The sequence below is a fragment of the Aggregatibacter kilianii genome, from assembly GCF_003129965.1.
GTDB classification, from domain to species: Bacteria; Pseudomonadota; Gammaproteobacteria; order Enterobacterales; family Pasteurellaceae; genus Aggregatibacter; species Aggregatibacter kilianii_A.
This window is the reverse complement of the sequence record NZ_NRCJ01000012.1, coordinates 1-98,888: the sequence shown is the minus strand read 5'-3', so window position 1 is coordinate 98,888 and position 98,888 is coordinate 1. Positions and strand designations below refer to the sequence as shown.

The window sequence follows — 98,888 nt, the reverse complement described above, 5'->3', positions numbered from 1 at the left end:
GAACCCACCGAGAGTAGCCCACGCAAAGCGGGGGAGCTAGTAGGAATCCCCGTCCTTTAGGGCGGGGAGGATGTCAAGAAAAAGTATTAAGCGACGAAGAAGTCAAACGCACCTTTACCCAACGCCAAGACGCGCTGGTCTCCCGCGAATGGACGGTGGAGCCCGCAAGCGACGAACCGCAGGACGTGGAAGCGGCGGATTTTATCCGTAACTGGGTCGCCGAAATCGGCTTTGATCGCATTACCAAACTCATGCACTACGGCATTTTTTACGGCTATGCCGTGGCAGAATTAGTGTACCGCGTCAATGATGATGGCAAGTACGTGGCGGACGTCAAAGTGCGCAACCGTCGCCGCTTTCGCTTCACGCCGAAGGGCGAACTGCGCCTGCTTACCCGCGCCAATCAAACCACCGGCATTGAGTGCCCTGCGCCGTATTTCTGGAGTTTTTGTACCGGTGCCGACCACGATGATGAGCCGTACGGCATCGGCTTGGCGCACTGGTTGTATTGGTTGAGTTTTTTTAAACGTAACGGCGTCAAGTTTTGGCTCATCTTTTTGGAAAAATTCGGCATGCCGACGGTATTGGGACGCTACGGCAAAAACGCCAGCGAAGCCGACCAGAAGCGCTTGCTGGAAGCGGTGGAATCTATCCAATCCGACAGCGGCATTGTGATGCCGGCAGATATGCCCATTGAGCTGTTAAGCCAAGGACGCAGCGGCAACGGCTCATACAAGGAACTATTTGACACCATGAACGAGGGTATCCAGCGTGTCGTGTTAGGGCAAACCTCCTCATCCGGTGGCACGGCGGGACGTCTCGGCAATGATGACTTGCAAGAAAAAGTGCTGGAATCCATTATCAAAGCGGACTCCGACGTGATTTGTGAATCCTTTAATCGTGGTCCGGTGGCGTGGCTAACCGCCATGAACTTTGCCAATGCCCGCCCGCCGCGCGTGTTTAGAGTGTTTGACGAGGCGGAAGATCTCAACGAAAAAGCCAACCGCGACAAAGTCATCTTTGAAACCACCGGCTACCGTCCGACCTTAGGGCAAATCCAAGCGTCCTACGGCGGCGACTGGGAAAAGGCGGAAGAGCCGAATAATGATGACCCTGCACCAAAAGAACCCGCCAAGAAAACGGCGGATTTTGCGGGCGGGACGGAAAAAGACATCCCGGCCCACATGGTTGACCAGCTCGACAACAATCTGGCGCCGGTGATTGATAACTGGGTGAGCCAAGTGCGGGCGTTAGCCGAGCGCGCAGAATCTCTTGAGCAACTGCGCGATGAGCTGTTGACCGTGATGCCGGATATGAGCCTTGAGCAGTACACCGCCGCCATGGCGCTGGCGCTCAATGCGGCAAATTTAAGCGGGCGTGAAGCGGCAGCGAGCGAGGCGAACAATGAATAAAGCGACTTACGGGAGCGTGCCGTTTAACGAGCAAATTGAGTTTTACAAGCGCAAAATCCCGACCCCGACCGCCACATGGACGGACATTTATAACGCTGAGCATGATTATGCAGCAGTGGTTGCCGGCGCCAATCGGCGCGAAATCATTGAAGATTTTGCCGCCGCCATTAACGACTTTATCGCCAACGGTAAAACCCTCGAGGAGTTCCGGCAGGATTTTGACAATATCGTCGCCAAATACGGCTGGGACTATCACGGCGGGCGCAACTGGCGCAGTCGTGTGATTTACGAAACCAACCTGCGCTCCAGTTATCAGGCAGGCAGATACGCCCAACTGCAAGAGCTCAAAGAGGTGATGCCGTACTGGGAATACGTCCACAGCGACGCCGTAAGCCATCCGCGCATTGAGCACGTGCACTGGGACGGCTTGATTTTGCGCCATGATGATCCTTGGTGGCAAACCCATTTCCCAATCAACGCGTGGGGCTGTCAATGCACTGTTATCGGACGCAGTCAAGCCTACATGGACCGCAACGGGCTCAAAGTGGATAAAGCGCCCGCAATTGAGTGGGAGGAGCGCATTGTCGGCGCGCGTGGCTTGAATCCGCGTATTGTTAAAGTGCCGAAAGGTATTGACCCCGGCTTTGAGCACATCCCCGGCGCATCACGACTAAAAAGTCAAACCCCGCCGCCGTTAGACGACAACGGACAACCGCGCCGTGTGGAGTTTTACCCGCACCGCAAAGATACACCAATCCCAATGCCGACCCCGCGCAAGGTATCCAGCAGTTTATTGTTGCCGGAAGGCAAGGAAGACGGATTTTACATTAACGAGTTTTTGTCCGAATTCGGCGCGACAGTGGAAAAACCAGCGATATTTAAAGATGTGCTGGGCGAAAGTCTGGTGATCAGCGACGCACTGTTTACCTCGCGCAGCGGGCACTCCAAACTCAAAAAGCGTGGGCGTGAGGTGTATTTAAAACTCCTTGCGTTAGCGTTACAACAACCGGACGAAATCTGGACGCGTGCTGAGTATCATCACCACTTGAATTTAACTACCGTACGCCGTCGCTATATCGCCCGCTTTGAGCTGGACGACAGCGGGCACAATGTACCGGCATTGGCGGTGTTTGATGTGGGCAGTGACGGCTGGGACGGTGTGACGATATTTGCGCCGGAAAAAGACGAGTATTTGGAGCAGGTGCGCACCGGTGTGATGTTGTATTACCGGGACGACGAAGACTAAAAAACTCACCCGCCGCCACAAGTGAGTCACGCCGGGTGTGGGATTGGAGGTCCTGGCGGGGACTGCCCACCCGATGCGTTGAAATTAATATAGGACAAAATATGACCGCAGTCAACATTGAACTGGATATTAATGAGCTCGCCCGCGTAATTGATAATGCTGTGGCGACGTTAAACCGTCCGAAACTGATGTTTAGTGAGATGGGCGAAGAGTTGCTGGCGATTCATTTTGCGCGGTTTGTCGCACAGAAAGCCCCCGATGGCACGCCGTGGGAGCCGCTTAACGAACAATACCGCGAGAGCAAAAAGAAAAACGCCGACAAAATTTTGACCCTTGTCGGGCATTTGCGTGGTACACTGCGCTACCAAGCCGATGATGCCGGCGTGGTGTTCGGCTCGGACCGTGAGTATGCGGCAATCCATCAATTCGGCGGAACGATCACCGCAAAAAAAGGCAAAGCATTAACCGTCCTCGGCAAGCTGGTGAAAAGCGTGGATATACCGGCGCGCCCATGGCTCGGATTATCCGCCGACGACGAGCAACGATTGCTCGAAATCGCCCGCAAACACCTAAAAAACGGATTTAACGCGTAAAACGCGCGTACAGGCGTTTTAAGCGGGAAAACGATAAACTATACCCTGAATGCGTTTTAGCGTGTTTATAAACGCTTATAAACACGTTAAAAACGACATATCCCATCTAAATAATCCTGCATTTGCAAAATTACCCCTTTAACTGATTCCAAACGCGGAAAAAATACAAAATTCCTGCGCCTCGGCATACTGTGCCCATTAAACACACATCCGAGGTTATTTATCCGTGAAACTCACCAAAATGGAAATCATGCGTACCGGCACCCACACCGCCATGGATGGGCGCGAAATCCGCTTTACCGAAGCGGATTTAGTCGATTTAGCCGCACAATATGATCCAAAACTCTTTGAGTCGCCAATTGTCATCGGTCACCCCAATCTCACCGCCCCGGCTTACGGCTGGGTGAAACAGACCAGCGTGGAGGACGGCATACTTTACGCCCACGTGGGACAAGTTGACGCAGCCTTCGCTGAGGCGGTGAATGCCGGACGCTACAAAAAGCGCAGCGCATCCATTTTTTTACCGGAAACACCCGGCAATCCAAAACCCGGTCATCATTATTTACGTCATGTGGGCTTTTTGGGCGCAGTGCCGCCCGCCGTGAAAGGCTTGGCAGACGTGAACTTTGCGCAAAGCGAAGGCGGCGATAATGCGTTTGCCGACTTTGCCTTTGACGAATCCGAATCTGCTAACCCCAAACCACAGGAGAAAATCATGAACGAAGCAGAACAAAAAGCCGCCATTGAAGCCGCCGCCGCGAAATTAGCGGCAGACGAAGTGGCAAAAAAAGAAGCCGACTTTGCCGCCCGTGAGGCCGCTATTGCCGAGCGTGAAGACAAAGTGAAAGCCGCCGAGCAGGAAAAAGCCAAAGCGGAAGCGGAAAAACAGAAAAAAGAAGCCACCGACTTTGCCGATTCTTTGGTTAAAGCGGGCAAAGTTTTGCCGGCACACAAAGCGGGCTTGGTTGAGGTGATGGTGCAACTGGGCAACGCGCCGGTGTCATTTTCTGACGGCACACAAACCGTCTCTAAATCCTCCATCGACGTGTTAAAAGACGTACTCAACACCAAACCGGTGGACTTTTCGGAAAAATCCGGTGAGCCGGGCGAAAAAGACAAAGACGCGGTGGACTTTGCCGACGGTGCGTCTATCGCCAAAGCGGCGACCGCATATCAAGCGGAGCAAGCGAAAGCCGGCGTTGAAATCACAATGACCGACGCAGTTAATCACATTATGAAAGGAGCGCAAAAATGAGCAACACCCCTGAACTAATCATTGCTTACGTCACCGAAGGCAAAATCGAAGGTTATCGCATTGTTGCTTTTGGCGAAGAAAAAGACGGTGCAAAACAAGCCACTGCCGCCACCGACAAACTGATCGGCATTTCTACCCGAGTGCCGAAAGACCCGGGCGAACATGTGGATGTAGTGCGCAGCGGTTTGTATCCGGTGATGTACGGCGCGGAAATCAAACGCGGCGACGCTTTGACTACCGACGCACAAGGTCGTGCGGTAAAAGCCACCGCCAAACAAGCCTACATCGGCTTCGCCGAAGAAGACGGTGCGGAAGGTGATTTAGGCTCCCTGTTCATCGCCCCGGGTTTTGCCGCTGAATAACCCGTTCACCAAAATTAAGCGAAAACTGTAATTAATTTTCACCTATTGAAAAAAAGGATTAAAGAATGAGTAAAGCAAATTTTCCAGTTGATCCGGTCTTGACTGCCATTGCAATTGCGTATCGCAACCGCCGCATGATTGCTGATGAGGTATTACCGCGTGTTGGAGTCGGCAAGCAAGAATTTAAATACAAGGAATACGATTTGGGCGAAGGTTTTACCATCCCTAAAACGCATGTGGGTCGTACCTCAAGACCGAATCAGGTTGAGTTCGGATTTACACAAAAAGTATCTTCAACCGAAGATTACGGTTTGGATTCGCCAGTGCCGATTGCGGACATTCAGAATGCGCCGAAGGGTTACAGCCCTACAGGTCGTGCAACTGAGCAAACGACTAATCTCATCTTGTTAGATCGTGAAGTGCGTACGGCAAATTTGGTATTTAACAAAAAATCCTATGCCTCCGGTAACTATAAAAAATTGTCCGGTGCAGACCAATGGACACATGACGACTCTAAGCCGCTCAAATTATTACTTGAGTCCTTAGATAGTCTTGTGATGCGTCCGAACATTATGGTTTTGGGACAAAAAGCCGCCAGTGCTTTGCGCCAAAATAAAAGCATCATCAAAGGTTACAACGGCACGCTGGGCGATGATGGTTTAGTGCCACTTGAATACTTGCGCGATAAGTTAGAGCTTGATGCGATCTTTGTTGGTCAGGCACTGGTGAATACTGTCAACATTGCCAAAAAACCGGTGCTTGCTCACGCTTGGGGTAATCACTGCTCTCTGATTTACCGCGACAAATTGGCAGATGCCAACAGCGGTACAACATTTGGCTTTACTGCTCAATGGGGCGACCGCCAGGCATTTGAAATTTTCGACCAAGATATGGGTATGCGCGGTGGTTATCGTATCCGTGTTGGCGAATCAGTAAAAGAGTTAGTCACCGCCCGTGATTTAGGATTCTTCTTAGAAGACGTTATTTAAGGTCGCCGCATGTATATCACACTGCAACAACTGTACGAAAAGCCGGGCATTATGGAACTCGCTCAAGTCACCGCGCAGGTGGGACAACCGCCTGCCGACTGGCGAATCTGGGGTAAAATTTTGGACGGTGAAGACGTTGCTAACTTTTCACCCGCCGATGTTGAGCGGGTGAATCAAGCGATTAAACGTATCGAAGAAGTGATCGCGGATTCGAGCGCGTTAATTGACGGCTATTTGCGTCAACGTGGCTATAAGCTGCCGTTTAAGCAAACGCCGCGCATTTTAACTACGTGGGCGCGCAGTCTGGTCCGTTACTACCTGCACCAGCATTTGCCGGCAAAAGAAGCGGATAACCCGATTGTGCGCGACTACCGCGATACGCTCAAATTGTTGCAGTTGGTTGCGGAGGGTAAGTTTTCGCTCGGCTTGGAGGATGAGCTTGTGCCCGCCTCCGGTTACCCGAAATTTACCAAACGCGACCGTGTGTTTACCGCCGAGACCCTGAAGGATTACTAATGCAATACGGACCGTTTGACATTAAGCATGTGATTGAGCAGCTCAAGCCGCTCCAGCCGGACTACATCCACACGTTAGGCTCCACCGCCGAATATCGCTCCATCAGTGAGGTGAGTTTGGCGGGCTTGGCAACACCTGCGGTGTTTGTGGTGCCGAATAGCGAGGTGGGCACGCTCAATGACGTGGCGGTACGTCAAATGGTCACCGTGAGTTTCTCGGTGATCGTGATTGTGCAGTCGTATCAGTACAACGTTGAAACGCCGCATTTAAGCGTGAGTAATCCGGTTATCGGCAAAATCCGCGAGCAGTTGATGGGTTGGCGTCCGCCTGTGCCGGGAGCAAAAGAAACCTTTTTTGTGCGCGGCAACATCGTAGATTACACCAACTCTTATCTGGTCTGGATGGAGACCTACCAAACCAAAATGATCATGGGGAGAAACCGATGAAGCAAATTAAATTAAACCGACCGCACGTCCACGCAGGCGTGAGCTACGCGGCGGGCGAGGTGATTGAGGTGACCGACGCCGACGCGGTGTATCTCATCCGGCATCAAATCGGCGTAAAAAGTGCGGTAAAAAAATCGGATAAATCCGACAAGCCGACACAGTCCGAACAGCCGGCAGCCACCGAACAACAGCCCGGCGACACCGCCGAAAACACACCGTCCGCTGACGGTGAAACCGAAAATCAAAATCAAGGAGAACAATAATGGCACACGTTGAAACGTATTCTTACGGACAGGGCAAGCTCTATCTTGCCGTGCGTGACGCAACTGGCAATATCGGCGCACAACGTTGGGTCGGAGATGTGTCCGAGCTGTCTATTTCATTAACAGTGGAAAGTTTTGAACATACCGAATCTTACTCCGGCTCACGTCAGAAAGTGCGCAAAATTATCACCGGCAAATCGGGCGAAGTATCGGCTAAATTCCATGAGTTTAGCGCGGCGAATCTTGCCTTGTTATTACTTGGCGAAGCTGTAACAGTGCCGGGTGGTAGTGTAACGGGCGAAAAATTGCCGGCAGTGATTAAAGCCGGTGACCGCATTACATTAGCGCACCAAGATGTGAGCGAAGTAAAAATCGGGTCATTGGTCGAAGGTACGGATTACTCCGTAGAGCCAATTTTTGGTGCGGTGGAATTTTTGAAAGACATTGCCGCCAATACCGATACTGTAGCGTATAAATACGGACAAGTTGAAATCATTGCTATGCTCACAACCAACCCGAAAGATCTGTTTTTGCGCTATGAGGGCATTAACTTAGCCGAAAATAATGAGTGGACGGTGGTTGAGTTATACAAAATCAACTTTACCCCAACCGAAGCGTTGAGCCTCATCAACAATGAAAACTCGTTAGATGCGCTAAATACCAAAGCTACCGTGCTCGCCGACACTACCAAAGTGGGCGACGCTACGCTCGGTCGTTTCGGGCGCGTGATTAAAATCCGCAAATAATCCCCTTCCCCGGGTAATGCCCGGGGAAATCAACTCAACATAAGAATCAGGCGAAACCATGGAAAACCAAGCCACCTCCGAACTTGACATCCTCTACCCGAACCGTGACATCACCGTCGGCGGCGAAACGGTCACAGTCAAAGAATACACGCTCATCCAGCAAATGCAGCATAACGCCAAACTGGTGGCGTTTATCGCAAGTCTGCGCAATCAGTTAGCGAGCGTAGATAAGCCTGAAAATGCGCGCTGGGATGAAATCATGCAGGCGCTTGCCGACAACTACGAAGCCATTATTGAGCTGGTCGCCGTATCCATTAACAAAACCGTGGAGTTTGTGGCGAATCTTAACGCCCAAGAAGGCGAAGATTTGATGTTGTTGTGGTGGGCGGTCAACAGCAATTTTTTTACCCGAAAAGCGGTGCAACCGCTGGTCGAGGAAATAGCGCAGAACAATGCGCGTCGCCTGATTGGGGCGAAATCGTAGAGCATTTGGTAGCAAATGGTCATCAATTTAGCGAGCTGGGGCACTACACCGCCCGGCAACTCATCCTGTTTTATGAAAAATCCATGCGCCGCGCCCGCCGTGAGCGCGCCGCCCGTGCGATAGATTGCGCCGTCGGTTTTAGCGGCGGCAAAGACTTAACGAATTATATTAACGACCTGACCGCATAAAAGTGCGGTCAATTTTTAAGGTGATTTATGGCAGCCGATAACTTGACGCTCTCAATGCGCATTAAAGCCGACATCGACGAGGCGATGCGTAAATTTAAGCAATTTAAAGCGGAGATTACCGGCACCGGCACGGCAAGCGAAAAACTTGGCACGCAAGGCAGAACGGGCGCGCAAGGCTTGGGTACGCTGGATAAAGTATCGGTATTACTCAGTAAAGATCTTAAGCAAAACAAAAAAGACCTTGCCGACGTCAGCCAACAATTAAACAGCTTTAAGTCCCAATTATTAGGCTTTACGGCAATCGCCGGGGTTTCGCTCGGCGTAAAAAATATCCTGCTCGACGCCGACGCAATGACAAGCTATCAAGCGCGTATCCGTCTTGTCTCCCGCTCTAACAATGAGGCAAAAGGCACGTTTCGGGAGCTTATGGATATCTCCAATGAGACGGGCAATGCATTTGCGTCCACAGCTGAGCTTTACACCCGCGTTTACCGCGCCTTTGGCGACAAAGCCAACAGCGCGGAACTCCTGCAATTTACCCGCACCTTGCAACAAATGGTCGTGGTCTCCGGTGCATTGCCGCAGGAGGCTAACGCCGCCATTATCCAGTTATCGCAAGGTCTAGCCTCCGGCACGTTACGCGGCGAAGAATTTAATTCCGTCGCCGAACAAATGCCGATGCTTTTAGAGGTGTTGCAAAAATCCCTTGGCAAAACGCGTGGCGAATTGCGCAAAATGGCGGAGCAAGGCGAGCTCACCCCGCAGATTATCTTGAGCGCCACGAAAGAAGCAGCAGACGAAATCCAAAAACAATACGAACAAATGCCGTTGACTATCGGACGTGCCGCGAATCAATTAAGCAATAGCTGGAGCGATTGGCTTAATCAAACCAACAACACCGTATCCGTCACCGGCGCAGTCGCCGGCGCACTCTCCGGACTTGCCGGTAATCTCGACGCGCTGGGTAATGTTGCCCTGATTGTTGCTGTAGCAATGGCGTCCCGTTTTACCGCCGGCATGCTACAAAGTGCGGCAGCCATGGTGCGTAATTCCGCCGTCACAGCGGTGGCGAATCAAACACTCGTCGCCCGCGCCGCAATTGAGGTTAAAGCCGCACAAGCGGCGGTCGCCATGGCGGCGTCAACGGACAGGGCAACGCTTGCCACGGAACGTCTAACGCTTGCCAATCGCAATCTTGCGGTGGCAATGCGCGCGGCAACCTTTAGCGGGCTTGGTAGTAGCTTACTTGCTTTGGCGGGTGGTCCCATTGGGCTTGCTATCACCGCCATTTTTGGGCTGTATGCAGCATATGAATACATCCAAGGCAAAGAGCGCGAGCTGGACGAGCAATATCAACAAACCGCCAATAGTATCCAATCCAACATTGAAAAAACCGAGGCGTTAATCCAGGCGCGAACAGAGCTCGGCGAAATCGGCGGTTTTAGTGAACGTGTCAGCCAAGTCGAAACCAACAACAAAGCCATAGAAGACGCCAAGAAAGAGCTGGACGAGCTGATTAAACGTCGCGATGAGTTACAGCAACGCATGATGAGCGATAGTTTCGGTGGGTTTGTTGATCTTGACAAACTCAATGAAGCCAATGCACGCATTAAAGTGTTGACGGCAACCACGGACGAGTTATCCGACAAAACGGGCGAATTGGCAGACCGCAACCAAGAACAGCTCACCGCCGCATTTAACGCCGCGATGGAAGCGGGCGGCGAATTTGCCGAACGGTTAAAAAATCTCGGAGGCCTGGAAGCGGCAGAAACCCAAGAAGAACTGAAAAAAGCCATTAAAGCCGCCGAAGAGCAATTAAGCTCAATGGGCGGCGAATTGTCGCAAACCGAGAAAAAACTGCGCAATGAGCTGACGCAAGCGACGATGACGGCAACCGAGCAACTCGAGGCCATGAAGCAAACCTTTATCGCTTTGAGCAAACAAGCCGGCAATGCGGCGAGCCAAATGGATCCGTTTATTGACCGCATCAACATGATGATTGATTTGACAAAACAAATCGAGCAGGCAAAGCAAAACAAAAAAGCCGAATCCTGGCTTGACCGCTTAAAAGACCGTGCGGCTACGGTCGGCATGGGTACCGCGCAGAAAATCATGTATGACGCGGACAAAGAGGGACTCAACGACGAACAACGCAAACTCGCCGCACAATACGCGGCACAAATTGAAGCCGGCGAAAAAGCCAAAAGAGGCGCCCGTACAAAAACGAAAAAATATGACGCTGAAGACAAAAATCTGGCGTTAAACGTGCAGTATTTGCGCTTAACCGGGCAAGAGGTGAAAGCCAATCTTACCGACATCGAGGGGCGTTATAACAAGTTGCTCGCGGAGTTTACTAAGCACAGCAATGTGGACGGGATTAATCTGATTAAAAAAATCCTTCCACTTGAGCAAGCCAAAGCGCAAGTGGACGGCGTGCAAAATGAGATTAACCGCTTGTATCAAAATCAGAGCACGCAAGAGCAACGTATTCAGGCGCAGGTGCAGGTTGGGTTAATTAGTCATCTTGAGGGGCAACAGCGGCTGAAAGCAGTGTATGCAGAAACCGTGGCGGAGCTGGAAAAACAAATCCCGGTGCTCGAAAAGCTCGCTCAAATGCCGGGGGCGCAAGGCGAAGCGGCGAAAAACTCGCTGGAAGACATGAAGCTCAAAATTGCCGAGCTCAAAAACGCAGGAAACGACCTTGAAAAGGCGTTTAAAGAGGGGTTAACACAAGGGATTCAGACCTCCATTGTGGGCTTGGCAAACGGCACGATGACGCTACGTGACGCGCTCAAAAACCTTACCACAACCATTTTAAACGCCATGGTGCAAATCGCGGCGCAACAGCTCGCCATGCAAACGAGCAGTGCGGCGAGCGGTTGGTGGAGCGCTATTGCTAGCGCGTTTTCCAGTGTCGGCGGTCATGCTACGGGAGGTCCGATTCGTGGACCGGGTACAAGTACATCCGATTCTATTCCCGCCCGTCTTTCGGATGGCGAATGGGTGATTCAGGCGTCGGCAGTATCGCACTACGGACACGCGTTTATGGACGCCATCAACAACAAGCGCCTACGCAAACTTGCCACCGGCGGACCTGTATCCGTCCCGCCGGTGCCGAGCTACCGCGAGCCGGGTTTAAGTGATTCCCTGCGCGACGGTCGCGCAGGAACACAAGTGGTGGCGTCACCGGTCAACATCCAGCAAACTTTGGCAGTTGACAGCGCGGAGTTATTTACCGCTGGGCTCAAGACCAACGCGGGCAACAAGGCGGTATTAACCATGCTCCGTGCCAACAAACAAACGATAAAAGATATTTTAAATTAAGGGGTTATACATGGCATACAAAACCGGCACCGCGCAAAATGAGCGCGATTTGCTCGACATTTTAAACAAGTTTTTGACGACCGACCCAACGCTTGTCGCTAACGGGCAGGCGTGGACGGTGCTACTTGATAAAACCGTCGCCGCTACAGCAACAGAAGTGGCGAAACGAAAAATCGTATGGAAATCCACCGGCACGGGCGTTGAACAAGATATTTATGTGATGTGTGAAACCGTCAACAATATCGCCTCCGATATTTACAACCTCAACTTTTTCGGCGGTACGTTTTTTAATTCGGCACTTGTTGCCGGTGACAATGTGCAAGCGGGTATGATTAATCTTTCGCCGGGCGTAGTGTTATTTGCTGACGCGCGTCCGATTGATTATTACATGATCGCCGATGGGCGTTGCTTTAAAGTAGTGACGCGTATCTCTAATGTGTGCTCCAGTGCTTATTGTGGTTTTATTCTGCCGACGGTTGCGCCGACGGAATACCCGTACCCGCTTTGCATTGCCGGCACCGCTCCGACAAAAACGCCGATTAACAGTAGTAATAGCCCGATTTTGTTGCGTTACTCCAACATCGAGTCTTACAACTCCTCTATTGTAGATCCGCTCAGTGGCAACTGCTGGCTATTTACACCCGACCAGAGCTGGCGCGATTTTAGTGGCTCAAATTACAGCAGATATAGCAATGATTCGCACGCTCAAGTGCTTTATCCGATGGCGATTTCACAAAAACACACATCCCGCAACTGGGCGACACTTAAAGCGGTGACTGCATCACCCGGCGGGCTTTACCCACTTTATCCCGTAGAGTTTATCGGGCTGGTTGATGGCAGTCAGGGTATTAACCGTTGGGGCGCGTATGACGGCATTTATTGGATTCCTGGCGTGCAACGCGCAGTGGGTGATGAGGTGACATTGCCAAACGGTAATAAAGGTGTGGTGTGCAACGGGGCGTTTCGCACCACAACAACGGACTATTTTGTTTTAGAGCTTGGAGCATAACATGGCATATCAAACGGGCACCGCGACTAATGTCGCTGATTTACTTGGCAAGCTCGCCGAGTTTGCCGCCCCACTTAATTGGGTAATTCAAAAAAATGCTGAGAATGCGCTTTATTTAAGCAATGCCGATGGTTATTGGGCGCTAGAGTTTAAAGACAATATGCTGTTTGTGATTGCCGGCACCGGCGTTGATAAAAACCGCGACTGTTTTAATCAGCCGGGGGCATCATGCAATAATTCTTACCGCAAAACTAAAACCCGCACATCGCATTTGCAAAACGGTAATTTTGTCAGCTATGACTTTTTTGGCACGGCGCAATATTTGCATGTGTGTGTGCAATATCAAGCGGAGCGATTCCGCCATTTCGGTCTCGGCACACTCAACAAAGAGGGGCAATACACCGGCGGGCAATATGCTTTAGGAACAACAATTAATAATAGTAGTTATGACCGCCCGCGACTAAATAGCAGACATACTTTCGGCATGTCGTCCGGGGATGATGATTACGGTCCGGTTGTCCGTGCTGACAATATCGGCGGGGATACCCGCACACCGTGGTATTTTTGTGCCGATTCCCGCTATGAGTATTCGCTTTCCGGCTCTGAGACCGGCTGTTACATGCTCACCAATGGGCGTACCGATGACCATGCGCATAGCCCTGACCGAATGTTATTAACGCACAGCCAGAGCAAATTCGGGCAACTTGCAATACCGGTGCCGAATGCGGCGATTGCGCAATGCAAAGATAATTTATTCCGCCGCCTCGGCACCGTACCGGACCGCTACGAATGCAAAATTGTCGGTATCGTGCCGCGTCAAAAATTACAAATTAACGGCGAGACATGGATGTTTATTCCGAGCGCGCAATATCAATCCGCGGCAACAACGATTGCCGCTGAAGGAAATGACAACTCCGGTGAGTACGGCGTGGCATACCGCATTATTGAGTAATCCGCATGGCAAAGATTAACGGCTATAAGATTTCAAGCAGTGCGCCCGCGCAAATTAAAGATACCGGCTATCTTGACGGCTTGATGACGTATCGCGGGGCGGATTCTCGGCTTGTTGCACAACATGCAATAACTGCCGGGCAGATTCACGCGCGCAATGTTAAAAATCAGACGTTGGGCGCGCAGGCGTATGTTATCCCTAACTATTACGCCGACTTATACAAACGCATTATCGTTATCCCGCACACCGTTAATCTTGGCTCAATCTCTACTGACCAGACTTTCGGCGTGCAAGTCTGGAACGCCAATAAAAGTGCGGTCAAGCTGTTATCTGTTTCCGTCGTCGGTGGCGAGGGAATTACGTTAGACGGTCCGACCTCCGGCACATTTAATGCGTTGGCCCTTAAAAAATGGACGGTTAAAGTCGGTATGCAGGGCGCGCCTGTGATTGATTGCGTGGTGACGTTTAATTTTCTGGGTAAAAATCCCGTTACGTTGCGCATTACAGGCAGTCGTTCTACCGACTGGTCGTTTATGCCCGACTGGTCGGAAGATGTAACCGAGAGTCTTGAGTGGCTCACCCGCGTGCATCAATCGGTGACAGCCGCCGAGCAACGTATCGCGCGCCGCTTGAGCCCGCGCCGCACGTTTGAGTTTAAAGTGAGTTTTTCGGAGGTTGAGCGCCAGTTGTTTGAGTCCGCACTTTACGGATACGGCTCGCGCGTTTGGTCACTACCGATTTTTACGGATTGTGCAACGCTGTTACAACCCGTGCAACAGGGTGCGGTGGATTTGGCTATCAATACGACAGGTTATGATTTTGCCGTCGGCGGTCGCGCAATTTTGATGACCGGAAGCAACAAGGAGATGATTGAGATCACTGCGCTGGAGCCTGGCAAAATCACGGTTAAACGCCCGATTGTCGGCAATTACGATCAGTCCTTTACATCCATTTATCCGCTCCGCTCGGCGGTGCTCACTGATATGCCGCAAGTGCGCCGTTTAAGTGATAACGTCTCTACTGCACAAATCCGTCTGCAACTGCAAGAACACAACGGCTGGAGTGATGATGTGAGCCACTTGCCGACATATCGCAATCACCCGGTGCTGGAGCCGACAAGCGAATGGTCGGAAGACATCACGGCGCAATATGCGCGGCTGATTAAGACGCTGGATAACGAGACGGGCTTGCCGTACCGCTTAGATACGGCAAACAAGGCTATGCAAATCACCGCCCACCGCTTTGTGGCAAGCGGGCGGGAAGAACAACGCAAGCTCCGCAATCTGTTTTACTACCTGCGAGGTCGCCAGCGCGCCATTTGGGTGGCGACATCAAGCACAGATGTCACCCCTGTGGGCGACATTGTCGGAAAAACTTTAGATATTGCTTACATCAACTACACGGGAGCATTGCAAAAACAGGCGGGGCGTCAAGACGTGCGCATTGAGTGCACGGGCGGACGGGTGTTTTATCGTCGTATTGTGTCATCAAACGTAATTGACTCAGTTACCGAGCGGCTGGCGTTTGACGGTGACACACTCAACATTAAGCAAGCGGAGATTCTCAAGATTTCGTACTTGACACTTTCTCGGCTGGAGAGCGACACGGTGAGCTGGGTACATCACACTGACGCGGACGGCGCGGCAACCGTTACGGTGAGCTTTCACGGGCTCCGCGACGAGTTGGAGCCGTAAAACGCCGGGGAAAAACGACCGCACTTTTAAAGAAAGTTTAAACAGGATTTAAAACATGAGCTATTTAGACAAAACGCATTCCGTCGCAGACGGTCGCCCGGTTGACTTGTATCAGTTTACGCGCGGCGAAAACGAAAAAATCTGGCGCTTTTGCAATGCCGACAAAGATTTAGAGATTAACGGCGAAAAATGGCTTGCTTCAGCGATTTCAGACGCGCGAGACGGCGGAGGCGACGGTAAAGTTACGCTCAGCATGCCGAGCAATAACCCCGTGGTGCGTCTGTATCGCGGATTGCCGCCAAGTCAAACCGTTAAACTAACAATTATGCGGTTGCATGAGGATGACAAAGAGATTCGCATTGTGTGGATTGGCACGATTACGGAGGCAAGCCGTCCGGATATTCACACCACCAATCTGACCTCGGCGGCGCTATCGGAAACGATGGAGAGCGCGGGCTTGCGGCTTACGTGGGGGCGTAACTGCCCGTACACGCTTTATGATGTGGATTGCAAAGTTAAGCCCGGTAATTTTGTCGTCGCGGGGCTCACAATCAGCGCCATGGACGGTGTATCAATCACCGTGGATTTACCGCAAAACCTGCCTGCGGGCTGGTTTAATGCGGGTTTTATTGAGTGGCAGGATGACGGTGTGCGCGAGGTGCGTGCAGTGACCGTTCATCAAAATAATAAACTGACGCTCATGGGCGGCACGCAAAAGCTTTCTGTTGGCACAGTCATCAAAGTGTATCCGGGGTGCGATGGGCGTGCATCAACATGTTTGAGCAAGTTTAACAATATGCTTAATTTTGGCGGCATCCCACATATGCCGATTAAATCGCCGTATGACGGCTCACGGGTGTTTTAATAAGGATAAATTATGTACGAGTCAATCGCATGGGCAATCGTCAAAATCGTCGCTTGGGCGGTCGCCAGTTATTACATCAATCAAGCGCTCAACAACAAGCGGGGCAACAGCAACAACCCCGAAGCCGTGAATAGCAAAGATTGGAATTTTCCGCAAATCGACGAAGGCACGCCGCAGTGCGTATTTTTCGGCGACTGCTGGACTGAGGATTGGCAGGTGCTGGCATACGGCAACTACCGCACAACCGAAATCAAAAAAGGCTAAAAGTTATGGACAAGATGACTATCACAATGCAAGACATGCGCCGGGTAGATTTCTGCGCCGCCGGTGTGGAGGCATTTTTTGTGCGCGAGGGCTTGGATTATGCCGATTTTTTGGCGCATGGTATTGATTCCGACGTGCTTTTAAATACGGGTAGTGTGTTTGCCCGTAAATGTGTGACAGCGGCGCTCGAGGCGCGCAAAGGAGATAAATAATGGGCGGTAAACGTAAGGGCGGACAGGTCACGGTTGGTTACCGCTACTATTGGGATATTCAATCGGGGCTTGGGCGCGGTCCGGTCAATGAGATTGTCGAGATACGCGTGGATGACAAAACGGCGTATGTGGGAAAGCCAGGCGAAATCACCCAATCGCAGGCGATTTTTATTGATAAGCCTGGTCTATTCGGTGGCGACAATACGGGCGGCGAAGGTGGGATTCAGGGACGAATGGAAATCCTGATGGGTGAGCCCGACCAAAAACCGAGCCGTATGCTGATTAATCTGCTAAAAGGCATAATGAATCCGGCATTTCGCAACAAACCTGAGTGGATGGTTCGAAAACGCATGAAACTGCCGGAGTATGCCGAGCAGGATAGATTTTTTGCAAACGGCGACATCATTCCGGGCGAATTAGATCCGAAAGACCAAATCCCCGGCTTTCGTGGGATTGTGACGACGGTGTATAGCGGGCTAATCAGTTGCTATAACGCGTATCCCAAAAAACACAGTTACCGCGTGCGCCGCACGGATAAAGGCTGGCATGGCGGCGCGGTATGGTACCCGGAAAAAGCTAAAATCCTGCTACGCAACGACAACCTCAAAATCAAAGGGTTGACACCGGAGCAAGAAGAAAATGTACGCCAAATCCACGCCATGAATCCTGCGCATATCCTCGTCGAGTGCGCCACGAATAAGAGTTGGGGCGGTAAAAAAGACCTTGCTGACTTGGATTTAGATAGCTACAAAAAAGCCGCCGACACGTTGTATGACGAGGGATTCGGCTTATGTATCCGCTATAACCGCCAAACCTCAATCAAAGAGTTCATCCAGCAAATCGTGGACCACATCGGTGCAGCACAATACGACAATATTGAGACGGGCAAACAGGCGATTAAACTGATTCGACACGACTACAAGCCCGAGGATTTACCACTGTTTACGTATGATAACGGGATTCTTTCCGTGCTCGATGATGACAGCGCGGCAACCGATAAGCAGGCTAATCAAATCATCGTTAAATACCGTGAGCCGGTGACAAACCGTGATGACCAAGCCATTGCTAATAATATCGCCGCAGTGCAAATGCACGGAGTTATCAGCAAGACGGTTGAGTATAAGGGCATTCCGACGTTTGATTTAGCGGCCCGCGTTGCACAGCGCGACTTGGAGATGATTGCAAGCGGCTTGACGCGGCTCAAGATTACATTTGATATGCGAGGTTCCGAGCTCCGCCCGGGTGATGTTATCCGGGTTAATCTGCCGGAGCGTGACATCGTGGACGTAGTCTTCCGGGTGGGCGAGCTTAAAAACGGCAACGAGGGCGAGATTGTCGCTACTTGTCTGCAAGATGTGTTCGGACTGCCGGCGGCTAACTACTCTACGCAAAAAGGCGAGTCACTTTATATCCCGCCTGATTACACCGCCAAGCCGATTGAGCGCGCACGGCTGTTTGAGGTGCCGTATCATGTGCTTCCTCTTGTATTGACGGACGCGGAGATGGCGTATGTTAAGCCGACAGACTGCTTTGTTTGGAGCATGGGCGCGCAACCGACCGCACTTTCTGTTGGCTATGATATGTTAGTTGACGCAGGCGCGGGTTACGCGCAAACCGCGACAGGCTCATTTACCCCGTATGTTGAGCTGGTCGGTGATGTCACGCCGTATCAAACAAACATTAAGTTTAAACTTGATGGTGAGTATTCCGCGTTGTCCGGGGCGCTGGCGCTCATCGTTGATGATGAGATTATCAAGATTGATTCAGCGGATTTTAAAACCGGCACAATGACGGTCGGACGCGGGTGCGCAGATACTATCCCGCAGGCGCACAAAGCGGGTGCGCTGGCGTGGTGTTATCTGCTCGCCGCCGGCACGGATGAGACTAAATACACCGTGGGCGAGCAAATCAAAGCTAAATTACTCACCCGCACCGCGCAACAAACGCTCGACGAGAGCAAGGCGGACGTGTTGGCAATCACAACCCAACAACGTCAAGCCCGCCCCTACCCACCGGGCAACGTGCGCTCGGACGGAAATCTTGGCGACACTATCGCCGACATTGCCGCGTTTAAGCTCACATGGGCACACCGCGACCGCGACGTGCAAGCGGACAAACTGATTCCGCACACCGACGGCAGCACGGTGTTGGGTGCGGGCGTGAGTTACAAAGTGGACTTGTTAGACGGCGACACTGTAGTGCGCTCAATCGACACCACAGCGACCAATTTTGCTTACCCGGACGACAAAAAGGTGGACGGGGAGCAGTTTAGTCGCGTGGCACTTTACAGCGTCAAAAACGGCTTGCAGAGCTTGCATCGTTATGTGCTCAAAGTCGGCGGCGCGCTTACACTGCTCCATAAATTTGACTATGAGGCTACGTGGACTTCCGGCGACCGCGCATTTAATCGCTATAACGACGGCTATTTTGGCGGTTTGGGTTATCTGATGTTAAGTAGTAGCGCACCAAGTTACGACATTTACAATGATTACCCCGTGCCGGCGGGGCAATATGCCCGCTTTGTGTTGGATTATAAGATTTTGACGTATAACCAGCGTAGCGGCAAATGCCGGGTGATTGTGCAACTGCTCAACGGCGCAAGCGTGGTGCAATCATACGAGTCGGAGCTGATGGGCGACTGGCAAACTAACGACTGGCATCCGCAACAAGTTAGCGGCGCACTGCCGCCTGATGTGACAACCATCCGCTTTAAAATTGTGCCGGAGGCAGGTATTAGCAGTAACGCGCTGACATTTAGAGACATCACAATTCGCGTTGGGGAGGAGTAGCTTTCAAAACACCGTAAAAATTGACCGCACTTTTAGATGAATTGACAACAAAAACAGGTACAAAATAATGCCAAACAAACAAACAAACAAACAAACAAACAAACAAACAAGGATGTAACTATGTTTAAACAAGCCCCGCTACCCTTTGTCGGTCAAAAGCGCATGTTTTTGAGCTATTTTAAAGCCATTTTAGATGAGCAGATTCCGGGCGATGGCGAGGGCTGGACGATTATTGATACGTTCGGCGGCTCAGGCTTACTGAGTCATGCCGCCAAACAGATCAAACCGCGCGCCCGCGTGATTTACAACGACTTTGACGGTTACGCTGAGCGCATTAAACATATCGACGACATCAACCGCTTACGCCGTCAAATTGCCGCGTTATTAGCGGATGTCCCTCGTCAAAAACGCGTCACCGACAAGGCGCTCAAAGCGCAGATTATTGATACAATCAAAGCGTTTGACGGTTATGTGGATTTAGCCTCGCTTGCAAGCTGGCTGTTGTTTTCCGGGCAACAAGTCGGCACGTTTGAGGAGTTGTGTAAAAAGGACTTCTGGCATTGCGTCCGCGCGTCAGATTACCCGTCCGCCGACGGTTATTTGGATGGCGTTGAGGTGGTGTCTGAGTCGTTTCACACGTTACTCCCGCGCTTCACCGCTGACCCGCAAGCGGTGTTTGTGTTAGACCCGCCTTATTTATGCACTAAGCAAGAGAGTTACAAACAGGCGCGTTATTTTGACTTAATCGACTTCTTGCGATTAGTCAATATCACCCGCCCGCCGTATATCTTCTTCAGCTCGACTAAATCGGAGTTTGTGCGATTTATTGAGTACATGCAGGAGGATAAAGTGGACAACTGGCAGGCGTTCGACGGCGCGCAACGGATAGCGATTAAGACGTCACTCAACTATCACGGCGAGTACGAGGACAATCTGGTTTATAAATTCTAACTCAAAGCCCTTTAAACACTGTTTAAGGGGCTTTTAAATATTTACACAAAATTGACAAAATAGTGGTTGCTATATTATATCGTACGATATAATATAGACCACGTAAGCAAGAGGGACGCGGCGCCAAAGCTTACAACACCATCAACCAGCCGCAGGAGATAACAAAATGACAGAAAAAGAAATCAACGAAATGTTAAAAAATGCCGGAATCAATGGCTATGCAAACGAGTGGAACGGCAAACGAATCTATATCAATCTCAACAGTAAAGATCGATCTTTTGCAGGTGACCGAAACTGGCAGTTATATTTTGATATTGCATCAAACAGCTTAGTATCCAAAAATGTTAAAGGTACATGCACAAGCGCATTTGTTGCAGATGTCAAAAAAGTCGAAGCGATTTTCAATTAATAAATAAAAGCCCGCCGCAAGGCGGGCAATAACCAAAGGAGAAACAAAATGGCACAAGTTACACAAATCCCTGTTCAATTTGATATTTGGGATACATATTACACAATCACTGATCACGGTGACTGGATGGTGGTAGAGATACCTTGCAGAGAGTACGAGGATAAAAGAGATTGCAACAATTGGGGACTTGGCTCATACACAGAGAAAGTGACCGACGACAAAACAATTGAACTATTACGCAAAATAGCGGAAAACAATCAAATTGCGTTATATCCGAAAAATGGACAACCGGTAGCATTTGAGATTGTAGAGATTATAGCCGGCATACCACAAAGCAACGGCTGGATGGTGGACGATTTTGAATAACGGTAAAACCGCCTGCGGGCGGTTTTTTAAGGAGTAAAAATGGCAGAAAAATACATCTATCATGTCACTACAACAACCGGGCACACGCGCAAAAGCCCGCGCTCGGAAATCTCGGCGGATACATCCGCACTTTTAAAGCCATGGCTTGATGATATGTTTAAAGGCATATTGCGCGGCGTCTTTAAGACGGATTACGCTTGCAAGTGTAACTTTAGCAATACAAATCTTGCGGAGTTTGAGATTGTGCGACTGGATGACGCACTCAATCATACGACGCTTGTTAAGTTTGTCGTATGCCGTCGTTCTGCGCGTAAAGCACAGGCGTGGGCGATTGTTGATGGCAAGGGTGAGCCACCAAACGTGCCGTTCTGCGCTGTTAAGCTCTACACGGACAACGTGACAATTCAGGATATGCTTAATATGCCACTATTTGCCGACCTAGAGCGGTGTGTAGCGTGGGCCTGGCTTGAGCAATAAAAAGAGGGGGCAATTATGGGGTACAAAAAACTTGCAGATAGCACTAAGCGTCTGATTAGCCAAAATGCCGGCAATTACAACAAAGCAAACTATAAGCAAATCAAGTTCCAACTTCGCCCGGAGGTCGTGACTGAGTTTGATGAGCTATGCACAACAGAGGGCGTTTCCAAGGCGGAGATGTTCCGCAAGCTTTTAAGTCTTTACAAAACTTTACAAAATAGTGATTGATATATTATATAGTACGATATAATATAGACCCCGTAAGCAAGAGGGACGCGGCACCAAGGCTTACACATCATCAACTAGCCGCAGGAGATACAAAATGACAACTACAACTTATTATTTCACCGAAACTAACGGCATCAACGTTTACGCAACTGCCGAGCAACTTAAAGCGGGCAACTTATCAGACGCTAAACGCGAGGCTTCCCGCCGCCAGTGCTTCCAAGGCACAACCCTCAAAATCGGCACAATCTACAGCTTAAACGCTGATGGCTTGTTGGTCGATGAGATCGCAAGCAAAGAGGACGGTCAAAAATGGGTTGACCGTTACTAATCAAAGGAGTAATATTCAAACCGTCAGAGCAATCTGGCGGTTTTATTCAGTCGCAAGGCTGTGTGTTAAAACAAACTTACTACTGCATAAGTAGCTTAGAAAATAGTTGTTATCTTGGTGTATTCACTGCCGAATAGGTAGCTTAGAAACAAGTAGCTAACTTCAATTTTAACTGCCGAACAGGCAGCTTAGAAAATAGGTGTTTATTTTGGTTATTCACTGCTGAATAAGCAGCTTAGAAAATAACTGTTGACTTGGACACTTCACTGCCGAACAGGCAGGCAAAACGGCGACATTTCGGTGTCGCCGTTTTTGTTTATGTGGAGATGGTGAGTTTGGGTAAAAATTGGCGGTTAATGGTAGGTGTTTAGTTTCAGATTTGACGTAGCGTTGTAAGTTAAAAGTGTAATTGTTACAGTTAAAAAAATGGCAAAATTCCCAACCCTCAACCCTCAACCCTCAACCCTCAACCCTCAACCCTCAACCCTCAACTGTGATCTTTTTTTTCTGTAATTGTTACACTCGTTTTTTGTAACGTTGTTTCAGTATGTGCAACAAAATATTTTTTAATTTATCGCGCTGATTGGTGTTAATTTATCGCGCGCGGCATCATTTTGCGCGGTTTGCCGAGTTGGATATTTGGCGTGGCGATGAAAGCGAATACGACGATTTTCATCAAGTCAGCCAACTCACGCCGCAGGATTTAACTTTGCGTTCCGACGAGGATTTTTGGTGTATCGGGCACAATGCGGAAAAGGCGGAATTGGATAAATTGGACGCCACGCAATTTATTGTCGAAAGCATTCGTGATTTGTTGCCGTTGTATGAGGCTTGTCATCGGGTTACGTCGTGAAAAATATCCGAAAATCCCACCGCACTTCCTGTTATTTTCCCCCGTTTTACGCTATTCTATGCCGTATTTTCCAAGTTAAAACCCGCCGAAAAGTGCGGTCTATTTTTAAGGTGATTTTCTATGCAAGAACAATATCGTCCTGATTTGCTTGAACCGGAAGTGCAAAAATTCTGGCAGGACAATAAAACTTTCAAAGCGGTACAAGACAACAGCAAAGAAAAATATTACTGCCTTTCCATGTTGCCGTATCCGTCCGGTCGTTTGCACATGGGGCATGTGCGCAATTACACCATCGGCGATGTGGTTTCCCGTTATCAACGCATGATCGGCAAAAACGTGTTGCAACCGATGGGCTGGGACGCGTTCGGTTTGCCGGCAGAAGGCGCGGCGGTGAAAAATAATACCGCCCCGGCGAAATGGACCTACGAAAATATCGAATACATGAAAAATCAGTTGCAACTGTTGGGGTTTAGTTACGACTGGGATCGTGAAGTCACTACCTGCCGCCCGGAATATTACAAATGGGAGCAATGGTTCTTCACCGAGTTATACAAAAAAGGCTTGGTGTATAAAAAAACCTCTACCGTGAACTGGTGTCCGAACGATAAAACCGTGTTGGCGAACGAGCAGGTGCACGAAGGCTGTTGCTGGCGTTGCGATACGCCGGTGGAACAAAAAGAAATTCCGCAATGGTTTATCAAAATCACCGATTACGCCGAGCAGTTGCTCAATTGCTTAGACGAATTGCCGCAGTGGCCGGATCAGGTGAAAACCATGCAACGCAACTGGATCGGGCGTTCTGAAGGGGTGGAAATCACCTTTGACATTAAAGACACCGATGAAAAACTCGCGGTGTACACCACCCGTCCGGATACGTTCTACGGCGTGAGTTATGTTGCCGTCGCGGCGGCGCATCCGTTGGCAACGTTGGCGGCGCAAAATAATCCTGAACTCGCCCAATTCATACAGGAAGCGAAAAATACTAAAGTCGCCGAAGCCGAGCTTGCCACCATGGAGAAAAAAGGCATGGCGACCGGTTTATATGCGGAGCATCCGTTGACCGGCGAAGCCTTGCCGGTGTGGGTGGCGAACTTTGTGTTAATGCACTACGGCACCGGTGCGGTCATGGCGGTACCGGCGCACGATCAGCGCGATTTTGAATTCGCGCAAAAATATCATTTGCCGATTAAACAGGTTATCGAACCGATGAATGGCGAAGCTATTGACTTAACCAAACAGGCCTTTACCGAACACGGTAAGCTCATTCATTCCGCCGAATTTGACGGCTTGGCATTCGATGCAGCATTTAAAGGCATTGCGGATAAACTGGAACAATTAGGCGTGGGCAAACGCCAAGTGAATTATCGTCTGCGCGACTGGGGCGTTTCCCGTCAACGTTATTGGGGCGCGCCAATTCCGATGCTGACCTTGGAAAACGGCGATGTCGTCCCTGCGCCGATGGAAGATTTGCCGATTATCCTTCCGGAAGATGTGGTGATGAACGGTGTGAACAGCCCGATTAAAGCGGATCCGGAATGGGCGAAAACCACTTACCGGGGCAAACCGGCGTTCAAAGAAACGGATACGTTCGACACGTTCATGGAATCTTCCTGGTATTACGCCCGTTACACCTGCCCTGAATATCAACAAGGTATGCTAAATAGCGAGGAAGCCAATTACTGGTTGCCGGTGGATCAATACATCGGTGGTATCGAACACGCCACCATGCACTTGTTGTATTTCCGCTTCTTCCACAAATTGTTGCGCGATGCAGGTTTTGTCGCCAGCGACGAACCGGCGAATAAATTGTTGTGCCAAGGCATGGTGTTGGCGGACGCGTTCTATTACACCAGCCCGACCAATGAACGCATTTGGGTTTCGCCGACCAAAGTGACGTTGGAGCGCGATGATAAAGGGCGTATCGTAAAAGCCGTAGATGACGAAGGACATGAACTGGTGCACGCCGGCATGACCAAAATGTCAAAATCCAAAAACAACGGCATCGACCCGCAGGAAATGGTGGAAAAATACGGCGCGGACACCGTGCGCTTGTTCATGATGTTCGCCTCGCCGGCAGAAATGACGCTCGAATGGCAGGAATCCGGCGTGGAGGGGGCAAAACGCTTCTTAGCGCGGGTATGGAATTTGGTGTTTGAATACAGCAAAAATCCGGCAAAAACAGCCTTAAATCCGACCGCACTTTCCGCCGCGCAAAAAACCTTGCGCCGCGATGTTCACAAAACCATCGCGAAAGTGAGCGACGACATCGGTCGCCGTCAAACCTTTAACACGGCGATTGCCGCGATCATGGAGTTGATGAACAAACTGACTCGCGCGCCGTTGGATGATGAACAGGATCGTGCGGTGATGGCGGAAGCCTTGAGCGCCGTGGTGCGTATGCTTTATCCGATTACGCCGCACATTTGTTTCCGTTTATGGCAGGAACTCGGCAATCAGGATATTATCGACTTCGCCCCTTGGGTGGAAGCGGATCCTGAGGCGATGATTGAAGATGAAAAACTCATTGTTGTCCAAGTGAACGGCAAAGTGCGCGGTAAAGTTACCGTAGCGGCGGATGCCGATGAAGACAGCGTGAAAGCCATTGCCTTCGCCGACGAAAACGTCAAACGCTTTACCGACGGTATGCAAATTGTTAAAGTAATTTACGTTGCCGGCAAATTGCTCAATGTTGTGGTGAAGCCATTGTAATTTAATCCAAAAAATGACCGCACTTTTAATGCAAAGTGCGGTCGGTTTTTAAGGTGATTTTTATGCTAAAACAGATCAAAACCTTATTTCTCGCCACCGCTGTTTTCGGGTTATCCGCCTGCGGATTTCATTTCCAGAACGGAGAATTGATTCCGCAAGAATTGCAAACTCTGCGTTTGGAAAGCAGCGACCCTTATAGCGACATGGCACGCGTGATGCGCCGCCAATTGCAACTGAATAACGTGACTTTAGTGGAAGATCAAACGAACGTGCCGGTGTTGCGCTTAAACGGCATTTCCACCAAAGACCAAGTGGTGTCCATTTTCAAACAAGGCCGTGAGGCGGAAAAGCAACTGATTCTGGAAGTGGAAGCCAGCGTAAAACTGCCGAACCGGGAAACGTTCCCTATTTCCACCAAAGTAAACCGCACTTTCTTTGACAACTCCCGTGCGGCATTGGCGAAATCAGCGGAAAAAGACGTGATTTGGCAAGATATGCGCGAGCAGGCGGCACGTCAGCTAATTAATAAAATGGTTGCCTTGCAACACCAAATCCAACCGAAATAATGAACCGCTTATTTCCGGAACAACTTGCTTCCTCGCTGGAACGGCATGTAGCCCGTTTGTATTTTTTAGTCGGCGAGGATCCGTTGTTGCTCAATGAAAGTGCCGACCGAATTTACCACGCGGCGCTACAACAGGGATTCGACGAAAAAGTTGAGTTGGAAATTAATGCGTCCATCGACTGGAACGATTTATTCGAGCGGGTTCAATCCATGGGCTTATTTTTCAATAAGCAACTCATTATCTTAGATTTACCGGAAAATTTAACCGCACTTTTGCAGAAAAATTTATCTGAATTCATTACCCTGCTCACACCTGACGTGTTAGCGGTTTTCCGTCTTGCCAAATTAACAAAAGCGGCGGAAAAACAGGCGTGGTTTGTTGCGGCCAATCAAGATGAACCGCAAGCCGTTTTGGTGAATTGCCAAACGCCGAATGCGGAGCAGCTCCCGCGCTGGGTGGCGAATCGGGCAAAAATGTTGGGCTTGCGCATTGATGAAGAAGCGACGCAATTGCTTTGTTATAGCTATGAAAATAACCTATTGGCGCTCAAGCAAGCATTGCAATTACTGGACTTGCTGTATCCCGATCATAAGTTGACATTTGCCCGCGTGAATAATGTTGTGGAGCAGTCTTCGGTATTCACGCCGTTTCAATGGGTGGATGCGATTTTAGCCGGCAAAGGCAATCGCGCCCGCCGTATTTTGAACGGTTTGAAAGACGAAGATGTGCAACCGATTATTTTATTGCGTACCTTGCAACGGGATTTGATGACACTCTTGGAACTTAGCAAGCCCGAACAACGCCCGCCCCTTGATTCGCCGTTACCGACCGCCCAATTGCGTGAACACTTTGATCATCTGAAAGTGTGGCAAAATCGCCGACCTTTGTTTACGCAAGCCATACAACGGTTAACTTACCGCAAACTCTATACATTTTTTCAGCAACTTGCCGATGTCGAACGTCGTGCCAAGCAAGAATTTACTGATGATATTTGGCAACTGTTGGAAGATCTGTCCGTGAGATTCTCCGCATAGCCTAGGACACGCCCTAATCAATAGGCATTTCATTGTGTTTTTTTAGAGCAAAATAAGTATAATAAAGCGTCACTTAATCCGAAGTGATGTTTAACCAAACAATGGAGAAACACATGAAAAAAGTATTATTCGCTGCGTTATTATCCGCATTTGCCATGTCTGCATCCGCAGCTTCAGCGACCTGTGAAAAATATTATGCGGAGTTAGATGAGTTCGTAAAAATGGCGCCGGCTGATCAGCAAGCGACATTAACAAAACAAAATGAAGAGAATAAGAAAAAATTTGAAATGATACCGGAGGTCGCACGTGATCAGGCTTGTACCCAAGCACACGATGCATTAAAACAAGCTAAAGCGGCGATGAGTTCCGCAGGAAAATAATGGCGTTGTGATGAAAAAAGGCTCGGTTTTACCGAGCTTTTTTTATAAATTAATTGTCGCTTTCCGCCAATAAGCGCTGAATCAGCTTGGCGTTTGCCGGCGGGAATTGTCCGGCATCCAGTTCGCTTTGCGCCAGCCAGAAACCCTCTTGTCCTTCTCGCCCAAAAGGTTCACCGACCCATTCCTCCACTAAGTAAAAAAAGAATGAAATGACTTTGGTCGGATATTCAAATTCAAAGCGTTCAAACAATTGGGCGTTGAGTACCACAATGCCGATTTCCTCTTCCAACTCGCGTTTGAGCGCCTGCTCGGGCGTTTCGCCTTTATCGACTTTCCCGCCGGGAAACTCGAGGGCTTGCGCAAAATCCTGCCCTTCCAAGCGTTGGGTTAAATAAATCTGTCCGAATTCGTTACGAATAATCCCAGCTGCAACCTGTACACGCGGTTTCCTCATCGTTGTTTCCTTCATCGAATCTTAATGGAAAAGTGCGGTTAAAAAACACTGGGAATTTTAACCGCACTTTTATTTATCGCCAATTAATGTCTGGCACGATTGCCGTGACAATGCTTGTATTTCTTACCGGAACCGCACGGACAAGGTTCGTTACGACCGATTTTGTGGTGTTCTTCCACGCCGTTTTGTGTGCCTTGCGGGGTTTGCGATTCATCGTTGTTATACTGCATCGCCGCCGCTTCACGCTGCGCCAGCTCTTGACGTAAACGTTCAGCTTCTTCCATTTCTTCCGTAGTGCGAACCTGAACACGGCTTAAGGTGGTCACCACGCTTAATTTCAAGGCATCCAGCATTTCGGTAAACATCTGGAAGGACTCTTTTTTGTATTCCTGTTTCGGATCTTTTTGTGCGTAACCGCGTAAATGAATGCCGCGACGCAAGTGATCCATAGCGGATAAGTGCTCTTTCCAAAGTTCATCCAGTGTTTGCAACATCACACCTTTTTCAAAGTTGCGCATAGTTTGCGCACCGGCCAGTTCTTCTTTATGTTTATATTCGTCCACAGCGGATTGAATAATGCGTTCGCGCAGGGTTTCTTCATGCAGGTGATTATCTTCATCCAACCATTTGCTGATCGGTAAATCCAAGGCAAAATCCTGTTTTAAGCGTTGTTCCAGTGCCGGAATGTCCCATTGTTCTTCCAGCGATTGAGGCGGAATATACTGATCGATCACGCTGTTGAACACGTCTTGGCGAATCACATCGATAGTGTCCGAAATATCGTCATTTTCCAATAATTCATTACGCTGTTCGTAAATAGCGTGACGTTGATCGTTTGCCACGTCATCAAATTCGAGCAGATTTTTACGTCCGTCAAAGTTATGCGCTTCCACTTTTGCCTGTGCCGACGCAATGACTTTTGCCAACAATTTGGATTCCATCGCCTCGCCCGCGTTACTAAAGGCTTTGCGCATCATGTTGAGTTTGCCCTCGTTGAGGTAAATGCGCATTAAGGCATCTTCCAAGGACAGATAGAAGCGGGAAGAACCCGGGTCACCTTGACGACCGGAGCGACCGCGCAACTGGTTGTCAATTCGACGGGATTCATGGCGTTCGGTACCGATAATATGCAAACCGCCCGCGTTTTTCACGATCTCGTGACGCTCCTGCCATGCCGCTTTGATGGCGTCGATTTGTTCCGGCGTCGGATTGTCCAGTTTATCCACTTCCGCTTTCCAGTTACCGCCCAACACGATGTCGGTACCGCGCCCTGCCATGTTGGTCGCGATGGTGACAGCACCCGGATAGCCCGCATTCGCCACAATTTCCGCTTCTTGTGCGTGGAATTTGGCATTCAATACGTTATGTTTGATGCCCGCTTTATCCAAGGCTTTGGACAACAATTCGGATTTTTCGATAGAGATTGTGCCCACTAACACCGGTTGTTGGCGCGCGACACAATCTTTAATGTCATCAATAATGGCGTTGAATTTGTATTCTTCCGTTTCAAACATCACGTCCGTACGGTCATCACGGATCATCGGGCGGTTGGTCGGAATAACCACGGTTTCCAAACCGTAAATTTTTTGGAATTCAAAGGCTTCCGTATCTGCCGTACCGGTCATCCCGGCGAGTTTTTCGTACAGACGGAAATAGTTTTGGTAGGTGATGGACGCCACAGTTTGATTTTCGCTTTGAATGCGTACGCCTTCTTTGGCTTCGATGGCTTGGTGTAAGCCGTCGGACCAACGACGTCCCGCCATAGTACGACCGGTGTGTTCGTCCACGATGACGATTTCGCCGTCTTTGACGATGTAATCTACGTCGCGCTCAAATAACGTATGGGCGCGTAACGCCGCCATCACATGGTGCAATAAGGTGATTTTAGCCGGCGAATAAAGAGACTCGGTATCTCTCATGAACCCCTGTTGAATCAACCATTGTTCGCATTTTTCCTGACCGCGTTCGGTTAAGTAGGCCTGTTTGGTTTTTAAATCCAACGTATAGTCGCCGGTGCCTTGATATTCTTCGGTGTCTTCTTTGTCTTGTTTAATCAGCGTTGGAATCAGTTTATCGATGGCAATATAAAGTTCGGAGCTGTCTTCCGCCTGACCGGAAATAATTAACGGCGTACGGGCTTCGTCGATTAAGATGGAGTCCACTTCATCCACCAACGCATAGTAAAGATCTTTTTGGAAACGCTCCTGCGGTGCGTGCGCCAAATTATCACGCAAATAGTCAAAACCCAGTTCGCTGTTGGTGGCGTAAGTAATATCCGCCGCGTATGCCGCGCGTTTTTCTTCCGGCGATAAGCCTGGAATATTCACGCCCACGGTCATCCCCAAAAACTCAAACAACGGACGGTTGGTTTCCGCATCGCGACGCGCTAAGTAGTCGTTCACCGTCACCACATGCACCGCTTTGCCCGGTAATGCGTTCAAATAGCAGGACAAGGTCGCCGTTAAGGTTTTTCCTTCACCGGTGCGCATTTCCGCGATACAACGATTATTGAGCACCATCCCGCCGATAAGCTGCACATCGAAATGACGCATGCCCAGCACGCGCTTACTGGCTTCACGCACCGTGGCAAAAGCTTCCGGCATGAGGCTTTCCAAGGTTTCACCTTGCGCCAAACGTTCACGGAATTCGGTGGTTTTGGCTTTCAGTTGTTCATCGCTTAACGCTTCAAATTCAGGCTCAAGTTTATTAATTTTAACGACGATTTTATTGAGGCGGCGTAAGATACGATCGTTACGGCTGCCGAAAATTTTAGTTGCAATAGTTCTAAGCATAATTTTTTTCTTTTTAACAAATAGATAAATAAAGTCGTCTAACGGATTAAACGACGTGATAAATAAAAGATCGAAGTTAAATGAAGGCAGGTCCGGCGCGAATCGGCGCATTAGCAATGAAAGGCGAACGCGCAAAGTGCGGTTGGTTTTGCGGGTGAATTTCAACCGCCGGCAACGCATGTTGCGGCTGGCGTTGTTGTTGGCGGGTTTGCTGTAATAAAGCCACCGCCGTTAGAATTTGCGGCGCATTTTGATGTTGTGCGTTTTGATAATTTTCATTGCCGATGGATGACGGATAATTCAATTCCTGACCGGCGGGCAAAACAAAAATCGCAAGCATGCCGAGCAGCAGTTGCGACCAAAAATGATGTTTGCTTTTGTTGGAAATTATCATAAGGATTTCAATATCAAAAAATTGTCGGTATTGTAGCGGAATTTCGCTACAATGTCATAAATATTAGGGCGAAAAGGCGGAAAACAAGGCGATGCGTTATCAAAAACCGATGAATATTCACACATTATTGCAGGACTCGCCGTTGGCAAAAATTATGCAAAAAGGCATTCGGTTGAATGAATTAAATCAACAGTTCCAGGCATTTTTTCCGCCTGAATTCAGGGGCCTGTACCGCATCGCCAATATGGAACAAAACAGTTTGCGTATTGAAGTGGCAAATGCCATGGTGCGGCAAAGTTTTTTATTTCGTCGGCAGGAATTATTGACATTAATTCGGCAACACTTGCCGGAAATCACCGAATTAACCTTTTACATTAACCCTGAGTTCCGCCCCGAAGCATAGTTGCTTTTTGTGCTGTCATTTTTACGGAGATAACATGAAAATAGGGAAGTTAGCCAAAGCCGTCGGTTGTAGCGTAGAAGCCATCCGATTTTACGAACAAAAAGGCTTAATGCCGCGCCCGTCCCGTTCTGCCGGTGGCTTTCGGTTATACACGGATGACCATTTGCAACGCCTGTCTTTTATTTGTTACTGCCGTTCTCTGGATATGTCCCTCGAAGAAATCAAATTGCTTCTGAGCCTCGAAAATGCCTCCGAACAACAAAAAGCGGAAATCAATCAGTTGCTCGATCGCCACATCCAAGACATCGCCAAACACATCCATCGCCTGCAACATTTACGCATGAATCTCATCCGACTGAAACAACAATGCGGCGAAATGGATCAACAACAAAACCTGCTGGACATTCTGCAACGTAGCCAAGCGAAGTTTAGGCCGTTGAAGTAAAAAACGCTTGTGAAAATGACCGCACTTTTGGCGGTTGTATCGCTTAATCATTTCCCTTCGAACGCTAACATAATTTTCCCGATATGCGTCCCTTTGTCCATTTCCTCGTGTGCCGCCCGTACATCTTTAAAATTGAACACCTGATGAATTATCGGCCTATTAATTTCGCCCTTGGCGAATTTATTCCACAGACGGTGGTAAAGTGATTCGGCAATCTCGGCTTTTTCTGTTTTGTTGCGGCTACGCATGGTGGATCCGGTGATGTGAATACGTTTTAGGGCGATGGCAAGTAAATCCATGGATTGCGCCACGTTGCCGCCCATAAAGCCGATTAAAAATAAGCGTCCGTTTTTTCTTAAACTGTCCAGATTACGCTGAAAATAACTTGCACCCACCAGATCCAAAATGGCATCCACACCGCCAATTTTTTGCAACACCGCCGCAAAATCCTCGGTTTTATAATTAATCGGCGTGCCGCCCAATTGACGAATGACTTCGGCTTTTTGTGCGTTGCCGACGGTGGCGAAGGTTTCAATGCCGAGACTTTTCGCAATTGCCAGTGCCATAATGCCGATGCCACTGGTGCCGCCGTGTACCAGCAAGCGCTCGCCCTGTTTTACCTGATTGTGCATAAATAAATTCACCCACACGGTAAAAAGGGTTTCAGGCAAGGCAGCCGCCTCTAACAATGAATAGTTTTTGGGAATCGGCAAAGCTTGTGAGGCTTCAACAACGCAATATTCGGCATAAGCGCCACCGTCCGTTAAGGCACAAACCTGATCGCCCGGCTTAAATTGGGTCACATTTTCGCCCACAGCAACTACCGTTCCCGACAGTTCCAATCCCATAATAGGTGTCACGCCTTCAGGCATAGGGTACAGCCCTTGGCGTTGCATAATATCGGGACGATTTACGCCCGCATAGGCGATTTTTACCAACAATTCACCCGCTTTGGGTTGTGGGACTTCGACTTCTTCAATAAACAGCACCTCAGGCGAACCGGGCTGTTTCATATTAATTTGCTGCATTCTCATGTTATTTATTCCATTCCAACTGTGGCGTATAAATCTCCACGCCTTGTGCTGTCTGTTGCGCTTTATTCATCATCACTTGCGCGATTTGTTTGCCTGTCATTGGGTGATAGGCTTTCAAAATTTTGCGCGGTAAGAACTTAAAAAGCAGCTCAACGGTTTTTTCGCCGAACCGAAAATCGCTGCGCTCCCCGACAATCAAGCCCGGTCTAACAATTTGTAATAAATTAAATTGCAAGGCTTTAATGTTTTCTTCCACCATGCCTTTGGCTTTCGAATAAAAAATGGCGGCATTCGGGTTGGCGCCAAGGGCAGAAATGAATACGAAATGTGGCACACCGGCATTTTTTGCCAAAGTAGCGATCTCCGTAGGATATTGCACATCCACTTTCAGGAAGTTTTCCCGACTACCGGCTTTTTTGATCGTCGTACCCAAGGTACAAAACACCTCATCTACTAGAGGAAAATTTTGTTGTGAAAGCCGGTCAAAATCCACCTGTTGCACGAGCAGTTTCGGATGGGTGAAATCAGGCTTGCGGCGCACCCAGACAATCACTTGTTGATAGGCGGGATTGTCGCACAACAAGGCAACCAATTCTTTGCCCACAACGCCTGTTGCACCCACAATTAACGCGGTTTTCATCGGTTATTCTCCTTCTTTCTATTGTTTTTATTGCGGCAGTAATAATGCAGAAGCATAATCAATAATGTAGTCATGCGCCCTCCGTTTTTTATTGCCTATCCACAATCTCTTTTAACATAGTGTAAGAGCGGGCTTGTTCTTGTTCGTCAAAAATATAACTGACTGCGATGATTTCATCGAAATGCACCTTCTCGCGTAACTGCTTGAGTTGAAACTCCACCGTTTGCGGGCTACCGATGAGGGAGCAGGCGGTCATTTGTTCTACCACCGCGCGTTCTTGGTTGTACAACGGGATATCTTCAAAATCTACCGGTCCAAAGTGCGGTGTGTTTTTCGCGTGAATTTGGGCTTTCCACACCTCGGCATCGGAAGCCAAAGGCGGTTGTAAATTTTGCTGGGCGTTGGTCACCACGTTTAAGAAAAACTGCGTTTGAGTGGTGGCAAGCCGTGTTGCCTCCACGTCGGTTTCCGCCACGATGGCGTTGACGCCGATCATTACATAAGGCGTCGCGAGGTGCTTGGACGGTTTGAAATGCTTACGATAAATCTCCACCGCCATTTCCAGCATACGCGGCGCAAAATGCGAGGCGAAGGCATAAGGTAAACCCAGTTCGGCGGCAAGATAAGCGCTTTCGGTGCTGGATCCTAAAATATAAATCGGCACGTTCAAGCCGGCGGAAGGATAGGCGGAAACCGGGTTGCAATCTTCAAAATAACCGCGCAACTCGGCAATTTCAGCGGGAAAATCGAGGTTGTGTTGTCCGCGTCGTAATGCCGCTGCGGTACGCATATCCGTACCCGGGGCGCGCCCTAAGCCCAGCTCCACCCGATTCGGATAGAGCGTTTCCAGCGTGCCGTATTGTTCTGCCACAACATACGGACTATGGTTCGGCAACATCACCCCGCCGGAGCCGACCCGCAGCGTTTTGGTGTGGGCGAGGGTATGCTGGATGAGCAATGCTGTGGCGGAGCTAACCAGATTTTTCATGTTGTGATGTTCGGCAATCCAATAGCGTTCGATACCGATATTTTCAGCGTGCTGTGCCAAACGAATCATGGCTTCAACGGCTTGCGCATAGGTTTGCCCTTCACGCACGGGAACAAGGTTTAAGAGGGACAGTTTCATTTTGACCTCGCAAGGATGATGTGGACAGGATAAAGTGCGGTCAAATTTTCCGACGTTTAAAAACACCGAAAATTTCCACCGCACTTTTAAGCCGAAAGACGATTAAGCGATGGTTTTTAACAACTCCTCGGCGGCTAAAATGCCTAAATTGTTAGAGGCAAGCGGGCTGTCGCCGGTGAGCAATTTGCGGTCTTTATGCACCTGACCGCTAATGCCTTCGTTCAGCACTTTCACGCCTAAGGCTTCCAAGCGTTCCGCCAACAACCATTGTAATTTGCCCGGAATGTAGCCGATGTCCACGTTAGCACCTTCGTCCAATGCATCCGGGAAAACGCAGATTTCATAGCCTTTGAACGGGTAATCTTCCGCTTTTTCGTTCACGCCTGCCGCCAACAATGCCGCCGGCCCGTGACATAACGTGATGACATATTTGTCTTTTTTCAACGCCCAATTTAATACCGCTTTCATGTCGGTGCTAAACGGCAAACCGTGTAACGCCGCGTGGCCGCCGGGCACCAATACGCCGAGGTAAGGGGAATCTTCCGCCGTGACTTGTGCCAAAATATCGGCAAGTTTGTGCGGATTTTGGAATTTCGGTAAGTACAGGTTGTAGAACTCGGTGACTGCTTTATCTTCTGTCGGCATCGCCCACATTTCAAATTTCACGGCGTTGCCCGATAAGGTCGCCACTTCAATTTCAAAGCCCGCGTGGTGAATATGCAGCATTGGTAACAGCGTCTCGACCGGGTGGTTGCCGGTGGAGAATAATTTACCGTTTTTCATTGCCAAATAACGCTCATCGGAAGCAATCATCAACACTTTGTGTTTGCCGCCGGTGTACGGTTTTTCAAATTTGAAGCCGTCAAAATCCGTTACTTTTGCCACATATTGGCTCAAAGAATACTCGGACGGGAAAAAGGCGTTGTGTTCTGCGCGGTCGGCAACGGATTTTTTGCTTAATTCAGTCATGTTGTTCTCCAATTTAAAATATCACTTAAGCCATTTGCTTAACGGAGGGCATTTTATCGCTGGTTTTCAAAAATAAAAATGAATAAAATACGAATAGACTGTTCTTAAAAAAGGAATAATATGAATAAACTGGATGCATTGCGCTATTTTTGCGCCGCCTGCGAAACCTTTAATTTTCGCGAGACGGCACAGCGTTTGGCGGTGTCGCCGCAAGTGGTTACGCGCATGATCGCCGAGCTGGAAGAATTGTTAGGCGAAAGCCTGTTTAAACGCAACACACGGAATATTAAACTCACCGAATTTGGCGAACAATTTTTGCCGAAAGCCACGCAATTTCTGGCGGAAAGCGAGCGTTTATTCGCCTCTCCAAAATTGAGCGAAAAAGCAATGCATGGCACGGTGCGCATCACCTTACCGCCGATGCCTCATAACGATCAAATTTTGTTTGAATTATTAACCGCACTTGAACCTTATCCTGATGTGGTGATTGATTGGCGGGTGGGCATTGATAAGCTAAAAGCAGTGGAAGATCAAGTGGATATCGGTTTGCGTATTTGCCTTGAACCGGAGCCGGAATGGGTGGCGCAGCACATTTGCACATTTTCGGAAAAAATAGTGGCGTCGCCGACGTTGCTTCAACGTTTAGGAATGCCGAGAGATTTGCAGGATTTGGCACAAAATTACCCGTTAAGCGGCTTAATCGACCCGAAACTGAAACGCATTTGGCAATGGCAAATCAACGGGGAACAACGTTTTATGCCGAACAAAACGCTGTTTTTCACTTCCGATGTACAAAGCGAATTGCAATCTGCACTTGCCGGACGCACTTGCGCTTACCTCATCAACAGCGTCTGCGATCCTTATCTGGAAAACGGACGATTGCTGGAACTCTTCCCTGAAATCGAAAAGCAAAAATGGCAACTTTACCTTTATCGCCCGTATCAAACCGTAGTCGCGGATCGGGTGTTGTGGATTTATGAGCGGCTGAAAACGATTTTGTTACAACATGTGGGACATTAAATCTAGTTAAAAAAATGACCGCATTTTTGTTGTCTAATGTGTAATCTAGTCCCCAATGTGTTTTCAGAATAGGCTTGATGATATGACGAATTTAATTGAATAATATTTTTTCATAAAAAAATCTGCACCTTAATGAATTGATTAGCACAACTTTTGGGGTGCAGTTCAAAGTGCGGTCACTTTCTTCGGTGTTTTAAATTTACCTGAAAAAGTGACCGCACTTTTGTTTGCTAAATTGCCTTAGCCTTTTTTACTTTGTTTGTATAACGCTACCGCTTCAGGCATTAAGCGTAGTAAGTTTTCTTGACGGGATTCGTCGCTTGGGTGGGTGGAACTTAATTTGTCTAAGATGCCTTGCGAGCCTGTAGACGCTTTTTTCATTTTTTCCCATAATTTAGGCGCAGCTTCCGGGTTGTAACCGGATTTTGCCATTAACATTAAACCGACTTCATCCGCTTCGGTTTCTGCACTGCGGGAATAAGGTTTGTCCAAGCCCCAGTCTTTAGCCAGACCTACCACCATAGAACTGCCGTCAGAACCGATTTGGGTTGATAGCGCTTCATGTGCAACACTGGCGACAACATCGGTAAATTTACCCATATTCGCTTGTTTTTTACCATGTTCTTTTAATGCGTGCGCCATTTCATGTCCCATGACGGTAGCAATTTCATCATCAGTTAAGCGTAAGCTGTCCACTAAACCGCTGTAAAACGCCATTTTGCCGCCAGGCATCGCCCAAGCGTTAAGCTCTTTGGATTTGATCACAGAAATTTGCCAATTAAAGACTTGTCCTGTTTTGTTTTCGGCATTAGCGTATGGCACCATTTTGTTAAAGACTTTGCGCACGCGCTGTGCAGTTTTGGATTTATTATCAATTTGCCCATGTGCTTGAGCTTGATTGATCATTTGAGTGTAGCCCAATGCCGCTTCTTGGTTGATGGAAGCAGAATCTGCACAAGCAGTTAAGATGCCGATAGTAGAAACTAACGCAAGCGTTTTGCCTAATTTAGACATAGATTTTCCTCAGTAAGGTTTGTGTGTAAAAAACCGCTCTTCCGAAAAAGAGCGGTGGTAAAAAAATGTGTTTTAATTATTTTTTAGCACGTTCAAATGAATCTAAGATTTCTTGGCGAGCGGCTTCAACGCCTTCCCAACCTTCCACTTTCACCCATTTGCCCGCTTCTAAGGCTTTGTAGCTTTCGAAGAAGTGTTGGATTTGTGCTTTTAATAATGCCGGTAAATCACCCACGTCTTTAATGTGGTCGTATTCTTTGCTTAATTTAGTGTGCGGCACGGCAACCACTTTGGCATCGCCGCCGGCTTCGTCGGTCATTTTTAATACACCTACCGGACGACAACGAATCACAGAGCCCGGTTGTAACGGGTACGGGGTTGGGACTAATACGTCAACGGGGTCGCCGTCGGAAGAAAGGGTGTTGTTTACATAGCCGTAGTTTGCCGGGTAGAACATTGCCGTTGCCATAAAACGGTCCACAAACAATGTGCCGGTTTCTTTGTCAACTTCGTATTTAATTGGATCTGAGTTTGCAGGGATTTCAATGACAACATAGATGTCATCCGGTAATGCTTTACCTGCCGGTACGCTTTCTAAGCCCATTTGCTATTCCTTCTTGTGAGTGTGAAAAAACTGCCCAATTATAGCGGTAATCGGCTTCATTTGTCGAGTTACACGGCATTTATGGTGAATTTAAATCTATTGTCTTTTACATTTGCACTATTATAATAGTCCAAATTTTTTTTGATTAAAGGAAGTCATTATGATGACAGCAAAACGCCCTTCATTACTCGGCGGCGCCATGATTATTGCCGGCACGGCAATCGGCGCGGGAATGCTCGCTAATCCCACCTCCACCGCCGGCATTTGGTTTATCGGTTCTCTCGTTATTCTTATTTACACGTGGTTTTGCATGACCACTTCGGGCTTAATGATTTTAGAAGCCAATTTACATTACCCCACCGGCGCCAGTTTCGACACTATCGTCACCGATTTGCTGGGCAAAGGCTGGAATGTGATTAACGGTTTGTCCGTGGCGTTCGTGCTGTATATTCTCACTTACGCCTACATCACTTCCGGTGGCAGTATTACGGAAAGCTTCCTTAATCAACTGGGTGAAAACGTAGAAATAGGACGCAGCGCAGGCTCGCTGATTTTCTGTCTTGTTTTAGCGGCGTTCGTATGGTTCTCCACCAAAGCCGTTGACCGTTTCAGCACGGTACTTATCGCGGGTATGGTCATTTCCTTTTTTCTCTCTACTACAGGCTTATTGAGTTCGGTAAAAGCCGACGTGTTACTCAACACCATAGCGCAAGGCGAACAACAATATTTACCTTATATTTTGACCGCACTTCCCGTATGTTTAGTGTCCTTCGGCTTCCACGGCAACGTACCGAGTTTGGTGAAGTATTACGATCGCGACGGCAACCGCGTGATGAAATCCATTTTCCTCGGTACCGGCTTGGCGCTCATTATTTACATTTTGTGGCAGCTCGCCATTCAGGGGAACTTACCGCGCGCCGAATTCGCCCCGGTGATCGCTAAAGGCGGCGACGTAGCGGCATTATTGGACGCCTTGAATAAATACATCCAAACAGATTACATCGGCATTATGCTGAACTTCTTCGCCTACATGGCAATCGCCAGTTCCTTCCTTGGTGTAACGCTCGGTTTATTCGATTACATCGCCGACTTATGCAAATTTGACGACAGTCGTTTAGGTCGCACCAAAACCACGCTGGTGACCTTCCTGCCACCGTTATTGCTGAGTTTACAGTTCCCGTTCGGTTTCGTCATCGCCATCGGTTACGCCGGTTTGGCGGCAACCATCTGGGCGGCAATCGTGCCGGCATTATTGGCAAAAGCCAGCCGCAAAAAATTCCCGAATGCAACTTATCGTGTACACGGTGGTAACTTCATGGTGTACTTTATTATTCTGTTCGGTTTACTGAATATTTTCGCGCAAGTCGCGTTGCAATTCGGCTGGATTGCCGACTTCAAAGGTTAATATGCCGGAAACACAAAGCGTGTATGATAAAGACGGTTTCTTCGTGCTTTATCAAAAATTGCGCAGCAACCCCAACAGCCTTAATGAAATCGTCGAAAAGCCCACAATGTTGGGCTTGCTCGGCGATGTGACAGGCAAGCGCATTTTAGATTTAGGCTGTGGTTGTGGCGAGCACTTGAAACTGTATTTGGAACGGGGCGCGGCATTCGTCGCCGGCATTGATTTGTCGCAAGCCATGTTGCAACAGGCGGCGAAAAATCTCACGGAATATCGACCGCACTTTACCTTGCAACAATTACCCATGGAACAGCTGGAGCAGTTAAATGCGGGCGAGTTTGATTTAGTCACCAGCTCTTTTGCCTTTCATTATGTGCAGAATTTCCCTGCATTATTAGCGCAAATTCACGATAAACTCGCGCCCAACGGACAGTTGGTATTTTCCCAAGAACATCCCATTGTCACTTGCTATCAAAGCGGCGAACGTTGGGAAAAAGACGCCAAAAAGCAACAAATCGCCTATCGTCTGAATTTCTATCGCGACGAAGGCGAACGCCAACGCAATTGGTTCAAACAGCCTTTCACCACTTATCACCGCACCACGGCGACCCTCATCAACAATCTCATTGCCGCCGGCTTTCAAATCGAACAACTTGCCGAGCCTATGCTCGCCGAGCAACCGCAATGGCACAGCGAATTTAAAGATTTACAGCATCGTCCGGTATTGTTGTTCGTGAAAGCAAGAAAGCGCGCATAAAAGTGCGGTCGTTTTCACGCGTGTTTTTTGGCACTAAAAAACATCGGCAAAAACGACCGCACTTGTTCTGCTCTACAAAAAAGGCTTGGAAATCCAAGCCTTTTGTTTTTTGCGAACGATTATTCGCCCAAACGTTCTTTGATACGGGCAGCTTTACCGGAAAGTGCGCGTAAGTAGTAAAGTTTCGCTTTACGTACCGCACCTTTACGTTTCACAGAGATGCTGTCAATAACAGGGGAGTGAGTTTGGAATACACGCTCAACACCAACACCGTTGGAGATTTTGCGTAAGGTAAATGCGGAATGCAAGCCACGGTTACGAATTGCAATAACCACGCCTTCGAACGCTTGCAAACGACGTTTGCTACCTTCAACAACCCATACTTTTACTTCTAATGTGTCACCCGGACGGAAGCTAGGTACGTTTTGTTTTAACTGTTCTTGTTCAAGTTGTTTAATGATGTTAGACATTTTTTGATCCTTTTGATCCTAGATTTAACTGAGTTTACCGTTATATTCGGCTTGCGCCTGTTTTAACAGCTTACATTGTTCGTCAGTCAGAGCTAGGCCTTCCAGTAGCTCAGGGCGTCGTAACCATGTTCTCAATAACGATTGTTTTAATCGCCATTTACGAATTTCTTCATGGTGTCCCGACATCAGCACAGGTGGCACGGTTAATCCGTCAAGCACTTCGGGGCGCGTATAATGCGGGCAGTCGAGTAATCCGTCGGCAAAGGAATCTTCCTCAGCGGAAGCCTGTTTACCGAGTACCCCGGGAATAAAACGGGCAACTGCGTCAATTAACGTCATTGCCGGCAATTCTCCGCCGGTTAATACATAATCGCCTACCGACCATTCTTCATCGACCACGGTTTCAATTAACCGTTCATCAATGCCTTCATAGCGACCGCATAACAAAATCAATTTCTGATTTTGGGCTAATTCCTCCACGCCTCGTTGATCGAGTTTACGACCTTGCGGCGAGAGATAAATCACTTTGGCGCCTTCGCCTGCTACATCTTTTGCTGCCTGAATCGCATCCTTTAACGGTTGTACCATCATCAGCATTCCGGGACCTCCGCCATAAGGGCGGTCATCTACGGTTTTGTGCTTATCGTGCGTGAAATCTCTCGGATTCCAGCACCGCACTTGTAACAGGTCTTGCTTAACAGCCCTGCCGGTTACCCCGTATTCCGTAATTGCTTTAAACATTTCAGGGAACAGACTTATTACCCCAATCCACATAATTTAGCCTTAATGTTTGAGCCTTATGTTAATGTTACCGCAAAGCGCTATGGCATACCTGAGATTAGAAACCAGCGTCCCAATCCACTGTAATCGTCTTAGTGGCGAGATCGACTCTTTTAACTACTTGTTCATACAAAAACGGAATTAACCGTTCCTGTTTCCCGAAAGCATCTTTTACATTGGCTTTGACCACCAATACATCATTAGAACCGGTTTCCATCATTTCGGTGACCGTTCCCATGGCATAACCTTCCAGATTCACTACTGCACAACCGATTAAGTCATGCCAATAATAATCACCTTCTTCCAGCTGCGGAAATACCGATAAATCCACACCGATTTCCACGTTTGCCAGAATCTGCGCCGCTTCACGATCATCTACGCCTTTTAATTTAACGATCAATTCGTGATTATGATGACGCCAGTTTTCCAGCTCGGTTGGTTGCCATTGCCCTTTGATTTTCAAAAACCAAGGTTGATATTCAAAGATACTTTCAGCTTGTTCTGTGGATGAATAAATGCGTAACCAACCGCGAATGCCATAAGTCGAGCCTAGTTTGCCGACGGTTTCGATTCTTTGTTGTTGCATTTTCTTCACCTTTTAAAAAGCAAAATTAAGCGGCTTTTTGCGCTTCTTTTACTAAACTCGCAACGCGATCGGATAATGAAGCACCTTGGCCAACCCAGTGGTTAACGCGGTCTAAATCGATACGAACACGTTCTGCTTTGCCTTGTGCGATTGGATTGAAGAAACCAACACGCTCAATGAAACGGCCGTCACGCGGTGAGCGGCTGTCAGCAACAACGATTTGGTAAAATGGGCGTTTTTTAGCTCCGCCACGAGATAAACGAATGGTTACCATAACCTTCCTCTAATAATTTGATTACAAAAAGAAAACCCTCAAATATCGAAAGTTATATGAGAGTTAAACTTACTTTTTTCTCTGTATATATAGACAAAAAGCCTGTGGATTTTACTCTTTTTCGCATAAAAAGCAAGCTAAAATCCGTGTTCAGGCTTTGTTGGAAAGGGAATTTTGGATAAATTCGGAGGAAAAGTGCGGTCGTTTTTTTTAAATGTTTTTTAACGTTCCGTTTTTAAAGCCCTAATGCCTGTTTAATCAGCTGCTCTTTTAACAAGCCCATTTTGTTCGTTGCCGACAAGCCGATCCCACGAATCAATTTTTTCAGCGGATGATCGCCGCTAAACAGATCTTTTAAGCCTTGCATAAGCAACAACATCTTCGCCGCTTCCGCTTTGCGATTGCGTTCATAATTGCGCAAATAACGGTATTCACCGAAATCCACGCCGTCGTGTTGATGTCGCAAAATCTCCTGCGCCAATATTTTCGCATCTTGAAAACCGAGGTTCACGCCCAAGCCCGCCAACGGGTGAATGGTGTGAGCGGCGTCGCCGATAAGGGCAATACGATTTTGCGCAAAATTGCGGGCATAACGCGCCGTTAACTTGAAAGTGTAGCGCGGCGTTTTTACGCTACATAAGCCCAATGTATTGTTAAAGGCAACAGTCAGTTTTTTGTTAAATTCGGCCTCATCGCAATGTTGTAAATATTCCGCCTGTTCTGCGGGCAATGACCATACGATGGAAGACAAATTGTCCTGCGCCAACGGCAAAAACGCCAATATGCTTTCTGGGCTGAAAACCTGTCTTGCACAATGCCCGTGCGGTTCTTCCGTTTGCACATGACAAACTAAGGCGGTGTGCCCGTAATCACGAAAAGTGAGGGGAATGTCCGCCTGTTTGCGCAACCACGAATTTGCGCCGTCCGCGCCCACCGCCAATTTCGCCGATAGCATTTGTCCGTCGTCCAAGGTCAGAATGGCATTGCGATCCGTGATGCCTAGACTGCGTGGAAGTGCGGTAATTATTTCAACTGTTTTTGACTGTGCCACACGCGCCCATAACGCCTGACGAATCAAATCGTTTTCCACGATATGCCCCAGTTGCGGCACGCCCAAGCCTTGCGTGGTAAATTCAATTTTGGCGAAGCTATCTTGCTCCCACACAGACATGGCATCATAAGGCGCTACCCGTTGTTGCATAATGTGTTGCCACGCGCCCAATTCGTCTAACCAACGGCTACTCGCCAGATTCAGTGCGCTCACCCGTGGCGTGAGATTCTCTAAAGAAAAGCCTTGCGGCGGATGGGCTTCAATGATCGCAAGAGAAAGACCGCTTTGTTGTAACGCTGCCGCCAATGCCAGCCCGGTCATGCCGCCGCCGATAATCGCCAAGTCAAATGTTTTCATATTAAACCCATCCTAAAGTCGGTTTTGCAAAGGCTTGGCGTAACAGCGAAGACTGCGCCAACGCCATTAACCCCAAATTGCGGGCGATTTGCAACGGCAATACGTCATTGGCAAAAACGGACACCAGATTGTCGGTAAATTGCAGCATTTGATGTTGATCGTTCAGCCGTTGTCGTTCATATTGTTGCAACGCCGCATAAGCACCGAGATCGATGCCGGCGTGAAATGCCTCGCTCAACACCTTTGCCAACTGCATCACATCACGGATACCCAAATTAAACCCTTGCCCCGCCACCGGGTGCAAGGTCTGTGCCGCATTGCCCACTAACGCGATACGTTCCTGAATATGTTGCGTGGCGCGGGACAATGCCAACGGGTAACAAAAACGTTTTCCGCAGTGCAACAACTTACCTAAACGCCAGCCAAAGGTACGTTGCACCTGCGCCAAAAACATCTCATCATCCGGTGCCATCAGGCGTTCCGCATCGCGCACGCACCACACCAGCGACATTAAATTCTCGCCCACCGGCAATAAAGCGATGGGACCTTCGGCGGTAAAACGCTCGAAAGCGCGGAAGTGGTGCGGTTGTTGCGTTTCAATATTAGTGATAATCGCCGTTTGTCCGTATTCATGCAAAATTTCTTGGGAAATCCCCACCGCACTTGAAACCGCCGAATGATTACCGTCTGCCCCCACTACCAGTTTGGCGTTTAAAGTCTGACCGCTATCCAGTGTAATCTTCACCTGTTCCACATTGCGCTCAAGGCATTGCACCGAATGGGGCGCGAAATAATTGATGTTGGAATATTGTTCGATAGCATTGAGCAAACGCTGTCCGACCTGCGCCAAAGCGACGGTCGCGCCCAACTGTTCCAAGTGAAATTCTTGGGCATCGAATTCTACGATGCCGCTGTGTCCTTTGTCGGAAATATGGATTTGCTTAATCGGCACGGTAAGCGGGCGAATATCCTGCCAGAGCGTTTGTTGATTCGCCAGCCGAATTTCATTCAGCCGTTGACAACTGCCGGCGGAAAGGGCGATATGACGGGCATCAAAACCGCTTTGTTGATGGAATTGCGGCGCCTGTTTCTCAATCACCGCAATCTTCATTTGGTTTTGCGTTTGCGATGCCAATGCCAGCGCCAAGGTCGCGCCGGACATTGCGCCACCAACAATCACCACATCGTAGTTCATCTTCTGCCCCTTCATTCTGATAAATTAAGCCCGTGCGTCCGCCATCAGTTTTTCGATGTCGGCAATTTCTTTCGGCACGGCGGAGGTGAGATTTTTGTTGCCGTACTCGGTGATCAGCAAATCATCTTCAATACGGATGCCAATGCCTTTGTATTGCTCCGGAATGTCTGCATCTTCGGATAAATACAGGCCCGGCTCCACCGTGATCACCATACCCGGTTCCAACGTGCGGCTACGATTCTCGCCGTATTCGCCCACATCGTGCACATCCAGACCGAGCCAATGCCCCAAGCCGTGCATATAAAATTCGCGATAAGCTTTTTGTTCGATCAATTCATCCACATCGCCTTTCAGAATGCCCAAACGCACCAAGCCTTCGGTTTTAATACGGATCACTTCCTCATTCACTTTGGCAATGGAACTGCCCGGCACGAGCAATTCAATGGCGCGTTTTTGCGCTTGCAACACAATCTCATAAATGGCGCTTTGCGCCTCGGTGAATTTACCGTTCACCGGGAAAGTGCGGGTAATATCGCCGGCATACATGGCAAATTCGCAACCCGCGTCAATGAGCACCAAATCGCCGTCGCGCAACGGCATATTGTTTTCCGAATAATGCAAAATGCAGGCGTTTTCGCCACCGGCAACAATGCTGTTATAGGACGGATAACGCGCGCCGAAGCGGTTAAACTCATGCAAAATGTCGCTTTCCACTTCATATTCCAAACGGTTCGGGCGGGTTTGTTGCATGGCTTTGATGTGCGACAACGCGCTGATTTGTCCTGCTTGTTGCATGAGCGCAATTTCATTTGCTGATTTAAACAAACGCATTTCGCCGAGCATGTGCTTCCAGTTAAAAACACTTGAAAATTCCACCGCACTTTGCTCCAGCAAGGCATCGCCCCAAGGCTGTTGCTTCGGTGCGTAATAAAGTGCGGTCTGTTTTTGCGCTAAATTTTTAAACTGCGCAACGAATTCTTCCATGGCATAAGCGCTATCCACCAACAGTGTTTGCGGCGCTTTTTCCACGCCAAGACGGCGACCGTTCCAAATTTCCAGCAATTTATCGGACGGACGTAAAAAGATGATCGCTTGTTGCTCGCCCTGCTGTTTGCGTAACAACAACGCGGCATTCGGCTCGTTAAAACCGGTTAAATACCAGAAATAGCTGTCCTGACGGAAGGGATAATCGCAGCCGTCGTTGCGGCGGCGTTCAATATCGGAAAACACCAGAAACAGGGAATCGTCCTGCATTTGCTCAAATACTTTAGCCCGGCGTTGTGCGAATTCCTCCGTCGGCAACGCCGCCATATACGCGAGATCCATAGTTTGTCCTTAATTAATGTAATGTCGGTTGTTTTTCTTCCGCCGGATGGAAATGGGCGAAAAATAAGGTGGCGATGGTGCGCACATATTCCACGATTTCCTCCACCGCCTGCGCTAGCTCTTCCGGGTCGTCCTCTTCCTCGTCATAGCCAAGCTGACAAATGTCATGTAAATCGTCCACCGCTTCGCCGATATCGCCTTTTTCTTTATCCAGATGCGGTTGCGCCAACCCAAGCCCGAGCAAAAAGTGGTTCGACCATTCCGCCAAACCGTCCGCCTGCTCAAAGACATTTTCCGTATCCGGCAGGCAAAGCTCAAACTCAAAACTTTCATTGTCGGCTAATTGGCGGTGAATTTGCTGATAAATGTCGCTAATTTGCTGCAAAAGTGCGGTGGGATAGGCGTGATTATCGTTAGTAAATTGATAGAGTAACGGCTGCCAGCTTTGATCCTGAATACCGCCGCAAATTAAACCGCTCAAAAAGCCGTGTAATTCGGCGGCAGAAAGCGGAATGGAGGCTTGGCGGAGTTGTTGACTCAGGTTTTGATAAGAAATTGTTGTCATTGAAATTATCCTTATTGAAATTGCCTTTAGTTTATCACTCTTCACCTCAGCCAACCAGTTTTGAAATTGGCAAGTTTTCCTGCCTGTGGCATAATACGCGCAATTTTGGTTAAGGAATTTGGGGCTAAAAATGTCATCGAAAAGTATTGAAATCCCTGTATTGGGGCAGTTATTACGTTTAAATTGTCCGGAAGAACAACATGAAGCCTTACGCAGCGCCGCCCGAGAATTGGATCAACGCGTATCGGAGATGAAAGAACGCACCGGTATTTTGCAGGTTGACAAAGTCCTTTCCATCGTTGCGCTGAATTTAAGTTTTGAACTGATGCAGGAGCAGAAGAAAACCCATTTAATTGAAGACGTGTTAAAAAATAAAATCCTGCGTCCGTTGGATCATTCCCTTGAAAATATCGGCGCACCGAAGTTCAATTCCTGATAATTTCGCCGTCATTTCAGATAACTAAAAGTATTCTGAGAAAAAGAATTTGTGCTAGTCATCAAACCTAATTTCGAGTAGTATTAAGCAAAAGAATTTCCTGAGGTGTTCGCCAGTGGGTTACGTCCCTGAGCCGATACTTTTAATCTTATGAATTGGTTTCCTGTCATTGGTGTGCAGGCTTAGCTCGACTAAGAAGCCTAAAAATGATTTCAACTAATTCCCTTGAACCGTAGGGTTCAAGGACCGACCACCCGCAACGGCACCTCGGGGCCTCCAAAACAATGTCTATGCAACCACTTCCCACAACCGCCGCCATTCGCCAACAGCTTCGTCAGCAAATACGAAAAACGCGCCGAAAACTGACCGCACTTCAACAGCAACAAGCCGCGCAACATATTACCGAACAGGCTTTAAATTTAATTGAACGACGTCATGCGAAAAACATCGCGCTCTATCTTGCCTTCGACGGCGAAATTTCCACCCAACCGCTGATTGAATGCTTATGGCAACAGGGAAAACAGGTTTATTTGCCGGTGTTGCATCCTTTTTGTCGCGGACATTTACTCTTTTTACGTTATTTGCCGAACACACCGATGAAGCCCAATAAATTCGGCATTTTGGAACCGCACTTAAACTTGCAAAATGTGTTGCCTATCGAACAATTAGATATGATTTTTACGCCGTTAGTGGCGTTTGATAAACAAGGCAATCGCCTCGGCATGGGTGGCGGGTTTTATGATCGGACGTTGCAACATCAACGACAACAGCATTTCATTACGGTCGGCTTGGCGCATCAATGTCAGCAGGTTGACGCGCTGCCCACGGAAAGTTGGGATATTCCGCTAGATCGAATTTTGGCGGGCTAAAAAGAAAACCTCCGAATTTTCGGAGGTTTTTTGTTTATTGCTGCGGTGCTTGAAGTTCCGGCTCTTTCGGTTTTTCCGGCTCGTCAAATTTCTTGCCTTCGTTTGCCGCAATGATTTTCGCCGTTTGATCCGCCAAGTGCTTCAAATTCATCTTTTCATAAGATTCTTTCATCAGCGGTAGCGCATCCAAGGTCGCTTGCGTGTCCGGATACAATTTCAACATCGACACCACACGGTTTGCCGTCGCCACATAAGCATCCCGTTTGAAATAGAACTTGGCGATGTCTAATTCATGACGGGCAAGGCTGGCTTTGATATAAGTCATACGCGCCAAGGCATCCGGCGTATAAGGGCTGTTCGGGAAGTGATTGACCAAATTCTGGAAGTTGGCAAAAGCGGTTTTAATGGAGGTATTTTCACGGGTGGCGCGATCCACGCCAAAGAAATCTTGGAAGAAGTTATCCCCCAACGCGGAATTGGTTAAACCTGCCATATAAAGGGCATAATCCAAATGGCTGCTGTTCGGATAACGTTGAATGAAACGGTCGATAGTCAGCAAGGTTTCGCTATAATCTTGGGATTTATAATACGCGTAAATTAAATTCAGTTGCACTTGCTCGCCGTAAGAACTGCCCGGGAAGCGGTTGTTCACCGCATTAAAATAACGAATCGCCTGAGAATAATCGCCGTCCTGTAAATAGGTTTGACCGGTGCTGTATAAGGTTTGCTCCGGCGCCTGTTCCACATCTTGTTTAGAGCTTGAACATGCTGTCACCGCCAACGCCATCGCGGTCAGTAATGCAAAGGATTTAAGTTTACGCATTGAATAGAATCCTTATTTTTACGAAAAATGATAAATGGGTTACAATTGCCCGATATTGTATAGAACATTGCTAAATAAGCAAACTTGATTAACGGATTTTTTATTTATGGCACAAATCACACTCTCGGCAACCGTGCAACCGCAACAAATGGGACAACGGTTAGACCAAACCCTGGCGGAATTGTTCCCCGACTACTCCCGCTCCCGCTTAAAGACGTGGATTGAGGACGATCTGGTGCTGGTCAACGGCTCAGTGCAAAATGTGCCGCGTAGCAAAGTTTACGGTGACGAACATATCGAAATCACCGTGGAAATCGAAGACGAAACCCGCTTTGAGCCGGAAAATATTCCGCTCAATATCGTCTATGAAGACGACGATATTCTCGTCATCAATAAACCGAAAGATCTGGTGGTGCACCCCGGTGCCGGCAATCCGAGCGGCACGGTGCTGAACGCCTTGTTATATCACTATCCGCCTATCGCCGAAGTGCCCCGTGCCGGCATTGTTCACCGCTTGGACAAAGACACCACAGGCTTGATGGTCGTGGCGAAAACCATTCCTGCGCAAACCCAATTGGTACGCGACCTGCAAAAACGCAAAATCACCCGCGAATACGAAGCCGTCGCCTGTGGCATTATGACCAAAGGCGGTACGGTGGACGAACCCATGGCGCGGCACCCCACCAAACGCACCCACATGGCGGTGCACCCTATGGGCAAACCTGCAGTGACGCACTATCGCATTATGGAGCGCTTCCGCGATTACACCCGCCTGCGCTTACGCTTAGAAACCGGGCGCACCCACCAAATCCGCGTGCACATGGCGCATATCGCCCATCCATTGCTCGGCGATCAAACCTACGGCGGTCGTCCTCGCCCACCGAAAAATGCCGGCGAAGAATTGATGAATGTCCTACGCAATTTCAAACGCCAAGCCTTGCACGCTGTCATGTTGCGCTTGCAACACCCTATCAGCGGTGAAATGATGGAATGGTACGCGCCGTTGCCGGAAGATTTTGTGGAATTAATCACCGCCCTGAAAGCGGATTATGTGCTACACAAAGACGAACTGGACTATTAATATGCAAGCGATCAAACCGAACTGGAACGCGCCGCAAAACGTACGGGCGTTCACTACTCTGCGCCATGGCGGCGTCAGCCTTGCGCCTTATGACAGCTTCAACTTGGGCGATCATGTGGGCGATGATAAAAACGCCGTGAAAACCAACCGCACTTTATTGGTGGAAAAATTCCATCTGCCGCAAATGCCGCTGTTCTTAAATCAAATTCATAGCACCAAGGTGCTGACCTTGCCTTATCACGGCGAAGATGTTAACGCCGACGCGGTTTACACCGACCAACCGAACCAAGTCTGTCTGGTCATGACCGCCGATTGTCTGCCTGTGCTATTCACCAACCGAGAAGGCACGGAAGTCGCCGCCGCCCACGCCGGTTGGCGCGGATTATGTGATGGCGTGTTAGAACAAACCGTCGCCAAATTTCAATGCCCGCGCGAGCACATTCTCGCTTGGTTCGGGCCTGCTATCGGACCGACCGCATTTCAGGTGGGACAAGAGGTCATCGACCAATTCGCCGCTTGGGATGCACAAGCCAAAGCGGCATTCGTTGCCGATCCCACCGCCGACGGCAAATTCCTCGGCAATTTATATCAAATCGCAACCCAACGCCTCAACGCCCTTGGCATCACCCAAATCAGCGGCGGCGAACACTGCACTTACCTTGAGGCAGACAAATTCTTTTCTTATCGGCGGGATAACGCCACGGGAAGAATGGCGTCGGTGATTTGGATTGAGGGGTAAATCCTCATTTTGATCTAGGTGATGAATTAGCCTAAGTTAAAGTCATCATTCAACCTTGGGGAATTTAAAACAGCCCCAAAGGGGCTGAACCATGCGTAACCATGGGTAATTTATTACCCACAGCAATTCAAAATCCATCGCGAATTTCGACCGCACTTTTCATCGCAAAATTAGCGTTTTCCTTCCGCCTGTTTAATTTCCGGCGTGGTGTATAAACGGTGCTTATACAAGTAACTGCCCAACAGCGCGTGCGCCAAGGCTTCTTTCACCATGCTTTGCGGCACTTCCGCTTCCGTTAAGGTTTCGGTGGCTTTATCGTAGCGATAGGTTTTCGCCCCCACTTTCGGGAATTGAATCACCACATCCTTGCCGCGCATGAGTGCCTGCACTTGGTCGTATTGCATGATGGCGCGGTTCGGATCGTTCGGTTTGGTAAGATCGTAGCCGATCATCGGGTAATCGCCGCTGATGCCCGCCAAGGAAAGCAAGGTGGTCGGCATATCAAATTGACTGACCAAACGGTTATCGCGGCGCGGCTCGATGCCCTCGCCCAAAATCAACGCCGGAATGTGGAAATGCTTAATCGGCATGAGGCTGGCGCCGGCAACACGGGAATCATGGTCGGCGATCACCAAGAAAATGGTGTCTTTCCAATAATTCGATGCCTTTGCCAGTTTGAAGAAATGCCCGATGGCGTAATCGGCGTATTTCGCCGCATTATTACGGGTGGCTTTCGGTTGTTCGTAAAGGTCGATTTTGCCGTCCGGGAACTCAAACGGATCGTGGTTGCTGGAGCTGAACACGAGACTGAAGAACGGCTTACCTTCTTTGTGTAACTGCGTGAAGGTGTCGTTGGCTTTGGTGAACAGGTCTTCGTCGCTCACGCCCCAAGTGCCGGTAAAGGTCGGATTTTGATAATCCATTTGGTCGATAATGCGTTTGAAGCCGTTGCCGTAGAAAAAGCCCGCCATGTTATCGAAATGCTTTTCCCCACCGTAAATGAAGGATGTGTCATAGCCTCGTTGGCTTAATAATTGCGCTAAGGTGAAGAAACCGCTTTGGCTGTTGTTAAGTTTCACCACGGCGCGGGCAGGCGTCGGCGTGAAGCCTGCGGTGACCGCTTCAATACCGCGCACAGAGCGGGTGCCCGTGGCGTATAAGTTATCAAACAACCAACCTTGCTGCGCCAGTTTGTCGAACTCCGGCGACAACGGCAAACCGCCCAAAGAGCCGATAAATTGCGCGCCGAAACTTTCTTCCAGAATAATCACGATATTTTTCGGTTTGCCTTGGTAACTGGCTTGGTTACGGGTCAACGTCGGGAATTCCTCGGAAATATACGCTTCCGCCGGACGACTGCCGCTGTTCTTCACAATTTCCAGCATTTCCGCCGTCTCCATTTTGCCGTAGGCTTCTGAAGAGGTGCCTTCGTCTTTAAATTGTTGCGCCGCATAAAGCACGGAATAGCCCGAATTCAACACCAAGGAATTGACCATGGCATCGGAGGAAAACGCCACCATTGCCGGGTTAATACCGCGATGCTGAAAGCTGGAACGTGCGCCGATAAAGCTCAAGGCGATCACCAATAACGCTACTAACGGGCGCCATTTCCAGCTCATCGGTTGCACGTCACGCACGGCGCGACCGGCAAGTTTCCAATAAACCACGGCAGCAATTATCGTGAAAACAAGGCTCAAAATGACCGCACTTAAATGCCCTTCCATCAGCATGGAGAACACTTCTTTCGGATAAATCAAATATTCGATGAACAGGCGATTCGGGCGGTAATCGTAGGTATCGATGAACGCAGGTGTGGCAAGTTCCATAAACACAATGAACACGCTGCCGACAGTTAGCCAGACGCGCAAAATGCCTTTCCAAATGCGTCCTAAGGCGTTGTCATGATAAAGCAATACGCTCAATAACGCCGGCACACCGAACAGGTAACACAAAGACACCACGTCCATGCGTAAGCCTTGTAAAAACAGTTGCCCCCAGCCGTGAACCGCATTGACGCGATCCCATTGCCACAAAGACAAGCCTAGGCGGGACAAGGTGAAAACGATGAGGTTAAGAATACAAAAGAAAAAAATCGGGTACAGCAAAGAACGGGGTTTTGCCGTTTTAAAAAGTTGACGTGACATTCCAAGTCTCCAAATGGAATAAATCCGCTCATGCGCGATTCACGCAGAACGGACTCATAATAAGTTATTCGATCCAATGAACAATTTCGTTGAGCGGTTTGCGGGCTTTCGGGCGAATGTCTTTGGCGCGATAGCCGAACGTTGCTGCCACGGAAACCGCATATTTTTCCGCATCATAAGCGCCGGTTTGCGCCAGAATGCGGTTCACTTCCGCATAGTTAAAACCTTCAATCGGGCAGCTGTCGATGCCGATCAGCGCGGCGCCGGTCATCATGTTGGCAAGGGCGATATAGGTTTGTTTGCTCGCCCAGTCGAATAAAGTGCGGTCGTTTTCCAGCACATTTATGTGTTCCGTTTGGAAACGTTGGTAAGTCGCCATGTTAGTTTGAATTTGCTCTTCTGTTAAGCCGCGACGCACTAGGTTCTCTCTAAAATCTTCGGAATCGTAACGCATATTTTTATTGGCTAAAATCACCACGACATGGCTGGCGTCGTCCAATTGGGTTGCCATGCCCCAGCTTACCGGTTTTAAGGCTTGGCGTAATTCAGGGTTTTGAATCACTAAAAACTGCCAGGGCTCGGAGCCGACGGAGCTTGGGGATAAACGTCCAAGTTCTAAAATATAGTCAAAATCGTCTTTGCTGATTTTGCGGGCGGGATCGTAATAGCGCGTGGCGCAACGAAAATGAAAGGCGTCTAATACTTGCTGTTTGGTAACGCTCATTGAAGTCTCCTTGCAATAACATCATGAGAAATAAGAATAAGTTGTAATTTGGTTGCCCATTTTCCGCTTATTTCGTTTTTTGTCCAGTAAAAAACGTCCTTATATTCAACCGAACTTTATGGCCTCAAATAAGATTCAATTTGCGGCGGAATAAGTTTAGGGCTAGGAATTAGAACCTGTTTATGGCGATTAAGTTCGCCTTTTTCCAGCACAATGCTGCTTTTGGGAACTTTGAAGAGTTTACTGAGGAATTTAAGCAGATGGGCGTTAGCTTGCCCATCCACAGGAGGTGCGGTGATGCTGATTTTCAATTCGTCGTCATGTAATCCGACGATCTGATCTTTGGCGGCTTTCGGTTGCAAGAAAATTCTAAGGCGCAAATCTGCGCCGTTTCGTTCTACTGCCGCCATACCTTTTACCTTAAACTTGGTGAACCTTAAAACGCGGCGGCGACCCAAAGCCCGTCAAATAGGTCATATAACACGCGATTCAGTAAGTACAATACGAAAACCACCACCATCGGCGAAAAATCGATCATGCCGGTATTCGGCAGGATTTTACGCACAGGGCGTAATACGGGTTCGCTCAATTGATACAAAATATATTGCGCCTGCCCTGCACCGCGATTAAACCAGCTTAAAATCGCGCCCACCAGTAACACATAAAAAACGGCTTCACCGATGCTGTGTACCACGCTTAATACACCGATAATGGCGTATTCAAACAAGGATGCACCGCCGATCATGCCGAACAGATTTAATAATGGGAATTTCACTAAGCCTAGAATGAAGCACGCCAATAATGCGGCGGTGTTCACGCCTTTTACCGTCGGCGCGAATTTACTTAACGGCGAGACCACCGGCTGAGTAGCTTTGACTAAGGCTTGTGATAACGGATTGTAAAAATCCACGCCTGCCAGTTGAAACCAAGTGCGTAAAATTAAAATAAAACTATAGACGCTAATCGCCGTCGCAATAAGAAATTGAATTGAATTCATGCTGTATCCTTAAATTATAACCAGCCTTTGCGTTTGAAATACCAGTACGGCGCAAATGCCGCCAGTGCCATTAATCCCAATGCCATTGGATAACCGAATTTTAACCCGAGCTCCGGCATATCGCTGAAGTTCATGCCGTAGTTGGACGCCACCAAGGTCGGCGGCAGAAAAATCACCGATACAACGGAGAAGATTTTGATAATACGGTTTTGTTCGATATTGATAAAACCCATCGCCGCTTGCAGTAAAAAGTTCACTTTTTGGAACAGGGACTCATTATGCGGCTGTAAGGACTCAATGTCTCGTAAAATTTCACGCGCCTGCTCCAACTGATTTGCCGGCAAGCGGGTTTTGCGCACCAAGAAACTTAACGCGCGCTGCGTATCCATCAAGCACAAACGCACTTTGGAACTGGTGTCTTCTTGTTCCGTTAGGGTCGCCAAGGCTTCGTCAAAGGCCTCGCCTTGCGTTCCGTTTAACACCACGCGACTTAATTTTTCCAAATCTGCGTACACGTTTTCAATCACGTCCGCCAACTGCTCGATTTTAGTTTCAAATAAATCCAGCAATAATTCGTAGGAATTACATTCGATTAAACGCTGATTGCGGGAACGCATACGATATAAACGGAACGCCGGCAATTCGCGATCGCGCAGGGTAAATAAACGCCCGTCGCGAATGGTAAACGCCACGCTGGCTAAATCCGCATAGTCGTTTTCATCTTCACAATAAAAAAACGAGTGAAGGTGCAAGCCGTCTTCGTCTTCAAAAAAACGCGCGGACGCTTCAATGTCTTCCAATTCCAGAAACGATGCCAAACTCTGACCCAAATTTTCCTGCAACGTTTCACGCTCTTCCACGGTCGGTTCCAACAAATCGATCCAAATGGCGGTGTTTAACGGCTCGGTGGTTTCGTCAATGCGAACCAGGCGGGCATCTTCAAGGGCAAAGGCATTTATCATTTTGTCATACTCCCGGTTGGATATCGCACAACACGATGAACAAAACATCAAACGAATAAGACATTACAAGACAACAGCGATCAAAAGTGCGGTCGTTTTTACGCGTGTTTTTTAACGACAAAAAAGAAAGCGGTAATGAATGAATTTTTTGCAAATTTTCGTCTGACGAAAAAGATGCCGAAAAAGAGAAAGGTAAAAGAAACTTACCGACTAAACCATCGCCGATAAGTGAGACGGGCGATAGTTACAGTGAAAACTCCGTTCGGTATCGACTGTGACTGTCCAAAGTGTGTGTCCTCTTGTTACTAAATCGCGCGCAATGTTACGCCTGAACGCCTGATTCGTCAAGGCGTTATGCTTTGAAAAATCCAATCGGCTTTCTTATAATAACGCACCTAACGATTACTTTTCAGACAGAGGACAAAACCATGGAATTTGCTGCACAACCGCAAAAAGTCACCGATGAACCCAATGCCAATACGGTGTTTATGGTGTGGAATTTTAAAGACGGCGTGGAGGTGAAAGACACATTCAAACGCCTGTGCGCATTAATGTTAAACATTAATAATTCAACCAATAACCGCTTTCCGCATAGTGCCGCCAGTTGCGTCATGGGCATCGGCTATCAGGCGTGGCGACAATTGGATTTACCGCAACCGCTGCCAAAAGAATTGGCGGAATTCAAACCCATTAAAGGCGAAAAACACACGGCGGTATCTACCCGCGGCGACCTGCATTTTCACATTCGCGCCGTAGAAAAAAGCTTGGTGTATGACATTTCCGCCGTGATTACCGATTTGCTACACGAAGTCGCCGATTGCGTGGAAGAAGTGCACGGCTTTCGTTATTGGGACGGACGTTCCATTCTCGGTTTCGTGGACGGCACGGAAAATCCGCAAACACCGAAAGAACGGGAATTTTTTGCCATTATCGGCGATGAAGATCCGGAATATAAAGGTGGCAGTTATTTATTCGTACAGAAATATGTGCATGACATGAACGCGTGGCGCAAATTACCGGTGAGCGAGCAAGAAAAAGTCATCGGACGCACCAAACAGGACGACATTGAATTGGATGACGACAGCAAACCAAGCAACTCCCACGTTGCTTTGGCGAATGTGGGCGACGATTTGAAAGTGGTACGCGACAATATGCCGTTCGGCAACGCCGGCGCCAATGAAATGGGCACTTACTTCATCAGCTACGCCAGCACCTTCAAAACCGTGCAAAAAATGCTATCCAATATGTTTATCGGCAAGCCGAAAGGCAACTACGACCGCATTTTAGATTTCAGCCACGCCAAAACCGGTACCTTATTTTTCGTGCCGACATTGGATATGTTGGATGAATTTTCGGAATAAGGATTTCACGGGCGGGCACAGGACCCGCCTCACATAAAAACACATTGAAAAATTACTCATAAATCACTAAGGTGATTTATTCGCCCCGTTGGGGCCGTTGGCAAAGCCAACGTTCAAAAAACGTTGTTTTTTGTGACCGCACTTTTCATTCCACATTCCACCAAATCAATGCCCACTTACGCTGTCCATGTTCAATAGGCTCATTACGCTTCTGTTTCTGCCGATAAAATGCCGCCAAGCCCTCTTTTTCTTTTTCATTTAACGGACCAAGGGAAAATTCCACGGAATTGAGCAAATCTTCATAGGTTTCGCCCATAAAACGACCGGATTCCGTTTCGATGAAATTCAGGTTGGCTTGAATGCCCTTTTGATAAAGCCGATTCAGCAAGTAAATATAGGTCGGGAAACCGATGTCGTCGCGACCGATAGCGGCAAACACGCCCTCGTCTAAAAAATGACGTTGGGTAACAGAAGTGAGATACACCCGCTTTTTCGCCTTGGCACGGAGTTTATCGATCATGTCGTCCAAATCATCCACCAGCGTAGAACGGGATGCCAATACGATATCCGCCTGCGGCACGTCGTCCCAATTCTCCGCCCAAGAACGACGGATTAAGGTTAAATTATCCAATTGCATCTTTTGTTTATATCCCGCCAGCACATCAAGCATACCCGCGCTGTAATCCAAGGCATACACCGGGCTTCCCTGCTGCGCCAACGGAATGGCGAAGGTGCCCGGCCCGCAGCCGATGTCCAGCACGCTTTCGTTTGGTTGCACCTGCATGGCTTCCAATAATTGTTTATTATAACGGCTGGCTTTGCCCACCAGATTTTCCGCCATTTTCACGGCTTTTTTGTCCCATTTTTCAGGCGGTAAATTGTAATGATTGCAGTGAATGAGGTGTTGTTTGTAGAGGGTGTTAAAATCGATGTCGTAAATGGTCATGAGGTGTCCTAAAAGTGCGGTTGTTTTCGGCGATAAATTTTACTGCAACACTATATGCTTTGAAATATAACGTTACTAAAATTTGTCCAATAAAAAACCGCACTTTGATTGCTCAAAAGTGCGGTGGGTTCTACAAACAAATTTGGTTAATGATTAATCTCGCCTTCAATCGGCTTGATACTTTCATCAAATTCCGGTAACGGCTTGTGTTCGCTTGCAATGTAAGAGTAAATCACCGGCAACACAAACAAGGTAAACAGCGTACCGATTGCCAAGCCTGCAACGATCACGATACCGATACTGAAACGGGATACCGCGCCCGCGCCTGTTGCATAAAGCAACGGAATAAGACCTGCAATCATCGCGGCGGTGGTCATCAGAATCGGACGTAACCGCACTTTTGCCGCTTCGGTAATGGCTTCAATACGGGTTTTACCGTGATTTAGCTGCTCTTCTTTCGCCACTTCACACATCAAAATACCGTGTTTGGTGATTAAGCCGACCAGTGTAATCAAGCCCACTTGAGAATAGATGTTCAGGGTACTGCCCGCCACACCGATAAAGCCGAAGAAGTTCAGTGCCAACAATGCCCCACTGATCGCCAATGGTACGGAAATCATGATAACCAGCGGATCGCGAATGGATTCGAACTGAATCGCCAACACCAAGAAAATGATGATCACCGCCAACACGAAAGTCACCGCCAAGGCATTGCCTTCTTGCACCAACTGACGCGCTTCGCCTTTGAAGTCGTAATTATAACCTTGCGGTAACAAATCCGTCGCGCTGTCCTGCAACCATTGGATGGCATCGCCGATGGAAGAACCCGGCATTGGTACGGCGCTGATCACCGCAGAGTTTAACTGGCTGAAACGCGGTAAAGAGCTTGGTTGCGGTTCCAAGGTCATCGTGATTAAGCTGCTTAACGGAACGGAAGTGCCATTTGCTGCGCTGACATAGTAATTATTCCAGCTTTCCGGTGATAAACGGTTTTCACGTTTTACCTGGGAAATAATCTTATAGGCACGACCGTCAATATCCACACGCTCAACCGTCGCCGCAGAAAGGAAACTTCCCAATGTGGTACTGATTTGTTGCATGGTGATGCCGTAAGTGCTGGCTTTTTCACGGTCGATTTTAATGTGCATTTGTGCCGTATCAAATTTCAAATCCAAATCGGTGTAAACGAATTTACCTGATTTTTGCATGGCCTCTAAGAATTTGCCGGCGACATTCGCTAAATCTGCATAATCTTTCGAAGTACTGATCACGAAACCAATTGGCGGGCCTTGTTCCCCGGTGTCAATTTCCGGGAAGGCGAAGCCACTGACGGATACTTCAGGAATGGCTTTCGCTTTGTTGTTCAACTCGGCCAACACTTGCGCCTGGCTTTTAGAACGCTCGCTCCAATCTTTTAACGTCACCACGTTCAGGGATTGGTTGGTACTCGGCACACCGGAAATGGTCATGGCAAACTGTACCTCCGGCGTGTTGGTTAAGATTTCTTGATACGGCGCCATTGCTGCCTGCACGTAATCCACGTTCACGTTAGAAGGGGCAGAACCGATGGCAAGGAACGCGCCTTTATCTTCTGCCGGCGTGAGTTCGCTGGAAAGGGATTTAAACAGCACCGGCAACGTAGCAAAAATAATTGCCGCAAACACCAACATACATTTACGGTTCATCATCACTAAATCCAAAATGTACGCGTAAATATTATTGACCTTGGTTAAGGTGCGGTTCACACGTTCTTCCAATTTGCTTGGTTTGTCGTGATCTTTCAGCAATTTACTGGTCATCATCGGCGAAAGGGTCAACGCCACGATACCGGAAATAAACACCGCACCCGCAAGGGTTAAGGCGAACTCTTTGAACAAGGTTCCGGTAATTCCGCCCATTAACGCCATCGGAGAATATACCGCAATCAGGGCGATAGTCATGGAAATGACCGGCACGGCAATTTCACGGGTACCGATAATCGCCGCACGGAACGGCGTTTCACCGAGCTTAATGTGACGGTCTACGTTTTCCAATACCACAATGGCGTCATCCACCACCAAACCGATTGCCAAAATCAAGGCAAGTAAGGTCATCAGGTTAATGGAGAAATCCAGAGTTTGCAGCATCATGATTACCCCGATAAGGGAAATCGGAATGGTAATCACCGGAATCAAAATCGCACGGAAGGAACCGATAAACATGGTGATCACCACCAATACGATAATGGTCGCCTCAATAATAGTTTTCACCACTTCGTCGATGGAGTTATTAATGGCGATAGTGCGGTCATATAAAATGTCCGTTTGAATCGTATCCGGTAAATTATTTTTAATGCTTTCATACAACGGCAGGATTTTTTCCGCCACAGTTAACGGATTCGCGGAAGACGTCGGATTAATCGCCAACACCACGGAGTCGGAACCATTGGCAACCGCACGGGCATTATCGCTGGATTTATTCAGTTCAATATCCGCAATATCACGCAAGCGCACCAATTTATCGCCACTGGAATACACAATGAGCTTGCTTAATTCATCCACAGATTTGGTGGTGGTATCCACTTTGTTTTTATAGACCACGTAAAAACCGTTGTCGTTACCCGCTGCCGTTTGCACGTTATTTGCAGACAACGCGGACATCACTTGCGTCGCAGAAAGATTTTGCGCCGCCATTTTTTGCGGATCCAACCAAATACGTAGCGCGTATTCGGACGCACCGAAAATTTCGACACTCGCCACCCCTTCAACGGTAAAGAACTGCGGTTTTACCACACGCTGAATATAGTCGGTTACCTGGCTGGCATCTAATTTGTTGGAGCGGAAACTAATATACATAATCCCCGAACCACCGGTTGAAGAGGTCACAGTTGGGTCTTCAATACCGCTTGGTAACTCGGAACGCACGGAGTTAACCTTCGCCAGCACATCGGCAAGTGCCGCGTTCGGATCGGTATTTAACTTCATTTTCACCGTAATGGTAGAACTGCTAGGACTACTGGTGGAAGACATATAATCCACGTTGTCCGCCTGCGCTACCGCTTCTTCAATTTTCGAGGTAACAAACGCCTGAATCAAATTGGCATCCGCGCCGGGATAAGCGGTAGAAACCTGAATTACGGTTGTGGTCATTTTAGGATATTCACGCACCGCCAGTTTGGAAATCGCCTGCAAGCCAAGGATGATAATTAACAGGCTGATTGAAACCGCAAGTACCGGGCGTCGAATAAATATATCGGTAAATTTCATTCGCTATTCCTAATTAGAGGTTGGTTTTACTTGCCGGTTGAGTCGTACCCACGCCTTGTTTATCCGCAACAATCACTAAAGCGCCATTGCTTAAACTTTGCTGACCGCCGGTAATGATTTTGTCGCCGAATTTCACTTCATCGCCTTTTAATTGAGAATAAATCCCTTGGCGATCTTTGGTAAATACGGTGATTTGGTGGGCGCGATACATTTTGTTCACATCGCCTTGTTTGGCGAACTTCTCTTTTTCTTCGTCAGAAAGTGCGGTCAAAATATAAAGCGATTCGCCGTACATGTTGTAGCTCACCGCCACTTGCGGCACCACAATTTGATCGTATTCCGTCGGCAATGCCACGTTCAAACGGGTAAACATACCGGATAACAATTTTGCACCGTCTTCCGGCTCAAAAGTCGCCTGCACGTCAACCAAACCGGTAGAAGAACTGATTGCCGGCTCAATAGCGGTCACTTTCGCCGCAAAAGTTTCACCCAAGCGGGCATCGGCGGTTGCCGTGACTTTTTGACCAAGACGCAACTCATCCAACAAGTTTTGAGCAATAGAAAAATCCACTTTCATGGAACTGCGGTCTTCCACGCGCACGATTTCCGTACCGTTTGACACATATTGCCCCACATTCACTTTCACGATACCCGCTTTACCATCAAATGGCGCAAGGATTTGGCGACGTTCAACGGTGGCTTTTAAAGATTCCACGTTGGCAACCTGTGCATCATACGCCGCTTTCGCGTTGTCTAATTCCTGACGGGAAACACCGCCGCTTTTCGCTAAGTTTGCGTAACGTTGATAAGTTTGACGCAATGAAATCACTTGCGCTTCGGCAGCCTGCAAACTGGCACGTTCAACGGAACTGTCCAATTCCACCAGCAAATCGCCTTTTTTCACGGTTTGCCCGTTGGTGACTAAAACTTTGGAAATAGTACCCGCACTTTGCGCGCTCAACATGGCCCCCTGGTTCGGGCGCACCAACCCGGTAGTTTCAATTACCGGTGTCCATTGTTGCGCCGTGACGGTCATCGCCGTCACCGGAGACGGGGTTTCACCTTGATTGGCAAGGAAATCCGCAATGCCTTTTGATTTCATGTAATTCATCACAATCATGGCGACGAAAAGTAATACGAATACGCCCAAAGCCAGTTTCAAGAAGAAAACATGGGAACGCTTTGGTCTGTTGATTTGAGTGGAACTCATAAAAACTCCGTAAATATCTCTTAAGTAATTATTGATTTTTAACAGCACGCCAAGTCCGCTCAATCACGGACTCCAGCATCTCTGTTGAAACTTCTTGGGAAAAATGTGTATTTTTATCCGCAATGTTCAACGCACTAGCCAAAGAGATGGCAAATAAAATGTGCGCCGGCAAGTCGCATAATTCACCAGCTTCTTTGGCTTTCTCACAAAAATGAAACCAAACGCTGGTATTTTCCCATTCGCGGCATACTTGCGAAAAACCGGGCAAAGATTCATATTGCCCCATATTCGCCATGATAGTGGGTTCAGACTCTAAAAAGTGCCAGATATTCCACCACATTCTTCGATATTGTTGAAAAAACGGCTGTTTTTCGTCGTAACCGTCTTTCAGCACATCTTGAAAATTTCGGAAAATATATCGAGCAAACTGAGTCAGCAATTCATCTTTATTTTTAAAATAAATATAAATTGTCCCCGGTGAGATTTTCGCCTCTTTAGCAATCTTGTGCATTGACAAATTTGGCAAGCCCACCGTCGCCATCAGATCATTGGTGGCGGTGAAAATCCGCTCGATCATATCTGTTTCAGATTGATGCATAGTAAAAATAAAATTGAGTTAATCGTTAGACGTGCGGCAAACATGTTGCTCAGGTCGCACATTTAGGTAGGTTACAAACAGCAAATACATTAGCACTGAATGAACGTTCGTTCATTTTATTGATTTTTTCTTTTTTGGCAAGCTAAAAATAAAAAAGTGCGGTGATTTTTCACCGCACTTTTTCCGTTGCCCGATATATTACATGCCGATAACGACGCAACTAATCACACTTTTGGCTTTTTCCTGCATTTTCACCGCCGCATTACGATCGCCCGCCGGACCGACCACGACACGGTTCCAATCGGCGCTTTCGTTCACTCTTGCCGGTAAACCGAGCATTGCCAAACGCGCTTGTAAATTTTCTGCCTGCGCTTTATTTTTAAACGCGCCGCATTGCAAACCGTATCTTCTCTCACCGCTATTCGACACCGTGGTTTGTTGTGGCGCAGGAGATTGTTTTTGAGGCTGTTGCGGTTGTTGCACAGGCTCAGGTTTCTTCTGCGGTTCGGTTTTCACCGTTTGTTCCGCTTTTTTCTCCTCTTTCGGGGTTGCTTTTTTCGCTTCTACCACTTGAGGTTGCGGTTTTGTTTGTTGTTGCGGTTGTTGCTGAACAGCAGGTTGTGTTGCCGGCTGCTGTGTCGTTGCTTGTGCCGTCTGCTGAGTTTCCGCCGCTTTAGCTTTAGCTAATTCCGCCTGTTTTTGTTCTTCTTCCATCGCCTGCAAAATCTTGCGTTGCTCTTCCGTTAAACGCATATTTTTGTCTAACGATTTCGGGTTGTCATCAATAGGCACAGTGCGGGTTTCCAAGGCTTTAATATAGCTCCACACTTCTTCCGGACGATTTGGCAGCACGCTTTTCGGTTGGGCTTTTTCGGTGGTTTCCACCGGTTGAACGACATTTTCCGGCGCTTTTTCTTTCAATAAATAAAGTCCGAATGCAAACGCCGTCACAATCACCGCAGCAATCACAAATAACAAAGGCTTATTACTTTTTTTCTGTTTCTTCTTTTTCTTTGCGCCGCTACGGGCGGCGTAATCACGTTGTGCCACGATAAAACCTAACTCTCTAAAACCAATTAATAATGAAGTAAGTAAGAATGATAAAAATGTCGCTAATTCTACTGAAAAATTGCGCTATTGACTACCGCAATCCCAAATTAACTAGCTCAAATCCAGCGGATCCACGTCTAAAATCCACCGCACTTTTGTGGGTTGATCCGCCTGATAACGTCCGAATTCCGTCAGCACTTGTTGCAATACCATGCGGGACGGATGTTGCAGCAATAACTGCCAACGATATTGTCCCGCTTTTTTGCTAAACGGTGCGGGCATCGGACCGAGAATTTGTAACGCCGGCGCGACATCCCGTTTAATCTGCTGTAAGTATTCGACAAACTGCATCAGTAATTGTTCGGCATCTTCGCTGTGACGGCTTTGCGCTTTAAACAATGCCTGCGAACTAAAAGGCGGCAACCCCATACTTTTACGCAATGTCAAAGCGTTTTGCGTAAATTGGTTATAACCTTGTTGTAGCAAACTTTGCAACAGCGGATGTTCGGGATAATGGGTTTGCAAAAGCACTTCGCCCTGCTGCGCACCACGCCCTGCACGCCCCGCCACCTGCATATATAACTGCGCCAACCGCTCTCCTGCACGAAAATCCAATGAAAACAACGCACTATCGACGTTCACTAATGCCACCAAGGTGACATTCGGGAAATGATGCCCTTTCGCCAGCATTTGTGTACCGATAAGAATCTGACTTTTGCCTTGCTGAATATCGTCCAAGTAACCTTCCAGCTTGCCTTTGCGTGCGGTGGTGTCGCGATCGATACGGGCAATGCCGTAATTCGGAAAAACGGCTTTTAGCGTGTCTTCCAGCTGTTCCGTGCCTAAACCGGTAGTCATTAATTGGGTGGAACCGCAATTACCGCATTGGCGCGGAATCGGTTTCTGGGAAGCGCAATGATGGCAGCGCAGCACATGATGTTGCTGGTGATAAGTATAGGGTTTATCGCAGTGACGACATTCCGCCATCCAGCCGCATTCATGACACAACAGCACCGGCGCAAAACCGCGACGATTCAGAAACAACAATACCTGATTGCCTTTTTCCAAATGCGCCAGCATCCGTTTTAACAGGATGTCCGATAACCCGTTACGCATCGGTTGATGTTTTAAATCAATAAGTTGCTGCTGAAGTGCGGTGGAATTATTGGCTTTTTCCGATAAACACAAATGGCGATATTTGCCGCTTTGCACGTTATTCAGGCTTTCCAAACTTGGCGTTGCCGAGCCCATTAAAATCGGAATATTCAGCTGCTTGGCATAAACAACCGCCAGATCGCGCGCATGGTAACGCCAACCATCCTGCTGTTTGAAAGACGCGTCATGTTCTTCATCAATAATCATCGCGCCTAAATCGGCAAATTGGGTAAACAATGCGGATCGGGTGCCGATAACGACCGCACTTTGCCCACTGCGCGCCCGTTGCCACACTTGTAGTCTCTGGGTGTCGTTCAAATTGGAATGCAACACGTCAATCGCCACGTTAAACCGCGCCTGGAAACGTTGCACCGTTTGTGGCGTCAAGCCGATTTCCGGCACCAACACCAGAACCTGCTTACCTTGTTGCAAAATCTCTTCAATAAATTGCAAATAGATTTCCGTCTTGCCCGAACCGGTTACACCATCCAACAACCAAGCGGCAAAACCTTGGGTAAATTTAAGCTGACTGAACACCAACGCCTGTTGTTTGTTTAGCGTTAGCCGATCCGTTTTATTGACAATGGGCTTATCGGCTAATTGTTGCTGCCAAGTTTGGATTTCCGTTTCCACAGTCACTTCAGTGACATAATCTTTGGCTTTCAGCGCCGACCAAATTGCCGCACCAAAAGGATTATTACCCTTTTCCTGCCAATCATTCGCCGCCTGCAACGCCTCAAGCTGCTTCTTCGCGCGTTTCAATGCGCCTTGTGCCAACGCCTGCTCACCAAGTGCGGTCGTTTTCCAGAACGTTTTTTGTTTCTCCACCGCACTTTCGCCCTGCCGCAATTTCACCGGCAACGCCTGAATCAACACCTCGCCCAAAGGCGCATGATAATACCCCGCAGCCCAATGCAAAAACTGCCAACTTTGCGGAGAAAATAAAGACGCGTCATCAAGACAAGCCAGCACAGGTTTTAACTGCTCCGCCGACACATCCGTCTGCTCCACGACATCAACCACAATCCCCACGCGTTTCTGCGCCCCAAACGGCACCCACACCCGCGCCCCGACGACAACGTTCATGGACGCGGGGAGAATGTAGTCAAAATAGCGATGTAACGGCACGGGAAGTGCGATTCGGGCAAATGGCATGTTTATATATCTTGCAGATATTTACTTCTAAATTTACATTCAATATCGCTATGTCGATCATATTGATGAACAATACTTGCGATACAACCATTGGATAATAGAAGTTCATTCTTACTATTTAAGGATAGTGAATCCTCATGCATTGTTCCGATAGTTGAGATAATAGAGTCCATTGGTTGACATAAAGTTAGATTAGAAAGAAATTGATTACTATACAATAGCTTATTATGAATACCTTGATCATAATTTAAAGAGATCATTAACTCATAAGGAAGTTGCAAAAATTCATTAATCATAGTATTTAAATAATCTTCTATTGAGGAAACATCCCCCAACGTTACACCTGCACAGCAAATTTGATTATCACGTATACTATTTAAATATTTTTCTCCATAAACATCGACTATCCAACGGGAATTATAACTATCATCACCAATTTTTACGCTAGATGTTTCCAACCCTAAAAAAAGTCCATCTATTTTATTTAATGTAGGATCTGTTTGAAACACTACATCACGCGTATCAGTAAGAATTACATGAGTAAAATCATCTCTATTTTTAAGATATCTTAAATAATCAAAAAATCTAGCCACATGAGGATAGGAAAATTTATAAATAAATTTCTCTTTGTAACGAGGGATAGCCTTAATAACCCAAGAGGTTACTTTATTAATGTATCGTCTAAATTTCTTACTTATCTTTTTTTTATAAAATTTACCACTATCTGTTTCAATTAAATTAACTTTAAAAGGAAAATTAACTTCTGATAAATAAAGATTAAATTGATTAAGTTGAGAGGCATAAATAAAGAGCCCCACTTCACCATTGAAATTAATATATTTTAAACTACGCATAAACAGGTCAATATCTTCAGTAGTATACCCTGTTGCCGCTCCTAGTATTAATGTTTTATTAGATAAGACAGCCATATTACTCCAATAACGGTTATTTAAACTTGATGGGCGAACAAGTCTTATTAATTATCCGTCTTTTAAAACGATAAACTTCCCTCTGCAACTTTTCCCATAACGTTTTTTTAGATTGAATACATATATGATTTTGTTTCCGCTCTACCTCCAATTGGCTCTCCAAGGTAGATTTATTCATCAATTGTAACTCTTGAACACACAAAGCAGGAGCTAATTGATACACAGAGATTTTTTTTGAATTCAATAAATTATCAAAAAGAAGTAAATCAAGTGGTTGAAATTTCTTACCAGATAAACGAGGAACCATACCTAACAAATATTTAGCCATAGGCTGCGATAATGTATAAGCAGCTGCACCAAAGTGAACGGACCTTAACAGTAAAAATTCTCTATTATGATAGCTAGTTATTTGACTACTTTTCGCCTTAATAGGCATTAAAAATGTTTCCAACATGAATAATAAATTTTGAAGATAAATCAAAGCGTTGTACAAGCCACTTATCTTGCGAGAGAAAATGATCAGCATTTTCGCCCAAGTAGATATCATCCTCAAAAATATTAATATATGGTAGATCCTCATCAATACATTTCTTCCATAACTCAAGATGGCTCATAAAGCACGCTTTTTCACCATTCGTAAAAGTCGTTTCATCTAACTGGGGCAAATTCCACTGAATCAATGAATCTAATTCAGGTGATGGTGTAAAGGCATCAAAAAATTCAAAAGGAATATTTTGACGACCAAATTGTTCGATGATGTGGTTTCTGCGTTTATCCGCAGTTGGAATGCTGATAACAAAATTTTTATTTTCTGTGAAATTCATAGAGATACATAAAATTAAGCCTTAGGTCAGGCGCTATCTTACTATCTTAAGACAATGAAATGAATATCTCTGCTCACAAAAAAGAGAAAGCCATCTCTGGATAGAGTAGCTTGAATTGGGCTATTTTTTTCTGTAAAATTCGCAACCTTACACACAAGCGTGCCATTTTGTAATGGCGTAATATTAATCTCATGCGGTGTCAGGGATTGCTTCTGCGATTGGCTTGATAGCGGCATGGCTTCAAATTTGAGGTTTTCTATGAAACAAGGTATTCATCCTGAATATAAAGAAATTACTGCAACCTGTTCTTGCGGTAACGTGATCAAAACCCGTTCAACCTTAGGCAAAGACATCAACCTTGATGTGTGTGGTAACTGCCACCCGTTCTATACAGGTAAACAACGTGTTGTTGACACCGGCGGTCGCGTTGAACGCTTTAACAGCCGCTTCAAAATTCCAGGTACAAAATAATCTGAATTTTAGCCCTCGCGATTGCGGGGGTTATTTCTATTTGACTTAAGGTAATGTGTTTATGGACAGCGCATACAATCTCCCGCCCATCTTTGTTATCAGCTTAAAAAACTCTCCCCGTCGTGAATTTATGGCAAAGCGCTTAAATGGGCTTGGTTTGCAATTTGAATTTTTTGATGCGGTTTATGGAAAAGCATTAAGTGAAGAAGAAATTGCCAAGGTGGATTATCAGTATTATCAGGATTTTGATAATAAACGCCTGACGCTCGGGGAAATCGGGTGCGCGCTAAGTCATATTCAAGTATATGAACACATTAAAAAGAATAACATTGCCGAAGCCATCATTTTGGAAGATGATGCGATTGTCTCTACGCACTTTAAAGCCATTCTGCAAGCAACTCTTGAGAAATTGCCTTCCCGTTATGAAATTCTGTTTTTCGATCATGGGAAAGCCAAATCTTACCCGTTAATTAAGAAAAATTTGCCGGAGGGCTATAAATTGGTTCGCTATCGCTACCCTTCAAAAAACTCCCGCCGTTCTATCATGAAAGCCACGGCTTATATGGTAAATCGCGCAGGCATAGAAAAACTCTTAAAGTACGCTTATCCTTTACGAATGCCGGCAGATTTCGTGACAGGTTTTATTCAAAAAACACATATTCATGCGTATGGCGTTGAGCCGTCCTGTGTTTTTGAAGGTTTGGCGGTTGAAAGTGAAATCAATTCTATTGAAGATCGGTATAAGAAAGTATAAATGAAAGCATTACTCCGAAAAATCCGTTTAGCCTTAGGTAAGAGATTATTAGATAAAAAAGTCCACGGACAGCCTTTGCCTGTAAATCCTAAAATCATTGTGCTACAACAAGACGGTAAAATCGGGGATTATATTGTCAGCTCATTTATTTTTAGAGAGTTGAAACGACATAACCCACAAGCGTTGGTGGATGTGGTATGTTCACCGAAGAATGCCAATTTATTTGAACAAAATCCATGCGTTGATCGTTGCTTTATCTTAAATAGAAAAGAACGTTGTGCTTACAGCAAAATGGGAAAACTGCTCTCACATGAATACTATGATGTTTTAATCAACTTGCCGGTATTATTACGAAATCGCGATTTATGGCTTACGCGTTTAATTAATGCTAAAAATAATATTGGTTATAAAAAACAAAACTATAAACTATTTAATTTAAATGTCACACAAGAGCAGTTACATTTTTCCCAAGTGTATGCGGAAGCTATTAAATTATGTGGTGTAAAAAATATCAACCTCGACTATGACATTCCAAATTATAGTAATAAAAAAGAAGATATTGCGAACTTTATTCAAGAGAATAAACTTGACAAATGCATTGCCATTAATTTTTTTGGCGCAGCCGGATCCAGGAAATTTACAGCGCAAAACATTTGTCGATTTATTGAAAAACTCCAAAAAGAAGATAAGAAAATTCTATTATTAACTTACCCTGAAGTTACGCCTTTGTTAAAAGATATTTCAGAGAAATATCATAATGCATTTATCTACGAAAAGACTGAAAATATTTTTGATACCATCGCACTACTTCACTATACTAGCCTTATCATTTCCCCTGACACATCTATTATTCATATTGCAGCAGGGTTAAATAAAAAGATCATCGGTTTCTATAAATTATCTGATAAAGAAAACTTTACACATTGGAATCCGAACTGTAAAAATAACACGTACATTCTCAATTTCATCGAAAATATTAATGAAATATCGCCTGATGAAATCAAATCGGAATGGTTAAAATAAATTAATTTCATGTCAATAATAAAAAAACTCATTGCTAAATTAGCAGGAAAAAGAAAAGAAGAGAAAATCGACTTAATGGCAATCAAATCGGTTTTATTAAAACCGATTGGTGATGCGATTGGCGATGCTGTTGCTCATACTGCACATTTGAAACAGCTAAAACTTACTAATCCGGAACTGATTATTGGTGTGCTCGTTACCGAGAGAAACAGAGATATTTTTGCCTATTCCGATTTGGTTGATGTTCTTCTTGAAGACAAACCCTCTACTTATATTTCACAATGGCATAAATGGGATCTTTATCTTGATTTTCAGCCGACTTATACAACCAAGTCTATACTTTCAGAAAAACTGTTATCTCCAAAATATATTATCGTTTTTAATAAGAAAGATAAGAAAAACTATAATTTAGATACGGTTAAAAATTATAATTTTGCCTGTCCACAAAATGACACGACACATATTGCAGATTATTTAAATCATTCTGTCATTTCTTCTTATTTAGATCCAAAATCTGCCGAATATACGTTGGCAAATCAAGAAACTATTAGATTTGAAGTGCTTTGGGGAGATAAATTCAGAATATTATTGGCGCCGGAAGGTAGCACAAGAATAATACCGGTAAATGAGTTCGCTGAATTATTAAACTCGCTTTCTCCGGAAATATTAGAAAATGCACTTTTTGTACTCACAAATACAAAAGAAAGCGCTACTTATTTTGAAGAATTAATGTCGTTGTGCTGCGATGGAATTCAGATAAAATTATCCCCTAAAACAACAATTCAGGAATATATCCAACTGGTTTCTTCTGCGGATTTAATTATTGGTGTTGATAGCGGAACGATTCATCTTGCAACCGCATTACAGAAAAAAGTTTTAGCATTTTATGCATGGAATATCGCTAACTTTTGTCGCTGGCAACCAAAAGGTCATGCGAATATTCCTTATAAAGCAATTATGAGCAAAACAGAAAGTGATTCAAATAATCACACCCGCGATTTTCCGATGGATGAGGCGGCAAATTGGATAAATGAATTATTCCAAACCACTTCCATTAAATAAAATCTAGCTCTTCTTCTGACATTTCGGGCAATAAAAACTATTTCGTTGCCCGATGATTAAACTCTCGATTTTCGTACCGCACTTTGGACAAGGTTTGCCTTTGTTGCCATAAACTAATAATTCTTGCGCAAAATAGCCCGGTCTGCCGTCAGGTTGGAGGAAATCTTTCAGCGTGGTTCCGCCTTGCTCAATGGCTTTGGCAAGCACCGATTTGATGGTGTCCACCAAACGTTCGCATTGTTTACGGGTTAAATTTGCCGCAAGTTTCATGGGGTGTAACCCGCACAAAAAGAGACTTTCGTTGGCATAAATATTACCGACGCCCACCACCACGGCGTTATCCATTAAAAAGGTTTTAAGTGCGGTCGTTTTTTTGCGTGATTTTTTGAAGAGATAGTCTGCGTTGAATTCGTCAGAGAGCGGTTCCGGGCCGAGTTTTAGGAATAAATGAAACTCTTCCGGCTTCTCCGTCCACAGCCAAGCGCCGAAACGGCGGGGATCGTTATAGCGCAACAATTTGCCGTTATTCATCACGATATCAAGATGATCGTGTTTATCAATGGGACTATCGTGAGGAACGATACGCACCGTGCCCGACATGCCAAAATGCCCGACGATATAACCTTGTTCTGTGTGTATTACCAGATATTTTGCGCGACGGGTGAGATCCAGAACTTTGACGTTATGCAATTCCATCAATTCCGGCGACACCACCCAGCGTAATTTTGGCTGACGCACCACGATTTTTTCAATTACATAATCTTTCAGATAAGGACTCACGCCGCGCAGGGCGGTTTCGACTTCGGGTAGTTCGGGCATAATTACTCCATTAGATACAAAAAAACCCGAACAGTGTCGGGTTTTTCGATTCGTGCAAAATTATTTGATTTTTGCTTCTTTATAAACAACGTGTTTACGCACAACCGGATCAAATTTTTTGATTTCCATTTTTTCAGGCATATTACGTTTGTTTTTTGTTGTTGTGTAGAAGTGACCTGTTTCTGCAGTAGAAACTAAACGGATTTTCTCACGAGCACCTTTTGCTGCCATTTGTTAGCTCCTTAGATTTTCTCGCCACGAGCACGGATTTCAGCTAACACTGCATCAATGCCTTTTTTATCAATAATACGCATACCTTTTGCGGTTAAGCGTAATGTTACGAAACGGTTTTCACTTTCAACCCAGAAACGGTGTGTGTGAAGGTTAGGAAGAAAACGACGACGAGTCGCGTTCATTGCGTGAGAGCGGTTGTTACCCACTGCCGGACGCTTGCCTGTTACTTGACAGACTCTAGACATATTAATCTCCAATAATGAAATATAAGCTCGAGCTTACGGTTCGGAATACCTCAAAATAAATTTTGAGTGACCTCGTCAGGTCGCAACCCGACCCGCATACTATATTAAAGGTCGTGCATTATACTCACTTTATCCTGCATTCTCAAGCCTAAATCCTGAATTCGCCAACAGAAAATCTAAAATTTATGTAAAAGTGCGATGGATTTTAAAGAAGATTTTGTTCCGCAAAGGAAAAATAGTCGCCTTTACCAATAACAAAATGATCCAGCACGCGAATTTCCAGTAATTCCGCCGCTTGTTTGATGGCGTTGGTAATTTGCCGATCGGAGAAACTAGGCTCCGCCACGCCGGAAGGGTGATTGTGCGCCAAAATGATCGCCGCCGCATTGCAAGCCAAGGCTTCTTTAATCACTTCAAGCGGATACACCATCGCCTTATTGATCGTACCAAAAAACAGGCGCTCCTGCTTGATCAACCGATGTTGGCTATCCAGAAAAAGCACCATGAAAATTTCCCGTTCAATATTTTCCAGCTCCGTTTGCAGATACATTTTTACCGTGTCGGATGACGTAAAACAATGGTTTTCCTTTAATTCCGCCAGTAAATAACGGCGGGTCATTTCCGTGCAGGCTTGTAGCTGAATAAACTGCGTAATGCCAATGCCTTTTACCGCGCAAAACTGCTTTTGATCGGCACTAATCAATGCGCGTAACGAACCGAAATGTTGAAGCACGTTTTTTGATAATTGCATCACGGAGCAATCCTTAATGCCCGTACGCAAAAAAATCGCCAGCAACTCATCGTCCGATAAGGCTGCCGCACCCTGTTTTAATAGCTTTTCTCTTGGCATTAATGTTTCATTCATTTGTCAAACCTTTCCAATAAACAAAAGATTTGCCATTAATTCATAAGGTTAGCGAAAATGAGAAAACGCTATCTAAAAGATGGAAGCGGGATCGCAAAAATAAGATTTTTTATTGAATAATAATTCAAGTAGAATAAGCGAATTCGTCTCCGAGTTGGTCAATTCATGGGATTCAAGCATGATTCATCTAGAAAATAAACGCATTGTAGTGGGCATTACCGGCGGAATTGCCGCTTACAAAACCATCGAATTAATCCGTTTATTACGCAAAGCCAATACACAGATCCGTGTGGTGCTCACCCCTGCGGCAGCAGAATTTGTCACGCCACTCACCCTACAAGCCATTTCCGGCAATGCGGTGGCACAATCTTTATTGGATCCGCAGGCGGAACTGGCGATGGGGCATATTGAATTGGCGAAATGGGCGGATGTGGTCTTGATCGCACCCGCCAGTGCGGATTTTATCGCCCGTTTGACTGCCGGCATGGCAAACGATTTGCTTTCTACCCTTTGCCTCGCCACCGACGCGCCGATTCTGCTGGCACCGGCGATGAACCAACAAATGTACCGCCAAGCCATAACGCAGCAAAATTTGACCGCACTTTTAAGCCGAGGCGTGCAACTTATCGGCCCAAACAGCGGCGAGCAGGCATGCGGTGATGTGGGCGCAGGGCGAATGTCCGAACCGTCAGAAATTTTCACCGCACTTTGTGGCCATTTTGCTACACAACAAGATTTAATTGGTATCAATGTCGCCATTACCGCCGGCCCGACCCGTGAAGCCATCGATCCTGTACGTTATATTTCCAATCATAGCTCCGGCAAAATGGGCTTTGCCATTGCCGATGCTTTTGCCAAACGTGGCGCGAACGTCACGTTGATCGCCGGCCCGGTAAATCTCGCTACACCTAAAAATGTCACTCGTATTGATGTGACTTCCGCGCAGGAAATGTGGCAAACCGCCATGGAAAGTGCGGTGAAAAATCAGATTTTTATCGGTTGTGCCGCTGTCGCCGATTATCGCGTTGCCGAGGTCGCCGAGCAAAAAATCAAAAAATCCGGCGAGGAAATGACGCTAAAACTCATTAAAAACCCTGATATTATCGCCGATGTCGCCCATCTTAGTGAAAATCGCCCATTCGTGGTGGGGTTTGCTGCCGAAACGCAGAATGTCGCCGATTATGCCAAAGACAAACTGAAACGCAAAAATCTGGATATGATTTGCGCCAACGATGTCTCCGGCGGGCAGGTATTCGGGCAGGATCACAATGCGTTACAGTTATTTTGGAAAGACGGGGAAAAAGCATTGCCGTTGACGAATAAAAGTGCATTAGCAGACGTGCTGGTGACTGAAATTGTTGCACGCTTTCGCCAATAAAAAACACCGCAAAAATCAACCGCACTTTAGTGCAAAAATGACAGATTTCTTTAAGGTAAACATCACCATGAAAAAAATTGACGTAAAAATTTTAGACGAACGTATCGGCACGGAATTTCCCCTGCCCGCGTATGCCACTGAAGGCTCTGCCGGCTTAGATTTACGCGCCTTGCTTGACGAAGCCATTGAAATTCAGCCGGGCGAAACCAAGCTGATTCCGACGGGACTTTCTATTTATATTGCCGATCCGAATTTAGCGGCAGTGATTTTACCACGCTCCGGTTTAGGGCATAAACACGGCATTGTGTTGGGCAATTTGGTGGGATTAATCGACTCCGATTATCAAGGTCCGCTGATGGTTTCCGTCTGGAATCGTGGTTCCGCGCCGTTCAAAATTGAAGTAGGCGATCGCATTGCCCAACTGGTTTTCGTGCCGGTGGTGCAGGCGGAATTTAATATCGTCAGCGAATTTCATGCGACGGAACGCGGTGAAGGCGGGTTCGGACATTCGGGTAAACACTGATGGAACAGGCGAATAAACGCAGTATCAAAGAACGCCGCCAGCAAGTGCTGACGGTGCTTACGCACATGCTTCACTCCGAACGGGGCATGGAACGCATGACCACCGCACGTTTGGCGGCGGAAGTAGGCGTGTCGGAAGCAGCGTTATACCGTTATTACCCAAGCAAAACCAAGATTTTTGAGGCCTTAATTGAGAACATTGAAACCACGTTACTCAATCGCATTTCGCAGTCCATCAAAAACGAAACCAACACCATGCAACGGGTGAAGGACATCATGCAAATGATCTTAGATTTTGCCCGCAAAAATCCCGGTTTAACCCGCGTATTGACCGGTCATGCATTAATGTTTGAAGATGCTAAATTACAAGCCCGCGTAGCCACTTTTTTTGATCGTCTGGAATTGCAATTTGTGAACATCCTGCAAATGCGAAAATTGCGCGAAGGGCGTGGCTTTAATGTGGACGAACGCATTATTGCCGCCCACCTCGTCACGCTATGTGAGGGGCAGTTTATGCGTTATGTGCGATCCAACTTTCGCCACACGCCGAATCAGGGTTTTAACCAGCAATGGCAGCTCATTGAAAGCTTATTTGCATAATTTATTTATTTAGGTAATATGTCATGATTATTCCTTGGCAAGAACTGGCGGAAGACACATTAATCAACATTGTGGAAAGCGTCATTTTACGCGAAGGAACCGATTACGGTTCACAGGAACAGACTTTCGAACAGAAAAAGAAAGCATTGCTGAACAAAATCCGTCAAGGAAGTGCGGTGATTGTTTGGTCTGAATTACATGAATCGATCGACATAAAAGATAAAACGGAATTTTTTAGATAACCTGCTTGGTTTTTCACAATTTAGATGGAGGTTTCACGTGCAGGAACAAAACGCACAAGCTACACAGTCAATGGATCCCACTCTGGAGTGGTTTTTATCCCATTGCCATATTCATAAATATCCATCTAAAAGCACATTAATCAATGCCGGCGAAAAAGCCGAAACCCTCTATTATTTGATTCAAGGTTCCGTTTCCGTTTTAGTTAAAGACGAAGACGGCAAAGAAATGATCCTCACTTACCTAAGCCAAGGCGATTTCTTTGGTGAAGCGGGCTTATTCGAAGAAGGTCAACGTCGTTCTGCCTGGATCAAAGCCAAAACGTCCTGTGAAGTGGCGGAAATTTCCTACCGCAAATTTCGCCAACTCATTCAGGTGAACCCTGAAATTTTGATGTATCTCACCGCCCAACTGGCGCGTCGTTTGCAAAACACCTCACGCCAAGTGAGCAATCTGGCGTTCTTGGATGTGACCGGACGCATTGCGCAAACCTTGTTAAATCTAGCGAAAATGCCGGAAGCCATGACCCACCCGGATGGTATGCAAATCAAAATCACCCGCCAGGAAATCGGACAAATGGTCGGCTGTTCACGGGAAACCGTGGGGCGCATTCTAAAAATGTTGGAAGATCAACATCTCATTTCTGCTCACGGCAAAACCATCGTAGTTTACGGCACCCGCTAAAAACACCGGAAAAAGAGACCGCACTTTATGTATATTGTTTGACTATAAAGTGCGGTTATTTTTTTAAGTGTTTTTCACCCCATTCTTTTCGCTTTTCTCATAACCCAATTCATAAGAAATTTGCTCCGCCGTTTTACGGATTTCATTAAGGAAAAAATCAATCCCGGTGGTGCGCAATTTATAAATGGACATGGAAACGGAAATGGCATATTCCACGTTGCTGAAGGCATCAAAAATCGGACAGGCAATGCAGACTACGCCCAATTCATTTTCCTCGTTATCCATAGCAAATTGCTGTTGACGCACCTCTTCCAGCTCGCTTTCCATTGTGCCCAGTTGCGTAATCGTATGGCGCGTCAATTGTTTAATGATCTCTTGGTTTGATTGCCAATAATTGGATAAATACGCGCTATTTTTCTCATAGGCAAGAAAAATTTTCCCCATGGCGGAACAGTAAAGTTGCAAATACTGCCCAATATAGGCGCGGGTTTTCAGCATACCGTGCGTTGGCTCCAACTTATAAATCATAATGGCGTGATCGTCTTCCCGCTTAGAAAAATTGACCGTTTCGCCAAGGGTTAAATTCAACTGCTCCAAATAAGGCGACGCGATATGAATAATGTTCATTGACGTCAGAATTTTTTGTCCAAGGCTTAAGCATTTAATGCTAAGCCGGTAACTGCCTTGTAAATTGGCGGGTTTCACATAGCCTTCACTTTGCAGACCTTGCAGTAAACGATGTACCGTACTTTTGTTTAAACCTGAAATTTCCGCCAGCTTGGCAAGCGGGCAACCGTTCGGAAAATCACTCAATATATCTAATAATCGCAAGCCTCTAATAAGGCTTTGATTTCCTGCATTTTTTTCTTTATCCATAAACACACTCAATATCAAAATCACATTCCACAATATGAAATATTTTGCCATAAAAATTAGAACTCTGTCACAAAATAGGAAGAAAAAATTTAACCATATGATTTATAAATCATTTTATTTTCATCTTAAAATTGACTTAAATAAGAGAGAGGCGTAGTTTTGTGAAACGTAATTTTACTATTTGAAATAAGCAGCCGAGGTATCTAATGAAAGTTTCTTATGCAGAGTTAAAAGCCGAATTCAAACGCGCTCTTCTTTCCCGCCATGTACGCGAAGACATTGCGGAAGAATGCGCCACCGTGTTTGCCGATACAACGCAGGCAGGTGCTTATTCTCACGGCGTAAACCGTTTTCCGCGTTTTATTCAGCAACTGGAAAATGGCGACATCGTGCCCGAAGCGCAACCGACCAAAGTGCTTTCACTTGGTGCTATTGAACAATGGGATGCCCATCAAGCGATCGGTAATCTGACTGCGAAGAAAATGATGGATCGCGCAATAGAGCTGGCTTCACAAAACGGTATAGGCGTCGTTGCGCTGCGCAACGCCAATCACTGGATGCGCGGCGGTTCTTACGGCTGGCAGGCGGCGGAAAAAGGTTATATCGGCATTTGCTGGACCAATGCGTTGGCGGTGATGCCGCCTTGGGGCGCGAAAGAGTGCCGCATCGGTACCAATCCGCTGATTATCGCCGTGCCGACAACGCCAATTACCATGGTGGATATGTCTTGTTCCATGTATTCCTACGGCATGTTGGAGGTACACCGTTTGCAAGGTCGCCAAACCTTTGTGGATGCCGGCTTTGACGATGATGGTAATCCGACCCGCGACCCGGCAACGGTAGAAAAAAACCGTCGTTTAATGCCGATGGGCTTCTGGAAAGGTTCCGGCTTATCCATCGTGCTAGACATGATCGCCACGCTACTTTCCAACGGAGAATCGACCGTCGCCGTTACAGAAGATAAAGATGATGAATACTGCGTTTCTCAAGTATTTATCGCCATTGAAGTGGATCGTTTAATCGATGGCAAAACCAAAGACGAGAAACTCAATCGCATTATGGATTACGTCAGAACGGCGGAACGTGCCGATCCGAATGTTGCCGTACGTTTGCCGGGACATGAATTTACCCAAATTTTAGCCGACAATAAAGCAAATGGCATTCCGGTAGATGACAGCGTTTGGGCGAAATTGAAATCCTTGTAATTCGGATAAGAAAGCCTGTATTTGCAGGCTTTTGTTGTAAAAGTGCGGTCGGTTTTCCCGGCGTTTTTTAAGAGGTGACATGATGTTTTTCGGTCATATTTCCAATGTTGTTCCCAACCGTTATCCCAAAGCTATCCTTCGTGCTTTGAATTATTTAAAAGAAACGGATTTCAATCAATTAGCCGCAGGGCGTTATCCCTTAACAGTGGAGTCCTATGTGCAAGTGTTGGATCTGAAAACCCAAACCAAAGACGAATGTCTGCCTGAAGTTCACCGTAAATATATCGATGTACAATACTGGCATTCAGGTATGGAACGAATGGCGGTGGCGCCTGATCTTGGCAACAATGACATCGCCGAAGAATACAATACCGAACGCGATATCCTATTTTACAACGCCGTAGAAAATGAACAGGAAATCCTGTGTCGTGCGGGCAATTTTGCCGTGTTTTTTCCGGAAGATGCCCATCGTGGCGCTTGCCGGGAAAACGAAGTGACAACCATTCGAAAAATCGTTGTCAAAGTTGCCGTAAGTGAATTATAGAGAGGTCATCATGAAATCTTTCGCGATGTTCATTGGCAAAGTGATAGAAGTCACCGTTGTGCTGATTCTATCCGCTATGTCAATTCTTGTGTTTCTCAATGTGGTGCTGCGTTATGGCTTTAATAGTAGCATTAACGTCACCGAAGAAGTTTCCCGTTATATGTTTGTGTGGCTGACATTCCTGGCTGCCGTATTAGCCTTTAATGAAAATCAACATGTAAGTGTCACCATGTTAACCGATAAATTATCCGCGGCAGGACGCAATATGTTAGGCATTTTTACCGACATTGCCATCTTGTTCTGTTGCTACCTCATCGTTGATGGCAGTTGGATTCAGTTTCAATTAAACCTCGCAAACGTGGCACCGATTTCCGGTTTACCACAAGGTATTACTTATCTTGCCAGCGTCATTGCCGGTATATTCATCGGTATTTTGCTTCTTGCCCGTCTCGTATCCAGAATCGGTTTGTTAACTAAAGGAGAAAAAGCATGACTGTTATCGTTTTTCTTTCGGTTTTACTGATCTCCATTATTCTGGGTATTCCCGTTGCTTTTTCATTATTAATTTGCGGCGTGGCGTTAATGCTTCATCTGGATCTGTTCGATTCACAGATCTTGGCGCAACATTTGGTCAGTGGCGCCGACAGTTTCTCATTGATGGCAATCCCGTTCTTTATTCTTGCCGGTGAAATCATGAATGAAGGCGGGTTATCTAAACGTATTATTGATTTGCCGATGAAATTAGTCGGACATAAACGTGGCGGCTTAGGTTTTGTTGCGATTCTTGCCGCGATGATCATGGCAAGTCTTTCCGGTTCTGCCGTAGCAGATACCGCAGCGGTGGCGGCAATGTTGTTGCCAATGATGAAAACCACGGGCTATCCACTAGACAAATCCGCCGGATTAATCGGCACGGCGGGAATTATCGCCCCCATTATTCCCCCGTCTATTCCGTTTATCGTATTCGGGGTGGCAAGCGGTGTTTCCATTACGAAATTATTCTTAGCCGGTATTTTCCCGGGTATCATGATGGGCTTCATGCTCGGATTATTGTGGTGGTTCCAGGCAAAACGTTTGGACTTAATGACCTTTTCCAAAGCGACCAAACAAGAACTCTGTATTTCCTTTAAAAACAGCATTTGGGCATTATTGTTACCGGTGATTATTATCGGCGGTTTCCGTTCCGGTATGTTTACGCCGACTGAAGCCGGTGCCGTAGCCGCATTTTATGCTTTGGTGGTTTCATTATTCGTGTATCGCGAGCTGAAATTCAAAGATTTATACAAAGTCGTTCTCGCCGCAGCCAAAACCACAGCGGTCGTAATGTTCCTCGTTGCGGCGGCAAACGTGACCGGCTGGCTAATCACCGTGGCGGAACTCCCGCAAATGATGACCGATCTGTTAGAGCCGTTAATCGATAGCCCGACATTGTTATTAATCGTCATTATGATTGCCGTCTTTATTATCGGCATGGTGATGGATTTGACCCCGACAGTGCTAATTTTAACCCCGGTATTAATGCCGTTGGTAGAAGAAGCAGGCATTGATCCCGTTTACTTCGGCGTGTTATTTATTCTGAACACCTCTATCGGTTTAATCACACCGCCTGTGGGCAATGTACTAAACGTCATTACCGGCGTGTCAAAACTCCCGTTTGACCAAGCCGCAAAAGGCATCTTGCCATACATGGCAATGATGATTATCTTGTTGTTCCTATTCGTCTTTTTCCCATCATTAATTTTGGTTCCGCTGCAATGGATGTTGTAAAAATTAATTAAAAATTTAATCTCAACTATCAGGAGAATGTTATGAAACTGTTCAATGTTAAATTTTTAGCCGCGTTGGTCGCCGGTGCGGCCTTATTAACCGGTGGCGTAGCCTCTGCAGAAATCAGTTTGCGCTTTGGTTATGAAGCACCGCGTAGTGACACCCAACACGCCGCGGCAAAAAAATTTAATGAATTACTGGCGGAAAAAACCAAAGGTGAAGTGAAATTAAAACTGTTCCCGGACAGCACATTGGGCAATGCGCAAACCATGATCGCGGGCGTGCGTGGCGGCACGATTGATCTTGAAATGTCCGGCTCACCAAACTTTACCGGTTTGGTACAAAAACTTAATGTTATTGATATTCCGTTTATTTTCAAAGATCGCGCACATGTTTACAAAGTATTGGACGGCGAGGTCGGTCAAAGTTTATTGAAAGAATTGGAAGCACAAGGCTTGAAAGGCTTGGCATTCTGGGATGTGGGCTTCCGTGCGTTCTCCAACTCCAAACATACGGTGACCAAACCGGAAGACATTAAAGGTTTGAAAGTACGCACCAATCAAAATCCAATGTATATTGAAGCCTTCTCATTACTTGGCGGCAACCCTGTACCGATGCCGTTGGCGGAACTTTATACTGCATTGGAAACCCGTGCCGTTGATGCACAAGAGCACCCGATCGGCATTTTCTGGTCTTCCAAACTCTATGAAGTACAAAAATACTTGAGTTTAACCAATCACGGTTATACCCCGCTTATCGTGGTCATGAACAAAGCGAAATTCGACGCCCTTTCACCGGAATTACAACAAGCCGTATTGGATTCCGCAAAAGAAGCCGGTGCGTTTCAACGTGACCTGAACGTGAAAAACGAACAGGACATCATTGCCAACTTGCGCAAAGATGGCGTGGAAGTCACCGAACAAGTGGATCCGGCACCGTTTAAAGCCATTATCGAAGAGAAAGTACGCAAATCCTTTATTGATAAAAACGGCGACGAGCTGGTAAAACAAATTGATGCGCTGGCGCAATAACGGCGTTTTTCATCTAAAAGTGCGGTATGTTTTTTAAGTGTTTTAGCTGCCATACCGCCCGTCTCTATTTAACGGGGAGATATTCCAATGAAACCGCTCAATCTCAAACTACTCGCTACATTGGCTACCGGTCTAGCATTATTTACCGGCAACATTCATGCCGAAACCAATCTTCGTTTTGGTTACGAAGCACCACGTAGTGATACGCAACATACCGCTGCCAAAAAGTTTAATGAATTACTAAAAGAAAAAACCGGCGGAGAAATTAAACTGTCTTTATTTCCAGATAGCACACTCGGCAACCCGCAAACTATGATCGGTGCCGTACGTGGAGGTACGGTGGATATGGAAATGTCCAGCTCGTCTAATTTTACCGGCTTAGTACCTGAACTGAATGTGATTGATATCCCGTTCATTTTCCAAAATCGTGAACACGCTTATACAGTGTTGGACGGCGATATAGGTCAGGAGTTGCTACAAAAGCTGGAAGCACAAGGATTGAAGGGGCTAGCGTTCTGGGAGGTGGGTTTCCGTGCGTTCACCAACTCCAAACACCCTGTTACCAAACCGGAAGACATTAAAGGCTTGAAGGTACGTACCAACCAAAATCCGATGTATATCCAAGCTTTCACAATTTTAGGTGCTAACCCTGTACCGATGCCGTTGGCGGAACTCTACACCGCACTGGAAACTAAAGCCGTGGATGCACAAGAACACCCCATCGGGATTGTATGGTCATCCAAGCTGTATGAAGTGCAAAAGTATTTCAGTTTTACCAACCATGGCTATACTCCGCTCATTGTGGTGATGAATAAAGCCAAATTCGATGCCCTTTCTCCGCAATTGCAACAAGCCGTTGTGGAATCTGCGCGGGAAGCCGGTCAATATCAGCGTCAACTAAATTTTGACAACGAGCAAGGCATCGTTGAAAAAATGAAGAAAGAAGGCATTGAATTTGTTGATAATTTAGATACCAAACCGTTCAAGCAAGCCGTTGAAAGCCAAACCCGTAAGGCGTTCATCGATAAAAACGGTGATGGGCTGATTAAACGTATCGATGCGTTGGCAAAATAGTCGGTAACATAATCAGTAGCATAGTAAAAGTGCGGTTAGATTTTTGAATGAATTTAACCGCATCCATTTTTGAGGTTTTAAATGAAATATTATTTGGGCGTTGATTGCGGTGGCACTTTTATTAAAGCGGCATTATTCGATGAAAAGGGCAAATTATATGGCGTTCAACGCAAGAACGTACCGTTAATTAGCGAGCAATCCGGTTATGCCGAACGGGATATGGCAGAATTGTGGCAGATCACCGCTGATGTCATTCGTCTCGTCGTAACAAAAAGTGGTATCCACGCACAAGAAATTAAAGGCGTTGGTATTTCCGCGCAAGGCAAAGGTGCATTTTTACTCGATAAACAAAATAAACCTTTGGGTAGAGCCATTTTATCCTCCGATCAACGTGCCCTTGACATCGTTAAACGTTGGCAAGCGGAAGGCATTCCGGAAAAATTGTACCCCATCACCCGCCAAACCTTATGGACAGGACACCCTGTTTCCATTTTGCGCCGACTGAAAGAGACAGAGCCTAAACGTTATCAGAATATCGGCGCGATTTTAATGTCCCATGATTATCTGCGTTTTTGCTTAACGGGCGAGTTACATTGCGAAGAAACCAATATTTCCGAATCCAACCTATACAATATGCAGGAAGGGAAATACGACTTAAATCTGGCGAAGTTATTGGATTTAAAAGACATCTTTGACAAATTACCGCCCATAATCGCCTCCCATGACATTGCCGGCCATGTCACCAAAGACGCCGCCGAATGTTGTGGTTTGGCGGAAGGCACACCTGTTGTCGGCGGGTTATTTGATGTGGTTTCCACCGCCTTATGTGCCGGGTTGGAAGACGAAACCAAATTGAATGTGGTGCTAGGGACTTGGTCTGTGGTGAGCGGTATTACGGATTATATTGATCCGGCACAGCCGTTACCTTTTGTTTACGGACGCTATCCGGAAGATAATAAATTTATCGTGCATGAAGCCAGCCCAACATCATCAGGCAATTTGGAATGGTTTGTGAGCCGATTTAATTTGCCGGATTACGAAGCCATTAATAACGGTATCGCCGCCTTAAAACCGGCGAGCAGCTCCGTGTTATTCGTACCGTTTCTTTACGGCTCCAACGCAGGATTAGGCATGCAGGCGGGGTTCTACGGTATACAATCCCACCATACGCAAATGCACCTGTTACAAGCGGTTTATGAAGGTGTGTTATTTAGCCTGATGTACCACTTGGAACGCATGTTACAACGTTTCCCACAGGCTAATGTATTGCGTGTTACCGGCGGTCCGACCAAATCTAAGGTCTGGATGCAAATGTTGGCAGATTTAACCGGTATGCGTTTGGAGATTCCTGCCGTAGAGGAAACCGGATGTTTAGGCGCCGCACTCATGGCAATGCAGGCAGATGGGCTCAAAACGACACCGCCGGCATTAAACGCAGAGATGCAGGTATTTACACCCAATCCCGATAATTTCGAAGCTTATCAACGCAAATACCAACGCTATCAGCAATTCGTCAACGCATTAAAAATACTGATTTAATAACAAAAAAGGTCTGAACATTCAGACCTTTTCATTTCATCACGGACAATTAACGCATTGTCACAAATTCTTCCGAGCCGGTTGGGTGAATAGCGACGGTGTTGTCGAAATCGGCTTTGGTGGCGCCCATTTTGATGGCGACGGCAAAGCCTTGAATCATTTCGTCTACGCCGAAGCCAATGCCGTGTAAACCGACAATTTTTTCATCTTTTCCCACACACACAAGCTTCATGCGGCAAGGTTGGCGGTATTTCGTGACAGCGGTGTACATGGCAGTGAAAGAAGAGGTGTAAACTTTCACGTTTTCCGCGCCATATTGCTCGATAGCTTGCGGTTCGGTTAAGCCCACAGTACCGATTGGCGGATGGCTGAATACCACGGTCGGAACTAAATTGTAATCCAAATGTTCGTTCGGTTTGTTGTTAAACAAACGTTCGGATAAACGACGCCCTGCCGCAACGGCAACCGGCGTTAATTCAATACCGCCTTCGATAATATCGCCCACCGCATAGATGCCCGGCACGTTGGTATTTTGGTATTTATCTACTTTGATATAGCCGCGATCGTTGGTTTCCACGCCCACATTTTCCAAGCCAATGTTATCGGTTGCCGGATCGCGACCGATTGCCCAAACCAAACAATCTACAATGATTTCGCTTTCATGATCGAGTTTTACGGTTAAGCTACCGTCCGCGTTTTTAATGACTTCCTGCACGGTGGCGTGTTTATGCAGGCGAATGCCGTCTTGTTCCAGCACTTCGACCAGCGTTTCAACAATCAATGGATCTTGATTACGCATCGGCGCATGGCGGCGCACAACCAAATGGGTCTCAGCCCCCAAGCTATTGAATACGCCTGAAAGTTCTACGGCAATGTAACCCGCACCGATAACCGCTACGCGTTTCGGTAGTTCTTCTAATGCAAACACACCGTCAGAATCAATACCGTATTCCACACCTTTTACCGGCGGATGGCTTGGGCGACCGCCGGTAGCAATTAAAATATGATCGGCAGTAACAAGTTCTTTGGAACCGTCAGAAAACGTCACTTCAACGGTATTTTTATCCACAAAGCGACCGAAACCGTCTAAAACGTCCACGTTATTTTTTGCTAACACATTGTTGTATGAGGTATGAATGCGATCGATATAGGCTTGACGGCTTTCCACTAATTTCGCGTAATCGAATTTTTTCACATCCACATCAAAACCGTAGTCCGGCGCATAATGATGAATGGCTTCCGCAATTTGCGCGCCGTAGAACATCACTTTTTTCGGCACACAGCCCACGTTCACACAAGTTCCGCCTAAATGTTTCGCTTCAATAATGGCACATTTTTTGCCATAACTTGCCGCACGGTTAATGGAGGCAATACCGCCGCTACCACCGCCGATAGCAATGTAGTCATAATGTCTGGTCATACTCTTTTCCTTATTAATAATTTGGGCGCTATTCTGCCCAAAGGGTGTTCATAAATCAAACAAATAGGATAAATCGGTCTAATCGGTATTATCTTATTCCTTAATTATTCCGGCGTAATCCAGTTTACCGACCAACTGCCGGTGCCTTGCGGCACAAGTGCGGTGGTTAAATACGGCAAAATGGCTTTCATCTGCTGTTCCAACATCCAAGGCGGGTTCACCACAATCATGCCGCTGGCAGTCATGCCTCGTTGATCGGAATCAGGACGCACCGCCAATTCAATTTGCAGAATCTTACGAATCCCCGTGGCTTCCAAGCCTTTTACAATGCGTTTGGTTTGCTGACGCAACACCACCGGATACCAAATGGCATACACGCCCGTCGCAAAACGTTTGTAGCCTTCTGCAATGGCGTTCACCACCAAATCGTAGTCTTCTTTTAATTCATAAGGCGGGTCAATCAGCACAAAACCCCGACGCTCTTTTGGCGGCAACGTGGCTTTCACTTGTTGAAAACCATCACCGATTTTAACCGTCACATTATCAAATTCTTTGAAATTATTACGCAACAACGGAAATTCACTCGGGTGAAGCTCCATAAGTAACGCACGATCCTGCGGGCGCAGTAAATTTGCCGCCAACAACGGCGAACCGGCATAGTAACGCAATTCCTTACCGCCATAATTGAGCTTTTTAATCAGCGCCACATAACGCGCCACTTCAGGCGGCAAATCTGCGCGTTCCCATAAACGCCCGATGCCTTCCACATATTCCGCGGTTTTCTCCGCTTCTGCGCTAAATAAGCGATAACGCCCCGCACCCGAATGGGTATCCAAATAATAAAAACCTTTTTCTTTTTGTTGCAGGCTCTCGATAATCAACATCAACACGATATGTTTCAACACATCCGCATGATTGCCCGCATGAAAACTATGACGATAACTGAGCATAATTCCTACTTATAAAACGTTTGAAAAAACAACCGCACTTTTCACCCAAAAGGAAGCCCGACGATTGCCGGGCTTTAGGAAATAAGTCGCGGTTTAGAATAATTCTTCCGGTTGTCCGCCCGGCGAACTACCGCCATCAAGAAGTTCGCTTGGCACATAATAACCGCGTTCTTCCACATAGGCCCGGGTCGGTTCGGTGCCCTTGATGAAGTATTCTAGTCGTCCGCCGTTGGCAAGCAAACCGGAGCGCAAGTCGATACGCTTTTCTACGATATTGGCCGGCATCGGCAATTCGCGCTCAGGCACATCCTGCAAAATCGGTTTCATATAGGCAATCCACGCCGGCATAGCACTTTTTGCCCCCGCTTCGCCACGGCCTAAATTGAAGCGATTATCATCAAAACCGATATACACCGCCGTGGTCAGGTTTGCGCCGAAACCGGCATACCACGCCACTTTGGAGTTGTTGGTCGTCCCGGTTTTACCACCGATATCTTTGCGTTTAATGTCATTTGCCATGCGCCAGCTGGTGCCTTTCCAGCCAAGTCCTTGTTCACCGTAAATGGACGTATTGAGCGCACTGCGAATTAAGAAGGCCAGCTCACCGCTAATCACACGCGGTGCATATTGTACTTCGGAACTATTGGTTTTCGCGTCCGCCATGAGGTTCAGATTTTCTTCTTTCACTGCATCGGCACGCGGTTGTAATTCCGGAATGTCCGGTATGCTTTCGCCTTGATCCACTTCCTCACCATTGGTCGATTCATCGGTGCGGGCAAGTTCATCGGCAGGTGTTAAATCGGTATTTTTAAAGCCGTCCAGTTTTTCCGTTTCGCCGTAAATCACCGGAATATTGTCGCAAGTCGGGCACGCCACTTTCGGGTTCGCCACGAAAATTTCTTTACCGCTATTATCTAAAATTTTATTGATGATATAAGGATCAATTAAGTAACCGCCGTTATCAAATACCGCATAACCGCGCGCCATTTCTAACGGCGTGAAGGATGCCGCACCTAAAGCGAGGGCTTCACTGGCGAAATATTGATCCCGTTTGAAACCGAAGCGTTGTAAGAAATCCGCTACAAAATCAATGCCCGCCATTTGCATGGAACGAATGGCAATCATATTTTTAGACTGCCCTAACCCCACGCGTAAACGCAACGGACCGTCATAGCGATCCGGTGAGTTTTTCGGACGCCACTCTTTTTGTCCCGGTTTTTTCAGTACAATCGGCGTGTCCTGCAGCACACTGGATAAGGTTAAGCCTTTTTCCAACGCCGCCGCATAAATAAACGGTTTAATCGAAGAGCCGACTTGCACCAAAGATTGCGTCGCACGATTAAATTTACTTTGCTCGAAACTAAAACCGCCCACAATGGCTTCAATAGCACCATTGTCGCTGTTTAAGGAAATCAAGGCGGAGTTGGCTTGCGGAATCTGCCCCAACATCCAATCACCTTTATCGTTCTTACGAATCCAAATTTGATCGCCGGTTTTCACCGGGTTGGCTTGTCCCGTCCAGCGCATGGCACTGCTCGGTAGCGTGATTTTATCGCCGGAAGCCAAAAGAAGTTCCGCGCCGGATTTCGCGACGCTCACTGCCGCCGCCGGAATAAACGGCTCGGAATTCGGTAGTTTTTTCAGAAAGCCGATAATGGTCTCGTTATCCCAAGGCGTTTCGTCTTTTTTCCACAATGGCGCACCGCCGCGATAGCCATGACGCATGTCATAGGCGATAAGGTTATCGCGCACCGCTTTTTGCGCGGTTTCCTGATCTTTGGAAAGCACGGTGGTGTACACTTTATAACCTTTGGTGTAGGCGTTTTCTTCCCCAAAGCGTTTCACCATTTCCTGACGCACCATTTCCGTCACATAATCCGCACGGAAATCCATTTGCGCGCCGTGATAACTGGCGACAATCGGCTCTTTTAATGCTGCATCGTATTCTTCTTTAGAAATATATTTTTGATCCAACATACGCCCAAGCACGATATTACGGCGTTCCAGCGCACGTTTCGGTGAGAACAGCGGGTTCATAGTGGAAGGGGCTTTCGGCAAACCGGCAATCACCGCCATTTCGGATAAAGTCAATTGATTCAATTCCTTACCGAAATAAGTTTTTGCCGCCGCTGCCACGCCATAAGAACGGTAGCCCAAATAAATTTTATTTAAATACAGTTCGAGAATTTCGTTTTTATCCAACGCATTTTCAATATCAATCGCCAAAATCGCTTCTTTGGCTTTACGAATCAGGCTTTTTTCCGGCGTTAAGAAGAAGTTACGCGCCAACTGTTGAGTGATGGTACTCGCCCCTTGGGACGCGCCGCCTTTGGTCACCGCCACCATCAATGCACGACCGATACCGATAGGATCCAACCCGTGGTGTTCATAGAAACGGCTGTCTTCCGTCGCCAACACCGCCTGAATCAGTTTTTCCGGAATATCCGCCAGTTTCACCGGAATCCGACGTTGTTCCCCCACTTCCCCGATTAACTTACCGTCAGAAGTATAAATTTGCATCGGCTGTTGCAACTCAACGGTTTTCAGGGTTTCCACATCCGGCAAATCGGATTTGAGCTGAATATAGAACACGCCCGCCACAATACAGCCGAGAATAAATAAAGTTAATAAGGAACTTAATATTAATTTTGCGATCCGCATCGAAAATTTCTCACTTATTTCATTGTCGTTGAAAGAATTAAAAATATAGTTGGTTGCTAAGTATAAAGATTACGCCACGAAAGCAAAAGCAAAAACTCGCTTAAATATTGTAAATAAGGATAACGCCAATGTTTATTAGACACATTCCCACGCTGCAAATCGGTCTTTGGTATCGTCAAGGCACCATCGACGCGGCGTGGATCGACCCGCAAAATCAACCGCACTTTTTACGTCTTGATGAATTTGAACTGATGGAATTGACGGGCCATTTAAATCGCCGTTTTAATCATCCGCGCAAAAAATTATCCTACAAATTTATTACCGCCATCATGCCCCACCAAATTTGGCAGAAAACGCTGATTTTACCGCACAACCTGAGTCTTCAGGAATGCGAGCAACAATGCCGTTTCAGCTTAACCAACGAGTTGCCGATTCCCACTGAAGAAGTTTGGTATGACTACGCCGCCACGCCGTTAAAAGAGGGCTTTCGGCTGGATATTTTTGCCATTAGACAACAAATCGCCACAGAATATTTACAACAATTTATGCCTTTACAAATCGATGTGTTGGACAACGCCGCCAAAGCCATGTTGCGCGCGGCAGAATATTTTCTGGGACACGCTCTGCCGCACAACGCCGTGTTTTTGTATCAGGACGAAACGGGTTTGCTGGCGGTACAACACAAATTACAGCAAACCCAAACGCTGTTTCAAACGCAGGGAAATCTGACCGCGCTTTTGGCGCAATATTGCCAACGTTATGACAAGCAGCCGGAACAAGTCTTTTATTATCGAACGGAAAAAGACGCACAGGACATTCCCGAAAGCTGGCACGCCATCGAAACCGATTTGCCGTTCATCGCATTGGGTAACGCCTTGTGGCAACGGGAAACGTCGCCAAAATCCACCGCACTTTTTGGTGCCGACGGAAAAATTTGAGATGCTTTCCATGAAAAAAGACATCAATCTCCTGCCGTGGCGCATTCAGTTACAACGCCGACAAAATAAAGCGTTGCTCCGTCAACTTATTCTGTGTGCAATTGCCTGCACGGGCGGTTGGCTGACGCTAGACGGTTTAGCGGAACGCCACGCGGAAACCGCAGAAAAAATACAAACCGAACTGACAAAAATACAACCTGAGCAACAGCTCACACAGCAACAAATTCAACAATTTCGAAGCGCGCAAAGGGATTCGGAGGAGTTACATCCTGTTTCCGGAAAAACCGTTTTTTCGCTGTTAAATCAATTAACTGAGTTACCGCTCACACAGGGAGAGCTCGCCGAATTATCACTCAACGCGCGACAACTAACCTTAAAAGGCTACAGCGTCAGCCAAGAAGAATTTCAGCATTTGAATCAATTTCTGACGCAGCAACCGTTGTTTACTGATGTAAAACTGGCGGAATTTAAACCGCAAGCGGACGCCCTACAATTTCAATTTGATTTAACCCTGCAGGCGGTGCCATGAAATTTAACGGTATAAACGCCTTCTTGTCGCATTGGTATCGCCTGGTGGCGTGGCAACAAAAGGGATTGCTTATTTTTGTCGGTATGTTGGTGCTTTATTTCCCCGCATGGCATTACCTGCAGCAACGCACTCTGGCGGAAAACAGCGCGCAGCAATTACAGCAGCGGCAGGAAAATCTTGCCCATCAACAAAAAATCCTAACCGCGCTGAAAGAGAAAGCCGCTAAGCAATTACTCACGCCGGAGCTGGCAGGCAAACTTCCGCCGATAAATCAACAAATTCAGCAACTTGCCGTCAATCTTGAAATCGAGCACAGCCAATGGGATTTTCGACAAAAACCGTTACTGAAATTGCAACTACGCGGGCACTTCAAAAATCTACATGCATTTTTGACCGCACTTTTAAGCGCTAACGAAACGCTGGAGTTGGTGGAATGGCAGATCATTAAAACCGCTGAAGACAATGCGCCCTATTCCATTCACAGCGAACTTTTATTTCAATTAAACACGAAGGAAAAATAATGTTACGCCCACTTTCTGCCCTCTTCATCGGCGCGTTTTTCAGCTTGTCCGTCACCGCCAATGATCCTTTTGACAAAACCCGACGAAATGCCGTAAACCCGAAAGAACCGGTAAAAGAAACCGTAAATGTCGCAACGCCATGTCACAAGGGGACAGACGCCATTTTCCCGACAACGCCATTTAATCAAATCAGCGTCATCGGCGTGCTGCAACACAAACAGAATTGGCAATTAATGTTGCTTGCCGACAACCAGGTCAGCCTTGCCAAAACGGGGGATGTTATCGCGGCGGAACAGTTACGCATTGAAAACATCGGCAAGCAGGAAATTCGGTTTTTGCGTTGGGACAACCCGCAAAACTGCGAACTTGCCACGTCATTGAACATTAAATTTTAGGAACATTTGAATGAAATCAGTCTTTTTTCGACAACTAAAGTGCGGTCTGTTTTTCGGGTGTTTTTTGAGTTTTGCGGTACAGGCGACGGAGCCCAATCCGGTGTTCTCTATTCGCCTGAAACAAGCGCCGTTAGTGCCGACGTTACAACAGCTGGCGCTCGCTCAAAACACCAATTTGATTATTGACGACGAGTTGCAAGGCACGCTGTCGCTGCAACTGGAAAACGTGGATTTGGATCAGCTCTTCCGTTCCGTGGCGAAAATTAAACAGCTGGATTTGTGGCAGGAAAACGGCATTTATTATTTCACCAAAGGTGACACTAACGCAAAATTTGCCGGCAAAATGGAAGAGCCCTTCCCCATTGCCGCACCAATGTCGGAAGAACCGGCGCAGCTGACCACCGCCACCATCAAATTACACTTTGCCAAAGCCTCGGAAGTGATGAAATCGCTTACCGGCGGAAGCGGTTCCTTATTATCACCTAACGGTAGCATTACCTTTGATGATCGCAGTAATTTGTTGCTGATCCAAGATGAACCGCGTTCCATTCGCAATATCAAAAAATTACTTAAAGAACTGGACAAACCCATTGAACAAATCGCCATTGAAGCGCGCATTGTTACCATTAACGATGAAAGTTTAAAAGAACTGGGCGTGCGTTGGGGGATTTTCAGTCCGACGGACAACGCTCATCGCGTGGGCGGCAGCTTGACGGGCAATGGTTTTGATAATATTGCTAATCAGCTCAATGTAAATTTCCCCACCACCAACACACCGGCGGGTTCCGTGGCGTTACAGGTGGCGAAAATCAACGGGCGACTTTTGGACTTAGAATTGACCGCACTTGAACGGGAAAATAATGTAGAAATTATCGCCAGCCCGCGTTTGCTGACCACCAACAAGAAAAGCGCCAGCATTAAACAGGGGACGGAATTGCCCTACATTTTGGTGAATGAAAAAAGCGGTTCGCAAAGCGTGGAATTTCGTGAAGCGGTGCTTGGCTTGGAAGTGACGCCGCATATTTCGCAGGATAAACAAATTCTGTTGGATTTAATCGTCAGCCAAAACTCACCGGGCAGCCGCGTGGCGTACGGTTTGGGCGAGGTGGTGTCCATTGATAAGCAGGAAATTAATACGCAAGTCTTCGCCAGGGACGGCGAAACCATCGTACTCGGCGGCGTGTTTCATGACACCATCACCAAAGGCACGGATAAAGTGCCGGTGCTGGGCGATATTCCGGGCATCAAGCATTTGTTCAGCAAGGAAAGCGAACGCCATCAAAAACGAGAATTGGTGATCTTCGTCACACCGCATATTTTGCGTCACGGCGAAACCTTGGAATCCTTCAAACAAAAACGTGCCGAGAGCGATGCCAACATTTCCACAAAGGGAGAAAGCAAAACCCAACCGAAAAAGTGAATCATTCGGCATTTCCCGATTATAGGCAAAATAATTCTCCTGTTTAGGTTGAAAACAATAGCGGTTTATTGCGATAATTCCCCCTAATTTTGGGGTGATCTTTTCAACTCTATATCAAAAAGCATTCACACGACCACATTTGAGTATTTGCGGTCGTTTCTTATTTTCTAAAAGATCACATTCTTTCCGATGACATAAATAAAAGATTATAACAATGGCAGAAAAACGTAATATTTTCTTAGTGGGACCCATGGGCGCAGGCAAAAGCACAATCGGTCGCCAACTCGCACAATTACTCAACATGGATTTTGTGGATACCGACGCGGAAATTGAAGAGCGCGCCGGTGCAGATATCAGCTGGATTTTTGATGTTGAGGGCGAAGCGGGTTTCCGGAAAAGAGAAGAACGTATTATTAACGAATTAACCCAACGTCAGGGCATCGTGTTGTCCACCGGCGGCGGTGCGGTGTTATCTAAGGACAATCGAAATCACCTTTCCGCGCGCGGCATCGTGATTTATCTGGAAACCACCGTGGAAAAGCAATATCAACGCACCCTGCGGGATAAAAAACGCCCTCTGTTGCAAGATGTCGCCGACCCGCGTCAAGTGTTGGAAGATCTGGCAAAAATCCGCAACCCATTGTATGAAGAAGTGGCGGACATTACCCTCCCGACCGATGAACAAAGCGCCAAAGTGATGGCGACACAAATTATCGACCTGATTGATAACGACAACGGTTAATACAAACGGTTAACTCACCCAAAAGGCAAAATAAATGTTGTGTGTAAATGTTGAATTGAAAGAAAGAAGCTACCCGATTCATATCGGCGCAGGGTTATTAACAGATACCGGTTGTTATCCGCTGAAATCCGGCAATAAAGTCATGATCGTGACTAATCCGACCGTTGCACAACATTATCTTGCCACTGTCACCGCCACTTTAGAAAAAATCGGCTGTATCGTTGAACATGTTCTTTTGCCCGACGGCGAACAATACAAGACTCTCGATTCTTTAAACCTCATTTTCACCGCACTTTTACAGGCTAATCACGGTCGTGACACCACTATCGTGGCGTTAGGCGGCGGCGTCATCGGCGATGTTGCCGGTTATGCGGCGGCAAGCTATCAACGCGGCGTACGCTTTATTCAAATCCCGACCACCTTATTGGCGCAAGTAGATTCTTCCGTGGGCGGTAAAACCGCCGTCAACCATCCGTTAGGTAAAAACATGATCGGCGCTTTTTATCAGCCGAACGCGGTGATTGTGGATACTTTAACCTTAAACACCCTACCGAAACGCGAAATCAATGCGGGCTTGGCGGAAGTGATTAAATACGGCGCAATTTTGGATTTCCCGTTCTTTGAATGGCTGGAACAACACATTGACGAGTTAGTCTCCCTTGACCAAAACGCGCTACAACAATGTATCGCCCGTTGCTGCCAATTAAAAGCGGATATTGTGGCACGCGACGAAACGGAAAAAGGCGATCGTGCGCTGTTAAATCTCGGTCACACTTTCGGTCATGCCATTGAGGCCCATTTAGGCTACGGCAACTGGCTACACGGAGAAGCAGTGGCGGCAGGTTGCATGATGGCGGCGGCGTTATCGGAAATATTAGGCGATTTAACGCCTGCCGATGTAGCACGTTTAGAAAAACTCTTGGCGCGCGCTAACTTGCCAACGGTTTCACCGGACGGCATGACGGCACAGGATTATTTGCCGCTGATGATGCGCGATAAAAAAGTGCTGAACGGTAAATTGCGTTTAGTGTTGCTCAAATCGCTCGGTCAGGCATATGTGGCAACGGATATTGCGCAAGATCTGGTGATTGACGCCATCAATCGTTGTTCCCAGTTTGACTAATCCACATGCCTGAACCCGCCAAATCCGTTAAAACCAAAAGCCGCCCGTTTCTTAAATGGGCGGGCGGTAAATATCGCCTGACGGACGAAATCAACCGCTTGCTGCCAAAACGCAAACAATGTCTGGTAGAACCTTTTGTGGGTGCCGGCGCGGTGTTTCTCAACAGCAACTTCAAACGCTACATTCTGGCGGACATCAACCCCGATTTGATCCATTTATTCAACATCGTCAAACAAGACGTCGAGCGCTACATTCAGGCGTGCAAACCCATTTTCTTCCACCCCGAAGCCAATACGGAATTGTACTACTACACCAAACGCAAAGAATTTAACCAAAGCACTGACGTTTTCCAACGCGCCGTGTTATTCCTTTATTTAAACCGCTTCGGTTTTAACGGATTATGCCGCTACAACTCGAAAAACGAATTTAACGTCCCTTTCGGCGATTACAAAACCCATTATTTCCCGGAAGAAGAATTGCGTTTTTTCGCCGCCAAAGCACAAAGTGCGGTCTTTATTTGCGCCGATTTTCAGCAAACCTTCCAAATGGCGGACGAAAACTCCGTGATTTACTGCGACCCGCCCTATGCCCCGCTTTCGCAAGACAGCAACTTCACCAATTATGCCGGCAATGAATTTTCTATCGCTCACCAACGTGATCTCGCCAACCTCGCGAAAAACACCATGGAACAGCGCAACATCCAAGTGTTGATCTCCAACCATGACACCCCTTTCACCCGCGAAATCTACCAAGGCGCCAAAATCTGCCGCCTAAAAGTCCAACGCTCCATCAGCCAAGCACCGCATAAACGCATTAAGGTGAGGGAGTTGATTGCGATGTTTAAGGCTAAATAATCATAAACCAGTCAATTGCCTCTCCCATTTGACTGATGTCTCTTCGCCCTAGAGATATTTTGCAAATAACGACTCTCTTGACGAAATTCAATTACCGGAATTTTTTCAATAACTACTTTCATTGGCAATTGTCGAGGCATAGGATAAATGACTCAGTAGTGATTATTATCAATATACAACACCACTTGCGCAGATTTTTAAAAAAACAAGACTGCAATTTAAATTCATTTTTTAATAAAATAACCACATATTTACAACAATTAGAGAGATTTTTATGCATTGGTTATTTTTATCATTATCCATTATCAGTGAAGTTTTTGGCTCATCCATGTTAAAAATGAGTAACGGATTTAGCAAATTGTTGCCATCTTTAGGCGTTATTGTCGGCTTCGGTTGTGCCTTTTATTTTCTGTCACTTGCGTTAAAAGATATTCCACTGGGTACGGCTTACGCTATTTGGGCAGGTGTAGGGCTTGTTCTGACATCTTTGATTAGTGTGCTTATTTTCGGTCAGAAAGTCGATTTATGGGGCATTGTCGGATTAGGCTTTATTCTTGCGGGCGTCGTGATTTTAAATGCATTTTCACAAATGGGTGGACATTAATGTCCTGATTTCAACGCGTGAGAACGACAGAAAATTTCACAAGCTATGACAAAAAAAGGAATTTTCGTGAAATTTATATAAAAGGTCATCTGAAAACTTGGAAATCAGGTTTTCAGGCGACTTTTGTTTTATCTATATACTTTTTGCTCTAGAGGCTCTCTTGTTTAATATTGCAAACTAAAACAACGTCAAAATAAATGTAGATTATCATTTTTTCAATCTGTTAATTCTTTGTGTAATTGCTACATCATGCTGATGATTTATGCCTTCTTTGGGATTTGTATAAGCATAGACCAAAAAAACACCGCTAAAAAAAGAGAAATAACAACGATAAACATTAATCCGATGACATCATGAAAGAAAAAATGCTCTATTATGGGTTGGGTAAAAATATCTTCTGCATGCCAAACAATAAGTGTAATGCTATATCCCCATAGCCCCCAAGTAAGAATATCTAAGATAAAACTTTTTATTCTTAACGCTGTCGGTAATTTTTTCCTTTTATTAATCACCATAAGCTTTCGTAGTTCATCCGATGACGACATGGTTATACTCCTCTATCCGGGCTGGTCCAGACGGCAAATTTTGATTTATTGCGGAAAATAGCTTTCGGGATACCAATCAATAGCGTTGCCGTATTCAGCAACCAATAAATATAGGGATACCAAATACAGGATAAACCATAACGCAGTAACCCTTTTTCATACCGAGAATCAATATACAAACTTAATAGGCTCTGTAAAAAGAAAGCAAAAAACATAATTGAAATATTGGCTTCAAAGAGTCGTATATCCTCAATATTAATTCCAAGCACAAATTTTTTATAGAGCGCAACACTGACAAATGAAACCCAAAGAACTGCCCAAACTACAGTAATAAAATATTCAATATACATAATCCATAAACGACGATTGCGCCAATGCCAGACCTGTGGGAAATATTTCATGATGGTTTCCGCGCCACCCTGCGCCCAACGTAAACG

At 46.9% G+C, this 98,888-nt stretch carries 105 protein-coding genes, 1 other RNA gene and 3 pseudogenes; 67 read left to right on the top strand and 42 right to left on the bottom strand.

Annotated features, from left to right (window positions below; genetic code table 11):
* Positions 1-77 precede the first annotated feature (77 nt).
* From DK430_RS10080 to DK430_RS09930, 31 genes and pseudogenes are all read left to right on the top strand, one after another.
* Positions 78-1,412: pseudogene (locus tag DK430_RS10080) on the top strand (DUF935 domain-containing protein); the annotation flags it as partial.
* On the top strand, positions 1,405-2,658 hold the full coding sequence (locus tag DK430_RS10075) for a PBECR2 nuclease fold domain-containing protein (RefSeq protein ID WP_109078929.1): 1,254 nt from the start codon (positions 1,405-1,407) through the stop codon (positions 2,656-2,658). The pseudogene DK430_RS10080 and the gene DK430_RS10075, both read left to right, overlap by 8 nt.
* Positions 2,659-2,759: 101 nt before the next feature.
* Positions 2,760-3,251 carry a phage virion morphogenesis protein gene (locus DK430_RS10070; RefSeq protein WP_109078928.1) on the top strand — a complete coding sequence of 164 codons (492 nt, stop codon included), beginning with the start codon at positions 2,760-2,762 and terminating at the stop codon, positions 3,249-3,251.
* A gap of 226 nt (positions 3,252-3,477) precedes the next feature.
* Positions 3,478-4,506 carry a peptidase gene (locus DK430_RS10065; protein WP_109078927.1) on the top strand — a complete coding sequence of 343 codons (1,029 nt, stop codon included), beginning with the start codon at positions 3,478-3,480 and terminating at the stop codon, positions 4,504-4,506.
* Positions 4,503-4,868: a capsid cement protein gene (locus DK430_RS10060; RefSeq protein ID WP_109078926.1), complete on the top strand. Its 366-nt coding sequence runs from the start codon at positions 4,503-4,505 to the stop codon at positions 4,866-4,868. The genes DK430_RS10065 and DK430_RS10060 overlap by 4 nt, the downstream gene beginning before the upstream one ends.
* 65 nt (positions 4,869-4,933) lie before the next feature.
* Positions 4,934-5,857 (top strand): major capsid protein, encoded by a 924-nt coding sequence (locus DK430_RS10055; RefSeq protein ID WP_109078925.1) that lies wholly within the window; start codon positions 4,934-4,936, stop codon positions 5,855-5,857.
* Positions 5,858-5,866: 9 nt separating this feature from the next.
* Positions 5,867-6,373, top strand: a complete 507-nt coding sequence (locus DK430_RS10050) for a gp436 family protein (protein WP_109078924.1) — start codon at positions 5,867-5,869, stop codon at positions 6,371-6,373.
* The gene (locus DK430_RS10045; protein WP_109078923.1) at positions 6,373-6,819 is read left to right on the top strand and encodes a phage tail terminator protein; all 447 of its coding nucleotides are present in this window, start codon (positions 6,373-6,375) and stop codon (positions 6,817-6,819) included. Before DK430_RS10050 ends, DK430_RS10045 begins: the two co-directional genes overlap by 1 nt.
* Entirely contained in the window at positions 6,816-7,082 is a 267-nt protein-coding gene (locus DK430_RS10040) for a DUF7210 family protein (RefSeq protein WP_109078922.1), read from the top strand. Before DK430_RS10045 ends, DK430_RS10040 begins: the two co-directional genes overlap by 4 nt.
* Positions 7,082-7,828, top strand: a complete 747-nt coding sequence (locus DK430_RS10035) for a phage tail tube protein (protein ID WP_109078921.1) — start codon at positions 7,082-7,084, stop codon at positions 7,826-7,828. The genes DK430_RS10040 and DK430_RS10035 overlap by 1 nt, the downstream gene beginning before the upstream one ends.
* 58 nt (positions 7,829-7,886) lie before the next feature.
* Positions 7,887-8,312 (top strand): DUF6631 family protein, encoded by a 426-nt coding sequence (locus DK430_RS10030; protein ID WP_109078920.1) that lies wholly within the window; start codon positions 7,887-7,889, stop codon positions 8,310-8,312.
* A gap of 5 nt (positions 8,313-8,317) precedes the next feature.
* The gene (locus tag DK430_RS10025) at positions 8,318-8,500 is read left to right on the top strand and encodes a hypothetical protein (protein WP_109078919.1); all 183 of its coding nucleotides are present in this window, start codon (positions 8,318-8,320) and stop codon (positions 8,498-8,500) included.
* A gap of 27 nt (positions 8,501-8,527) precedes the next feature.
* A complete protein-coding gene (locus DK430_RS10020; RefSeq protein WP_109078918.1) occupies positions 8,528-11,824 on the top strand; it encodes a tape measure protein in 3,297 nt (1,098 codons plus the stop codon).
* 10 nt (positions 11,825-11,834) lie between these two features.
* Positions 11,835-12,833 carry a hypothetical protein gene (locus DK430_RS10015; RefSeq protein ID WP_109078917.1) on the top strand — a complete coding sequence of 333 codons (999 nt, stop codon included), beginning with the start codon at positions 11,835-11,837 and terminating at the stop codon, positions 12,831-12,833.
* Position 12,834: 1 nt separating this feature from the next.
* Positions 12,835-13,785 (top strand): hypothetical protein, encoded by a 951-nt coding sequence (locus tag DK430_RS10010; protein WP_109078916.1) that lies wholly within the window; start codon positions 12,835-12,837, stop codon positions 13,783-13,785.
* A 5-nt stretch (positions 13,786-13,790) separates the two neighbouring features.
* A complete protein-coding gene (locus DK430_RS10005; RefSeq protein WP_109078915.1) occupies positions 13,791-15,479 on the top strand; it encodes a phage tail protein in 1,689 nt (562 codons plus the stop codon).
* 55 nt (positions 15,480-15,534) lie between these two features.
* On the top strand, positions 15,535-16,344 hold the full coding sequence (locus DK430_RS10000) for a phage/gene transfer agent baseplate hub protein (RefSeq protein ID WP_109078914.1): 810 nt from the start codon (positions 15,535-15,537) through the stop codon (positions 16,342-16,344).
* Positions 16,345-16,356: 12 nt separating this feature from the next.
* Complete coding sequence (locus tag DK430_RS09995; protein WP_109078913.1) at positions 16,357-16,608, top strand: hypothetical protein; 252 nt, start codon at positions 16,357-16,359, stop codon at positions 16,606-16,608.
* A 5-nt stretch (positions 16,609-16,613) separates the two neighbouring features.
* Complete coding sequence (locus DK430_RS09990; protein ID WP_109078912.1) at positions 16,614-16,820, top strand: hypothetical protein; 207 nt, start codon at positions 16,614-16,616, stop codon at positions 16,818-16,820.
* Positions 16,820-19,609, top strand: a complete 2,790-nt coding sequence (locus DK430_RS09985) for a phage tail protein (protein WP_109078911.1) — start codon at positions 16,820-16,822, stop codon at positions 19,607-19,609. The genes DK430_RS09990 and DK430_RS09985 overlap by 1 nt, the downstream gene beginning before the upstream one ends.
* A gap of 120 nt (positions 19,610-19,729) precedes the next feature.
* Positions 19,730-20,560: a hypothetical protein gene (locus tag DK430_RS09980; protein WP_109078910.1), complete on the top strand. Its 831-nt coding sequence runs from the start codon at positions 19,730-19,732 to the stop codon at positions 20,558-20,560.
* 166 nt (positions 20,561-20,726) lie between these two features.
* Positions 20,727-20,969 (top strand): hypothetical protein, encoded by a 243-nt coding sequence (locus DK430_RS09975; protein ID WP_109078909.1) that lies wholly within the window; start codon positions 20,727-20,729, stop codon positions 20,967-20,969.
* Between the two features lie 48 nt (positions 20,970-21,017).
* On the top strand, positions 21,018-21,335 hold the full coding sequence (locus DK430_RS09970) for a hypothetical protein (protein WP_109078908.1): 318 nt from the start codon (positions 21,018-21,020) through the stop codon (positions 21,333-21,335).
* A gap of 39 nt (positions 21,336-21,374) precedes the next feature.
* Complete coding sequence (locus tag DK430_RS09965; protein WP_109078907.1) at positions 21,375-21,812, top strand: lactate dehydrogenase; 438 nt, start codon at positions 21,375-21,377, stop codon at positions 21,810-21,812.
* Between the two features lie 15 nt (positions 21,813-21,827).
* On the top strand, positions 21,828-22,040 hold the full coding sequence (locus DK430_RS09960; protein ID WP_109078906.1) for a RepB family protein: 213 nt from the start codon (positions 21,828-21,830) through the stop codon (positions 22,038-22,040).
* Positions 22,041-22,134: 94 nt separating this feature from the next.
* Entirely contained in the window at positions 22,135-22,368 is a 234-nt protein-coding gene (locus DK430_RS09955; RefSeq protein WP_109078905.1) for a hypothetical protein, read from the top strand.
* Between the two features lie 613 nt (positions 22,369-22,981).
* Positions 22,982-23,221 (top strand): annotated as a pseudogene (locus DK430_RS09950) (HI_0552 family protein); the annotation flags it as partial.
* A 120-nt stretch (positions 23,222-23,341) separates the two neighbouring features.
* Positions 23,342-25,930: a leucine--tRNA ligase gene (gene leuS / locus DK430_RS09945; protein ID WP_109078904.1), complete on the top strand. Its 2,589-nt coding sequence runs from the start codon at positions 23,342-23,344 to the stop codon at positions 25,928-25,930.
* A 62-nt stretch (positions 25,931-25,992) separates the two neighbouring features.
* Positions 25,993-26,496 (top strand): LPS assembly lipoprotein LptE, encoded by a 504-nt coding sequence (gene lptE / locus DK430_RS09940; protein ID WP_109078903.1) that lies wholly within the window; start codon positions 25,993-25,995, stop codon positions 26,494-26,496.
* Entirely contained in the window at positions 26,496-27,530 is a 1,035-nt protein-coding gene (gene holA, locus DK430_RS09935; RefSeq protein WP_109078902.1) for a DNA polymerase III subunit delta, read from the top strand. Before lptE ends, holA begins: the two co-directional genes overlap by 1 nt.
* A 113-nt stretch (positions 27,531-27,643) precedes the next feature.
* Positions 27,644-27,910 carry a DUF5339 family protein gene (locus DK430_RS09930; protein ID WP_109078901.1) on the top strand — a complete coding sequence of 89 codons (267 nt, stop codon included), beginning with the start codon at positions 27,644-27,646 and terminating at the stop codon, positions 27,908-27,910.
* Positions 27,911-27,959: 49 nt separating this feature from the next.
* On the opposite strand, the gene mutT is transcribed toward DK430_RS09930, so the two are convergent.
* The 3 genes from mutT to secM all read right to left on the bottom strand — a co-directional run bounded on the left by mutT (position 27,960) and on the right by secM (position 31,550).
* Positions 27,960-28,364 carry an 8-oxo-dGTP diphosphatase MutT gene (gene mutT / locus DK430_RS09925; RefSeq protein WP_109078900.1) on the bottom strand — a complete coding sequence of 135 codons (405 nt, stop codon included), beginning with the start codon at positions 28,362-28,364 and terminating at the stop codon, positions 27,960-27,962.
* A gap of 83 nt (positions 28,365-28,447) precedes the next feature.
* Positions 28,448-31,156 (bottom strand): preprotein translocase subunit SecA, encoded by a 2,709-nt coding sequence (secA, locus tag DK430_RS09920; RefSeq protein ID WP_109078899.1) that lies wholly within the window; start codon positions 31,154-31,156, stop codon positions 28,448-28,450.
* Between the two features lie 76 nt (positions 31,157-31,232).
* Positions 31,233-31,550 carry a secA translation cis-regulator SecM gene (gene secM / locus DK430_RS09915; RefSeq protein WP_109078898.1) on the bottom strand — a complete coding sequence of 106 codons (318 nt, stop codon included), beginning with the start codon at positions 31,548-31,550 and terminating at the stop codon, positions 31,233-31,235.
* Between the two features lie 91 nt (positions 31,551-31,641).
* Between secM and DK430_RS09910 the strand changes: the two genes are divergently transcribed.
* Together DK430_RS09910 and DK430_RS09905 are read left to right on the top strand one after the other, a co-directional pair.
* Complete coding sequence (locus DK430_RS09910; protein WP_109078897.1) at positions 31,642-31,953, top strand: DciA family protein; 312 nt, start codon at positions 31,642-31,644, stop codon at positions 31,951-31,953.
* 34 nt (positions 31,954-31,987) lie between these two features.
* Positions 31,988-32,398 (top strand): MerR family transcriptional regulator, encoded by a 411-nt coding sequence (locus DK430_RS09905; protein ID WP_109078896.1) that lies wholly within the window; start codon positions 31,988-31,990, stop codon positions 32,396-32,398.
* A gap of 47 nt (positions 32,399-32,445) precedes the next feature.
* Here the strand turns inward: DK430_RS09905 and DK430_RS09900 are convergent, their stop codons facing one another.
* The 4 genes from DK430_RS09900 to hchA all read right to left on the bottom strand — a co-directional run bounded on the left by DK430_RS09900 (position 32,446) and on the right by hchA (position 36,167).
* Entirely contained in the window at positions 32,446-33,432 is a 987-nt protein-coding gene (locus DK430_RS09900; RefSeq protein ID WP_239496809.1) for an NAD(P)H-quinone oxidoreductase, read from the bottom strand.
* A gap of 1 nt (position 33,433) precedes the next feature.
* Positions 33,434-34,072: an NAD(P)H-binding protein gene (locus DK430_RS09895; RefSeq protein ID WP_109078895.1), complete on the bottom strand. Its 639-nt coding sequence runs from the start codon at positions 34,070-34,072 to the stop codon at positions 33,434-33,436.
* A gap of 88 nt (positions 34,073-34,160) precedes the next feature.
* The gene (locus DK430_RS09890; RefSeq protein ID WP_109078894.1) at positions 34,161-35,198 is read right to left on the bottom strand and encodes an LLM class flavin-dependent oxidoreductase; all 1,038 of its coding nucleotides are present in this window, start codon (positions 35,196-35,198) and stop codon (positions 34,161-34,163) included.
* Positions 35,199-35,300: 102 nt separating this feature from the next.
* The gene (hchA, locus tag DK430_RS09885) at positions 35,301-36,167 is read right to left on the bottom strand and encodes a glyoxalase III HchA (protein ID WP_109078893.1); all 867 of its coding nucleotides are present in this window, start codon (positions 36,165-36,167) and stop codon (positions 35,301-35,303) included.
* A gap of 120 nt (positions 36,168-36,287) precedes the next feature.
* On the opposite strand from hchA, the gene DK430_RS09880 reads away from it, so the two are divergent.
* Positions 36,288-37,187 carry a LysR family transcriptional regulator gene (locus DK430_RS09880; protein WP_109078892.1) on the top strand — a complete coding sequence of 300 codons (900 nt, stop codon included), beginning with the start codon at positions 36,288-36,290 and terminating at the stop codon, positions 37,185-37,187.
* Positions 37,188-37,427: 240 nt separating this feature from the next.
* Here the strand turns inward: DK430_RS09880 and DK430_RS09875 are convergent, their stop codons facing one another.
* Positions 37,428-38,201: a M48 family metallopeptidase gene (locus DK430_RS09875; protein WP_109078891.1), complete on the bottom strand. Its 774-nt coding sequence runs from the start codon at positions 38,199-38,201 to the stop codon at positions 37,428-37,430.
* Between the two features lie 76 nt (positions 38,202-38,277).
* Positions 38,278-38,805 (bottom strand): inorganic diphosphatase, encoded by a 528-nt coding sequence (gene ppa / locus DK430_RS09870; protein ID WP_109078890.1) that lies wholly within the window; start codon positions 38,803-38,805, stop codon positions 38,278-38,280.
* Positions 38,806-38,965: 160 nt separating this feature from the next.
* Here ppa and mtr point away from each other — a divergent pair, with 160 nt between their 5' ends.
* Positions 38,966-40,210 (top strand): tryptophan permease, encoded by a 1,245-nt coding sequence (gene mtr / locus DK430_RS09865; RefSeq protein WP_109078889.1) that lies wholly within the window; start codon positions 38,966-38,968, stop codon positions 40,208-40,210.
* A 1-nt stretch (position 40,211) separates the two neighbouring features.
* Complete coding sequence (locus tag DK430_RS09860) at positions 40,212-40,964, top strand: class I SAM-dependent methyltransferase (protein ID WP_109078888.1); 753 nt, start codon at positions 40,212-40,214, stop codon at positions 40,962-40,964.
* A gap of 119 nt (positions 40,965-41,083) precedes the next feature.
* Here the strand turns inward: DK430_RS09860 and rplS are convergent, their stop codons facing one another.
* The 8 genes from rplS to DK430_RS09820 all read right to left on the bottom strand — a co-directional run bounded on the left by rplS (position 41,084) and on the right by DK430_RS09820 (position 47,568).
* Positions 41,084-41,434, bottom strand: a complete 351-nt coding sequence (rplS, locus tag DK430_RS09855) for a 50S ribosomal protein L19 (RefSeq protein ID WP_109078887.1) — start codon at positions 41,432-41,434, stop codon at positions 41,084-41,086.
* A 24-nt stretch (positions 41,435-41,458) separates the two neighbouring features.
* On the bottom strand, positions 41,459-42,208 hold the full coding sequence (gene trmD / locus DK430_RS09850) for a tRNA (guanosine(37)-N1)-methyltransferase TrmD (protein WP_109078886.1): 750 nt from the start codon (positions 42,206-42,208) through the stop codon (positions 41,459-41,461).
* Positions 42,209-42,272: 64 nt separating this feature from the next.
* Complete coding sequence (rimM, locus tag DK430_RS09845) at positions 42,273-42,800, bottom strand: ribosome maturation factor RimM (protein WP_109078885.1); 528 nt, start codon at positions 42,798-42,800, stop codon at positions 42,273-42,275.
* 25 nt (positions 42,801-42,825) lie between these two features.
* Positions 42,826-43,074: a 30S ribosomal protein S16 gene (gene rpsP / locus DK430_RS09840; RefSeq protein ID WP_109078884.1), complete on the bottom strand. Its 249-nt coding sequence runs from the start codon at positions 43,072-43,074 to the stop codon at positions 42,826-42,828.
* Positions 43,075-43,309: 235 nt separating this feature from the next.
* Positions 43,310-44,482: an FAD-dependent monooxygenase gene (locus tag DK430_RS09835; protein ID WP_109078883.1), complete on the bottom strand. Its 1,173-nt coding sequence runs from the start codon at positions 44,480-44,482 to the stop codon at positions 43,310-43,312.
* 1 nt (position 44,483) lies between these two features.
* Positions 44,484-45,677, bottom strand: a complete 1,194-nt coding sequence (gene ubiH, locus DK430_RS09830) for a 2-octaprenyl-6-methoxyphenyl hydroxylase (protein ID WP_109078882.1) — start codon at positions 45,675-45,677, stop codon at positions 44,484-44,486.
* 24 nt (positions 45,678-45,701) lie between these two features.
* Positions 45,702-47,003, bottom strand: coding sequence for a Xaa-Pro aminopeptidase (gene pepP / locus DK430_RS09825; RefSeq protein ID WP_109078881.1), 1,302 nt, complete (start codon positions 47,001-47,003; stop codon positions 45,702-45,704).
* Between the two features lie 13 nt (positions 47,004-47,016).
* Positions 47,017-47,568 (bottom strand): YecA/YgfB family protein, encoded by a 552-nt coding sequence (locus tag DK430_RS09820; RefSeq protein WP_109078880.1) that lies wholly within the window; start codon positions 47,566-47,568, stop codon positions 47,017-47,019.
* Between the two features lie 130 nt (positions 47,569-47,698).
* Between DK430_RS09820 and DK430_RS09815 the strand changes: the two genes are divergently transcribed.
* The 3 genes from DK430_RS09815 (at position 47,699) to DK430_RS09805 (ending at position 48,873) form a co-directional block, all read left to right on the top strand.
* Entirely contained in the window at positions 47,699-48,004 is a 306-nt protein-coding gene (locus DK430_RS09815; protein ID WP_109078879.1) for a cell division protein ZapA, read from the top strand.
* Between the two features lie 94 nt (positions 48,005-48,098).
* Positions 48,099-48,282: non-coding RNA, 6S RNA (ssrS, locus tag DK430_RS09810), on the top strand.
* A 12-nt stretch (positions 48,283-48,294) separates the two neighbouring features.
* On the top strand, positions 48,295-48,873 hold the full coding sequence (locus tag DK430_RS09805) for a 5-formyltetrahydrofolate cyclo-ligase (RefSeq protein ID WP_109078933.1): 579 nt from the start codon (positions 48,295-48,297) through the stop codon (positions 48,871-48,873).
* 34 nt (positions 48,874-48,907) lie between these two features.
* On the opposite strand, the gene DK430_RS09800 is transcribed toward DK430_RS09805, so the two are convergent.
* Positions 48,908-49,696: an outer membrane protein assembly factor BamD gene (locus tag DK430_RS09800; RefSeq protein WP_109078878.1), complete on the bottom strand. Its 789-nt coding sequence runs from the start codon at positions 49,694-49,696 to the stop codon at positions 48,908-48,910.
* A 106-nt stretch (positions 49,697-49,802) separates the two neighbouring features.
* Between DK430_RS09800 and rluD the strand changes: the two genes are divergently transcribed.
* Both rluD and pgeF read left to right on the top strand, forming a co-directional pair.
* Entirely contained in the window at positions 49,803-50,777 is a 975-nt protein-coding gene (gene rluD, locus DK430_RS09795; RefSeq protein ID WP_109078877.1) for a 23S rRNA pseudouridine(1911/1915/1917) synthase RluD, read from the top strand.
* A 1-nt stretch (position 50,778) separates the two neighbouring features.
* Complete coding sequence (pgeF, locus tag DK430_RS09790) at positions 50,779-51,516, top strand: peptidoglycan editing factor PgeF (RefSeq protein ID WP_109078876.1); 738 nt, start codon at positions 50,779-50,781, stop codon at positions 51,514-51,516.
* A gap of 170 nt (positions 51,517-51,686) precedes the next feature.
* Here the strand turns inward: pgeF and DK430_RS09785 are convergent, their stop codons facing one another.
* The 5 genes from DK430_RS09785 to corA form a co-directional block, all read right to left on the bottom strand.
* A complete protein-coding gene (locus DK430_RS09785; protein WP_109078875.1) occupies positions 51,687-53,660 on the bottom strand; it encodes an LTA synthase family protein in 1,974 nt (657 codons plus the stop codon).
* A 64-nt stretch (positions 53,661-53,724) separates the two neighbouring features.
* Positions 53,725-54,384: an NAD(P)H-dependent oxidoreductase gene (locus DK430_RS09780; protein WP_109078874.1), complete on the bottom strand. Its 660-nt coding sequence runs from the start codon at positions 54,382-54,384 to the stop codon at positions 53,725-53,727.
* A 116-nt stretch (positions 54,385-54,500) separates the two neighbouring features.
* Positions 54,501-54,794: a DUF167 family protein YggU gene (gene yggU, locus DK430_RS09775; protein WP_109078873.1), complete on the bottom strand. Its 294-nt coding sequence runs from the start codon at positions 54,792-54,794 to the stop codon at positions 54,501-54,503.
* 26 nt (positions 54,795-54,820) lie between these two features.
* A complete protein-coding gene (locus tag DK430_RS09770; RefSeq protein WP_109078872.1) occupies positions 54,821-55,381 on the bottom strand; it encodes a YggT family protein in 561 nt (186 codons plus the stop codon).
* 14 nt (positions 55,382-55,395) lie between these two features.
* Positions 55,396-56,343 carry a magnesium/cobalt transporter CorA gene (corA, locus tag DK430_RS09765; protein ID WP_109078871.1) on the bottom strand — a complete coding sequence of 316 codons (948 nt, stop codon included), beginning with the start codon at positions 56,341-56,343 and terminating at the stop codon, positions 55,396-55,398.
* Between the two features lie 428 nt (positions 56,344-56,771).
* On the opposite strand from corA, the gene DK430_RS09760 reads away from it, so the two are divergent.
* Positions 56,772-57,704 carry a Dyp-type peroxidase gene (locus DK430_RS09760; protein WP_109078870.1) on the top strand — a complete coding sequence of 311 codons (933 nt, stop codon included), beginning with the start codon at positions 56,772-56,774 and terminating at the stop codon, positions 57,702-57,704.
* 145 nt (positions 57,705-57,849) lie between these two features.
* On the opposite strand, the gene DK430_RS09755 is transcribed toward DK430_RS09760, so the two are convergent.
* The 9 genes from DK430_RS09755 to DK430_RS13410 all read right to left on the bottom strand — a co-directional run bounded on the left by DK430_RS09755 (position 57,850) and on the right by DK430_RS13410 (position 68,816).
* Positions 57,850-58,650: a class I SAM-dependent methyltransferase gene (locus DK430_RS09755; protein ID WP_109078869.1), complete on the bottom strand. Its 801-nt coding sequence runs from the start codon at positions 58,648-58,650 to the stop codon at positions 57,850-57,852.
* Between the two features lie 146 nt (positions 58,651-58,796).
* Positions 58,797-61,895, bottom strand: coding sequence for a multidrug efflux RND transporter permease subunit AcrB (gene acrB / locus DK430_RS09750; RefSeq protein WP_109078868.1), 3,099 nt, complete (start codon positions 61,893-61,895; stop codon positions 58,797-58,799).
* A 13-nt stretch (positions 61,896-61,908) separates the two neighbouring features.
* Positions 61,909-63,105 (bottom strand): multidrug efflux RND transporter periplasmic adaptor subunit AcrA, encoded by a 1,197-nt coding sequence (gene acrA / locus DK430_RS09745; RefSeq protein WP_109078867.1) that lies wholly within the window; start codon positions 63,103-63,105, stop codon positions 61,909-61,911.
* Positions 63,106-63,133: 28 nt separating this feature from the next.
* A complete protein-coding gene (locus DK430_RS09740; protein WP_109078866.1) occupies positions 63,134-63,703 on the bottom strand; it encodes a TetR/AcrR family transcriptional regulator in 570 nt (189 codons plus the stop codon).
* 198 nt (positions 63,704-63,901) lie between these two features.
* Positions 63,902-64,753, bottom strand: a complete 852-nt coding sequence (ftsN, locus tag DK430_RS09735; protein ID WP_109078865.1) for a cell division protein FtsN — start codon at positions 64,751-64,753, stop codon at positions 63,902-63,904.
* A 111-nt stretch (positions 64,754-64,864) separates the two neighbouring features.
* Complete coding sequence (gene priA / locus DK430_RS09730) at positions 64,865-67,063, bottom strand: primosomal protein N' (protein WP_109078864.1); 2,199 nt, start codon at positions 67,061-67,063, stop codon at positions 64,865-64,867.
* A gap of 2 nt (positions 67,064-67,065) precedes the next feature.
* Positions 67,066-67,992, bottom strand: coding sequence for a hypothetical protein (locus DK430_RS09725; protein WP_109078863.1), 927 nt, complete (start codon positions 67,990-67,992; stop codon positions 67,066-67,068).
* A gap of 16 nt (positions 67,993-68,008) precedes the next feature.
* On the bottom strand, positions 68,009-68,446 hold the full coding sequence (locus DK430_RS13415) for a glycosyltransferase family 25 protein (protein WP_204352539.1): 438 nt from the start codon (positions 68,444-68,446) through the stop codon (positions 68,009-68,011).
* Positions 68,418-68,816, bottom strand: a complete 399-nt coding sequence (locus DK430_RS13410; protein ID WP_204352538.1) for a glycosyltransferase family 25 protein — start codon at positions 68,814-68,816, stop codon at positions 68,418-68,420. The genes DK430_RS13415 and DK430_RS13410 overlap by 29 nt, the downstream gene beginning before the upstream one ends.
* 258 nt (positions 68,817-69,074) lie before the next feature.
* Here DK430_RS13410 and rpmE point away from each other — a divergent pair, with 258 nt between their 5' ends.
* From rpmE to DK430_RS09700, 4 genes are all read left to right on the top strand, one after another.
* Positions 69,075-69,287: a 50S ribosomal protein L31 gene (gene rpmE, locus DK430_RS09715; RefSeq protein ID WP_077424927.1), complete on the top strand. Its 213-nt coding sequence runs from the start codon at positions 69,075-69,077 to the stop codon at positions 69,285-69,287.
* A gap of 61 nt (positions 69,288-69,348) precedes the next feature.
* The gene (locus DK430_RS09710; protein WP_109078862.1) at positions 69,349-70,041 is read left to right on the top strand and encodes a glycosyltransferase family 25 protein; all 693 of its coding nucleotides are present in this window, start codon (positions 69,349-69,351) and stop codon (positions 70,039-70,041) included.
* Positions 70,042-71,064, top strand: coding sequence for a glycosyltransferase family 9 protein (locus DK430_RS09705; RefSeq protein ID WP_109078861.1), 1,023 nt, complete (start codon positions 70,042-70,044; stop codon positions 71,062-71,064).
* A gap of 9 nt (positions 71,065-71,073) precedes the next feature.
* Positions 71,074-72,126 (top strand): glycosyltransferase family 9 protein, encoded by a 1,053-nt coding sequence (locus DK430_RS09700; RefSeq protein ID WP_109078860.1) that lies wholly within the window; start codon positions 71,074-71,076, stop codon positions 72,124-72,126.
* A 3-nt stretch (positions 72,127-72,129) separates the two neighbouring features.
* Here DK430_RS09700 and mutM read toward each other — a convergent pair whose 3' ends face one another.
* From mutM to radC, 4 genes are all read right to left on the bottom strand, one after another.
* Positions 72,130-72,945: a DNA-formamidopyrimidine glycosylase gene (mutM, locus tag DK430_RS09695; RefSeq protein ID WP_109078859.1), complete on the bottom strand. Its 816-nt coding sequence runs from the start codon at positions 72,943-72,945 to the stop codon at positions 72,130-72,132.
* A gap of 60 nt (positions 72,946-73,005) precedes the next feature.
* Positions 73,006-73,176, bottom strand: coding sequence for a 50S ribosomal protein L33 (gene rpmG / locus DK430_RS09690; protein ID WP_005544948.1), 171 nt, complete (start codon positions 73,174-73,176; stop codon positions 73,006-73,008).
* A gap of 11 nt (positions 73,177-73,187) precedes the next feature.
* Entirely contained in the window at positions 73,188-73,424 is a 237-nt protein-coding gene (rpmB, locus tag DK430_RS09685) for a 50S ribosomal protein L28 (RefSeq protein WP_005542826.1), read from the bottom strand.
* Positions 73,425-73,629: 205 nt separating this feature from the next.
* Entirely contained in the window at positions 73,630-74,289 is a 660-nt protein-coding gene (gene radC, locus DK430_RS09680) for a RadC family protein (RefSeq protein ID WP_109078858.1), read from the bottom strand.
* A 178-nt stretch (positions 74,290-74,467) separates the two neighbouring features.
* On the opposite strand from radC, the gene coaBC reads away from it, so the two are divergent.
* The 5 genes from coaBC to crp all read left to right on the top strand — a co-directional run bounded on the left by coaBC (position 74,468) and on the right by crp (position 77,713).
* On the top strand, positions 74,468-75,667 hold the full coding sequence (gene coaBC / locus DK430_RS09675; protein ID WP_109078857.1) for a bifunctional phosphopantothenoylcysteine decarboxylase/phosphopantothenate--cysteine ligase CoaBC: 1,200 nt from the start codon (positions 74,468-74,470) through the stop codon (positions 75,665-75,667).
* 67 nt (positions 75,668-75,734) lie between these two features.
* The gene (gene dut / locus DK430_RS09670; RefSeq protein ID WP_109078932.1) at positions 75,735-76,190 is read left to right on the top strand and encodes a dUTP diphosphatase; all 456 of its coding nucleotides are present in this window, start codon (positions 75,735-75,737) and stop codon (positions 76,188-76,190) included.
* A complete protein-coding gene (gene slmA / locus DK430_RS09665) occupies positions 76,190-76,789 on the top strand; it encodes a nucleoid occlusion factor SlmA (protein WP_109078856.1) in 600 nt (199 codons plus the stop codon). Before dut ends, slmA begins: the two co-directional genes overlap by 1 nt.
* Positions 76,790-76,812: 23 nt before the next feature.
* Positions 76,813-77,031 (top strand): YheU family protein, encoded by a 219-nt coding sequence (locus DK430_RS09660; protein WP_109078855.1) that lies wholly within the window; start codon positions 76,813-76,815, stop codon positions 77,029-77,031.
* 37 nt (positions 77,032-77,068) lie between these two features.
* Positions 77,069-77,713, top strand: a complete 645-nt coding sequence (gene crp / locus DK430_RS09655; RefSeq protein WP_109078854.1) for a cAMP-activated global transcriptional regulator CRP — start codon at positions 77,069-77,071, stop codon at positions 77,711-77,713.
* Between the two features lie 63 nt (positions 77,714-77,776).
* On the opposite strand, the gene DK430_RS09650 is transcribed toward crp, so the two are convergent.
* Entirely contained in the window at positions 77,777-78,589 is an 813-nt protein-coding gene (locus DK430_RS09650; protein ID WP_162616832.1) for an IclR family transcriptional regulator, read from the bottom strand.
* 206 nt (positions 78,590-78,795) lie between these two features.
* Between DK430_RS09650 and yiaK the strand changes: the two genes are divergently transcribed.
* From yiaK to DK430_RS09615, 7 genes are all read left to right on the top strand, one after another.
* The gene (gene yiaK, locus DK430_RS09645; protein ID WP_109078853.1) at positions 78,796-79,794 is read left to right on the top strand and encodes a 3-dehydro-L-gulonate 2-dehydrogenase; all 999 of its coding nucleotides are present in this window, start codon (positions 78,796-78,798) and stop codon (positions 79,792-79,794) included.
* Between the two features lie 82 nt (positions 79,795-79,876).
* Positions 79,877-80,338 carry a NanQ anomerase/TabA/YiaL family protein gene (locus tag DK430_RS09640; RefSeq protein ID WP_109078852.1) on the top strand — a complete coding sequence of 154 codons (462 nt, stop codon included), beginning with the start codon at positions 79,877-79,879 and terminating at the stop codon, positions 80,336-80,338.
* 10 nt (positions 80,339-80,348) lie between these two features.
* On the top strand, positions 80,349-80,831 hold the full coding sequence (locus tag DK430_RS09635) for a TRAP transporter small permease (RefSeq protein WP_109078851.1): 483 nt from the start codon (positions 80,349-80,351) through the stop codon (positions 80,829-80,831).
* The gene (locus DK430_RS09630) at positions 80,828-82,105 is read left to right on the top strand and encodes a TRAP transporter large permease subunit (protein ID WP_109078850.1); all 1,278 of its coding nucleotides are present in this window, start codon (positions 80,828-80,830) and stop codon (positions 82,103-82,105) included. The genes DK430_RS09635 and DK430_RS09630 overlap by 4 nt, the downstream gene beginning before the upstream one ends.
* A 41-nt stretch (positions 82,106-82,146) precedes the next feature.
* Positions 82,147-83,136 (top strand): TRAP transporter substrate-binding protein, encoded by a 990-nt coding sequence (locus DK430_RS09625; protein WP_109078849.1) that lies wholly within the window; start codon positions 82,147-82,149, stop codon positions 83,134-83,136.
* Between the two features lie 87 nt (positions 83,137-83,223).
* Positions 83,224-84,210, top strand: a complete 987-nt coding sequence (locus DK430_RS09620; protein ID WP_109078848.1) for a TRAP transporter substrate-binding protein — start codon at positions 83,224-83,226, stop codon at positions 84,208-84,210.
* 81 nt (positions 84,211-84,291) lie between these two features.
* Complete coding sequence (locus DK430_RS09615; protein WP_109078847.1) at positions 84,292-85,749, top strand: FGGY-family carbohydrate kinase; 1,458 nt, start codon at positions 84,292-84,294, stop codon at positions 85,747-85,749.
* 49 nt (positions 85,750-85,798) lie between these two features.
* On the opposite strand, the gene gorA is transcribed toward DK430_RS09615, so the two are convergent.
* The 3 genes from gorA to DK430_RS09600 form a co-directional block, all read right to left on the bottom strand.
* Positions 85,799-87,169, bottom strand: a complete 1,371-nt coding sequence (gene gorA, locus DK430_RS09610; RefSeq protein ID WP_109078846.1) for a glutathione-disulfide reductase — start codon at positions 87,167-87,169, stop codon at positions 85,799-85,801.
* A gap of 104 nt (positions 87,170-87,273) precedes the next feature.
* Positions 87,274-88,119 (bottom strand): 23S rRNA (adenine(2030)-N(6))-methyltransferase RlmJ, encoded by an 846-nt coding sequence (locus tag DK430_RS09605; RefSeq protein ID WP_109078845.1) that lies wholly within the window; start codon positions 88,117-88,119, stop codon positions 87,274-87,276.
* A 93-nt stretch (positions 88,120-88,212) separates the two neighbouring features.
* The gene (locus tag DK430_RS09600) at positions 88,213-90,780 is read right to left on the bottom strand and encodes a penicillin-binding protein 1A (RefSeq protein ID WP_109078844.1); all 2,568 of its coding nucleotides are present in this window, start codon (positions 90,778-90,780) and stop codon (positions 88,213-88,215) included.
* Between the two features lie 128 nt (positions 90,781-90,908).
* Here DK430_RS09600 and DK430_RS09595 point away from each other — a divergent pair, with 128 nt between their 5' ends.
* From DK430_RS09595 to DK430_RS09555, 9 genes are all read left to right on the top strand, one after another.
* Positions 90,909-91,718, top strand: coding sequence for a type IV pilus biogenesis protein PilM (locus DK430_RS09595; protein WP_109078843.1), 810 nt, complete (start codon positions 90,909-90,911; stop codon positions 91,716-91,718).
* A gap of 10 nt (positions 91,719-91,728) precedes the next feature.
* Positions 91,729-92,247, top strand: a complete 519-nt coding sequence (locus DK430_RS09590; RefSeq protein WP_109078930.1) for a PilN domain-containing protein — start codon at positions 91,729-91,731, stop codon at positions 92,245-92,247.
* A complete protein-coding gene (locus tag DK430_RS09585; protein ID WP_109078842.1) occupies positions 92,244-92,768 on the top strand; it encodes a competence protein in 525 nt (174 codons plus the stop codon). Before DK430_RS09590 ends, DK430_RS09585 begins: the two co-directional genes overlap by 4 nt.
* Positions 92,768-93,163, top strand: a complete 396-nt coding sequence (locus DK430_RS09580; protein ID WP_109078841.1) for a competence protein ComD — start codon at positions 92,768-92,770, stop codon at positions 93,161-93,163. Before DK430_RS09585 ends, DK430_RS09580 begins: the two co-directional genes overlap by 1 nt.
* 10 nt (positions 93,164-93,173) lie before the next feature.
* A complete protein-coding gene (locus DK430_RS09575) occupies positions 93,174-94,583 on the top strand; it encodes a type IV pilus secretin PilQ (RefSeq protein ID WP_109078840.1) in 1,410 nt (469 codons plus the stop codon).
* A 214-nt stretch (positions 94,584-94,797) separates the two neighbouring features.
* Positions 94,798-95,325 carry a shikimate kinase AroK gene (aroK, locus tag DK430_RS09570; RefSeq protein ID WP_109078839.1) on the top strand — a complete coding sequence of 176 codons (528 nt, stop codon included), beginning with the start codon at positions 94,798-94,800 and terminating at the stop codon, positions 95,323-95,325.
* 34 nt (positions 95,326-95,359) lie between these two features.
* Positions 95,360-96,448, top strand: coding sequence for a 3-dehydroquinate synthase (aroB, locus tag DK430_RS09565; protein ID WP_109078838.1), 1,089 nt, complete (start codon positions 95,360-95,362; stop codon positions 96,446-96,448).
* A 5-nt stretch (positions 96,449-96,453) separates the two neighbouring features.
* Positions 96,454-97,302 (top strand): Dam family site-specific DNA-(adenine-N6)-methyltransferase, encoded by an 849-nt coding sequence (locus DK430_RS09560; protein ID WP_109078837.1) that lies wholly within the window; start codon positions 96,454-96,456, stop codon positions 97,300-97,302.
* A gap of 274 nt (positions 97,303-97,576) precedes the next feature.
* Positions 97,577-97,906, top strand: a complete 330-nt coding sequence (locus DK430_RS09555) for a DMT family transporter (protein ID WP_109078836.1) — start codon at positions 97,577-97,579, stop codon at positions 97,904-97,906.
* Positions 97,907-98,166: 260 nt separating this feature from the next.
* On the opposite strand, the gene DK430_RS09550 is transcribed toward DK430_RS09555, so the two are convergent.
* Together DK430_RS09550 and DK430_RS09545 are read right to left on the bottom strand one after the other, a co-directional pair.
* The gene (locus DK430_RS09550) at positions 98,167-98,451 is read right to left on the bottom strand and encodes an HmsD (RefSeq protein ID WP_109078835.1); all 285 of its coding nucleotides are present in this window, start codon (positions 98,449-98,451) and stop codon (positions 98,167-98,169) included.
* 2 nt (positions 98,452-98,453) lie between these two features.
* Positions 98,454-98,888, bottom strand: a pseudogene (locus tag DK430_RS09545) (poly-beta-1,6-N-acetyl-D-glucosamine synthase); the annotation flags it as partial.

Bases quoted from the DNA above. Each gene is read 5' to 3' on its own strand.
- DK430_RS10075 (WP_109078929.1), top strand. From the start codon at position 1,405: ATGAATAAAGCGACTTACGGGAGCGTGCCGTTTAACGAGCAAATTGAG.
- DK430_RS10070 (WP_109078928.1), top strand. From the start codon at position 2,760: ATGACCGCAGTCAACATTGAACTGGATATTAATGAGCTCGCCCGCGTA.
- DK430_RS10060 (WP_109078926.1), top strand. From the start codon at position 4,503: ATGAGCAACACCCCTGAACTAATCATTGCTTACGTCACCGAAGGCAAA.
- DK430_RS10055 (WP_109078925.1), top strand. From the start codon at position 4,934: ATGAGTAAAGCAAATTTTCCAGTTGATCCGGTCTTGACTGCCATTGCA.
- DK430_RS10050 (WP_109078924.1), top strand. From the start codon at position 5,867: ATGTATATCACACTGCAACAACTGTACGAAAAGCCGGGCATTATGGAA.
- DK430_RS10045 (WP_109078923.1), top strand. From the start codon at position 6,373: ATGCAATACGGACCGTTTGACATTAAGCATGTGATTGAGCAGCTCAAG.
- DK430_RS10040 (WP_109078922.1), top strand. From the start codon at position 6,816: ATGAAGCAAATTAAATTAAACCGACCGCACGTCCACGCAGGCGTGAGC.
- DK430_RS10035 (WP_109078921.1), top strand. From the start codon at position 7,082: ATGGCACACGTTGAAACGTATTCTTACGGACAGGGCAAGCTCTATCTT.
- DK430_RS10030 (WP_109078920.1), top strand. From the start codon at position 7,887: ATGGAAAACCAAGCCACCTCCGAACTTGACATCCTCTACCCGAACCGT.
- DK430_RS10020 (WP_109078918.1), top strand. From the start codon at position 8,528: ATGGCAGCCGATAACTTGACGCTCTCAATGCGCATTAAAGCCGACATC.
- DK430_RS10015 (WP_109078917.1), top strand. From the start codon at position 11,835: ATGGCATACAAAACCGGCACCGCGCAAAATGAGCGCGATTTGCTCGAC.
- DK430_RS10010 (WP_109078916.1), top strand. From the start codon at position 12,835: ATGGCATATCAAACGGGCACCGCGACTAATGTCGCTGATTTACTTGGC.
- DK430_RS10005 (WP_109078915.1), top strand. From the start codon at position 13,791: ATGGCAAAGATTAACGGCTATAAGATTTCAAGCAGTGCGCCCGCGCAA.
- DK430_RS10000 (WP_109078914.1), top strand. From the start codon at position 15,535: ATGAGCTATTTAGACAAAACGCATTCCGTCGCAGACGGTCGCCCGGTT.
- DK430_RS09995 (WP_109078913.1), top strand. From the start codon at position 16,357: ATGTACGAGTCAATCGCATGGGCAATCGTCAAAATCGTCGCTTGGGCG.
- DK430_RS09990 (WP_109078912.1), top strand. From the start codon at position 16,614: ATGGACAAGATGACTATCACAATGCAAGACATGCGCCGGGTAGATTTC.
- DK430_RS09985 (WP_109078911.1), top strand. From the start codon at position 16,820: ATGGGCGGTAAACGTAAGGGCGGACAGGTCACGGTTGGTTACCGCTAC.
- DK430_RS09980 (WP_109078910.1), top strand. From the start codon at position 19,730: ATGTTTAAACAAGCCCCGCTACCCTTTGTCGGTCAAAAGCGCATGTTT.
- DK430_RS09975 (WP_109078909.1), top strand. From the start codon at position 20,727: ATGACAGAAAAAGAAATCAACGAAATGTTAAAAAATGCCGGAATCAAT.
- DK430_RS09970 (WP_109078908.1), top strand. From the start codon at position 21,018: ATGGCACAAGTTACACAAATCCCTGTTCAATTTGATATTTGGGATACA.
- DK430_RS09965 (WP_109078907.1), top strand. From the start codon at position 21,375: ATGGCAGAAAAATACATCTATCATGTCACTACAACAACCGGGCACACG.
- DK430_RS09960 (WP_109078906.1), top strand. From the start codon at position 21,828: ATGGGGTACAAAAAACTTGCAGATAGCACTAAGCGTCTGATTAGCCAA.
- DK430_RS09955 (WP_109078905.1), top strand. From the start codon at position 22,135: ATGACAACTACAACTTATTATTTCACCGAAACTAACGGCATCAACGTT.
- leuS (WP_109078904.1), top strand. From the start codon at position 23,342: ATGCAAGAACAATATCGTCCTGATTTGCTTGAACCGGAAGTGCAAAAA.
- lptE (WP_109078903.1), top strand. From the start codon at position 25,993: ATGCTAAAACAGATCAAAACCTTATTTCTCGCCACCGCTGTTTTCGGG.
- holA (WP_109078902.1), top strand. From the start codon at position 26,496: ATGAACCGCTTATTTCCGGAACAACTTGCTTCCTCGCTGGAACGGCAT.
- DK430_RS09930 (WP_109078901.1), top strand. From the start codon at position 27,644: ATGAAAAAAGTATTATTCGCTGCGTTATTATCCGCATTTGCCATGTCT.
- mutT (WP_109078900.1), bottom strand. From the start codon at position 28,364: ATGAGGAAACCGCGTGTACAGGTTGCAGCTGGGATTATTCGTAACGAA.
- secA (WP_109078899.1), bottom strand. From the start codon at position 31,156: ATGCTTAGAACTATTGCAACTAAAATTTTCGGCAGCCGTAACGATCGT.
- secM (WP_109078898.1), bottom strand. From the start codon at position 31,550: ATGATAATTTCCAACAAAAGCAAACATCATTTTTGGTCGCAACTGCTG.
- DK430_RS09910 (WP_109078897.1), top strand. From the start codon at position 31,642: ATGCGTTATCAAAAACCGATGAATATTCACACATTATTGCAGGACTCG.
- DK430_RS09905 (WP_109078896.1), top strand. From the start codon at position 31,988: ATGAAAATAGGGAAGTTAGCCAAAGCCGTCGGTTGTAGCGTAGAAGCC.
- DK430_RS09900 (WP_239496809.1), bottom strand. From the start codon at position 33,432: ATGAGAATGCAGCAAATTAATATGAAACAGCCCGGTTCGCCTGAGGTG.
- DK430_RS09895 (WP_109078895.1), bottom strand. From the start codon at position 34,072: ATGAAAACCGCGTTAATTGTGGGTGCAACAGGCGTTGTGGGCAAAGAA.
- DK430_RS09890 (WP_109078894.1), bottom strand. From the start codon at position 35,198: ATGAAACTGTCCCTCTTAAACCTTGTTCCCGTGCGTGAAGGGCAAACC.
- hchA (WP_109078893.1), bottom strand. From the start codon at position 36,167: ATGACTGAATTAAGCAAAAAATCCGTTGCCGACCGCGCAGAACACAAC.
- DK430_RS09880 (WP_109078892.1), top strand. From the start codon at position 36,288: ATGAATAAACTGGATGCATTGCGCTATTTTTGCGCCGCCTGCGAAACC.
- DK430_RS09875 (WP_109078891.1), bottom strand. From the start codon at position 38,201: ATGTCTAAATTAGGCAAAACGCTTGCGTTAGTTTCTACTATCGGCATC.
- ppa (WP_109078890.1), bottom strand. From the start codon at position 38,805: ATGGGCTTAGAAAGCGTACCGGCAGGTAAAGCATTACCGGATGACATC.
- mtr (WP_109078889.1), top strand. From the start codon at position 38,966: ATGATGACAGCAAAACGCCCTTCATTACTCGGCGGCGCCATGATTATT.
- DK430_RS09860 (WP_109078888.1), top strand. From the start codon at position 40,212: ATGCCGGAAACACAAAGCGTGTATGATAAAGACGGTTTCTTCGTGCTT.
- rplS (WP_109078887.1), bottom strand. From the start codon at position 41,434: ATGTCTAACATCATTAAACAACTTGAACAAGAACAGTTAAAACAAAAC.
- trmD (WP_109078886.1), bottom strand. From the start codon at position 42,208: ATGTGGATTGGGGTAATAAGTCTGTTCCCTGAAATGTTTAAAGCAATT.
- rimM (WP_109078885.1), bottom strand. From the start codon at position 42,800: ATGCAACAACAAAGAATCGAAACCGTCGGCAAACTAGGCTCGACTTAT.
- rpsP (WP_109078884.1), bottom strand. From the start codon at position 43,074: ATGGTAACCATTCGTTTATCTCGTGGCGGAGCTAAAAAACGCCCATTT.
- DK430_RS09835 (WP_109078883.1), bottom strand. From the start codon at position 44,482: ATGAAAACATTTGACTTGGCGATTATCGGCGGCGGCATGACCGGGCTG.
- ubiH (WP_109078882.1), bottom strand. From the start codon at position 45,677: ATGAACTACGATGTGGTGATTGTTGGTGGCGCAATGTCCGGCGCGACC.
- pepP (WP_109078881.1), bottom strand. From the start codon at position 47,003: ATGGATCTCGCGTATATGGCGGCGTTGCCGACGGAGGAATTCGCACAA.
- DK430_RS09820 (WP_109078880.1), bottom strand. From the start codon at position 47,568: ATGACAACAATTTCTTATCAAAACCTGAGTCAACAACTCCGCCAAGCC.
- DK430_RS09815 (WP_109078879.1), top strand. From the start codon at position 47,699: ATGTCATCGAAAAGTATTGAAATCCCTGTATTGGGGCAGTTATTACGT.
- DK430_RS09805 (WP_109078933.1), top strand. From the start codon at position 48,295: ATGCAACCACTTCCCACAACCGCCGCCATTCGCCAACAGCTTCGTCAG.
- DK430_RS09800 (WP_109078878.1), bottom strand. From the start codon at position 49,696: ATGCGTAAACTTAAATCCTTTGCATTACTGACCGCGATGGCGTTGGCG.
- rluD (WP_109078877.1), top strand. From the start codon at position 49,803: ATGGCACAAATCACACTCTCGGCAACCGTGCAACCGCAACAAATGGGA.
- pgeF (WP_109078876.1), top strand. From the start codon at position 50,779: ATGCAAGCGATCAAACCGAACTGGAACGCGCCGCAAAACGTACGGGCG.
- DK430_RS09785 (WP_109078875.1), bottom strand. From the start codon at position 53,660: ATGTCACGTCAACTTTTTAAAACGGCAAAACCCCGTTCTTTGCTGTAC.
- DK430_RS09780 (WP_109078874.1), bottom strand. From the start codon at position 54,384: ATGAGCGTTACCAAACAGCAAGTATTAGACGCCTTTCATTTTCGTTGC.
- yggU (WP_109078873.1), bottom strand. From the start codon at position 54,794: ATGGCGGCAGTAGAACGAAACGGCGCAGATTTGCGCCTTAGAATTTTC.
- DK430_RS09770 (WP_109078872.1), bottom strand. From the start codon at position 55,381: ATGAATTCAATTCAATTTCTTATTGCGACGGCGATTAGCGTCTATAGT.
- corA (WP_109078871.1), bottom strand. From the start codon at position 56,343: ATGATAAATGCCTTTGCCCTTGAAGATGCCCGCCTGGTTCGCATTGAC.
- DK430_RS09760 (WP_109078870.1), top strand. From the start codon at position 56,772: ATGGAATTTGCTGCACAACCGCAAAAAGTCACCGATGAACCCAATGCC.
- DK430_RS09755 (WP_109078869.1), bottom strand. From the start codon at position 58,650: ATGACCATTTACGACATCGATTTTAACACCCTCTACAAACAACACCTC.
- acrB (WP_109078868.1), bottom strand. From the start codon at position 61,895: ATGAAATTTACCGATATATTTATTCGACGCCCGGTACTTGCGGTTTCA.
- acrA (WP_109078867.1), bottom strand. From the start codon at position 63,105: ATGAGTTCCACTCAAATCAACAGACCAAAGCGTTCCCATGTTTTCTTC.
- DK430_RS09740 (WP_109078866.1), bottom strand. From the start codon at position 63,703: ATGCATCAATCTGAAACAGATATGATCGAGCGGATTTTCACCGCCACC.
- priA (WP_109078864.1), bottom strand. From the start codon at position 67,063: ATGCCATTTGCCCGAATCGCACTTCCCGTGCCGTTACATCGCTATTTT.
- DK430_RS09725 (WP_109078863.1), bottom strand. From the start codon at position 67,992: ATGGCTGTCTTATCTAATAAAACATTAATACTAGGAGCGGCAACAGGG.
- DK430_RS13415 (WP_204352539.1), bottom strand. From the start codon at position 68,446: ATGTTGGAAACATTTTTAATGCCTATTAAGGCGAAAAGTAGTCAAATA.
- DK430_RS13410 (WP_204352538.1), bottom strand. From the start codon at position 68,816: ATGAATTTCACAGAAAATAAAAATTTTGTTATCAGCATTCCAACTGCG.
- rpmE (WP_077424927.1), top strand. From the start codon at position 69,075: ATGAAACAAGGTATTCATCCTGAATATAAAGAAATTACTGCAACCTGT.
- DK430_RS09710 (WP_109078862.1), top strand. From the start codon at position 69,349: ATGGACAGCGCATACAATCTCCCGCCCATCTTTGTTATCAGCTTAAAA.
- DK430_RS09705 (WP_109078861.1), top strand. From the start codon at position 70,042: ATGAAAGCATTACTCCGAAAAATCCGTTTAGCCTTAGGTAAGAGATTA.
- DK430_RS09700 (WP_109078860.1), top strand. From the start codon at position 71,074: ATGTCAATAATAAAAAAACTCATTGCTAAATTAGCAGGAAAAAGAAAA.
- mutM (WP_109078859.1), bottom strand. From the start codon at position 72,945: ATGCCCGAACTACCCGAAGTCGAAACCGCCCTGCGCGGCGTGAGTCCT.
- rpmG (WP_005544948.1), bottom strand. From the start codon at position 73,176: ATGGCAGCAAAAGGTGCTCGTGAGAAAATCCGTTTAGTTTCTACTGCA.
- rpmB (WP_005542826.1), bottom strand. From the start codon at position 73,424: ATGTCTAGAGTCTGTCAAGTAACAGGCAAGCGTCCGGCAGTGGGTAAC.
- radC (WP_109078858.1), bottom strand. From the start codon at position 74,289: ATGAATGAAACATTAATGCCAAGAGAAAAGCTATTAAAACAGGGTGCG.
- coaBC (WP_109078857.1), top strand. From the start codon at position 74,468: ATGATTCATCTAGAAAATAAACGCATTGTAGTGGGCATTACCGGCGGA.
- dut (WP_109078932.1), top strand. From the start codon at position 75,735: ATGAAAAAAATTGACGTAAAAATTTTAGACGAACGTATCGGCACGGAA.
- slmA (WP_109078856.1), top strand. From the start codon at position 76,190: ATGGAACAGGCGAATAAACGCAGTATCAAAGAACGCCGCCAGCAAGTG.
- DK430_RS09660 (WP_109078855.1), top strand. From the start codon at position 76,813: ATGATTATTCCTTGGCAAGAACTGGCGGAAGACACATTAATCAACATT.
- DK430_RS09650 (WP_162616832.1), bottom strand. From the start codon at position 78,589: ATGGATAAAGAAAAAAATGCAGGAAATCAAAGCCTTATTAGAGGCTTG.
- yiaK (WP_109078853.1), top strand. From the start codon at position 78,796: ATGAAAGTTTCTTATGCAGAGTTAAAAGCCGAATTCAAACGCGCTCTT.
- DK430_RS09640 (WP_109078852.1), top strand. From the start codon at position 79,877: ATGTTTTTCGGTCATATTTCCAATGTTGTTCCCAACCGTTATCCCAAA.
- DK430_RS09635 (WP_109078851.1), top strand. From the start codon at position 80,349: ATGAAATCTTTCGCGATGTTCATTGGCAAAGTGATAGAAGTCACCGTT.
- DK430_RS09630 (WP_109078850.1), top strand. From the start codon at position 80,828: ATGACTGTTATCGTTTTTCTTTCGGTTTTACTGATCTCCATTATTCTG.
- DK430_RS09625 (WP_109078849.1), top strand. From the start codon at position 82,147: ATGAAACTGTTCAATGTTAAATTTTTAGCCGCGTTGGTCGCCGGTGCG.
- DK430_RS09620 (WP_109078848.1), top strand. From the start codon at position 83,224: ATGAAACCGCTCAATCTCAAACTACTCGCTACATTGGCTACCGGTCTA.
- DK430_RS09615 (WP_109078847.1), top strand. From the start codon at position 84,292: ATGAAATATTATTTGGGCGTTGATTGCGGTGGCACTTTTATTAAAGCG.
- gorA (WP_109078846.1), bottom strand. From the start codon at position 87,169: ATGACCAGACATTATGACTACATTGCTATCGGCGGTGGTAGCGGCGGT.
- DK430_RS09605 (WP_109078845.1), bottom strand. From the start codon at position 88,119: ATGCTCAGTTATCGTCATAGTTTTCATGCGGGCAATCATGCGGATGTG.
- DK430_RS09600 (WP_109078844.1), bottom strand. From the start codon at position 90,780: ATGCGGATCGCAAAATTAATATTAAGTTCCTTATTAACTTTATTTATT.
- DK430_RS09595 (WP_109078843.1), top strand. From the start codon at position 90,909: ATGTTTATTAGACACATTCCCACGCTGCAAATCGGTCTTTGGTATCGT.
- DK430_RS09590 (WP_109078930.1), top strand. From the start codon at position 91,729: ATGAAAAAAGACATCAATCTCCTGCCGTGGCGCATTCAGTTACAACGC.
- DK430_RS09585 (WP_109078842.1), top strand. From the start codon at position 92,244: ATGAAATTTAACGGTATAAACGCCTTCTTGTCGCATTGGTATCGCCTG.
- DK430_RS09580 (WP_109078841.1), top strand. From the start codon at position 92,768: ATGTTACGCCCACTTTCTGCCCTCTTCATCGGCGCGTTTTTCAGCTTG.
- DK430_RS09575 (WP_109078840.1), top strand. From the start codon at position 93,174: ATGAAATCAGTCTTTTTTCGACAACTAAAGTGCGGTCTGTTTTTCGGG.
- aroK (WP_109078839.1), top strand. From the start codon at position 94,798: ATGGCAGAAAAACGTAATATTTTCTTAGTGGGACCCATGGGCGCAGGC.
- aroB (WP_109078838.1), top strand. From the start codon at position 95,360: ATGTTGTGTGTAAATGTTGAATTGAAAGAAAGAAGCTACCCGATTCAT.
- DK430_RS09560 (WP_109078837.1), top strand. From the start codon at position 96,454: ATGCCTGAACCCGCCAAATCCGTTAAAACCAAAAGCCGCCCGTTTCTT.
- DK430_RS09555 (WP_109078836.1), top strand. From the start codon at position 97,577: ATGCATTGGTTATTTTTATCATTATCCATTATCAGTGAAGTTTTTGGC.
- DK430_RS09550 (WP_109078835.1), bottom strand. From the start codon at position 98,451: ATGTCGTCATCGGATGAACTACGAAAGCTTATGGTGATTAATAAAAGG.